Genomic DNA, 101,028 nt, shown 5'->3' on the forward strand with positions numbered 1-101,028 from the left:
CGTCCGCTCGCAAGCCCGTCGCCGCGCGTCCCCTCGTCGCCGCCGATCCGGATCGCCCCCCGCGCCCCTACGAGGCCAACGAGAGCTACGCACCCGGGGACCGCGTCGAGCACCCCGCCTTCGGGCCCGGCGTCGTCGAGCGCCTGGTGGGCGCCAACAAGGTGCAGATCTTCTTCGCCGGCGGCAGCCGCGTCCTGGTCCACCGCCGGATCGGCTGAGAGGACGCCGGCTCAGGGCTTGCCGGACTGCGCCGCCGCGTACACCGCGAGCCGGTTGTAGAGCGTCTTCAGGCTGATCCCGAGCAGCTCGGCGGCGCGCTTCTTGTCGCCGTGGAGCTGCTCGAGCGTGGCGAGGATGAGCCGGCGCTCGGCCGCGGCGATGGGCTCGCCGACCTCGATGCGCAGGACCGTACCGTCCCCCTCCGACGGCGCCGGCCTCGCCGCCGCCGCGCCGTAGCCCGCCCGCGGTCCGGGCGGCAGGTCCTCCGGCCGGATCGACGAGTCGGCCAGGATCGCCGCCCGCTCCACCGCGTTGCGCAGCTCGCGCACGTTGCCCGGCCACTCGTACTCGCGCAGCCGGGCGAGCGCGGCGTCGTCCCAGCGCTTGGCCGACCCCTCCTTGCGGTTCACCAGCGCGAGGAAGTGCTGGGCGAGCACCTCGATGTCGTCGCCGCGCTCGCGCAGCCGCGGCAGGTGGATCGGGAACACGCACAGCCGGTACAGGAGGTCCTCGCGCAGGATCCCCTCCTGCACCGCCTTCTGCGGGTCGCGGTTGGAGGCGGCGATCACGCGTACGTCGACCGGCAGCACCTCGCTGGAGCCGACCCGCGTGAGGCCGCCGCTCTCGAGCACGCGCAGCAGCTTCACCTGCAGCTCGATCGGCATCTCGGTGATCTCGTCGAGCAGCAGGGTGCCGCCGCCGGCCTGCTCGAAGTAGCCGCGGCGCCGGCGGTCGGCGCCGGTGAAGCTGCCGCGCTCGTGGCCGAAGAGCTCGCTCTCGATCAGGGTCGGGGAGATGGCGCCGCAGTTCACGGCCACGAAGGGGCCGTCGCGCCGCTTGCTCATCGCGTGCACGGTCTCGGCCACCAGCTCCTTGCCGGTGCCGCTCTCGCCGGTCACGAACACGCTCGCCTGGGTCGGCGCCACCCGCGCGATCAGGTCGTAGACCTGCTGCATCGGCGCCGAGCGGCCGATCAGCGCCCCGAAGCGGCCCATCGCGCGCAGCTCCCCGCGCAGGGTCGACACCTCGGCGTGCAGGGCGCGCTGGCGCGCGACGTGGGCGAGCACGCTCGCGAGGCGCGCGCGGTCGACCGGCTTGCTCAGGTAGTCGGCCGCGCCCTCGCGCAGCGCGCTCACCGCCGAGTCGACGCTCGCGTGCCCCGTGATCACCACGAAGGCCGCGCCGGCGTACTCCTCGTCGCGCACCAGCTCGAGCCCGTCGCCGTCCGGCAGGCCGAGGTCGATCAGGACCACGTCCACCGGCCCTTCGGCGAGCCGCGCCCGCGCGCCCGCGAGGGAGTCCGCCTCCTCGACGGCGAAGCCCTCGCGCTTCACGAGCAGCGCCAGGCTCTCGCGGAAGTCCGGCTCGTCGTCGACGAGCAGTGCCTTGATCGCGTCCATGGCCCGTCCCTCACTCCGGGTGCTGGTTGAGCAGCATCCAGTAGCGCGCCGCCTCGGCGAGCCAGGCCCCCGGCGCGCGCGGGTCGATGCGCTTCACGAGGTAGCTGTTGGCCCCGAGCTCGTAGCTGCGCCGCACGTCCTCCGGCTGCTGCGAGGACGAGATCACCACCACCGGGATGCCGCGCGTGCGCGGTGCGTCGCGCAGGCGGCGCAGCACCTCGAAGCCGTCGACCTGTGGCATGCGAAGGTCGAGGAAGATCACCTGGGGTCGCAGCGGCTCGCCGCCGCCCTCCGACAGGTGCAGCGCTTCGAGCGCCTCGCGGCCGTTGCTGCAGGTCTCCACCTCGACGGGCAGGCCGGCGCGGCCGATCGCGCGCAGCGCGATCGTCACGTCGTCGGCGTCGTCGTCGACCAGCAGCAGCAGCGGGCGGCTCACGGCCCGGCCCCCGTGGCGGGCGCAGGGAGCAAGAGCCGGATCGTCGCGCCGCGCTCGAGCTCGGCCTCGGCGCACACGCGCCCGCCGTGGCGCTCCGCGACACGCCGCACCACGGCGAGCCCGGCGCCGGCTCCGGCGAACTCCTCGCGCGGGTGCAGGCGCTCGAAGACGTGGAAGAGCTTGCTCGCAAAGCGCGGGTCGAAGCCGATCCCGTCGTCGGCCACCCAGTACTCGACGCCGTCCTGGCTGGTCCGCGCCCCGACCGTGATGCGCGCCTTCTCGCGGCTCCGGGTGAACTGGAGCGCGTTCGCGAGCAGCTCCTCGAAGGCGGTCTGCAGCAGGATGGGGTCGGCGACCACCGGCGGAAGCGGGCCCGCCACCAGGAGCTCGACGGCGCGCCCGGCGGGCAGGGCCGCCGCGAACGAGGCGCGCACCAGGGCGTCCACGTCCACGAGCTGCCTCTCGAGCGGCCGGCGCCCGACCCGCGCAAGACGCGCCAGGCCGTCGAGCAGGGTCAGGGCGGCGTTCGCGCTGCGGCGGACGCGCGCGAGGATCGCCCGCCCGTCGGCGTCGAGCCGGGCGCCGTGGTCCTCCTCGAACACCGTGAGGAAGTTCAGGGCGGCGCCGATCGGCGAGCGCAGGTCGTGGGAGACCGAGGAGTGGATCTCGTCGAGCTCGCTGCGGACGGCGTCCACCTCGCGGCGCAGGGCCGCCAGGTCGTCCGCGTCCCCGGCGACGTCGATGCCGCGGCCGGCTCCGCCGGCGCGGCCGCTCCGGCGGTGCATCCACAGCCGGCTCGAGACCGCCCCCGAGGCGAAGAGCAGGATGGAGACGAGGGCGGCCACCGCCAGCTGGCTCTCGGGGCTCATTTCCTTTCCTCGCCGATGAGGCGGATTGTAGAGTTTTCAGCGTCTCTGCGATCCGCCCGACCGTCCGGCCCTTTCGCGCGCGTCCTTCCGGGGCTCCGGCCGGACCGGACGTCCGCGGGGTTCCCGAGCAGCAATCGTGCCACCGGGATCCCCGAGTGTCGTGACACCTGGCATGGGCGCTGCAAAGGGATCGGGTCGACCCCGGCGCTGCCCGCGTGCAGCGACAGCGCGCGCCGGCGCCGGGGCGAGCGCCCGGGGTCCCCGCCTCCGGGCCCTGCGCGGCGGGGTTGCCCGTCCCCCGGCTCCCCGCCGCGCCCCTCGCTCCTGCTACGAGGGAAGCTCGGCGCGCAGGAAGGCGCGGGTGCGCGCGACGGCGCCGCCGTCGGCAGGGAAGAGGCTGGCTGCGAAGTGCGTGACCCCGGCCTCGCGCAGCCGGGCGAGGCCCGCGCGCACGGCCGCCTCGTCGCCGACCAGGGCCACGTCGCCGGGGCTCGCGGCGCCCTCGCGGTCCAGCATCGCGCGATAGCTCGGAAGCTGCCCGTAGATCGCGAACACCTGGCTCGCGGCCGCACGCGCCCCGGCCGGGTCGCCCGTGATCGCGATCGGGAGCGCGGCGACGATGCGCGGCTCGCCCCGCCCCGCGTCGCGGGCGGCACGGCGGATCGTCGGCACGGTGTGATCGGCCAGGGTACGCAGGCCCGTCATCCAGGTGGCGGTGCCGTCGGCGAGCCGGCCGGCGAGCGCGAGCAGCTTCGGGCCGAGCGCGGCGACCACGACCGGCACCGGTGCGCCGCCCTTCACCTGGAGCGCGCCCTGGACCCGGTAGAGCTCGCCCGAGAACGCGGCCGGCTTGCCCTGTACGAGCGGCATCAGGACCTCGAGGTACTCGCGCATCTGCCGGGCGGGGTGGGCGTAGGAGAGCCCGAGCATGTTCTCGATCACGACCTTGTGCGAGAGCCCGATGCCGAGCACGAAGCGCCCGCCACAGGCCGCCTGCGCCGTCAGCGCCTGCTGCGCGATCGCGAAGGGATGGCGCGGAGGGGTGGGCGTGACACCGGTCGCGAGCTCGATGCGGCGCGTCTCGCGCCCGGCGAGGGTCAGGACCGAGATCGCGTCGAACCCGAAGATGTTGGGCAGCGAGAAGAACGCGAAGCCGTCGCTCTCGGCCTGCCGCACCTCGCCGACGAGGGCGTCGAGCGTGGTCTCGGGGTTGCCGACGAGGAGGCTGCCGATCCCGATCTTCATGTGCTCGACCTCCGGGGGGGGAGCACGCAACATAGATCGGGCCCGTACCTGGTGCAGCCGGCTCCCGGTCCGAGCTTTCTACATCCTTCCGAGCCTCTTGCGCCCCGCGCGCCGCAACGCCTCCGCCGTGCGTGGTACGCCCCGTGCATCCCCGGGGCGCAGGGAGGAGATCATGCAGACGCCGAGGACCAGAGAGCAGCGCCACCCGACACGGCCGACGCGCGGGACGCCCGCCGAGGAGGAGCGGGAGCCGGCCGCCTTCCCGGACCCGGTCGACGAGGCGTCGGCCGAATCGATGATCGCGAGCGACCCTCCGGCGCGCTCGGGCCTGCGGCTCGGGCCCGCCAGGAAGCCGCGAAGACGGCCGTAGCGAGCGCGCCTCGGCGGATCCGCCGGACGTCACCGGGCGGGCGTTCAGCCCTCCGCGCCGGGGCGTCGGGTGCCGTCCCCCGTCTCCGCGAGCACCAGCGCGGGGTACTTGTCACGCGTGACCTGGAGGTTCCAGGGCGAGCGGAAGAGCAGCACCGGGCTGCCGTCACGGTCCTCCACCACCCGCACCGAGTCCGAGAAGCGGAAGGCCTCCGGGTCGAAGCCTGCGCGCGGCCAGCGCGCGAGGGTCCAGGGGAGCGGCGTCAGCTGGAGCGCCACCCGGTACTCCGTCGCGAGCCGGTGTTGGAGCACCTCGAACTGGAGCGGCCCGACGGCACCCAGGATCGGCGCCGAGCTGCCCGAGCCGGGCTCGGCGAAGAGCTGGACCACGCCCTCCTGCGCGAGCTGCTCGAGCCCCTTCGCGAGCGCCTTGCGCTTCATCACCTCGGCGACCTCGACGCGCGCGAAGTGCTCGGGCGAGAAGCTCGGGATCCCGTCGTACGAGAAGTCGCCCTCGTCGCAGAGGGTGTCGCCGATCCGGAAGCTGCCCGGGTCGAAGAGCCCGACGACGTCGCCGGGGAAGGCCTCGTCCACCTGCTCGCGCTCCTGCGCCATCACGAGCGTCGAGCGGGTGAGGCGCACGGGCTTGCCGGTGCGCGCGTGCACGGTCGTCGCGCCGCGCTCGAAGCGGCCCGAGCAGATCCGCACGAACGCCACCCGGTCGCGGTGGTCGGGATCCATGTTCGCCTGGATCTTGAACACGAAGCCGCTGAAGGGGTGCGCCACCGGGTCGATCCGGCCGCGCGTCGAGGTGCGCGGGCCGGGCGGCGGCGCCAGCTCGAGGAAGCGGTCGAGGAAGGGCAGCACGCCGTAGTTGGTGAGCGCGCTGCCGAAGAAGACAGGGGTCTGGCGGCCCGCCGCGACGGCGGCGCGGTCGAAGGCGGCACCGGCGCCGTCGAGCAGCGCGAGGGCGTCGGCGACGGTGCCCGCGAAGGGGCCGAGCGCCTCGCGCAGGGCCGGCGTCTCGGGCTCGCCGGCCACGCGCCGCTCGTCCACCTGGAGGGTCCCGTGGTGGCCGCCCGAGAAGAGCAGCGCCGCCCGTGCCTGCCGGTCGTACACGCCACGGAAGTCGCGGCCCGCGCCGATCGGCCAGCAGAGCGGCACCGCGTCGATCCCGAGCACCTCCTCGATCTCGCCGATCAGCGCGAGCGGCTCGCGCCCGTCGCGGTCCATCTTGTTGACGAAGGTGAAGATCGGGATCCGGCGCAGCCGGCACACCTCGAAGAGCTTGCGCGTCTGGGCCTCGACGCCCTTGGCGGCGTCGATCAGCATCACCGCGGAGTCGGCGGCCACCAGCGTGCGGTAGGTGTCCTCGCTGAAGTCGCGGTGGCCGGGCGTGTCGAGCAGGTTCACGCGGAAGCCGTGATGCTCGAAGTGCAGCACCGACGACGACACCGAGATCCCGCGTTGCTTCTCGAGCTCGAGCCAGTCGCTGGTGGCGTGGCGGGCGGCCTTCTGCGCGCGTACCGCGCCGGCCTCGCGCACCGCGCCACCGTAGAGCAGGAGCTTCTCGGTGAGCGTGGTCTTGCCGGCGTCCGGGTGCGAGATGATCGCGAAGGTGCGCCGCCGCGCGACCTCCCGCGCGATCGTCCGTTGCTGGGGATGGTCCATCGCCGGGAAGGGGACGTGGTCTTGCGCAGCTCGCATCCCGTCAGGGACGCAGGTCCGGCAAGCCGCGCCCCCCGGTTTGCCTAGCCTGCGAAGCCGAAGCGGCCCTGGTCGAGGACGACGTCGCCGGAGGGGTTCACGGTCTGGAAGACCGCGCTCTGGCCGTCGACCCAGATCCGCACCGTCACCGCCTCGCCGGGGAAGACCGGCTTCGAGAAGCGCCCCTCCATCGAGCGGAAGCGCGCCGGGTCGTTCTTGCACAGCGCCTCGAGCAGCGCCCGGCCCGTGAAGCCGTAGGTGCACAGCCCGTGCAGGATCGGCTTCGGGAAGCCCACCGACTTCGCGAGCTCCGGATCCGAGTGCAGCGGGTTCATGTCGCCCGAGAGCCGGTAGATCAGGGCCTGGTCCGGCCGGGTCTGGTAGCTGACCTCGTGGTCCGGCTTGCGCGCCGGCACCGCGAAGGGCTCCGCCTTCGGGCCGGGGTCGCCGCCGAAGCCGCCGGCGCCACGGATGAAGGCCGTCATGCGGTTGCGAAAGCGCAGCTCGCCGGTCTCGGCGTCCTTCGACTCGCACTCGAAGGTGACGAGCCCCGCCTTCCCCTTGTCGTAGATCGAGGCGACCTTGCCGGTGGTGCGCACCTTGCCGTTCGGCGGGATCGCGCCGAACACCTCGATGGCCTGCTCGCCGTGCACCAGCATCGCGAAGTTGAAGGTGCCGATCTTGTCGAAGGGGATCCCGCCCATCCCGACGATCACCGCGTAGGTGGGGAGCACGAGCTGGTTCTTCTCGGTCGTGAACTGGAGCTCCTCGACCCCACAGCCGACGCCGAGGGCGTAGAGGATGGCGTCCCGGAAGCTCCAGGAGCGCTCGGTGGGGGTGCCTTCCAGGCCGACGGCCTTGGGATCGAGGGGCATGGGGTCCTCCGCGCGGATGGGGGTTCGGGGGGCGCTGCGGGCGGCGATTGTAGCCGCCGATCGCCGGCCCGCCCCGTTCCGCCGGAGCCGCTCGGGCGCGCGCGGCGCCTCAGCGGGTGTCGCCGATGAAGACCATGCGCTCGGGCGACACGCGCTCGCTCGTCATGCGCACCTTGTGGTCGCCGGCGTAGAGGCTTGCGACGTAGCCGATGAAGCCCTGGGTGGGCCAGCGGCAGATGTCCGGGAACTCGGGCGGGCAGTCGACCTCGAGCCGGAACACGACCGCGCGCTCGGCGACGCTCGTGATCTCGCAGCGCCACTGGGTGTCCCGGTACATCGCAGGCCCCAGGGTCGCCAGGATCGTGCCGACGCGGTCGCCCCAGTTCGCCCAGTTCCCCTTGAGCTGGGCGTAGAGCCCGCTCGCGCGCACCCGCTCGGCCGCGAGCCGGCCGCGCTCGACCAGGTACTCGGTGCTGCGCCGGCCCTCGACCTCGAAGAGCAGCTCCATGAGCCGCCCGTAGGAGCCGTAGGGATACCAGAGGGCCGCGACGATCTTGCTCTCGAGGAGCTGGAGGTCCGAGCCGGGCAGCCGGGCCTCGAGCGCCTCGGGAGGGATCCGGCCCTGCCCGACGAGCCGCTTCACGTCCGCGACGACCGACTCGATCGCACTGCCCTTCACGCCCATCGATGCTCTTCCTCTGCCTGCGGCCTCGCAGGAGTCGATCGGAAGTGCAGGCCGAGTCCTTGAGAACCGCGATTCCGCGGGCTCGTTCCGGCGCTCCGCCCGCCCCGCACGCGAGCCCCTCGTGGACCGCGAGGAGCCCGGTCGCGAGCGCGCGCAGCGCCAACGGGGTCCAGGCGAGGCCAGGCGGCCGCGAGAGCAACGGCCCCCGCCGGGACGAGCGAGACCCACCCGCGGCGGCGGCCGCGGTCGGGAAGCCGACCGCGCGGGCGGCCCCGGCCCGCCCCGGGGCGCGGCAACGAGCGAAGGCCCGCCACGACCCGCGTGCGATGACGACGCAAAAGTGCGTCGATTCCGCCCCGCCGATCCGGCGCGCCGAGGCGACGAGCACCAGCAGGCCGCCGGCGGTGCGCGAGCGCGGAGATCGCTCCACGGGATCACCCGAGCCGATCGCGCGGCGCGGTATGCTGTGCCGCCCCGCCCCGCGGAGGAGCCGATCGGCGTGTGCGTCCGTCTCGTCGTCGTCCGTGTCGTCGTCGTGGCTGGCGCCGTTCTCGCGCTCGCGGCCTGTGCCCGTCCCGTACCGGCACCCGCACCCGTCGACGACTGGACGGCGCGCGGCCAGGCGGCCGTCGCGCGCGCGCGCACCCAGGTGCCGCCCGGCGGGAAGGCGCGCAACGTGATCCTCTTCATCGGCGACGGCATGGGGATCCCGACCATCACGGCGGCGCGGATCCTCGAGGGCCAGCGGCGCGGCGAGGGCGGCGAGGAGAACCGGCTCGCCTTCGAGGAGCTTCCCTACCTGGCGCTGGCCAAGACCTACTGCACGAACCTCCAGGTCGCGGACTCGGCGTGCACGGCCACCGCGATGACCACCGGCGTCAAGACCAAGGCCTACGCGATCGGCGTCGACGAGCGGGTCGTGCCTGGCGACTGGCGCAGCGTCGCCGCGAGCCGCCGCCCCACGCTCTTCGAGGAGGCCGAGGCGCGCGGGCTCGCGACGGGCGTGGTCACCACCACGCGCATCACGCACGCAACCCCGGCCGCCGCCTACGGGCACGTGCCCCACCGCGACTGGGAGGACGACACCACGCTCCCGCTCGAGGCGCGCGAGGCCGGCTTTCCCGATCTCGCCCGCCAGCTCGCGGCGTTCTCGCTGGGCGACGGCCTCGACGTCGCGTTCGGTGGCGGCCGCGCGCAGTTCCTGCGCCGTACCCAGCTCGACCCCGAGCGGCCCGAGCTGCGCGGCGCGCGCGGCGACGGGCGCGACCTGATCGCGGCCTGGCAGGCCCGCCACCCGGACGGCGTCTTCGTCTGGAACCGCGACCAGCTCCGCGCGGTCGATCCCGCGCGCGTCGGGCCCGTCCTGGGCCTCTTCGAGTCCTCGCACCTCGCCTTCGAGGCCGACCGCGCCCGCGACGTCGGCGGCGAGCCCTCGCTCACCGAGATGACCGTGAAGGCGATCGAGCTCCTGCGCCGCAACCCGCGCGGCTTCGTGCTGTTGGTGGAGGGCGGGCGCATCGACCAGGCCCACCACCTCGGCAACGCCTACCGCGCCCTCACCGACACGATCGAGCTGTCGAACGCGGTGCGCGCCGCACTCGCGGCGACCGATCCGCGCGACACGCTCGTGGTCGTGACCGCCGACCACAGCCACGTGCTCACGATCGCGGGCTACCCGCACCGGGGCAACGACATCCTGGGCAAGGTGGTCTCGCTCGACGAGCACGGCGAGGCGGCGACGCGCTACCTGCGCGACGCGGTGGGACGCCCCTTCACGACGCTCTCCTACGCGAACGGCCCGGGCTACACCGGCACGAGCCCGGAGCAGCCCGAGGGGCCGAAGCGCTTCCCGCACCTGCCGACCGGCTACCGCGGCATCACCCGCGGCCGGCCCGACCTGACCGGGGTCGACACCGCCGATCCCGACTACCTCCAGGAGGCCACCGTCCCGGCCCGCAACGAGACCCACGGCGGCGAGGACGTCCCGATCTACGCCGGCGGGCCCGGGGCCGAGCTGTTCCGCGGGGTCCAGGAGCAGAGCTACGTCTTCCACGCGATCGTGGCGGCGCTCGGCTGGACGGAGCCGGCCGCCCCCTGAGCCGGCCCTCCTGACACCGCGCCGGGCCTCCTCCCCACCCACCGGCATGGCGAGCGATCGTTCCGACTCGAGCGCCGGCGCGAGTGCGCCGCCCGCGATGACGGCCGACGAAGCCAGGCGCTGGGTGCGCTCGGTGGGCGGCGCCCTCGTCCGCCAGCCGGCGCGCGCGGACGGAAGCCCGCGCTGGGCCGCGCTGGTGCGTACCCCGGCGACGCCGGGGACGAAGAGCCGCCTGATCGTCGGCCTCGGGGAGACGCCGGCCGGCGCGGCCCGGATGGCCGAGTGGGCCTGGCACGAGGTCTGGAAGACGCTCTCGCGGCCTCACTGAGGAGCGCAGCGCCCGCGGTACACTGCGCGCGCATGCTGCTGCGCCGCCTCTACTCGACCCTGTTCTGGGCCTTCCTCGTCGTGAGCTCGGTCGCGCTGTTCCCGGCCGCCGTCGCGCTCTGGGCCCTGACGGCACCCTTCGACCGCCGCCTCGTCGCCCTGCACCGCTTCACCTGCTTCTGGGCCTCGCTCTACACCTGGGTGAACCCGCTCTGGCCGGTCACGGTCCACGGGCGCGAGCGGATCCGCGCCGGCGAGACCTACGTGATGGTGGCGAACCACCTCTCGCTGCTCGACATCCTGGTGCTCTTCCGGCTGTTCCGGCACTTCAAGTGGGTGTCGAAGATCGAGAACTTCCGGATCCCCTTCATCGGCTGGAACATGCGGCTCAACCGCTACATCCCGCTCCGGCGCGGCGACCGGGCGAGCGTGGTCCAGATGATGGCGGCCTGCGAGAAGACGCTGGCCGAGGGAAACCCGATCCTGATGTTCCCGGAAGGCACCCGCTCGCTGACCGGCGAGCTGAAGGCCTTCAAGCCCGGCGCCTTCGAGCTCGCGCTGAAGACCTGCCGCCCGATCCTGCCGATCGTGCTGGCCGGCACCTCGAACGCGCTCCCGAAGCGGGGCTACGTGCTCCAGGGCCGACACCCGATCACGGTCACGGTGCTCGAGCCGATCCCGCCCGAGCGCTTCGAGGGGATGTCCGCGAAGGAGCTGACCGAGCAGGTGCGGGGCGTGATCGCGGACGCGCAGGCGCGCATGGCCGGCGGGTAGCTCCGGTGCCCGGCGCCGTCCGGGAGGTTCCGCCCCGATCGAGCGACGAGGTCGCGGCGGATCGGGCGCCTCGCGAGGCCGTACGCACGCGGTGGTAGGGCACTCGGGGCCGGGCAGGAGCGCGTCGGAACGGCTAGCCTGCGCGCCCGCAGGAAGGCTCCCGATGACCCAGAGGGCTCCGCGGCGACGACCCGGACAGCTCCGCAGCGACGACCCAGAGGCCTCCGCACATGATCCAGAGCGCTCCGCACACGACCGAGAGGGCTCCGCGGCGATGACCCGGAGGGCTCCCCGCAAGGACGTCCGCAACCTGGCGATCATCGCCCACGTCGATCACGGCAAGACGACCCTGCTCGACGGCCTGCTGCGCCAGACCGGGGCGCTCCCGCCCAAGCAGGCCGCGGTCGAGCGGGTGATGGACTCGAACGACCAGGAGCGGGAGCGCGGGATCACGATCCACGCCAAGAACACCGCGGTCCGCTTCGAGGGCGTCCACATCCACCTCGTCGACACGCCCGGCCACGCCGACTTCGGCGGCGAGGTGGAGCGCGTGCTCGGGATGGTCGACGCGGTGCTGCTGCTGGTCGACGCGGTCGAGGGCGTGATGCCGCAGACCCGTTTCGTGCTGCGCAAGGCGCTCCAGCACGGGCTGCGCCCGCTGCTCGTGGTGAACAAGATCGACCGCCCCGAGCAGCGCGCCGACGAGGTGCTCGACGAGGTCTTCGACCTGCTCGTCGAGCTCGGCGCGAACGACCGCCAGCTCGACTTCCCGGTCGTGTATGCGTCGGCGAAGGAGGGCGGCGCGGCCCTGGCGCCCGACGCGCCGCGCAAGGACCTGCGCCCGCTGCTCGAGGCGATCCTCGAGCACGCGCCGGCGCCCGAGGTGGATCTCGACGGGCCGCTCCAGTTCCAGGCCATGACGCTCGCCTACGACGAGTTCCTGGGCCGGCTCGTGATCGGCCGCGTGGCCCGCGGCCGGCTGCGCCGGGGCACGACCGTGACCCGGCTCGGCGCGCACGGCGCGCGGGACTCGTTCCGCGTCACCAAGCTCTTCGGCTCGCTCGGCCTCGAGCGCGTCGAGATCGAGGAGGCGGCAGCCGGCGACCTCGTGGTGATCGCCGGCGTCGAGTCGATCGACATCGGCGACACCGTCTGCGACCCGGCGGCGCTCGAGGCGCTCCCGCGCGTCACCGTGGACCCGCCCACCGTGCGGGTGCGCTTCTCGGTGAACAACTCGCCGCTCGCGGGCCGCGAGGGCCGCTACGTGACCTCGCGGCAGATCGGCGAGCGGCTGCGGCGCGAGGCGCTCGGCAACGTCTCGATCCGGGTCGAGCCGACCGAGAGCCCGGAGGTCTTCGAGGTCGCCGGGCGCGGCGAGATGCAGATCGGCGTCCTGATCGAGACCATGCGCCGCGAGGGCTACGAGTTCTCGGTCTCGCGCCCCGAGATCATCACCGCCGACGTCGACGGGGTGCGCAGCGAGCCGGTGGAGGACGTGGTGGCGGAGGTGCCCGAGGGCAGCTCGGGCGCGGTCATGGAGAAGCTCTCGCAGCGGCGCGCGCGGCTCACCGCGATGGAGCAGCGCAGCGGCACCAGCGTGCTCACCTTCGTGGCACCCAGCCGGGGCCTGTTCGGCTACCGCAGCGAGTTCCTCTCCGACACGCGCGGCGAGGGCATCCTGCACCGCACCGTGCGCGGCTACGAGCCCTGGAGCGGCGACCTGCCGACCCGCCAGAACGGCGCGATCGTCGCCACCGAGGCCGGTGACACCACCGCCTACGCGCTCTGGAAGATCCAGGAGCGGGCCGACCTCTTCGTCGGCCCCGGCGCCGCCTGCTACGAGGGCATGATCGTCGGCGAGAGCCGCCGCCCGGGCGACATGAACGTGCACGTCGGGCGCGCCAAGAAGCTCACCAACATCCGCGCGGCCGGGAAGGACGAGAACATCGTCCTCGTCCCGCCGCGCCAGCTCACGATCGAGACCGCGCTCGGCTGGATCGCCGAGGACGAGCTGCTCGAGATCACCCCGAAGTCGATCCGGCTGCGCAAGAAGGTCCTGTCGGGGAGCTTCCGGAAGCGCTGAGGTGCCCGCGCTCCGGCGCGGCGTCCGGAGCCCGTCCCCAGCTCGCTCGAGAACGGCTCGAGGACGGCTTGAGGACGGGCCGGGGCCCGCCGAAACGAGCCGGGGATGGCCCGCTTCCGCGATCCGCTGCTGCTCGCCGCCGCGCTCCTGGCGGCGGCCGTCACCGCGCTCGTCGCCTACGAGTCGAGCGGCTGGATCGGCCGGCCCTTCCCGGGCTTCCTGGTGCTCGGCAACCGCGTGGTGGCGTCGGCCGGGCTCGCCTCGTGGCCGGGCGTCGCCGGGGGCGAGATCTACCAGCACGAGGTGGTCGCCATGGACGGCGTGCCGGTCGCGAGCGCGCCCGCGCTGCGCGACCGGGTCGAGGCCCTGCCGCCCGGGAGCGCGGTCGTCTGGCGGCTGCGGCTCGGTGGGGCCGAGATCGAGCGAAGGATCGAGACGCGCCGCTTCGGCGGCGTCGACTACCTGCTGCTCTTCGGGACCTTCCTGTTCTGTGGCGTGGCGCTCACCGGCCTCGCGCTCGCGATCCGCATCCTGGGCCGCGACGAGGCGGCCACCGGCAGCGCGATCGCGCTCTGGGTCGTGGGCATGTACGCGCTCACCGCCTGCGATCTCTACGGCCCCTGGCGGCTGTTCCGCCTCCACGTGGCGCTCGAGGCGATGCTCTTCGCGGGCGTCCTGCACATGGCGCTGGTGCTCCCCTACCCGCGCCCGCTGTGGCGCCGCCACCGGCGCCTGCTCTTCGCCGCGCTCCACGGCAGCGCGGCGCTGTTCGCGGGCGGGGCCCAGCTCGTCCTGGCGAACCCCTCCGGCTACGTCGCCCTCCACCGCGCCGCGATCGGCGCCTTCGGCGTGTCGCTCGTGGTCCTCATCGGCTCCCAGCTCGAGGCGTTCCTGCGCCCGCCGAGCTTCGCCGCGCGCCAGCGGGTCAAGGTGGTGGCGCTCGGCTCGCTGGCGGCGCTGGCACCGCAGGTGGCACTCGCGCTCGGCGCGGCGCTCGGCGCCGGCGCGTCGTCCGAGAACCTGATGACCTGGAGCGGTCTCTTCTTCCCGATCTCGGTGGCCTACGCCGTCCTGGGTCGCGACCTGCTCCAGGTGGACTCGATCCTGCGCCGCTCGGTCGCCTACGCGATCCTGACCGGCCTCGTCGCGCTCGCCTACGCGGGGATGATGGCGGCGCTCGAGGGATGGCTGCGCGACGGCCTCGGCGCCACGCGCTGGACGACCGCGCTGCTCTTCTCGGCGTTCGCGGTGGCGGGGCTCCTGCCGCTGCGCGACCGCATCCAGTCGGCGGTCGACCGCGTGCTGTTCCGCGCGGCCTACGACTTCCGGCGTCTCGTCGAGGAGGCGAGCCGCCGGCTCGCCTCGGCGACCGACCTCGCCGTCGTGCGCGCCGAGACCAAGCGCGTGGCCGAGGAGGCGCTGGCGCCCGAGTCGATCGACTTCCAGACCCGCGCCCACGACGCGCCCGAGCTCCCCGCCGCGCGCGCCCTCCTGGCCGGCGCCGGTGCGGCGGGGGTGGTGGAGCGACCCGACGGCGGGCTCGCGGTGCCCTTCGTGGTCGAGGGGCGGGCGGTCGCCCTGCTCTCGCTCGGGCGCCGTCTCTCGGGCCGGCTCTACAGCGGCGAGGACCGCCGCCTGCTCGCGACGCTCGCCAACCAGGGCGCGCTGGCGGTCGAGAACGCGCTGGCGCTCGCCGAGGTCCGCGAGCTCAACGCCACCCTCGAGGTCAAGGTCGAGGAGCGCACCGCCGAGCTGGCCCACGCGCTCGACGCCCTGCGCGAGGCGCAGCGCCAGATGCTCCACCAGGAGAAGATGGCCTCGCTCGGCCAGCTCGTGGCCGGCGTCGCCCACGAGATCAACAACCCGCTCAACTTCATCGAGGGCAACCTCTTCCACCTGCGCGAACACGCGCACGCGCTGACGGCGGCGATCGAGGCCTACGAGAAGCTGGTCGCCGACGAGGCCGGCGCGCTCGGGCCGCGCGTGGCCGAGCTCCGCGAGGCCCACGACCTCCCGTTCGTGATCGGCGACCTGCCCGCACTCCTGGCCGGCTGCGAAGAGGGCGTCTCGCGCGCGAGCGCGATCGTGAAGGACCTGCGCAGCTTCTCGCGCACCGACAGCGGGCGTAGCTCGCAGGTCGACCTGGCCGGCGCGCTCGACGCGGCGCTGAACCTGCTGCGCAGCCGGCTCGGCGCGATCGAGATCGTGCGCGACTACCAGCCGATCCCGCCGGTCGAGTGCCTGGAGGGCCAGATCAGCCAGGTCTTCGTGAACCTGCTCGCGAACGCCGCCGACGCGATCGGCGAGCGCGGCCGGATCGTGCTGCGCACGCGCGCGCTGGGGGACGAGCGGGTGGTGGTCGAGGTCGAGGACGACGGCCGCGGGATCGCCGAGGCGGATCTCGGCCGCATCTTCGAGCCCTTCTTCACGACCAAGGAGGTCGGCCGCGGCACCGGGCTCGGGCTCGCGATCTCCTACGGCATCGTCACCCGCCACGGCGGCGAGATCCGGGTCACGAGCGAGCCCGGGCGCGGCGCCTGCTTCGCGGTCGAGCTCCCGGTGCGCGGGAGCGAGGCGGATCAGGGAGCGCCGCGGCCCAGGTTGCCGGGCTCGAAGACCGCGTCGTCCACCCCGTCCTCGTAGCGGATCTTCGAGAAGCTGAGCACGGTGCGGTGCCCGGTGCGGTGGTTCGCCACCTCCGTGCGCAGCGCCGTCCAGATGCCCTCCACCGGGGCCAGCTCGGTGTGGTGGACGGTCTTCAGGTGCTGGCCCTTGCGGTCCCAGTAGTCGGCGCGCCGCGAGATCCAGAGCTCGGCGTCGATGCACGACACCACGCGGCCGTAGCCGAGCTCGCGGGCGGTGCCCTCGTCCACGGGGACCGCCTCCAGCTGGTAGCAGCGATGGCCGTCCACGCTGTCCTCGCCGATCGTGGCCCAGCGGTAGTCCTCGATCGCGAGCTTGGTCTCCTTCTTCACGTCCTCGTAGCTGAGGTCGGTCCCGAAGAAGGAGGCGCCGCGGTCGCTGGCGGCGATCCGGCGCACCTTGCGATGGGCGGGCAGGTAGAGCCAGACGTCGTCGTCGCGGCCGCCGTCGGCGTAGTCGTAGGTGAGGAACGCGGTGCCGGCGATGACCGCGGGCTCGACGAAGAACACGGTGGTCTTCTTGTCGTCCCCGAAGTACTTGCGGAAGATGGTTGCCACCCGGCTGCGCGTGCGCCCCTTGGCGTCGATCAGCTCCATCCGGACCTCGCGGCGCTGGGCCACGCCCTCGGAGCGGGCGTTGACGCGCTGGGCCAGCTCCAGCCCGGCCGGAGGCCCGGCGGCGGCGGCGAAGGCGACGACGCTCGCGAGCGCCAGGGCGAGTGCAGCGGGCAGGCGGTGCGGCACGAAGCCTCCTCTCGGGCGGCGAGCATAGTCGAAAGCAGTTGCACCCTTCGACCATCCGTGGCGTAATGCCCGCGCGATCGCACCCCCTCGCCGACGACCCCTGGCGGCCGATGGGAGGAACCTTCACTCCATGTGTGGCTTCGCGGGGATCCTGCGCCTGGGACAGCGCCCGCTTCCCCCTCCTTCCACGGTACGCCGCATGCTCGCGACGATCGCGCACCGCGGTCCCGACGAGGCGGGCGAGCTCCTCGGCCCCGACCTGCAGGTCGGGGTGGCGCGGCTGTCGATCATCGACGTGAAGGGCGGTCACCAGCCGGTGTGGGGCTGCGGCGACGCGCTCGCGTGTGTCTACAACGGAGAGCTCTACAACCACCACGAGCTGCGCCGCGAGCTCGCGGCGAAGGGCCACCGGCTGCGGAGCGAGAGCGACTCGGCCGTCCTCCCCCACGCCTACGAGGAGTGGGGCGCGGACCTGCTCCGGCACCTGCGGGGCATGTTCGCGCTGGCGCTCTGGGACGCGCGCGAGCGGCGCCTGCTGCTGGCCCGCGACCGGCTCGGCATCAAGCCGCTCTACGTGGCCGAGACGCCGGACTTCCTGGTCTTCGGCTCCGAGATCAAGGCGCTGCTGGCCTCGGGCCTGGTGCCCCGCGAGATCGACCGCGACGCGCTCGACGACGTGCTCTCGCTCTCCTACCCGTGCCCGCCGCGCACCCTCTTCCGGCACGTGCGCGAGCTCCGCCCGGCGCACTGGCTGGAGGCGCGCCCGGGCCGCCCCCCGGGCACCCCGCACCGCTACTGGCGCGCGCCCTTCGTCCCGCGCGGCGAGCACCGCCGGGTCACCCGCCGCGACGCGCAGGCCGAGCTGCGCGAGCTGCTGCGCCGCAAGGTCTACGAGCACCTGCAGTCCGACGTGCCGGTCGCGACCTACCTGTCGGGCGGGCTCGACTCCTCCGCGCTGTCCGCGCTGGTGACCGAGGTGACGGGCGATCCGCCCACCACCTTCTCGATCGGCTTCTCGTCGCCCGAGCACGACGAGAGCAGCTTCGCAGCCCGGATGACGGCCGCCCTCGGCGCGCCGAACCACACGGTCGTCTGCGACCGCAGCACCGCCGACCACTACCCCGAGGCGCTCTGGCACATGGAGCTGCCGCTCCAGTTCCCGCTGGTGCTGCCGCTCGCGCAGCTCTCGGCGCGCGCGCGCAGCGCGGGCTTCAAGGTGGTGCTGACGGGCGAAGGCGCCGACGAGCTGCTCGGGGGCTACGACTGCTTCCGCGCCGACAAGATGCGCCGGATCTTCGACCGGCCGCTCCTGCGCGCGCTGCGGCCCGCCGTGTACCGGCGGCTCTACTCCTGGCACGGCCTGCCCGAGGGCACCGTCGACATGATGCTGGCGAACCAGGCACGCTCGCGCGAAGTGGAGCGGCGCTTCGGCGGCGTGTACCCGGCCTGGTTCGACATGTGGACCACCCTCGACCTCGACCGCCAGCGCCTGCTCGCCCCGGATGGACGCCGCGTCCGCCCGGCCGACGAGCCGCCCGAGGGCTTCCTCGACCTGCTCCCGGACGGTGTCGGCGAGCTGCACCCCTTCGACGCGGTCCTGGCCCTCGAGCTCGAGAGCCGCCTGCCCTCGTGGATGCTCGCGATCGGCGACCGCGCCTCGATGGCGAACGGCGTCGAGGCGCGCGTTCCGTTCCTCGACCACGAGCTGGTCGAGTACCTGGTTCCCCTCGCGCCGGCGCTCAAGATGCGGGGCTTCACCGAGAAGGCGCTCCTGCGCCAGGCCGTCGGCGACCTGCTCCCGGCGGAGATCGCGAGCCGCCAGAAGCGCCCCTTCTACACGCCCTTGAAGAGCTGGTTCTTCTCGGAGGGCGCGCCCGAGTACGTCGAGGACGTGCTGGGCGCACGCGCGCTCCGCGACGCCGGGCTCTTCGACCCGGAGGTCGTGGCCCGCCTGCGCCGCGACATCCTGCGGGTGCCGGACGGCCACCTGCTCCGGGTCCAGCACGAGTGGGTCCTGGTGCTCGTCCTCGGGGTCCAGATCCTCCACCGGCTGTTCGTGGCCGAGCCGCCGGGGTCGAGCCGGCCCGCCTGGGCATGAGAGCGCGGACATGAAGCCGGACTGGCTCGGGTGGAGCGAGCTGCCGGTGCGGCGCCCGCGCCTCGCGCTCGCGCTGGCCGGGGCGGCGACCGCCGTCCTGCTCGCGGGCCTCGGCCGGCTCCAGATCGACTCCTCGCTGGAGGCGATGGCCGTGCAGGGGGACCCGCTGCACGCCGCGCACGAGCGTCACAAGGAGGTGTTCGGAAGCGACGAGATCCTCTCGATCGCCCTGCCCTTCGAGGACGCGCTCGCCCCGCAGGCGCTGGCGCTGCAACGGCGGCTGGCCCTGGCGATCGAGTCGGTGCGGACGGTCGAGGAGGTCGAGTCGCTCGCCACCGTGGACGACGTGGCGGGCGACGGGGATGCCCTCGACATCGCGCCCCTGGTGCCGGAGGGCGACCCGGCGGCCCTGCTCCCCGAGGAGATCGAGGCGATCCGCGCCCGCGTGGCGCGCAACCCCCTGCTCCCGGGCTGGCTGGTCTCCCGCGACGGCCGCACCGCTGCGCTCCAGGTGCGCTTCGACTACGCGAGCAGCGAGCCCGAGCGCAACGCCGCCCTGGCCGCGATCGACACCCTCCTGCGCCAGGAGCTCGGCGCGCGCCCCTATCACCTGGCCGGCCACCTGTTCATGAAGAGCGAGATCGCGCACACGATCACCCGGGACCTGCAGCTCCTCCTGCCGGCGACGATCGCCGTGATGGCGCTGCTGCTGGTGGTGGCGATGCGCTGCTGGGTCAGCGCGCTCGCGAGCCTGGGCGGGGTCCTGCTGGCGGTCGCGTGGATGCTCGGGGCGATGGGCTGGGCGGGGATCCCGCTCACGGCGCTCTCGAACGCGGCGCCGACGATCCTGCTCGCCGTCGGCACCGCCTACGTGCTGCACGTGGCGGCCGCGGCGCAGCGCCACGCGGCGAGCGGCGCCGGGCCCGCCGAAGCGGCCACGCACGCGCTCCGCCACGTGCGCTTCGGGATGGTCGGAGCGGGCCTCACGACGCTCGTGGGCTACGCCTCGCTCACCCTCTCCCAGGTGCCGGTCGTGAACGGCTTCGGCTGGGCGCTGGTGCTGGGGATCGTGGCCGTGATGGCCATCGGCCTGTTCGTGCTGCCCGCCGTCTTCGCGCTGTGGGCGACGCGGCCCGCGCAGAGCCTGCTCGGGCCGGACCCCCGGCTCGGCCGCGTGCTGCTCGGGCTGGCGCGGCTCGCCGTGCGCCACGCACGCGCCGTGCTCGCCGCGGCGATCGGGGTCGCCGGGCTCGCCGCGCTCACGCTCCCGCTGCTCCGGGTGGACTCGAGCGGCCCCAACCGCTTCCCCGAGGACTCGCGCTTCCGGCGCTCCTCGGAGTTCTACCGCGCCCAGCTCTCCGGCGACGTCGTCGAAGGGGTGTACCTCTCGGGGCCGCGCGAACACTTCTACGAGCCCGAGGTGCTGCGCCGGATCCAGGCCTTCCAGCGCGACGCCGAGGCGCTGCCGGAGATCGACGAGAGCGTCTCGATCGCGGACTACGTGGCGCTCATGAACCGCGAGATGGAGGGCGGCGCCGACGAGGCGCTGCGGATCCCGGACTCGCGCGAGGCGGTCGCACAGTACCTCTTCCTGTACGGAGCCTCGGGCGATCCCGGTGAGCTCGACGAGCTCGTCGACCCCGACGCCGGGCGCGCCCGCATCGTGCTCGCGGCGACGGTGCCGTCGAGCACGGCGAGCGCGGTCCTGCGTGCGCGCCTCGAGGAGCTGGCCGAGCGCCACCTGGCCGCGGAGACCGGCCCGGACGCGGTCGTCAGCACGGAGATCCTGCTCTCGCGCGCCGCCGACGTGGTCGTGCAGGAGCAGGTGCGGGGCTTCGCCTGGGCCCTGGCGCTGATCCTCGTGATGGTGGCCGCGAGCTTCCGCTCGCTCGGAGCCGGCCTCCACCTGCTGCTGCCCAACGGGCTCCCGCTGCTGCTGAACCTGGCGGTCATGGCACTGCTCGGGATCCCGCTCGGCGACGCCACCGCGATCATCTCCGCCACCTGCCTCGGGATCGCCGTGGACAGCACCATCCACACCATGGCGGAGACCCGCTCGGCCGAGCGGCGCTGCGGCTCGCGCCACGCAGCCGTGGCCCACGCCCTGCTGACGGTCGGCCGCCCGATCGTGGTGACCGGGATCCTGATCATCGCCGGCTTCAGCATGCTGCTGCTCTCGGACTTCCGCTCCGTGCGCGAGCTCGGCTTCTTCACGGCGCTCACCATGGTCTTCTGCCTGATCGGCGACACCGTCGTGGCGCCGAGCCAGCTCTGCGCGGCCGGCGGCGCGGAGGACCCGAGGGCGCGGCCGGTCGTGGTGGGCGCCGGCCGCCTGCTCGCCGCCGCCCTGCTGCGCGAGCGCCCGGGCGGCCGGCCGGCGCTCGAGTGGGTCGACCCCGAGCTCGCGCAGGCCCCGCCGGCGCCAGGCGGGGAGCTCGTGTTCCACGCTCTCGAGGCCGGCGACGCGCCCGGGTGGGTCGCGGCCGGCTCGGCCGAGGAAGGAGCCTGATGCCGAATCCGCTCGCCCGCCTGATCGACCAGCGTGTCGGCCCCTGCTTCGAGTTCGGCGGCTATCGCTTCGCGCGCGCGGAGACGGACGGCGAGCGCCGGGCGGTCTACCAGCTCCGCCACGAGGTGTACGCGGAGGAGGGCTTCATCCGCGCCGAGGAGTTCCCCTCCGGAGAGTTCCAGGACGCCTACGACGCCGTCTCGGTCCAGATCCTCGTGCGCGACGCGGGCGGCGCCCCGGTCGGCACGACCCGCTTCGTGCTGCCCTCCGAGCTCGGCTTCCCGACCGAGCGCTTCTTCGACTTCGAGCCGCCGGAGGTGGCGCGCGATCGGCTCGGCGAGTACGGGCGGCTCGCGATCCGGGACGGCCATCGCGGAGGCACGCGCGCGCCGATGCTGGGCATGCTGAAGGCGGTGTTCGAGGTGATGGTCGAGCACCGGATCACGCACGTCTTCGCGTTCCTGCCCCCGAAGCTGGCGGCGTCCTACGCGGCGCTCGGCTGCGTGTCGGTGCCCCTGCGCACGCTCCCCCCGCGCGAGGAGACGCTCGCCCGGCGCCGGCCGATGCGCGACTACTTCGCCCGCCAGCCGGTGGCGCCGGTGCTCTTCGACCTGGGCCAGATGCTGCGCGAGATGGGCGCGTCGCCCGACCGCCGCGAGGCCGGCTACGCCTGGGGCCGGGGCCCGGGGGTGGAGCCGATCGGCCCTCGGGCGCCCGGCGGGGTCCCGAAGCCGGGCCGCTGAGACCTCCTCCCCCGCGCGGCTCAAGGAAGCCCACCGGGAACCGATATTCAGTCGCGTGATGCTGGCCTCGCGACCGCGCATCCTCGTGGTGGACGACGAGCCGCGTGCGCTCGAGTTGCTGGTGCGCTCGCTGCGCCGCGTGGGCGAGGTCGTGACGGCGTCCTCGGCCGACGCCGCGCAGGCGCTGCACAGCGGAGCGCGCTTCGACCTGGTGATCTCCGACCAGCGCATGCCGGGCTCGACCGGGGTCGAGCTCCTGAGCCGGATCGCGGAGAGCGACGAGAACGTCGGGCGCATCCTGCTGACGGGCTACACGGACCTCGAGACCTCGGTCGAGGCGATCAACCGCGGCCGCGTGCACGCCTACCTGCACAAGCCCTGCTCGACGCCGGACCTGATGGCCACGGTGGCCGCCGTGCTCCAGCGCGTCGGGCTCGCGCGCGAGAACCAGCGCCTGCTCGCGGTGGTGAGCGAACAGAACGCGCAGCTCGGCGAGGCGCTCGAGTCGCTGCAGCGGGCCCAGGACAAGCTGGTGGGGAGCGAGCGGCTGGCCGCGATCGGCCGGATGGGCGCGATGATCGTGCACGACCTGCGCGGCCCGCTGGCGGCGATCCGCTCCGCGGGCGAGGAGGTACGCCGCGAGGGCACCGAGCGCGCCGCCCCGGCGCTCGGCGAGCTCGGGCGCGAGGTGCTCGACGAGGCGGCCCGCCTCGAGCGGATGTGCAGCGAGCTGCTCGAGATCGCGCGCGCGAGCGAGCTGCCCGGGGTCCTCCGCCGGGAGCTGATCGACGACGCCGTCGCGACCGCGCTGGCCGCCCTCTCCCACGAGGCCTCGCTCCAGGGCGTCGAGATCGAGCTCGACCTGCACGCGGACGTGCTGGTCGCGATCGACGAGCAGGCCCTGCGGCGCGCCCTCCACAACCTCGCGCGCAACGCCTTCGAGGCGATGCCCGAAGGCGGCCGCCTGCTCGTGCGCAGCGTCCGGGACGGCGACCACGCCGTCCTGACCCTCACCGACAGCGGCCCCGGCATCGCCGCCGAGATCGCCGGCCGCCTCTTCGAGCCCTTCGCGACCTTCGGCAAGCCCGCCGGCTGCGGGCTCGGGCTGGCGGTCGTGCGCAAGGTCGTCGAGGACCTCGACGGCACGATCTCGGTGGCCAAGGCGGAGGGCGGCGGCGCCTGCTTCGAGATCCGGCTGCCCCTCGCCTTCGCCGCGGATTCCTGAGAGCCGGCGCGCGCGGCGCCGTCAGGGCGCGAGCGCGCCCTCCAGGAACGCGCGCAGCTCGCGCTTGCGCGAGGCCAGCACCTCGGGCGCGCGCGGGTCGCCGCGCAGGGCGGCGGCCGGAACGTGGTGGAAGACGGCCGGGTAGAGGAGCACGAGCCCCATCAGGTTCAGGACGGTGTGTCGCACCGGGACGTAGCGGATCACGCCGGCCGCGCGCGCGCGGGCCAGCCAGGCGCCCACCAGCGCGAGCACGCGGTCGATCGCGTCCACCTCGCCGGGCGCGGCCACGAAGGGATCGCGCAGGCCCCCCTCGGTCTGGCGCGTCGTCACCAGGAGCCGCATCAGGAGCCGCGCCGAGGCGGGCTCGGCCGCGAAGTGGTCGGCGCTCGCCTCGAGCGCCCCGAGCAGCGACTCGAAGCGCGGCGGCTCCTCGGCGAGGAGCGGCTCGAGGCGCGCGAGCAGCCGCTCGGCGAGCCCGCGATGGACCTCGCGCGCGAGCTCCTCCTTGCTCCGGAAGTGGTGGAAGAGGGAGCTCTTGTGGAGGCCCACCAGGTCCGCCACCTGCTGCAGGCTCGTGCCCTCGTAGCCGTGCTCGGCCAGGAGCTCGAGGGCGGCCTCGAGGATGCGCTGCCGGGGGCTCTCGATCTCGGCCGTCGCGCTCCTCACGCCGGCAGGCGCCGGGCCCCGAACTCGATCACGCCGCGCAGCACGCGCCCGAGCAGACGTCCCTCCTGGCCGGGCCGGGGCAGCACGAGGTCGAGGTTCTTCTCGTAGTCCGGCGCCTTGGTCGGGTTGGTCGGGAAGAACTCGAGCTCGGTGCCCGGGATCGGCCCGATCTTCTGCGAGAGCTCGTGGAGCATCTTGTCGGCGCTGCGGATCAGGTCGCGCGGGTCGGCGCCGAGCGCCGCGTAGTGCTTCGCGAAGCGGATCTGGGTGGCCCCGAACAGGTCGCCGATCCCGTAGGTGAGGTCGCGGATCCGCAGCAGCTCCTTCACCGGCCGCCCGCGCAGGCGCTCGGGCAGGTAGAGCACGCCGAGGCCCACGTGGCGCGCCTCGTCCTTCTCGATGTAGGGCAGGAGCTCCGTCAGCACGGGCTCGATCTTCGCGTCGGCCAGGAAGCGGAAGATCACCATCGCCGTGCCCTCGGCCAGGATCTGCATCGCGAAGAGCTTGACCGTCAGGTCCCGGGTCGCGAGCAGGCGCCGCGCCGCGATCGCGAAGTAGGGGTCGAGCTTCGGCACGGGCACGTGCAGCGCGGCCAGGTAGTCGCGCAGCACGTAGAAGTGCCGGGCCTCATCGAAGACCTGGGCGGAGGCGGCGAGCCGCGCGTCGGGCTCCTCGAGCCGCGTCGCCAGCTCGGCGGCCACGATCCAGGCCGCCAGCTCGCCCCACATCAGCATCGAGATCGGGTGGGCCAGGGCCTCGCGCTGCTCGCGCGCGAGCTGGATCCCGCCGTGCCTCGCCATGGCCTCGCGGAAGAGCGCGGGGCCGTCCCAGGCGTCGCGCTGGGCGTTGGCGTAGATGCGCCGCAGCCGGTCGGTCTGCTGCTCGGCGAGCGCCAGGGGCTCGTCGATGAGCAGGGCGTCGTTCGGCCAGTCCCGGAAGCGCCCGACGCGGGCGTGGAGCGAGTTCGAGACCGCGCGGCGGACGACGCGGGCCAGGACGCGGGTCGAGGCGAGCAGGGCCATGGGGCGGAGGCCTCCGGGATCGGGCGGCGCAGGCTCTTTGTACCCGACCAACCGGTTGGTGGTCAAGCTCCTTCCCGGCTGACGCCGCGTGCGCGGCGGCATAGACTCCGCGCGTCGCGCAGGAGGGGTCCTCATGATCGGCACCATCTCCCGGCTCTCCGGGGCCCGCTCGCGGATCGCGCTCGGGGTGGCCCTCCTGCTCGGGCTCGGCGCGACGCCGGCCCGCGCGGTCGCGCCCGACGGCGCCAGCGCGCGCGAGCCCTACCTCTACCCGACCGGCCCCGAGGAGCCCGCGGCCTATCCGGACGGCTGGGTGCGCGTCCCGGCGGTCGCCGCCGACCTCGTGCTGGTGCGCCCGGCGATGGTGGTGGGCCTCGCGGCCGGCGCCGTGGCCTTCGTCGCGACCCTGCCCATCACCGCGCCGACCCTCACCACCGACGACGCCGCCCACGCGCTCTTCGACCAGACCCTCTCGGCGCTGGCGCGCCCGCTCGGGGAGTTCTGAGGCTCAGCGTCCGGCGAGCGGCGCCACCACCTCCGCCGCGAAGCGCTCGACGACCGCCGGATCGCGGCCCTGGATCACGACGTAGCTGATCCCGGTCTCGTCGCGGCGCGCCTCGAGGCGGTCGCGGATCTCGCTCGCCGGTCCGGTCAGGAACAGCGGGCAGCCGGCCACCTGCGCGACGCTCATCCCGCTCGAGCGCGCCAGCATCTCGCGCAGGCCGGCGGGCGTGTCCGTGATCGCGGTGACGAAGACCAGCGACTGGAGCTCGATCGCCGCCGGGTCGCGGCCCGCCCGGGCCGCCGCCTCGCGCACCCAGGCCACCTTCTCGCGCACCCGTTCGGGCGCCAGGTCCGCCGGCGTCGCGGCGCTGACCCGCCCCTCCTCGAGCCGGGGGTTGATCCCGACCACGTCGGCGTGCCGGCCCGCCAGCGAGAGCAGCCGCCTGCCGCCGCCGCCGATCAGGAGCTTCGGCCGCACCGGCTGGTCGATCGCGCGCGGCACGTCCTTCACGCGGAAGTGTCGGCCTTCGAAGGAGAAGCCCTCCTCGGGTGCGGCCCACATCCCCTCGCAGATCGCGAGCGCCTCGGCAAGCCGCTCGATGCGCACGCCGGGGCGCTCGTAGGGGATCCCGGCCTGCCGGTAGTCCGTCTCCATCCAGCCCGCGCCGATCCCGAACTCGTGGCGGCCGCCGGAGAGGCGCTCGATCGTGGCCGCCTGCTTCGCGTACACGACCGGATGCCGGTAGTCGACGTCGTAGACGAGCGTGCCCACCCGCAGCCGGGTCGTGACCGCGGCGGCCGCCGCCACGAAGGCGGTCGGGTCCATCTGGGGCGAGAAGTGGTCGGGGCAGAAGACGGTCGCGTAGCCGAGCGCCTCGAGCCGGCGCACGCGCGCCACCCAGTCGGCGCCGGGGAAGTCCGCGATCTGCACGCCGAAGCGGAACGGGTGTCTCGGGTCGCCCGACATCGCGGCCAGGGTAGGCGCCTCCTCCGGCGGCCGCCGCCCGCGGGCCTCAGCGTTCGACCGCACGCACGGCCGCGGGGCCGAGGGCGCGCATCTGGCGCTCGATCTGCGCCGCGCGCGCGCGCAGGCCGGGCGTCGGCGCCTCGACCCGTCGGTGCGCGGGGTCGGGCAGCACGGCGGCCAGCCGCGCGGCCTGCGAACGCGAGAGGCGCGCCGCGGGGCGCGCGAAGAAGCGCTGCGCCGCGGCCTCGACGCCGAAGCTGCAGGGGCCCATCTGCGCGATGTTCAGGTACACCTCCAGGATCCGGCGCTTCGGCCACAGCGCCTCGATCCAGAGCGTGAGCCAGGCCTCGAGCCCCTTGCGCGCGAAGCTCGGCGCGGGCCACAGGAAGAGGTTCTTCGCCACCTGCTGGGTGATCGTGCTGGCCCCGCGCGCGCGGCTGCCCGCGAGCCGCTCGCTCACGGCGTCGCGGATCTCCGCGAGGTCGAAGCCGCCGTGGGTCGGGAAGCGCTGGTCCTCGCTCGCGAGCACGGCGAGCTTCGCGTGGCGCGAGATCGCCTCCCAGCCGACCCAGTCGTACTCGATGCGCCGGCAGCGGCCGCCGTCGCCGAGGCCGAGCGCGCGCTGCACCATGAACGAGCTCGTGAGCGGCGGCACCACGCGCAGGACGGCGATCGGCGCCACGCTCGCGGCCAGGAGCGCGAGCACCAGCCCGAGCGCGGCGCGGCGCCCGGGCCGGCGCCGCCCGCGTGCGATCGCCCGGCGGCTCATCCCCGTGTGCTGGCCAGGGCGCGATCAGCGGAGCTCCGCGGGCCGCGCGGAACGCAGGAGCTCCGCCAGCGCCGAGCGGAGGTCGGCCACGAAGTCGCCGAGGTCCGGGAGCAGGTCGTAGTCGGCGTTGAAGCCCCAGTGGATGCGGCCGTCGTAGGACAGGAGCGCGATCCCGAGCCCGAGGTTCGCGGCGAGCGGCACGTGGGGATAGACCTCGAGCATCCGGGCCCCGGCCAGGTACATCGGAACCTGCGGTCCGGGCACGTTGGTCACGACCAGGTTGAAGGGCAGCAGCCGGGTCACGTTGCGCGCGCCGAGCGCGAGCAGGTTGGAGGGCGTCCACTCCGCCACCCGGGTCAGGATCTCCGCACCGACGGCGCTGCGCGACTCCTTCAGCTCCGCCGTGCGCTCGTGGATGCGGCGGAGCTGCTCGCGCGGGTCGTCGGTGTCGAGGGGCAGGCGGATCAGCCAGGCCGACACCCGGTTGCCGAGCTCCCCGCTCTCGTCCGAAGCCCGCACCGAGACCGGCGCCATCACGCGGAAGTCGAGGTCGCGGGCGCGCACGCCGCGCCGCTCGAGGAAGCGCTGCACGGCGCCCGTCACGACCGTGAGCACGACGTCGTTCAGCGAGCCGCCGAGGGCACGGCGCACGCCCTTCAGCTCGGCCAGGTCGGTGCTCATCCACGCGAAGCGGCGATGCGGGCCGATCGGGCGGTTGAAGGGCGTCGGCGACGCCGCGCGCAGGCTCGTCCCGACGGTCTCCGCCGCCGCGCGCAGCCGCAGGAGCACCTCGCGGCGGGCGTCGTCGGCCTCGCGCACGAAGCCGCGCACGTCGCGCAGCGCCTGGAAGGGAAGCCGCAGGAAGCGCTCGACCTCGTGGCGCAGGAGCTCGAGCGGCGAGGGCACCGGCCGCGGCAGGAAGCGCGGCGCCTCGTCGTCGCCGGGAATGGGCTCGGGCAGCGGGCTCATCAGCACCTGCATCAGGTCCACGCCGGAGATGCCGTCCACCATGCAGTGGTGGACCTTCGAGACCAGGGCGAAACGGTCCTTGTCGAGCCCCTCGACGACCCACATCTCCCACAGCGGCCGGCTGCGGTCGAGGTGCTGGCCCATGATGCGCGCGGACAGGCGCTCGAGCTGCTCGTCGCTGCCCGGCCGCGGGAGCGCGGTGTGGCGCACGTGGTAGTCGAGGTGGAAGCGGTCGTCGTCGACCCAGACCGGGTGGTGCTCGAGCGGGATCCAGGCGAGCTTCTGGCGGTAGCGGGGAATGCGGTGCAGGGCGCTCGCGACGAGCGCCTTCACCGCCTCGGCGTCGACGCCGCCGTCCTCGCGGCGCAGCGGCCCCAGGTCGAAGACCATCGTCGAGGCGACGTGCATGTAGGCGTCGGGGCCCTCGAGCAGCAGGAAGGAGTTGTCGAGGGCGCTCAGGCGCTCGTAGGCGTAGCGGGGCATCTCAGCCTCGCGCCGGGTTCGGGACACCGAGCAGCGCGTCGAAGAGGCGCACCGCGGCGGGGTGCACGAAGAGCGCGCGCAGCTTCCAGAGCGGCGAGTGCCACTGTGCCGCCGGAAGCCGCCCCTCCCAGAGCTCGACGACGGCCTCCGCGGTGTGCCGCGCGAGCGTGTCGAGGATCGCCTCGCCGAGCTCGGGGGAGGCGCCGGCGGGCGCTCCCGAGTAGGTCTCCTCGGCGAAGAAGCGCAGCGCCGCCCGGAAGGCCGCGAGCATCTCCGGCACGGCGGCCAGCTTCCCGCGCGGCGCCCTCGGCTTCGCCTCGCCGCGCTCCTCGAGCCACAGGTCCACCGTGCGCCGCGGCAGGCCCTTGTAGTCGGGGTCCACCCACTCCGGGTGCAGTGCGAGGAGCTGCGCGGTCTCGACCAGGCCGCCGTGGGTGTCGCCCTCGAGGTCGGCCTTGCGCACGCCCGGCAGGTGGCCGAGCACCTCGCCGAGCTCCGAGCCGCCGTCGTTCAGGCGCGAGAGCATCATCGAGAACACCGAGACCATGCGGATCCCGCGCGCGCGGCTCACGCGGTCGCAGGCGGTCTCGATCGCGAGGAAGTGGCGCGGGCTGCCGTGGAAGTTCGAGACCATCACGTCGCGGAAGCCCTGCGCCGCCAGCGAGCGGCCCAGGTCCTCGAGCACCGCGATCGTCGTCGAGGGGCGGAAGGCGAGCGTGCCGGGCTGGGGCACGCCGTCACAGGCGGCGTACACGAAGGGCAGCTTCAGGAAGGGACGCCCCCGGTGCGGCTCGGGCAGGAAGCGCAGCGCGCGCTCGGCGAGCCCCTCGCCCTCGAGCAGGTCGGCGCCGAGCGGCAGGTGCGGCCCGTGCACCTCGAGCGGCGAGCAGGTGACCATCACGACCGCCCGCGCGCGGTCGATGCGGTCGAACTGGCGCTTGGTGAGCGTCTCCCAGCGGAGCGGGCGGGGGGCGTCGGACACGGGGTCCCTCCTCGGTCGGGAGCGGGCCTCCGAGTCTAACCTGCCCGGCAGATGCTAGAGTGGCCGCCGCCCCCTCCTCCTCCCGACGCGCGCCCGGCCGGTCGTGACCGCTTCCGTCACGGCCCCGGTCGAGACTCGGGCGTCGCCGCTGCCGCGAGGAGGTCTCCGATGTTCGACCCGACCCTCGAGTCCGCTCTCGCCGACACCGGCCCGGCCGAGGCCGACGAGGCCCTGCCGCTCCTGCTCCACGTGCGCGACCCGGAGCTGGTCCTGGAGCTCGAGGCCATCGCCGATCCGCGCGAGCGCGAGGCGCTGGCGCTCGCGGCGCTGCGGATCGGCTGGATCGCGCTGCGCTCGGCGAGGGGACAGGTGGACGCGCAGGCCGTGCGCGGTGAGGTGGAGCGGCTGCTCGCGGAGCTGCGCGGCGGGCTCGACGCCCACCGCAGCCAGCTCCAGGAGCAGCTCGGCCGCGCCCTGCGCGAGTACTTCGACCCCGAGGGCGGGCGCTTCGAGGAGCGCGTGCGCCGGCTCGTCCAGGACGACGGCGAGCTCGCGACCGTGATCCGCGGGCAGGTGGCGGGCTCGGACTCGGCGCTGGCGCGCACGCTCGCGCAGCACGTCGGCGAGGGCAGCGCGCTCCTGCGCACGCTCGACCCCACCAACGCCGAGGGGCTCGTCGCCGGCCTCACGCGGCTGGTCGACGACGCGCTCGGCGCCCAGCGCCAGGCGATCCTCGGCGAGTTCTCGCTCGACAACCGCGAGGGGGCCCTGGCCCGCCTGGTGGGCGAGCTGACCCAGAGCCACGGCCGGCTCTCCGAGGCGCTCTCGCTGCGCATCGACGCCGTCGTGAAGGAGTTCTCGCTCGACGCCGACGACTCCGCGCTCTCGCGCCTGGTCCAGCGCGTCGAGCGCGCGCAGCAGCAGATCAACGCCGAGTTCACGCTCGACTCGGAGACCTCGGCGCTGGCGCGCCTGCGCCGCGAATGGCTGGCGATCGCCGAGAAGATGGCCGGCCAGGTCGGGGAGATGCAGACGCGGCTCGAGGTGGAGCTCGCGAAGCTCACGACCGCGCGCGAGCGCGACGCGCGCACGACCGCCCACGGCACCGCCTTCGAGGAGGGCCTCCTGCGCTGGCTCGAGCAGCGGGCCCTCGCGCAGGGAGACGTGTTCCAGGCGGTCGGCGCGACGACCGGCTCGATCAAGCACTGCAAGGTCGGCGACGCGGTCGTCGAGCTCGGGCCCGAGCACCGGGCGGCCGGCGCGCGCGTCGTCGTCGAGGCCAAGGAGGACGCGAGCTGCACCTTCGCGAAGGCGCGTGCGGAGGTCGACGAGGCGCGCCGCAACCGCAGCGCGTCGGCGGGCGTGTTCGTGCACTCGGCGCGCAGCGCGCCCGAGGGGTTCCCGCTCTTCCACGCGACGGGCGAGGACGTGTTCGTCGTCTGGGATCTCGACGACCCGGCGAGCGACGTGCGGATCGAGGCGGCGCTCGCGGTCGCCCGCGCCCTCGCGACCCGCGCGCGGGGCGCACGCACCACGCAGGTGGACTTCGAGGCCGTCGAGCGCGCGATCCGCGACGTCGAGAAGCAGCTCGAGGGGATCACGGTGATCGAGACGAGCGCCGGCACGATCGCGGGCGGCGTCGAGAAGATCCAGGAGCGCGTCCGGATCCTGCGCAAGAACCTGACGGCGGCCGTCGCAGCCCTCGACGCGGGCTTCGACGATGCGCGCCGCGAGCTGACCGGCGCGGAAGGCTAGACGCGGGGGACACCCGCGGGGCGGGCCGGCCGCTACCCTGCGGCGCGTGCCCCCGAGCGCGCCCCCGCACGGCCACGACGAGCAGGATCCCGAGCGGGCGCTCGCCCGCGTCCTGCTCGTCCAGGCCTGCGAGGAGAGCGATCCCGAGGCGCGCTTCGTGGCGCGGCGCGAGCGCGAGGCCGCCGGGCGCGAGGCGCGCGCCGCCGCCGCGGGGCGCCCCGACGAGGCGCAGCGCTTCGTCGCCGGGCGGGCCCGGGGGCTCGCGGAGACCCTCGCCCGGCGCCATCCGGCGCTGCGCGGAGCGCTCGCGGCGCTGCGGCTGCGGATCCCGGGCGCGCCCGTGCTGCTCGGGGCCCTCGCCGTGGGCTTCACGGCCGACGTGCTCGGCGGCGAGCGCCGGATCAACCTGCTCGCCTTCCCGCTGCTCGGGCTCCTGCTCTGGAACGGAGCGATCTACCTGCTCCACGCGCTGGCCCCACTCCTGGTGCAGCACGAGCGCGAGCCGGCGGCCGCGCTCGCGAAGGGCGTCACGCGTCTGGCCGGCTGGCTCGCCCGGCGCCGCCTCGCGGGCGTGGCGCCCGAGGAGGCGCGCTGGCTCGGCGCGTCCCTGCGCCGGTTCACCGCGCGCTGGAGCGCCGCCACGGGCCGGATCCTGGGCGCGCGCCTGCGCCGCCTCCTGCACCTGGGAGCGCTCGGCTTCGCGGCCGGGATCGTCGCGGGCATGTACGTGCGCGGGCTCGCCTTCGAGTACCGGGCGAGCTGGGAGAGCACCTTCCTCGACGCGCCCCAGGCCGCCGCCCTGCTCGGCGCGGTGCTGGGCCCGGCGGCCGCGCTGCTCGACGTGCTCCGCCCGCAGCTCGAGCCCTCCGCCGCCGCGCTGCTCGCCGAGCCCGCGATCGCCGCGCTGCGCGCGCCCGGTGAAGGGCCCGCGGCGACCTGGATCCACCTGTGGGCGCTCACGGCGGGCGCGGCGATCGTGCTGCCGCGCGCGGCGCTCGCGTGGCGCGAGGGCCGGCACGCACGCCGGCTCGCGGCGCGCCTCGCGCCCAACCTCGACGAGCCCTACTTCCTGCGCCTGCGGGCTCCCGACCGGGGCGCCGGCGTCCGGGTCGAGGTCCTTCCCTACAGCCACCGCCTGGCAGCCGCCTCGCAGGATGCGCTCCTCGAGGTGCTGCACGAGCTCTTCGGCAACCGCGCGCAGGTGGAGGTGCGGGCCCCCCTCGACTACGGCTCCGAGGCGCCGCCGCCCGGCAGCGCGCCGCCGCCCCAGGCGCGCGTCGTCGTCTTCAACCTCGCCCAGCCCCCCGAGGAGGAGGTCCACGGCGCCTTCCTGGCGGGGCTGCGCCAGGCGCAGTCGGCCGCCGAGCCGCCGCCGGCCCTGCTCCTCCTGCTCGACGAGGAGCCCTACCGGGCGCGCCTCGGCGACGGCGGCGGGCAGGACCGGATCGGCCAGCGCCGGCGCGCCTGGGAGCGGGTCGCACGGACGCACGACCTGCGCTGCGCCGCGCTGCGCCCGCTCGGGGCCGACGCCGACGCCACGCTCGACGACGCCCGCGAGGCGCTGGACCGAAGCCCCGCCGGAGCGGCGGCGTGAAGCCCCGCGCGGTCGTCCTCTCGCTCGTCTCCCACACGAACGTCGGCAAGACCACGCTCGCGCGGACCCTCCTGCGCCGCGAGGTCGGTGAGGTCTTCGACCAGGCCCACGTCACCGAGGAGACCGAGCGCTTCGTGCTGCTCGAGACCGAGGGCGGCGACCGCGTGGTGCTGGCCGACAACCCGGGCTTCGGGGACTCGGCGCGGCTCCTCGGCCGGCTGCGCGGCCTCGACAACCCGCTCGGCTGGCTGGTGGCGCAGGTCTGGGACCGCTTCGCCGACCGCGCGCTCTTCTGCTCGCAGCAGGCGGTGCGCCACGTGCGCGACGAGGCCGACGTCGTGCTCTACCTGGTGAACGCGAGCGAGGACCCCGAGGCCGCCGGCTACGTCGCGCCCGAGCTCGAGATCCTGGGCTGGATCGGGCGCCCCGTCGTGGTGCTGCTGAACCAGACCGGCGTCGCGGGCGACGCGGCGGCGCGCGCCCGCGACCTGGCGCGCTGGCAGGCGGCCCTCGCCGCTCACCCCGTCGTACGCAGGACGCTCGCGCTCGACGCCTTCACGCGCTGCTGGGTCCAGGAGGGGCTGCTCTTCGAGGAGCTGCGCGCGCTGGTGGCCGAGGACCGCCGCGATCTCCTGGACGCGCTGCTCGCGCGCTGGCGCAGCGAGCAGCGCGCGGCGCTGCGCGACGCGGTCGACGCCATGGCCGGGCTCCTGGCCGCGGCGGCCTGCGACGGCGAGCCGGTGACCCGCAGCGCCCTCGGCGCCGCCGAGCGCAAGCGCGCCGCCGGGGCGCTGGCACGCCGCCTCGAACAGGCGATGGCCGAGACCAACGACGCGCTGATCGCCGGCCAGGGCCTCGCCGGCGAGGCGGCCGAGGAGCTGCGCGTGGAGCTGGCCGACGTGAGCGGCGGCGAATCGGCCGCCGCGCCCTGGCGCAGCCCGATGCTGGGCGGGCTCGTCGGCGGCGCGCTCGGGGGCCTCGTCGCCGACGTCGCCCACGGTGGGCTCACGCTGGGGGGCGGCATGCTGGCGGGCGCCCTGCTCGGCGCGGCCGGCGCGCGCGGCCTGGCGCTCGGCATGGAGCTCCTGCGCGGCGACACCGCCTCGCGGGCGGTGTGGTCGCTGGCCTTCCTCGAACGCCTTGCAACCGACACGATTCTGCGTTATCTGGCGGTCGCGCACTTCGGGCGCGGGGCCGGGCCCTACCGGGTGCGGGAGCAGCCCGCGCTCTGGCGCGGGGTCGCCGAGCGCGCGCTCGGGCCCCAGCGCGGCGGCCTGCGCGGGGTCTTCGAGCGCGCGCGCAAGGAGGGCGACGGGCCGGAGCGCCGCGCGATCGCGCTCGACTGCGCGCCGCCGCTCGCGGCGGCCGTGCACGCAGCGCTCGCCGAGCTCTACCCCGAGGCCGCGGCCCTGCTGGCCCGCGACGCCAGCACCGGCACCGCCCGCGCGGCGAGCGCCAGCGCGACCGGCGTCGTCCCCGCGTAGTCGCCGTCGAGCTGCACCGCCACCGGCGCGGGCGCCGTCACCTCGAGCGCGCCGGCCGGGCGCAAGAGCACGTCGTCGCGCGCGCCGAGCCGGCCGCGGAAGGCCGGGAGCACGAAGCGGAACAGGTCGGGCCCGCTCGCGCGCCGGAACAGACAGGCGTGCAGGCGGCCGTCGTCGGGCTCCGCCTCCGGGGTCACGCGCAGGACGCCGCCGTAGTTCGAGAGCCGGCCCACGATCGCGAAGCCGCAGGCGACCGGCGCGCCCCCGTCGAGGCGGACCGCGAGCTGCGGCGCGCGGTAGCCGAGCAGGGTGCGCGTGATCGGCACGACGTAGCCGCGGAAGCCGAGTCGGCCCCGGCGCGTGCGCGCGATCGCCTCGGTCACCTGCGCGTCGAAGCCGATGCCGGCCACCGACAGGAAGCGCAGCAGCGGGCCGGCGCCGAAGCGGGCCAGGCCGAGGTCGAGCCGGCGCGCGGCGCCGCGCTCGATCAGCGCCGCGAGCGCCGCGGGCGCGGCCGGCACCCCGAGCGCGCGGGCCAGCATGTTGGCGGTCCCGAGCGGCATCGGCGCGAGCAGGGTCGCGCCCGGGTCGGCGAGGCCGTTCAGGATCTCGGCGAGCGTGCCGTCGCCGCCGGCCGCGACGATGCAGTCCACCTTGCCCTCCGCCTCCGCGGCGTAGCGCCCGGCGTCGCCGCGCGCCGCCGTGACCCGCGCCTCGACCGCGTGGCCGCGGGCCTCGAGCGCACGGACCAGGGCGCCGGCGCCGCCGCGCGCGCCGCCGAGGCCGGCCGCCGGGTTGCCCACCACCAGCACCCTCACCACGGCCCCGCGCGCGCCGTCACGTTCCGGCGTCGGCTGCGGCGGGACTGCGCCGGGCGCACACGGCCAGACCCGCGAGGCCCGCCGCCACCAGCGCCGCCGAGAGCAGGCTGCTCGACGGGATCCCGATCCCGGCCAGGTGGGCCCAGATCGTGCCCGGATCGTGGAAGCGCAGCAGGTCCATGAGCAGGCGCTGGGTCCCGATCCAGACCAGGAAGGCGAAGAAGACCACGCCGTCGGCGAGCCGCGCGCGCCACAGCGCCGAGAGCGCGAAGAAGCCCAGGAAGCCGAGCGCGGAGGTGTAGAGCTGGGTCGGGTGCACCGGCACGCCGGCGAAGGCCGCGTGGGCGCCGCTGCCGGGCGGGAAGGCCAGGCAGAACCAGCCCTCGCAGGGATGCCCGTAGCAGCAGCCGTTCAGGAAGCAGCCGATCCGGGTGATGCCCTCGCCGAGCAGCACCGAGGGCATGAGGGCGTCGGCGGTGCGCAGGAGGGGAAGCCCGCGCCAGGCCAGGTAGCCGAGGCCCGAGAGGGTGGCGAGCACCACACCGCCCATCATCGACAGCCCCGAGAAGCCGAAGCGCCGGCTGCCGAAGGGGTTGACGGCGTCCAGCCAGCTCGCACCCGGCCCGGCGAAGGCGTCGAGGTGCGTGGCCACCCACAGGAGCCGCGCGCCGATCAGCGAGGTGGCGAGCGCGACCAGGCAGGCGTCGATCACGCGCTCTTCGTCGATGCCGCGCGCGCGGGCACGGCGGCGCCCGATCGCGATGCCCACCGCGAAGGCGATCGTGAGCGCGACGCCGTAGCTCGGGACCTCGTAGCTGCCGATGTGGAACAGGATCGGGTGCAAGGCGGAGGCAGGATCGCACGGCCGCGTCGGGGACGCGAGCGGCGCGTGGTAGGCTCCTTCCGGTCATGCCCGAGCTGCCCAGCGCCGCACCGCTGCCGGACGGATCCCGCGACCGCGAGTTCGTGGTCCGCGCCGCGCGCTGGGGCATCGTCGCCGCCGGCGTCCTCGGCGCGCTGCTCCTCCTGCTCTGGGTATTGAAGGCCGCGCTGACGCCGCTCGCGGCGGCCTTCGTGATCGCCTACCTCCTCGATCCCCTGATCGACTGGTTCGAGCGGCACCGCGTGCGGCGCTCGTTCGCGATCTTCCTGCTGCTCGGCCTCGCGGGCGGCGGCGTGCTCGGCTTCCTGCTCTTCGTGATCCCGCGCGTGGTGGCGGAGATCTCGGCGCTCACCGAGCAGATGCCGGCCTACCTCGAGCGCTTCGTCACCGAGGTCGTGCCGGCCGTCGAGCAGCGCGTGGGGATCGACCTGCCCAGGACGCTCGACGGCCTGCTCGGCGAGCTGCGCGGCGCCGAGCTCACCGTGCTCGGCACCCTGCGTGACCTGCTCACCGGCACCCTCGCCACCCTGACCGGCACGGTCGGGGTCGTCGTCGGGCTCCTCGTGATCCCGATCCTCGCCTACTACCTCCTGGTCCAGTTCGACGAGGTGGTGCGGCGCATCGGCGAAGGGGTGCCGCCCCGCCACCGCGACTCCGTGTTCGAGAAGGTCCGCACCATCGACCGCCTGGTGTCGGGCTTCCTGCGCGGGCAGATGCTGGTGGCCGCGACCCTCGGCGTGCTCTACGCGGCGGGCTTCTCGCTGATCGGGATCGACCTCGCGATCGGCGTCGGGCTGCTGGCGGGCGCGCTGGCGCTGGTCCCCTACCTCGGCAACATCGTCGCCCTCGGGACGGCGACGGTGCTGTGCGTGCTCAAGTTCGGCATCGACGGACACCTGCTCGCCGTGATCGGCTGGTACCTGGTGGTGCAGAGCCTCGAGGGCTTCGTCCTGACCCCGCGCATCGTGGGCAGCAGCGTCGGCCTGCACCCCGCCGCCGTCATCGTGGCCCTCCTGATCGGCGGTGATCTCTTCGGCTTCCTGGGCCTCCTGATCGCCGTCCCCGTCGCCGCGGTCGTGAAGGTCTTCGTCGCCGAGGCGCTCCACGCCTACCGCCGCTCCTCCCTCTTCGGCGACGACACCGCCCTCGCCTCCGCCCCACCTCCCCTCGACGAAGCCCCCTGACCCGCCCGCCGCAGGGCTCGGCAAGGAGGGCCCCACCCCTCCGCAAGGAGGGGCCCGCCCGCCTCCGCAAGGAGGGGCCGCAGGGCGGGCCGGTTTCCGCGCGCAGAGCGCAGCGCCGTTGGCGGCCCCGAAGCCCGGCGCAGGCAGCCGCGCGCGAGTCTCGAGCACGGAAACCGGCCCGCCCTGCGGCCCCGGCGCCCGCTTGGACCACCGCGGCGCCCGCCGCCCCGAAGCTCGGCGCAGGCGCCGCGCGCGAGTCCCTAGATCCGCCCGAACTTCGGCAGCCGCTTCTCGAGGAACGAGGTGACGCCCTCCCGGAAGTCGGGCCGCTCGAAGCTCTCGAGCATCAGCCGCACCGACTCGCGCTCGGCGTCGCCGAGCGAGTCCGTGAGGTTGCGCCAGACCTGGCTCTTCATGATGCGCAGGGAGGTCGGCGAGCAGTGCGCCGCCACGTCCTCGGCCCAGGCGCGCACGTGCTTGCCGAGCTCGGCGCCCGGGAGCACGCGGTTCACGAGGCCGATGCGCTCGGCCTCCGCGGCGTCGACCTTGCGCGCGGAGAAGAGCAGGTCGAGCGCGTGGGCGGGGCCGACCAGGCGCGGCAGGAGCCAGGCCAGGCCCCACTCGGCGACCAGGCCGCGGCGCGAGAAGGCGGTCGTGAAGACCGCCGTGTCGGACGCGAAGCGCAGGTCCGCGCAGCAGGCGATCGGCACCGCCATGCCGGCGCAGGGCCCGTTGATCGCTGCCACCACCGGCTTGCGGATCGACATCAGATAGGTGTAGGTGCCGCGGAACGAATCGCCGATCGCCGGGTCGCCCGGGTCGGCGGCGAGGTCGGTGGTCGCGACCAGCGAGCGGTCGCCCCGGGTGATCGCCTGGAGCTGGGTCAGGTCGGCGCCCGCGCAGAAGCCGCGGCCAGCGCCGGTCAGCACGATCACCACGACGCGCGGGTCGGCCTCCGCCGCCGCCAGCGCGTGCTTCACCTCGGCCGCCATCCGGTTGGTCCAGGCGTTGAGCTGGGCGGGCCGGTTCAGCGTGATCGTCGCGACCGGGTCGTCGACGTCGTACAGGATCTGCTCGTACACGGCGCTCTCCTCGGCGGGCGGCGCGCGTCAGGGTAGGCGACGGCGGCGCCGGCGCGCGAGGGCGGCGAGCGCGGCGGCGGCGACCGCAGCCGCCGCGGCACCGGCGGGCTCGGGCGCGGCCTCGTAGGCACCGAGGTCGCAAGAGAAGCCCGGCAGGCCGTCGCCGTTCGTGACGCGCGGGAAGCCCGGGCCGCGCTGGTCGGTGGCGAGCACGGTGCCGCTCGCGTCGCGGCAGTCGGTGTCGCCGGCGTCGATCGCGGCGCTGCCCGGCTGGAGGGCGTGGGTCGCGGTCGGCCCGCCGTTGGCGGCGAGCGCGGCCAGCCCGGCCGGCGCGCCCTCGAGGTCGTTCGGGCCGGAGAGCCCGCAGGTCAGGTCGCTCGCCAGGTTGAAGTCCAGGGACGTGAGCGCGCCGCTGCAGGGCTCGGCGAAGATCGTGTGCCGGGCCTCGAGCACGGCCGCGCCGCCGACGAAGACGCTCTCGCCCCCGTTGTCGGCGAGCGTGACGCTGTACAGGCTCGTCGTCCCCGGGCTCGCCCCCTCGACCGCCGCGATCCCGCCGCCGTCGGCCGCGCCGTTGCCCGAGAGCGTCGTGTTCACGAGCTCGACCACGCCGCCCGCGTTGCGCAGGGCGCCGCCCGCCGCGCTGGCCTGGTTGTCGTCGAGCAGGCAGCGCTCGACCCGCAGGGTGGCCGCGTCCACCTCGATGCCGCCCCCATTCTGCGCCGCGTTGTCGCGGACCCGGCAGTCGCTCAGGACGACGTCGGCGCCGGCCTGGAGCTGGAGCGCGCCGCCGTTGCCGCCGGCCGCCGACCCGTTGGCCACCGTGATCGACGCGAGCGTGAAGGCGACCCCCGCGTTCACGGTGAGCGGCCGGTAGAGCGCGGCGCCGTCGATCGTGATCCGGTCGGCGCCGCCGCCGTCGATCGTGAGGGTACGCTCGATCGCGGGGAGCGGCGCATCCAGCGTGACCGTCCCGTCGAGACCGCCGTCGAAGACGATCCGGTCGTCGCCGCCGCCCTGGCGCTCGCAGCCGAAGCGGTCGTCGTTCGGGAAGTCGTTCACCATCTCGATCGCCTCGTCGAGCTCGCACTCGCTCGGCGGAGCGTTGATCTGGAGCGTGGTGACCTCGATCGTCCCGGCGGAAGCGGTACCCACGCCGGCCAGGCAGGTGGCCAGCGCGATCGGCAGGGTCGAGCGGAGCAAGGAGACCTCCTTCGGGGGGAAGGGGGCGGGCACAGCATGCCGGGAAGGGATCGGCACCGCCACCGGTGAGGATCCGCCCGTGCTCCGCGGACGGGCGCACGCCCGGAACGAAGGCCATGATCGAGGGGGCGAGGGGCCGGCGGCGGGGAGAGGACGTGGCGATGCAGGCGAACGAGCTCGGGGCCGGGCTCACGGTGGCGAAGATGCCGGCGCAGTGGCGCGAGTGGCTGCCGGCGGAGGGCTTCACGGTCCTGCGGGCGATCGCGGTGGTCGCGCGGAGGCGGCCGGCGCCGTGAGCCTGCGCGGGGTGGCGGGTGCGATCGGCGTCGTCCTCGGGCTCCTCACGCTGGTCGCGGGCGGGCGCGTGATCCTCGGCGTCCCCGCGGCGGTGGCGAACGCGGGCGACTACGTGCCCTTCGTGCTCTGGTTCACCTTCCTCGCCGGCTTCGTCTACGTCGCCGCGGGCGTGGGGCTCGGGCTCGGGCGGCGCTGGGGCGCGCGCCTCGCCCTCGGGCTGGCGGCGGCGACCATCCTCGTCTTCGCCGCGTTCGGCGTCCACGTCGCGCGCGGGGGCGCCTTCGAGACGCGCACCGTCGTCGCGCTGACCTTTCGCAGCGCCCTCTGGTGCGCCCTCGCCTGGGTGGGCTACCGCACGACCGGGCAGCCGACACGATCGAGCGTTGATCCAGGGCCGGCTACTCGTCGGTGACGCAGCCCTCGGAGGCCGTGCGCACCGAGCGGACGTAGCGGGCCAGCACGCCGCGCCGGGCCGCCGCGGGCAGCGGCGGCGCCGTCCACGCCGCGCGGCGCCGGGCCAGCTCGTCCGGCGCCACCTCGACGTCGATCGTGCGCTGCTTGGCGTCGATCGTGATCCGGTCGCCGTCGCGGACGAGCGCGATCGGGCCGCCCTCCTGGGCCTCGGGCACGACGTGGCCGATGATGAAGCCGTGCGAGCCGCCGGAGAAGCGGCCGTCGGTGATGAGCGCCACGTGCGGGCCGAGGCCCGCGCCCATGATCACCGAGGTCGGCGTCAGCATCTCGGGCATACCGGGGCCGCCCTTCGGGCCCTCGTAGCGGATCACGACCACGTCGCCCTTGCGGATCTCGCCGCGTTCGACGGCGGCCAGCATCGCCTCCTCCTGGTCGAAGACGCGCGCCGGCCCGGAGAAGGCGAGCCCCTCCTTGCCGGTGATCTTCGCGACGGCGCCCTCGGGCGCGAGGCTCCCGCGCAGGATCGTGATGTGGCCGGTCGGCTTGATCGGGTCGTCCCAGGGCCGCACCACGTCCTGGCCCGGGCTGAGCCCGGGGAGATCGGCGAGGTTCTCGGCGAGGGTGCGGCCGGTCACGGTCATGCACCCGCCGTGCAGGAGTCCGCGCTCGAGGAGCAGCTTCAGCACCGCGGGGGTGCCGCCCACCCGGTGCAGGTCCTCCATCACGTAGCGGCCGCTCGGCTTCAGGTCGGCCAGGAAGGGGACGCGGTCGCAGACGGCCTGGAAGTCGTCGAGCGAGAGCGGGACATCGACCGCTCGCGCCATCGCGAGCAGGTGCAGCACCGCGTTGGTGGAGCCGCCGAGCAGCGAGACGATCGCGATCGCGTTCTCGAAGGCCGGCCGGGTCATGATGTCGCGCGGCTTGAGGTCGCGCTCGAGCAGGCCCCGGATCGCGAGGCCCGCGCGCCGGCACTCCTCGGCCTTGCCGGGGTCCTCGGCGGGCACCGAGCTGCTGTAGGGCAGCGCCATGCCGAGCGCCTCGATCGCGCTCGCCATCGTGTTGGCGGTGTACATGCCGCCGCAGGCGCCGGCGCCCGGGCAGGCGTGGCGCACGATGTCGCAGCGGGTGTCTTCGTCGATACGCTTGGCGATGTACTCGCCATACGACTGGAACGCCGAGACGATGTCGAGCGGCGCGCCGCCGCGGCCGTGCCCGGCCCGGATCGTCCCGCCGTAGACCATCAGCGCCGGGCGGTTCAGGCGCGCCATCGCGATCAGGCAGCCCGGCATGTTCTTGTCGCAGCCGGGGATCGCGACCAGCGCGTCGTACCACTGCGCGCCCATCACGGTCTCGACCGAGTCCGCGATCAGGTCACGCGAGGGCAGCGAGTAGCTCATGCCCTCGGTGCCCATCGAGATCCCGTCGGAGACCCCGATCGTGTTGAAGCGCATGCCCACGAGCCCCGCCGCGACCACGCCCTCCTTCACGAGCGCGCCGAGGTCGTTCAGGTGCATGTTGCAGGAGTTGCCCTCGTACCAGACCGAGGCGATCCCCACCTGCGCCTTGTCCATGTCGGCCTCGCGGAGACCGGTGGCGTAGAGCATCGCCTGCGAGGCGCCCTGGCTCTTCGGCTGGGTGATGCGGCGGCTCGTGCGGTTGAGGGGACGGGAGGGGCTCGGGGGTTCGGACATCACGGGACCTCGGAGAAGGATCCGGCAGTCTAGCAGCTGCCGCCGAGCGCTCCCGAGAGGAACTCGACGATCCGGCGGTTCGAGCGCTCCGCGATCGGGATCGGGAAGGCGTGGAAGCCGTGCACCCCGCCGGGCCAGACGTCCAGCTCCGCGCGGTTGCCCGCCGCCTGCCAGCGGGCCGCGAGGAAGAGCGAGTCGTCGAGCAGGGGATCGAGGGTGCCGACCGTGAGCAGGGCCGGCGGCAGCCCCGCGAGGTCGGCGTAGAGCGGCGACACGTCGGGATGGCGGCGCAGCTCGGGGCCGACGAAGTGGTCGGTGAACCACTCGATGATCGGCGTCGAGAGGATCAGGTTGCGCTCGCCCCAGCGCCGCACGCTCGGCGTGAGCGAGAGGTCGTAGGCGCCGAACAGGAGGTTCGCGGCGCGCACGCCCTGGAAGCCGTGGCGGTCGCGCAGGCGCAGCAGCGTCACGACCGCGAGGTGCGCGCCCGCGGACTCGCCGCCGATCGCGAGCCAGTCGCAGCCGAACTCGCGGCGCGCGTGCTCGGCCAGCCAGAGCGCCGCTGCCTCGCAGTCGTCGGGGCCGGCCGGGTAGGGATGCTCGGGCGCGAGCCGGTAGTCGACGCTCACCACCACGAGCCCGCACGCCTCGGCGAGCCGCAGGTTGGGAACGTCCGTGTGGTGCGGGGCGCCGAGCGTCCAGCCGCCGCCGTGGAGGTGCAGGTAGACGCCGCGCGGCGCGTCGGGCGCGATGACGCGGACCGGCACGGCGCCGGCCGGCCCCGGGATCGTGCGCGTCTTCGCCTGCGGCACGGTCACGACGGGACCCCAGACGCCCTCGCCGCGCTCGCGCGCGGCGCGGATCTCGGCCGGGCGCTGGTGGTGGATCGGCGTCGTCTGGGCGAGCACCCGCTCGATCGCGGCGTTCAGGGCGGCGGTCTCGGGCTCGATCGCCTCGGGAGCGAACGGGCCGGGACGGAGGGGATCGCGCTGCGCGGCCACGGGACGGCCTCCTCGGCCGGCGATCGTATCGCAGGGGGACCCCGTGGCTATGCTGGCCGCGTGCGGATCCAGGAGCTCGGCGCCCTCGCGCTCGCGGCGTGCGTGTCGTCCGCGCCGGCGCGCGCGCAGGCGCCCGTCGCGTTCGTCCTGCGCTCGCTCGCGTGCGACGGCCGCACGGTGGCGGCCGAGATCGCGGACTTCGACGGCGACGCCCGCGGTGATCTCCTCGCGCTCGTGACGCGCGGGGTCCCGCCCGACGAGCGCCGCACGATCGAGCTGCGCTTCGGAGCCGGGAGCGGCGAGCTCGCGGGCGAGCCCGAGCTGCGCACGCCGCTTCCGGCCGGCGCCGGCGCCTACGACGTGGGTGACCTCGACGGCCGGCCGGGGCAGGAGCTGCTGCTGCTCGGCAACGACGGCGTGACGGTGTTCTCCTTCGCCGGCCGAACGGCGCAGGTGCGGAGCCTGCGCGCGCCGATCCCGACGGCGGTGCCCGCCGCCGACGAGCGCGGCCTCGACCGGCTGCGCCTGCTGCGCGCGGAGCTCGGGCCGCGGCGCCTGCTGGTGCCCGGCCTCGGCGCGGCGGCAGTCCTCGACGCGGACGGCGCGGTGCTGGGCGTGCCGCGCATCGGGGCACGCGCCAACTACTTCCTCCCGCCGCGCCCCGGCCCGATCGTGTCGGAGAACGAGCTCGAGCTCTACTTCGACGTGCCGCGCCTCGAGCTCGCCGACGTGGACGGAGACGGGCACGCCGACCTGGTCGCCGCCGGCCGCCACGAGCTGCTCGTCTTCCTGCAGCGCGCGGACGGCCGCTTTGCGGCGGACCCCGACCGCATCGACCCGCTGCGGCTGATGGGCGAGGAGGATCACGTCCGCAACTCGGGGAGCGTCCGTGTCGACGTGCGCGACTGGGACGGCGACGGGCGCGCCGATCTGCTGGTCGTGCACGCGAGCGGCGGGCTGCTCCGAGCGGTGACGCGCACCCGCCTGCACCGCAACCGCGACGGCCGCTGGGACCTGGCCGCGCCGGACCAGATCTTCGAGCGCCGCGGAGGCGTCGAGGTGGACGAGCTCGTGGACGTCGACGGCGACGGTCGCCCGGAGCTGCTCCGCGCCTTCCTCCCGCTCGGCCTGCTCGACCTGGCGCGCCTGTTCGTGCAGCGGGCGATCCAGGTCGACGCCGCCCTGTACCGCAACGAGGGCGCGCACGGCTTCGCGAGCGAGCCCTGGGCGCGCAGCCGCTTCACGATGACCATGGACTTCGAGACGCTGCGCCCGAAGGGCTTCGTGCCGACCCTCGCGGCCGACTGGGACGGCGACGGCCACCGCGACCTGATCAGTGGTGGCGACGGCTCGGCGCTGGAGCTCTGGCTCGGCGGGCCGCGCCACCGCTTCGCGACGCGCCAGCTCCGCCAGCCGCTCGACACCGGCGGCCGCCTGCGCATCGGCGACCTCGACGCCGACCCCCTCCCCGACTTCGTCCTCTACGACCCCCGCACCCCCGGCGCCCCTCTGCGGCTCGGGGGACAGACCCGGCGATCCGGCGATTCTTTGGGGTACCTGCTCGCCCCAACCGACTGCGTGAGAATCGCCGGATCGCCGGGTCTGTCCCCTCTCCCCTCTCCCCCCGGCACGCGCTCAGCGGCCTTTCCAGGCGGGCTTGCGCTTGGCGGCGAAGGCGCGGGGGCCTTCGAGGAAGTCCTCGCTGCGCACGAGCTCGGCGATCTCGTCGTAGCGCGCGGTGAGCGACTCCTCGAGCGAGGCGTGTCCGAGGCTGCGCAGGGCCACGGCCTTGGTGGTGCGCACCGACACCGGTGAGCACTCGAGGATCGCACCGGCCCAGCGCCGCGCGGCCGCGAGCGCCTGGCCGGCCGGCACCACCTCGTTCACGAAGCCCAGGCGCTGGCCCTCCTCGGCGCCGACGCGGCGCCCGGTGAGCAGCATGCCCATCGCGTGCTTGAGCGGGATCTGGCGCGGGAGGCGCTGCAGGCCGCCCCCCAGCGCGGCCAGGCCGACGCGCGGCTCCGGCAGCGCGAAGACCGCCGTCTCCGCCGCCACCACGATGTCGCACGCCAGCACGATCTCGAAGCCGCCACCCATCGCGAGCCCGTTCACGGCCGCGATCAGGGGCTTCGGCAGGTCGAAGCGCGCGGTGAGCCCGCCGAAGCCCGACGCCGGCCAGTGGAGCTTGCCGCCGGCCGCCTGGTACTTGAGGTCGTTGCCCGCGGAGAACGCCCGGTCCCCCTGGCCGGTCACGATCGCGACCCACAGCTCGGGGTCGGCCGCAAACTCGTCGAAGGCGCGTGCGAGCTCCTCGCTGGCGGGCGGGTGGATCGCGTTCATCACCTCGGGGCGCGCGATCGTCACGACGAGGACGTGGCCGTCGCGCTCGACCTCGCAGAACTCGGGCATCGGGAGCCTCCTTCCGGGCACGGAGGCTAGCCGACCGCTCCTCTCAGACCCTCGCACGCCCTCGCGCGCGAGCCGCCGCGAGTCCGCCGAGTCCGCCGAGCCCGCTTGCGAGCAGGAGCGCCGGGGCCGGCTCGGGCACCAGGAGGAGGACGGCGGAGCTGGACACGCCGAAGCCGACGTCCAGCGGCTCGCCCGACTCGAGGATGCCCGTGAGACGGCCACCGCCCGTCACCGGGCCGAGCGGGACGGGAATCCCGTCGATCGCGAAGCCCGTTCCGTACACCCGGACCACGCCCTCGTCGTAGACACCCAGGTGGCCCGGCTCGGGGCCGGAGCCAAGGGAAACGAAGCTGCCGCCACGGATCGTCACCTGCGATCGGTCGTAGACCGAGAGCCCGTTGTCCGAGACCTGGCCGCCCAGGATCGTGGCGCTCGCGTCGCCGTAGGTTTCCAGGCCCGAGTCCGCGAGCGTGCCGTTGCCGCCGCCGTCCAGGACGAGCGAGGCTCCGCCCCCCAGGAAGATGAAGTTGAAGGTCCCGCCGCTCATCACGATCGAGGACTGGTCGCCTGCGCTGACGATCGTCCCCGTTCCGCCCAGGATCGAAGCGCTCGAGGCGTCGTAGAGCTGTAGCCAGTAGAACTCCGCCGGATCGACGACTTCCACCGCGGTGGAGGCACCGCCCGGCGAGTCGCGCACCTCGTACCCGTCGTCCGGGGTCACGGCGCCGATCACGTTGGCGGGGTCGGGCGGGGCGCTCCCGTTGTCGATCACGAAGGTGGTCGCCCGGGCTGTGCCGGCCAGGAGGAGGACCAGGGCAAGAGCACCCGCAAAAGAGCGCAGGGCGGTTGCGAGGAGGGCCACGGCGTTCTCCTTCCTTCGGTGGCTCCCCCACCCCATCACGCCCCCCCCTCGCAGAAGCGGAACTTGCGTTCGCCCGAACCTGCAGGCATCCCAGGCCCTTGCAGGCCGCCACCCGGACGCGATCCTCGCGCCCGAATCGCTGCACCACCCCTCCCCGGTCCGCCCGGGCGAGGGGCAGCTGCGTTCGCCGGCCCGGCCACGCCACCCCACCCCGCCTCGCGCGGGGCGGGGCGTCGTGCGTTCGGGGCACGGGACGAGGGGAGCCATGCGCGCGGTCGGGATCGACTTCGGCACGACCAACAGCGCCGTCGCGGTGGCGGACGGCGGCGGGGCGCCGCGCCTCGCCACCTTCGGCGCCGGCGACGGCCGGAGCGCGCCGACGCTCGCCTTCCGCTCGATCCTGCACTTCGAGCCCACCGAGGGCGGGCGCGGCCGCCCGCGCGCGCGGGCCGGGCCGGCCGCGCTCGCGCGCTGGCTCGAGAGCGCCGGCGAGGGCCGCCTCGTCCAGTCGATCAAGTCCTTCCTCGCGAGCCCGCTCTTCGAGGCCACCGAGGTCTACGGCGCCGTCTACCAGCTCGAGGACCTGGTCGCCACGATCCTCGCCGCCCTGCGCGCGGAGGCCGAGGCGCAGCTCGGCCCGCTCGGGGCGCGCGTCGTGGCCGGACGCCCGGTGCGCTTCGCGGGCGAGGGCCGCAGCGACGAGCGGCTCGCGCTCTCGCGCCTGCGCTCGGCCTTCGCGCGCGCCGGCTTCGAGGAGGTGGTCTTCGAATACGAGCCGGTCGCCGCCGCGCGCCACTACGCGCGGCGCCTGCGCGCGCCGGAGCGGGTGCTGATCGGCGACTTCGGCGGCGGCACGAGCGACTTCTCGCTGCTCGCGCTCGCCCCCGGCACCCGCGCCGGACACGAGATCCTGGCGACGAGCGGCGTCGGGGTGGCCGGCGACGCCTTCGACGCGAAGCTCGTGCGCCACCGGGTGGCGCCCCTGCTCGGCCGTGGCTCCCGACACCGGAACGCGTTCGGCGTGGAGCTCACGATGCCGCACTGGCTCTACGGCAGGCTCGAGCGCTGGCACCACCTGTCGTTCCTGAAGTCGCCGCGCACGCTCCAGATCCTGGCCGACCTCGAGCGCGAGGCGCTCGAGCCCGAGCGGATCCGCGCCTTCGCGCACCTGGTGCGCGAGGACCGCGGCTTCCAGGTCTACCGCGCCGTCGAGGCCGCCAAGCACGCGCTCTCGGAGGCGGAGAGCGCGCGGATCGTCTACCGCGACCGCGCCGTGGGCCTCGACGCGGAGGTCGGGCGCGCGGCCTTCGAGCGCTGGATCGCGCCCGAGCTCGCGAAGATCGAGGCCTGCGTGGACGAGGTGCTGGCCGCGGCCGGCCTCGCCCCGGCGCGCGTGGACCGCGTCTTCCTGACCGGCGGGAGCGCCTTCGTGCCGGCCGTGCGCGGGATCTTCGCGCGCCGCTTCGGGGCCGAGCGGATCCGCGGCGGCGACGAGCTCGGCTCGGTCGCGAGCGGCCTGGCCCTGCGGGCGGGCGATTGACGCGCCGGGCAGCGCCATGCGACGGTGTCGGTGGGAAAAGGAGATCCCGGATGCCTCGTCCGTACCCGCTCGCGCCGCGCCGGCTCGCTCCGCCGCTCGCCCGCCTGCTCCTCTTCGCGCTGCTCGTGCCCGTCCCGGCCGCCCGCGCCGCCGAGCCGGAGTTCCTCACCTTCGAGAGCGGCCCGGTCCGGCCGCTCGCGCTCTCGCCCGACGGCTCGCTGCTCTTCGCCTGCAACACGCCCGACGGACACCTCGAGATCTTCGCGGTGGGCGACGAGGGCCTCTCCCCGGTCGGCTCCGTGCCCGTCGGCCTCGAGCCCGTGGCGGTAGCGGCGCGCAGCGACACCGAAGTGTGGGTGGTGAACCACCTCTCGGACAGCGTGAGCGTGGTCGACGTGCCCGGCCGGCGCGTCGTGCGTACGCTGCTGGTCGGCGACGAGCCGCGTGATCTCGTCTTCGCCGGCCCCGGCCGCAGCCGCGCCTTCGTCACCACGGCGCACCGCGGCCAGCACCGCACGCACGCCTCGATCGCGGCGGTACCCGGCGCCGGCGACCCGCAGCTCACGACGCCCGGCGTCCCGCGCGCGGACGTCTGGGTCTTCGACGCCGCGAACCCCGGCGCGGCGCTGGGCGGCACGCCGCTGCGGATCCTGTCGCTCTTCGGTGACACACCCCGCGCGCTGGCCGCGAGCCCCGACGGCACCCGCGTCTTCGCCGCCGTCTTCCACTCCGGCAACGGCAGCACGTCGATCCCCGAGGGCGGGGTCTGCGACGGCTTCGCGCCGGGCGTCCCCTGCGCCATCGAGGGGACGACCGTCCCGGGCGGGGTCGGGCCGCCCTCGGTGAGCGCGCTCGGCGAGGGGGCGCCGGAGGTGGGCGTGATCGTCCAGAAGGACGCGGGGGGAGCCTGGCGCGACGACCTCGGCCGCGACTGGAGCGCCGCGGTGCGCTTCGACCTGCCCGACCTCGACGTCTTCGAGATCGACGCCGCGTCGCTGGCGGAGCTCCGCGCTGTCCCCGGCGTCGGGACGATCCTCTTCGACATGGCCGTGCACCCGGGCAACGGCAAGCTCTACGTCTCGAACCTGGAGTCCCGCAACCGGACCCGCTTCGAGGGCCCCGGGATCCGGGGCGGCAGCACCGTCCAGGGCCACCTCGCCGAGGCGCGCATCACGATCGTCTCCCCGTCCGAGACCGTCTCGCGGCACCTGAACAAGCACCTCGACTACGGCGTCCTCGCGGGCGACCCCGGCTTCGATCCGGGCGCGAAGGCGCACAGCCTCTCGATGCCGCTCGGGCTCGTCTTCTCGGCCGACGGCGCGACCGTCTACGTGGCCGCCTTCGGCTCCGACCGCATCGGCGTCTTCCCGACGGCCGCGCTCGAGAGCGACGGCTTCGACCCGACGGCGCTGAGCGCGGGCTACCTCCCGGTCCCGGGCGGCGGGCCCAGCGGCCTGGTCCTCGACGAGCCCCGCGGCCGCCTCTACGTGGCGACGCGCTTCGACAACGGCGTCGCCGTGCTGGACCTCGCCAGCCGGACCGAGCTCGAGCACCACGCCCTGCACGACGTCGAGCCCGCGCACGTGGCCGCGGGCCGCCGCTTCCTCTACGACGCCCGCTTCAGCTCCGCCAACGGCGAGGCCTCGTGCGCCTCCTGCCACATCTTCGGCGACTTCGACTCGCTGGCCTGGGACCTCGGAAACCCCGACGAGGCGGTGACGGTCAACCCGATCCCGATCCTCGCCGCCGAGGTCGCCTCCATCTTCCCCGGACCGATCAACGGCTCGGGCGTCCTCCAGGACCTCCACCCGCTGAAGGGCCCGATGACCACCCAGACCCTGCGCGGCCTCGCGCACTCGGGCGCGATGCACTGGCGCGGCGACCGCTCGAACGGCTTCTTCGGGGTGGACGCCTTCGACGAGGCGCTCTCCTTCGACAACTTCATCGTGGCCTTCGAGGGCCTGCTCGGCCGCGCCGCGCCGCCGACGACGGCCGAGATGCAGAGCTTCCGGGACTTCGCGCTCGAGATCGTGCTGCCGCCCAACCCGATCCGCGCGCTCGACAACCAGCTCACGCCCGCCCAGGCGGGGGCCAGCACCTTCTACGCCACCCACAAGTCGGACACGCTCTTCACCTGCAACGAGTGCCACACGCTCGACCCGGCGGCCGGCGCCTTCGGCACCGGCGGGAACGCAAGCTTCGAGAACGAGGCCCAGATCTTCAAGGTCGCGCACCTGCGCAACGCCTATCAGAAGGTGGGGATGTTCGGGATGATGGCGATCCCCTTCCTCGGCGACGGGCTCGACTTCTCGCACCAGGGCGAGCAGGTGCGCGGCTTCGGCTTCCTGCACGACGGGAGCGTCGACACGATCTTCCGCTTCCTCCACGCGACCGTCTTCAACTTTCCGACCGGCGACGCGATGCGCCGCGACCTGGAGTCCTTCGTGCTGGCCTTCGACACCGACCTGGCGCCGGTCGTCGGCCAGCAGGTCACGCTCGACGCGACGAACGCCGCGGCCGTCTCGCCGCGCATCGACCTGCTCCTGGCGCGCGCCGGCGCGCCCTTCGTGTCGGCGCTGCTCGGCGGCAGCTCCTGGGAGTGCGACGTGGCCGTGAAGGGCACGAGCGGGGGCGAGCCGCGCGGCTGGCTCTACGAGCGCGCGAGCGGCGGGTTCCGCCCGGACCGCGCCGCGGAGCCGATGCTCGCGAAGAGCGCGCTCCTCGCGCTCGCGGCGACGCCCGGCCAGGAGCTCACCTTCACCGCCGCGCCCCCCGGCTCGGGCCGCCGGATGGCGATCGACCGCGATCTCGACGCCGTCCTCGACGGCGACGACAACTGCCCGGCCGCGTCCAACCCCGGCCAGGAGGACGAGGACGGCAACCAGGTGGGCAACGCCTGCGATCCCCTGTACGTGCCCGAGCCGGCGGGTGGGGCGGCGCTGCTCGCCGCCTGCGCCGCGCTTGCCGGGCTGGCGGCCCGGCGTCGCGCGGGCCGGCACGCGCGCGCGCCGTCCCGCACGCCGAGGACCTGACGGCGGCGACACGCGCGCTTGACGGCCGCCCGCGCGATCCGGGAAGCTGGGTCTCCCGCGCTCCGGAGGCCCGCCATGCCCACCGTCTATCGTGACGCCGACGCCCGCCTCGAGGCCCTTGCCGGCGAGCGCATCGCCGTGATCGGCTACGGCAACCAGGGCCGCTCCCAGGCGCTGAACCTGCGCGACTCGGGGCTCGACGTCGTGATCGGCGTGCGCGCGGACGAGACGCGCGCACGCGCCGTGGCCGAGGGCTTCGCGGTCCACGAGCCGGGCGAGGCGGCGGCGCAGGCCGACGTCGTGATGCTGCTCGTGCCCGACGAGGGGATGCCCGAGCTCTTCGAGACCCGGATCCGGCCGCGGCTGCGGGCCCGGGCCTGCGTCGAGGTGGCCTCGGGCTACAACGTGGCGTTCGGGACCCTCGACCCGCCGGCCGACGCCGACGTGGTGATGGTGGCGCCGCGCATGATCGGGCCGGGGGTACGCGACCTCTTCGTGGCCGGGCGCGGCTTCCCGAGCTTCGTCGCGGTGCACCGCGACGCGACCGGCCGCGCGCGCGAGCGGATGCTGGCGCTCGCACGCGGGATCGGATCCACGCGCGCCGGCTGCCTCGAGCTCTCGTGCGCCGACGAGGCGGCGCTCGACCTCTTCAACGAGCAGGGCTTCGGCCCCGCCTTCGGAATGGCCCTCACCCACGCGATCGGTACCCTCGTGGACGCGGGCTTCCCGCCCGAAGCGGTGCTGCTCGAGATCCTGCACTCGGGCGAGCTCGCCTACACGCTCGGGCGCATGGTGAGCGACGGCATCGTCGACCAGATGAACCACCATTCGCACACGAGCCAGTACGGCTCGATGACGCGCGCGCTCCGCTTCCTCGACCTCGACCTGCGCTCGCGCATGGAGCGGGTGCTGGCCGAGATCCGCACGGGCGCCTTCGCGCGCGAGTGGAACGCGGAGCGCAGCCAGGGGATGCCGCTCTACACGAAGCTGCGCGAGGCGCGCCTCCAGCACCCGGTACGCGCCTGGGAGCGGCAGGTGCGCGCGGCCTTCGGCGTGGGCCCCGTGCCGGAGCGCGAGGAGGGCTAGCGCCGGCCGCGGCGGCGGCCGCCGAGCGCTGCGAGCGCCGCCAGCGCCGCGCCCGGCGCGAAGGACGGCTCGGGCACCATCGCCAGCGCGGCCGCCGCGTCCACCCGCCCGTGGCCGAAGGCGTCGTCGCGGCCCGGGAGGTCCTCGGCCGGCGGCCCCACCCCGTCGGCGGCGCTCGCGGCGAGCACCCGCGCGACGCCCTCGTGCCCGAGCCCCGGATCGAGGGCCAGGAGCAGCGAGGCGACGCCGGCCACGAGCGGCGTCGCCGCCGAGCAGCCGGAGAAGAGGAAGGGCGCACCCGAGCCGTCCAGGGCCCAGACCAGCGAGGTGCCGGGCGCCACGAGGTCGAGCGCGGCGCCCGTCGCGGACGCGCTGCCGCCCGAGGCGCCGAGCGCATCGGCGGCGTCGGTCCAGCCGACCGAGATCGTCTCGGGATAGGCGCCGGGGCCCGAGACGTCGGCGTTGCCGGTGCCGCCGTTGCCGGCGCAGGCGACCAGCACGGCGCCCGCGTCGCGCGCGCGCTGGAGGGCGGCCGCCAGGTCCGGGGAATCGGCGGGGTAGTCGACGAGGCTCATGCTGATCACGTCGGCGCCCGCGTCGGCGGCCCAGACCAGGCCCGCGATCAGGTCGCTCTCCCAGCCCTCGTTCGCCGCGTCGAGCACCTTCACCGGCAGGATGCGCGCCGCCGGATCGACGCCGGCCACCTGCACGCCGTTGCCGACGTTCGCGCCGAACAGGCGCGCCACCTGCGTCCCGTGCGGGTGGTCGGCGCTCGGGTCGCCGTCGCCGTTCACGAGGTCGATCCCGGGCAGGAGGCGTCCCGCGAGGTCCGGGTCGTCCCGGTCGACGCCGGTGTCGAGGATCGCGACCACGACCGCGTCGCTGCCGCGGGAGCGGTCCCACGCGGCCGGCGCGCCGAGGTCGGCGCCCGGGAGGCCGCCGCCCTGGCCGGTGTTCTCGAGGTGCCACTGGAGCGGGAAGCCCGGGTCGTCGGGGACGAAGCCACCGCGGCCGCGGCCGTCGGGACGCACCGATGCGATCTCGCCGCCCGCCGCGAGCGCGCGCGCCGCCGCCGCCGCGCCGCCCTGCCCGCCCGCGGGCGGCACGAGCCGCACGAGCCGCAGCGCCGGGATCACGCGCTCGACGCGCCCGCCCGTGCGCGCCTCGAGGCGCTGCAGGGCGCCGGCATCGGCCGGGCCGCGCAGCCGGACGAGCAGCGCCTCGCGTTCGGACCGCAGATGCCCTCGCGCCGGGGGAGACGGCAGCGCAACGAGCGCGAGTGCCACCAGCCATCCTGCGCGGGGCGCGTACGGCCTCACGCCCCGGCCCGCTCCGTTTCGTCTCGCCCGCGCACGGCGGCGGGACGATATCGAGCCCGCCGTCGCATTTCCGGCCGGGCCGCTCGTCCGAGCCCGGGGGCGGCGGTGGACGCCGTCGGGGACGCGAGGTATGCCACGGAGCGGCCTGCGGAGGCGGAGGTGCACAAGGTGCCGGAGAGCGCGGAACCCGTGATCCAGGAGGCTGCCCGCCGGCCCGCTCCGGTCGGGGACGCTGCCACGCAGGCCGCCGCCGCCGGGCTGGCCGGGCTGACGGCGCTCGCCCTGCTGCTGGCCGGCTGCACGACCACCGATCCCTACACCGGAGAGCAGCGGATCGACGCCACCAACACGGCGCTGGCGGTGGGGGCGCTCGCCGCGGTCGGCGCCGTCGCCTACGCGGCGACACGCGACGACGACGACGAGGACGACGACGACGACTGGGACGATCGCTGGGACCGCTACTACCGCCCGAGCCAGGGCGTGCGCTGCTACCGCGCACAGCGCGCCTGCTTCGACCGCGACGGCTACTCGGCGTACTGGACGCGCCGCGAGTTCGGGCGGAGCCGGCGATGAGGCGCCGGGGCCGGATCGCGACCGTGACCGCGCTGCTGCTCGCCGCGAGCACAGCAGGCGCTGCCGAGCCCAGGCGCCTGCGCGGCCCGCTCGAGCCCGCCTGGCGCGACGCCACCGAGATGGCGCGCCGCTCGCTCGGCGCCGAAGACGCCGGACGCGTCACCCTGCTCGCCTACGCGGCGGCCGTCGGCCGGACCTGCGAGGGGCTCGTGTTGAACGAGGCGCGCTACAAGGGAGCCTTCCGCGAGCTCGCCGAGGAACGCAAGGACCGCATGGACGACGCGCGGGAGATGCGCTCGCAGGTGCGGCGCGTGGCCTACCACCTGGGTGTCGCCACCGGCATCTTCCTCGCCGACCACGCGCTCGACGAGGAGCGCTTCTGTGCGGGCGCCCGCAAGTCGATCGCCGCCGACCCGGAGATCGCGGCCTTCTTCACCGTGGAGCCGGAGCCGGCCGCAGGCCGCACGCCGTAGTCACGGCGGTGCGGCACTCGCGGCGGGCCGCGGCCTCGCCGGCCCGCGGCCGAGGACCTGCCGGTGCGCCCGCGCGTGCCAGAGCAGGACCGCCGCCGCGCTCGGGGCGCCGACGGCGAGCGCCAGCACGAGCCAGTCGCCGGGCGCGCGGACCCGCGGCACGTTGTAGAGCAGCACCTCGGCGGCGGTCGCGAGCGCGTCCGCGCCGACCACGATCGCGAGCGCCGTCGCGAGCCCGTGGTGCCAGCGCCGCGCGAGCGCGAACAGGGCGATGCCGAGCAGGACGTCGAAGCCGACCCAGCCCCACTGCCAGGCCGGCGAGGGGAACCAGCGCGCGCTCGCCGGCAAGGCGAGGAGCAGCGTCCAGACGACGAGCGCCGCGGCCAGGGCGCGCACGACGATCGACGGCCCGCGCAGGAGGGTCTCGACGCCGAAGCGCAGCAGCCCGCCGCGCGCGAACGCCGTGAGCGTGTCGCCGAGGGCGCGGAGGCCGCTCGCACCGTGCGGGTACGACAGGTAGATCGGCTCCCACGCCCGCGGCTTCAGCTTCGCCTTGAAGGCGTGCAGCCCCTCGAAGTCGTAGAGCGGCCGGCTCCAGCGCCGCGTGAAGCGCAGCCAGCGCGGCACCTCGCCGGCGAGCGGTGCGAGCCCGAGCGTGACCTGGCGCACGCCGGCTGCCGCGGCGGCGCGCATGCCGGCGTCGACGATCCGCTCGGTCGTGCCGTTGGGGGCGCCCGGATCCCGCAGCAGGTCCTCGAAGAACCAGCCCCCGCGCGCGTAGACGGGGATCACCGAGAGGAAGCCCACGATCGCACCCTCCCACTCGGCGACGAAGGTGCGCTTCTCCTCCGGGATCGAGAAGGGATCGAGCTGGACGAGGAAGCCCATCGGCGCGATCGGCCGGGTCGCGAGCCAGCGCGCGATCAGCGCCTCGAGCCGCGCTCGCACGGCATGGCCGGGCGCGAGCTCGTCCCGCCCGAGCTCGCGCACGGCAACGCCCTTGGCGCGCGCCCGGCGGAGCTGCTCGCGCAGGCTCCGGCTCGCGCGCAGGCCCGCCTCCCATTCGTCGGGCGCCCAGACCGGCTGGTCCCCGATCCGCAGCGACGGCCACCCGACGATCGCCTCGAAGCGCGCCTCGGTGCCGAAGCAGCAGGCGCGGCGGCCCTGCGCCCGGGCCGCGGCCGCAAAGGACGCCGCGACCTCGGCGAGCCGCTCGGCCGGCGCGATCGGGGCGCCGGCGGCGACCCACGCGGCACCGGTGTCGACGTAGCCGACGCACGCGTCGTCGCCGTCGAACCAGTAGTCGAAGCCGGGCTCGAGGGTCTGGAACGAGGTCGAGTTCCAGCCGTGGCGCCGGATCGACGCGAGCGCGCGCCGGCGGGTCTCGCTCGGCTCGGGGCTCACGCGACGCCGCGCCCGGCGTCCTTCCAGAACGGCTCGCGCAGCGCCTTCTTCAGGATCTTGCCCGAGGCGTTGCGCGGGATCTCCTCCACGAAGGAGACCGAGCGCGGCAGCTTGTAGCCGGCCAGGTGCTCGCGCGCCCACGCGAGCAGCGCCGGCTCGTCGAGCGCCGCGTCGCCGCGCACGATCACCGCGTGCACGCTCTCGCCCCACTGCTCGCTCGGGATCCCGATCACCGCGACGTCGAGCACCTGCGGGTGGCGGTCGAGCGCCGCCTCGATCTCGGCCGGATAGACGTTCATGCCGCCCGAGATGATCATGTCGTTCTTGCGGTCGCAGATGTAGTAGAAGCCCTCCTCGTCCCGGTAGGCGACGTCACCGACCGTCAGCCAGTCGCCGCGCCGGCCCTTCTCGTACTTCTCCTGGGCGTTGTGGTAGGTCTTGAAGACGCTCGGGCTCTTCACGTAGAGCTCGCCCGGCACGTGGGGCGCCTCGATCTGCTGGCCGCTCTCGTCGAAGAGCGCGAGCTCGACCCCCGGCGCCGGCCGGCCGCACGAGCCCGGCTTCCGGCGCTGGTCCTCGGGGCGCAGGATCGTGTCGACGCCGAGCTCGGTCGAGCCGTAGACCTCGAAGAGCGAGTCCTCGGGGAAGTCGCGCAGGTACATCTCCTTGAGCGCGAAGGACCAGGGCGCGGCGTTCGCGATCGTGCGCGCGAGGGAGGTCACGTCGTAGCGGCGCTTCACCTCGTCGGGGAGCTGGCACACGAGCCGGACCGGCGTCGGCGCCGAGAAGGTCGTCGTGACGCGATAGGTCTCGACCAGCCGCAGCCAGTCCTCGGGGTCGAAGCGGCGCTGCAGCACGATCGTGTTGCCGAGCAGGTGGGCGATCGCGGCGAAGCCGCCGGGCCCGGAGTGGTAGAGCGGGCCCGTCGTCAGGTAGACGTCGTCGGGCAGGTAGCCGATGTGCTCGACCATCCTTCGGAGCTGCTCGGGGCTGCCGGTGCCCGAGCGCACGGCGCCCTTCGGGCGGCCGGTCGTGCCGCTCGTGTAGATCATGGTCTCGTCGCTGGCGGCGCCACCCGTGAGCGACGGCGGCGTGTCCGGCGCGGCCGCGACGAGCGCGTCGCCGTCGACCATGCCGGCGGGCGCGGCGGCACCCTCGAGCCCGAAGAGGATCACCTGGCGCAGGCGCGGCGCGGCCCCTCGCACCTGCGCGAAGCGCTCCGCGAACTCGGCGTCGGCGTAGACCGCGGCGGCGCCGCAGTCGGCGACGATGTAGGCGGCCTCTTCGGCGGTGAGGCGGTAGTTGAGCGGTACCGAGGTGACGCCGGCCTTGCGCGCCGCGTGCATCATGCGGACCACGCCCGGCGAGTTCATCCCGCACCAGACGACCGTCTCGCCGGGCCGGACGCCGAGCCCGTGGAGCGCGTTGCCGAGCCGGTTCGCCTCGGCGTTCAGCTCGGCGAAGGACCAGCTCGCGGGCGGTCGGCCCGGGCGGTCGTCGATCACGGCCGCCTTCGCGGGCCGGGCGGCCGCATGGAGGGCGAGGATGTCGGGCGCGGGCGGGGCCATGGCGTCTCCCGGGTGACAGGACCCCGGACCATGCCTGCGCCGGCCCGGGCCGCGCAAGCCCCGCGCTGGTCTATGCTGCGGCCCCGAGGAGGGGGGCCATGACGCTCACCGGTCGCATCGCGCTCGTCACCGGCGGCTCGCGGGGGATCGGGCGCGCGATCGCGCTGGCCCTCGCCGAGGACGGCGCCGACGTCGCCGTGAACTACCGCCGCGACGCCGAGGCCGCCCACGAGACCGTGGCCGCGATCGAGAAGCTCGGCCGCCGCGCACGCGCCTACGCCGCCCCGGTGGACGACGGCGACGCCTGCGCGCGCATGGTCGAGGACGTGATCAGCGACCTCGGCCCCGTCGACCTCCTCGTGAACAACGCCGGCATCGCGAGCCGCGGGCAATCGGTCGAGAAGACCGACCCGGCCGAGCTCGAGCGCGTGATCCGCACCCACGCGCTCGGGCCGCATCGCCTCTGCCAGCTCGTGCTGCCCGGGATGAAGACGCGCCCGCGCGGCGACATCGTGATGATCTCGAGCGTCGCCACCCTGCACCTCCCGGCCTTCGGCGCGCCCTACAACATGGGCAAGGCGGCGCTCGAGGCGCTCGCCCACACGCTCGCGAAGGAGGTCCGCAAGCACGGCATCCGCGTGAACGTGGTGGCGCCGGGTCTCGTCGAGACCGAGATGGGGCGCCGGCTGATGAAGGCCACGGCCGGTATCGAGGATCTGCGCCAGCTCGACGCCTCGATGCCCTTCGGCCGCGTCTGCCAGCCCGAGGACGTGGCGAACGCCGTGCGCTGGCTCGTCTCGGAGCGGGCCGCGTACGTGACGGGGGAGAAGCTCAACGTGTGGGGCGGCGGGCAGGGGTGAGCCGCGGCCCGAGGGAGCCAGGGTGCAAGGCGATCGCCGCGTCATCGACCACCTGAACGCCTACCTGCAGATCGAGCTCGCGGGCTACGCCCAGTACCTGCAGGCCGCGCAGGCCTGTGCGGCCTGGGGCTACCGCCGCCTGCACGAGAAGCAGATGGAGTACTCGCGCGAGGAGATCGAGCACGCGGCGCGGATCACGCGCCGGATCGTCTTCCTCGAGGGCAGCCCGCAGCCGCAGGCGGCCCGCGCGCCGGTGCCGGCCACCCCGGTCGCCGAGCAGCTCCGCCGGGATCACGAGCTCGTGAAGCACGCGATCGACCACCTGCAGGGGGCGATCGCGTGCTGCGAGGAGCAGCGCGACGAGGGTACCCGCACGCTCTTCGAGGAGATGCTGGTGGACGAGGAGAGCCATCTCGACTGGCTCGAGACCGAGCTGCGCGCGATCCGCGCGATCGGCGTGGAGCGCTATCTGCAGGAGCAGCGCATCGGCTAGCCGGACCCGCGCGCCGGGGAAGCTGCGTCCGCCCCGGCGCGGCCCGGAGCGGCGCTCGCCCGCAGGCGCGCCAGCACCTCGGGCCGGGCGCGCACCCGCAGCCGGGTGCCGGCCTCCTCGTGGCTCTCCGCGAGCACCCGCGCGCAGGCGTGCGCCTCGCCCACCACCCGCTGCTGCGCGTAGGGCACGAAGAGCTCGGCGTCCTCCATGCCGTGCTCGAAGTGCGCGACGATGCGCTCGCGCAGCGTGGCGACGTCGGCCGCCTCCCGGGCCGAGAGCAGGGCGGCGCCGGGGAACTCCGCGGCGAGCTCCGCGCGCGCCCCGGGGTCGAGCCGGTCGGCCTTGTTCAGGAGCAGGAGCCGCGGGCTCCCGGTGGCTCCGATCCCGGCGAGCACCTCCTCGGTCGTCTCCATCTGGGTGCGGAAGGAGGGGTCCGAGGCGTCCACCACCTGCACGAGCAGATCGCCGTCGCGCGCCTCGTCGAGCGTCGAGCGGAAGCTCGCGACGAGGTCGTGCGGGAGCTTCTTGATGAAGCCGACCGTGTCGGAGACCAGGATGCGCGGGACGCTCTCGGGGTAGAGCGCCCGCACGGTGGTGTCGAGCGTTGCGAAGAGCTTGTCCTCGACGAGCACGCCGCTGCCGGTGAGCTGTCGCATCCACGACGACTTGCCGGCGTTCGTGTAGCCGACCAGCGCCACGGTGGCGTGCTCGCCGCGCCGCTTGCGGCGCGTCCCGGCCTCGCGCTCGATCCGGGCCAGCTCGGCGCGCAGCTCGGCGATCCGGTCGCGCACCTTGCGGCGGTCGAGCTCGATCGTGCTCTCACCCGCGCCGCGCCCGCCGATGCCGCCGCCCTGGCGGTCCTTCCCGCCGCCGCTCTCGCGCAGGCGGGGCGCCAGGTAGGCGAGCCGCGCGATCTCGACCTGGAGCCGCGCCTCGCGGCTGCGCGCGTGGCGCTGGAAGATCGCCAGGATCACGGCACTGCGGTCGAGCACCTCGGCGCCGGTCGCGCGCTCGAGGTTGCGCGCCTGCGAGGGCGTCAGGTCGTGGTCGACGAGCACGACGCTGGCGCGCGGGCCGGCGCCCGGCGCCGGGGCGGCCACCGCACCCGGCTCCGCACCCCCGCCGTCCGGCGTCTCCGCTTCCTCGGGCTCCTCCCCCTCGTCCTCTGCTTCGGTTTCGGCTCCGGTGGCGCGCCGCCGCGGCCGAGGCGGTCCCACCGGCACGACGCCCGTCCCGCCCGTCCAGCCGGCCAGCTCCGCGAGCTTGCCCTCGCCCACCACCGCGCCGGTCGCGAGCCGCGCGCGCCGCTGGCTCACGCGCCCGACCACCTCGAGGCCGAGCGTCTTGCCGAGCCTCGCCAGCTCGGCGAGCGACGAGGCGTGCTCGGCCTCGTCGGTGCCGGGGAGCTGGACGCCCAGCAGCACGGCTCGGGGTCGCGGCGCACGCGTCTCGGTCGTCACCTGATTGCTCCGGGTCCCGGGTCACGCGCGGGGATGCGGGGGGGGTGTAGCGCAGCCGCCCGCGACGGCGGCCGGGACCCTGGAGGGACATCCGACCCCGCTTGAACCCGAGGGGACGGATTCCGCGGAACAGGAATTCCTGATGTGTGAACGGAAATTCCCACCGCGATTGCCTGTCTTCCGGCCGCCTGGAGCCAACCTCCTGGATTCCTTCGGGAAGGTGCACGGCGTTCCGGCGGTACGCGATTTGCTGGTTCCCTGCCCTGGCAACCTCCTCGGGAAGGGATGGTCATGCACACGCGTGTCTCTTCGCTTCGCTCCGTCTTCCGGACGCTCGCCCTGGCCGCCACGGTCCTGGCGGCCCCGCAGCTCGCAAGAGCGGTCCCCGTCTTCTCCAACAGCCTCAACACCATCAACGTAGACGGCTCGACCGTCCTCGGCGGGTCCTCCGCGTCCTTCGCGTACGAGGCCGGCACCTACCACATGTGGTACCGGCCGGCGGGGTACGGCCCGATCGGCAACCTCCGTCACGCCACCTCGACGGACGGCATCAACTTCAGCGACCAGGGAGCGCTGAGCTTCTCGAACGACCCGTTCCCGAGCGGCACCCCTCCGTGGCTCGGCTTCGAGAACGTGACGAAGGTCGGCTCGGACTGGGTGATCCAGCACTGGACCTACTTCAACGGCGGCGGGAGCTACAACGCGGCCTACAGCTACAACCTGAGCCTCTCGACGATCGGCAGCGACCCGAACAACCTCTCGGTGAATCACGACGGCGCCCTCACCCGCCTCGGCCAGGACACCTCGGGCTCGGCCGGCATCGTCGGGGACACGTCGATCTTCGGCCCGACCATGTCGCGCTGGCTGGCGGGCGGCCCCTTCACCGGCACCGGCTACGACCTCGATCTGCTGAAGGACTTCTCGGCCGACTTCACGGCGGCGGGAAATGCGACCGGCTACATCAACAACCACGGTGACGTCGTGCCGGTCCCGGGAGGCCTCGGCTACTTCTTCGACATGCGCGCGAACTCGGGCGCCCGCTTCGCCAACCAGATCTACTACTCCGAGTCCCTCGACGGCGGCGCGACCTGGAGCGGCGCCACGGGCCTGTTCTCCGCCCCGACGCTCGACGGCTCGCCGCTGGCCTACGCCGCCTCTTTCTCGCACGCCGACGTCGTCGACAACGGCAGCGGGCTCGTGATGTACCTCAACACCCGGGACGCGGACGGCAACTACGTGATCGCCACGACGCTGCCGGTCCCGGAGCCGGGCACGGTGGCGCTCGTCGGCACCGGCGCCCTCGCACTCGCCCTGCGGCAGCGCCGCCGCGCCTGAAGCGGAGACGCCCTCGCGACGCCCCGCCGGCTCCGCTCGGGAAGGCGGGCGGGGCGTCGACTCCCCATCCCCACAGGCAACCGACCTGCACCCGTGCCGGCCGGTCGGTCGGGCCTCGCCGTGATGCCGCCGCTGCCGGCGACGGCGTGGCTGCCCACGGCCCCGCCCGGCACGCGGCGCGTGCAGCCCCCTCGATTTTCCCTGGTGCACGCGCGTCGCGTCTCCGTTTAGAGTAGGCGCATGGACACCCCCATCCGACGAGCTTCCTCCCGCCCGTTCCTCACCCGGGCCGCCGTCCTGGTGCTGGCCGTGGCGTCGGCAGCGGCTCCTGCAGCGGCCGGCGTCGAGTACCCGGAGCCAGACGGAGGCTGGGACTACCTCTTCGACGGCGACGTGGACGCGCGCGGGGCCGACGACCAGTCCGCCCTCGACGGCACCTGGCGGCGTGACGAGGCGACGAAGTGGCAGCAGGCCGGCCTGGATCCGAACGACGGCACCTTCCCGGGCGACGCGTATGCGCCGCCGGGCAACCCGCCGGGCGGCGTCGCCGCCCTGCTCGACGGCGACACCACCTACCTGCGCATCCAGGACCCCGGAGAGCCGCGCGACTGGTCCTACGAGGACCCGAGCAACCGCCGCTTCTGGTTCGGCCGCGACATCGAGCGCGAGCACGCGGGCGCGACCTCGGTCCTGACGAACGGCGTCACGATCACCTTCCGGGCGCGGATCTCGTCCACGGGGGCTCTCGACCCGGTCCACCCGCAGACCTCTCCCGACCCGGATCCCGAGCAGCCGCAGCTCACCGAGATCACGCCCTGGTTTCCGAAGGGCTACAACGTGACCGACGACGGCCAGGGCATGTTCACCGTACAGGAGGACGGCGCCCGGGCGGTGGGCTTCGCGCTCGCCCTCGACATCGACACGCCGGCCTTCCTCGGCGGCGGGCTCGTCATGAACAACCAGCCCGGCCTCTTCCTCCCCGGGTCGGACCACACCGACGCGGCCCACGCGAACCTCCTGCCGATGGCCGACGCGGACCTGCTCGACTGGCACGAGTTCTGGATCACCATCGAGGGCAGCGGAGCGCCGGGGAGCTACCTGGTCGACGTCTACCGCGACGGCTCGGGTACGCCGGTCTCGTTCCTGGTGGCCCAGTCGAACGGCGCCGAGTACGACGGGCAGCACATCGCCTTCGGCCTCTCGGCGACGAGCGGCTACGGCGCCGTCGACGTCGACTTCTTCGGCTACCGGCTCGGGGTCGTGCCCGAGGCCACGGGTGCGGCCCCGGGGCTCGTAGCCGGCGCCGCGCTCGTCGCACTCGCGCGGGCGAGGCGGCGCCGGGTGCGGCGCCCGCGGTCGCCGTGAGGAGCCGGCTTCCCCCGCTCCCTCAGCTCCGCATCCCCGGCGCCTCGTGGCCGCTCGCGACGACGTAGTCGTCGTAGCCCGCGCCGTAGGTGCGCGGATCGCCGGGGTTCAGCTCGAGCACGCGGTTCGTGAGCGCCGACAGGAAGTGGCGGTCGTGGGAGACCAGGAGCATCGTCCCCTCGAAGCCGCGCAGCGCGCGCACCAGCATCTCCTTGGTGGCGAGATCGAGGTGGTTGGTGGGCTCGTCGAGCACGAGGAAGTTCGGCGGGTCGTAGAGCATGCGCGCCAGCACGAGCCGCACCCGCTCGCCCCCCGAGAGCAGCCGGCAGCGCTTCTCCACCTCGTCGCCCGAGAAGCCGAAGCAGCCGGCCAGCGTGCGCAGCGAGCCGACCGACGCGGCCGGGAACGCGCGCTCGAGCGTCTCGTAGACGCTGGCGTCGCCGTCCAGCTGCTCCATGGCGTGCTGGGCGAAGGTGCCCATCCGCACCGACGCCCCGATCGTGACGGTCCCGGCGTCGGGCGCCGTCTCGCCCGCCACGAGCCGGAGCAGCGTGGTCTTGCCCGCGCCGTTGGCGCCGAGCACGCACCAGCGCTCGCCGCGCCGGATCCACAGGTCGAAGCCGTCGAAGAGGACGCGTTCGCCATAGCGCTTGGCGAGGCCCGCGATGCGCACCACGTCGTCGCCCGAGCGCGGCGGCGCGCGGAACTCGAACTCGACGACCTGGCGCCGCTTCGGGGGCTCCACCCGCTCGATCTTCTCGAGCTTCTTGACCCGCGACTGCACCTGCGCGGCATGGCTCGCGCGCGCCTTGAAGCGCGCGATGAAGGCCTCCTCCTTGGCCAGCATCGCCTGCTGGCGCGCGTACTGCGCCTCCTGCTCGCGATCCGCGATCGCCCGCTGGCGCTCGTAGAAGGCGAGGTCGCCCGAGTAGGTCACGAGCTCGCCGCCGTCGATCTCGACGACCTTGCCGACCAGCCGGTTCAGGAACTCCCAGTCGTGGGAGGTCACCAGGACGGCCCCCTCGAAGCCGCGCAGCCAGCCCTCGAGCCACAGGATCGACTCGAGGTCCAGATGGTTGGTGGGCTCGTCGAGCAGGAGGGCATCGGGCTGGAGGATCAGGATGCGCGCCAGGCCTACGCGCACCTGCCAGCCGCCCGAGAGGGCGCCCACGTCGCCGTCCATCCAGGCCTGCGCGAAGCCGAGCCCCGCCAGGACCTCGCGCGCGCGCGACTCGAGCGCGTAGCCCCCGAGCTCCTCGAAGCGCGCCTGCGCCTCGCCGTAGCGCGCGACCAGCGCGTCGAGCTCGGTGGCGCGCCCGGGATCGGCGAGCGCCTGCTCGAGCTCGTGGAGCGCGTGCGCCGCCTCGGCGACGGGGCCGGCGCCGTCGAGGGTGGCCTCCACCACCGTGCGGCCCTTCATCTCGCCGACGTCCTGGTGGAAGTGGCCGACCGTGATGCCGCGGTCGATCACGACCTGGCCGTCGTCGGGCTCCTCCTCGCGGGTGATCAGCCGGAAGAGCGTCGACTTGCCGGCTCCGTTCGGGCCGACGAGCCCCACCTTCTCGCCGCGCCCGATCGCCGCCGAGGCCTCGAGGAAGAGGATCTGCCGGCCATGGCGCTTCGAGACGCCGTCGATGCGGATCATGGGGGCTCCGGGGCCGGGACAGGGGTGCGGGGGTGTAACGCAGCCGCCAACCGGCTGCCGGCTCCCCGGGGACCGGGCCCCGCACCCGTCGATCTCGCCCAGACGCCGCCGCGGGTATCCTCCGCCGGGCCCGCGGAGAACGCCGGCCCCGGAGACGCAACGGAGCGCCCCGAGCGGGCGCAGGGAGCCCACAGGACGCATGCAGGATCTCTCGCGACGCTCGTTCCTCCAGCTCGCCGGCGCCACCGTCGCCGTCACGATGTTCCCCCCGAGCATCCAGCGGGCGCTCGCCATCCCGGCGCGAGCGCGGCGCCGCAGCATCCTGGACATCGAACACGTCGTCATCCTGATGCAGGAGAACCGCGCCTTCGACCACTACTTCGGGACGATGGCGGGCGTCCGCGGCTTCGGCGATCGCATCACGATCCCGCTCCCCGGCGGTCGCTCCGTGTGGGAGCAGCAGCTCGGCGACGGCACGACCGTGTTGCCCTACCACCTCGACGCGACGATCGGCAACGCGCAGCGGGTCTACGGCACGCCCCACACCTACCCCGACGCGCAGAGCGCCTGGGCGGCCGGAGCGACGGGCCACTGGCCGCAGTTCAAGCAGCCGTGGTCGATGGGCTACTACACGGAGGCCGAGCTTCCCTTCCAGTTCGCGCTCGCCAACGCCTTCACCGTCTGTGATGCCTATCACTGCTCCTTCCACGGCGGCACGAACCCGAACCGGCTCTTCATGTTCACCGGCACGAACGACCCCTTCGCAACCGGCGGCGGACCAGCGATCACGAACAAGAACGACTGGCTCGGACCGCCCGAGACCGGCTTCACCTGGACCACCTACGCCGAACGCCTCGAGGCGGCGGGGATCTCGTGGAAGGTCTACCAGGACCTCTACGACAACTTCAGCGACAACTCCCTGGCCGGCTTCCGCCAGTACCGCGAGCCCTTCTACGCGGGCACGCCCTCGCCGCTCGTCGAGAAGGGGCTCTCGACGACGCTCACGAACGCGAACCTCGACGGGCTGCGCAACGACGTGCTCGCCGGCGCCCTGCCCCAGGTGTCGTGGGTCGTGGCGCCCGCGATCTGGTCCGAGCATCCCGTCCCGTCGAGCCCGGTGCAGGGCGGCTTCTACACCCAGGAGGTGCTGAACGCCCTCACCGCCGACCCGGAGGTCTTCGCCCGGACGGTGCTGTTCGTGATGTTCGACGAGAACGACGGTTACTTCGACCACGTCCCGCCGCCCTGCGCGCCGTCGCTGCGGGCCGATCTCTCGCTGGCGGGCGCCAGCACGGTCGAAGACACGAGCGAGCGCTACACCGCCGACGGCGGCGTCTTCGGGCCGGGCCCGCGCGTGCCGATGACCATCGTCTCCCCGTGGACCCGGGGCGGGTGGGTCGACTCCGAAGCCTTCGACCACACCTCGCTGATCCGTTTCCTCGAGGTGCGCTTCGGGGTCCTCGAGCCCAACATCAGCCCCTGGCGGCGCGCGATGCTGGGGGACCTCACCTCGGCCTTCGAGTTCCGGCACCCGAATCGCACGCCCTTCACGGCGCTGCCGCAGCTCACGCGGGAAGAGGCGACGGCGATCTCCAGCGCGCAACAGGCGCTGCCGCAGGTGCCGATCCCGCTCGGCAGCGAGGGGACGGTGCCCGCCCAGGCGATCGGCTACCGGCGATCGCGCGCCCTGCCCTACGAGCTGGCGGCCGACGCGGAGGAGCTCGCGGGCGGCGTCCGGCTGGCGTTCCGGGCGACCGGCCGCGCGGGAGCGGTCTTCCACGTCTACGACCGCCTCCAGCTCGAGGCCGGCCCCCGGCGCTACGCGGTCGAGGCCGGCGGGACGCTCGCGGACACCTGGCCGGCCGACGACGCCTACGACCTGTGGGTGATGGGACCGAACGGCTTCCTCCGGCACGTGCAGGGAAGGCTGCCTGCCGCCGGCGTCGAGGCGCAGGTCGAGGCCGGGAGGAGGGTCTCGATCCGGCTGATCAACGCGGGAGCGGCGCCGTGCACCTTCGTGCTGGCGCCGAACGCGTACCGGAAGCCGGCCTCGTACACGGTGCGGGTGCCCCCCGCCTCCGAGCGGATGCGCCGCTGGCACCTCTCGAGAAGCCACCGCTGGTACGACTTCACGGTGACGTGCAGCGAGGCACCCGACTTCTCCCGCCGCTTCGCGGGACGCGCCGAGAACGGACGGAGGGACATCAGCGATCCGGCGATGGGCACCTGACGGCCCGGGCCGTCGCGGCAACTCCGGCCTCCGCGCTAGGAGAGCGCGCGCTTCTGGATCTTCCCCGATTCGTTCTTCGGCAGCTCGTCGCGCACGAGGATCTCGGATGGGACCTTGTACGCGGCAAGCCGCCGCCTGAGGTCCTTGCGGAGCTCCTCGACCTCGAGGCTCGCCCCGTCCCGTAGCGCCACGTACCCCACGATCCGCTCGCCGAGGATCTCGTCCTCCACCCCGATCACGGCCGCCTCGACGATCGCCGGATGCTCGAGGATCGCCTCCTCGATCTCCTTGGCCGAGACGCGGTGCGCCCCCGCCTTGATCATGTCGGCCTTGCGGCCCACGAGGAAGAGGAAGCCGTCCTCGTCGCGATAGCCGAGATCGCCGGTGTGGTAGCCGTGCTCGTCGAGCACGCGCGCGGTGGCCTCGGGGTCGTCCCAGTACCCGCGCATCAGGTTCGAGCCACGGGCCACGAGCTCGCCCTCCTCGCCCACGGCGGCTTCGGCGCCGCCAGGGAGGCGAACGGTGAGCTCCACGTTCGGGATCGCGATTCCGATCGATCCGATCTTCTCGGCCAGGCGCTCGGGCGGAACGTAGGACAGGCGCGCGCCCGCCTCCGTCGCACCGTACATGACGAAGATGCGCTTTCCGGGAAGCGCGTCGATCAGTTGCCGGGTGATCCGCGGGCTCATGGCGCCCCCGGCCTGGGTCACGTAGCGGAGGTGCTCGAGCGCACGTTCGGCCAGGTTCGAGCGGTGCAGCAGGATCGAGAAGGTCGACGGGACCCCCGAGAAGCCCGTACAGCGCTCCTGTTCGAGCGTGTCGAGAGCGGTGTTCGGGTACTGGAAGCGGTTCTCGATCACGACCGTTCCACCGACCGCGGCGTGGGTGTTGAGGACCGACTTCCCGTACACGTAGTAGAAGGGAAGGACCGCGAGCACCCGATCCGAGGGTTCGAGCGCCAGGTAGGCAACGATCGAGCTCACGTTCGTCACCAGGTTCAGGTGCGTGAGCGTCGCACCTTGGGGGCGGCCGGTACTTCCCGAGGTGTAGATGATCGCGGCGACGTCCAGGTCGATTCGCCGCCGGCTCGGGGGATCGGCCGTCGCCGTGGCCAGCGCCTCGCCGACCGGGATCCCGCGCACGGGCGTGGGGAGCAGGCGATCGGCTACGGGCTTCTCGAAGAAGATCGTCTCGACGGGTGTGCCCTGCGCGAGAGCCGCGATCAGGGCGCGTTCGCAGCCCGCTCCGACCACGGCATGGCGAGCGCCGCAATGACCCAGGAAGTACGCGAGCGAGGCGGGGTCCGCGGCGGTGTTGAGGGGCACGGCTACCCCGCCCGCCTTCAGGATGCCGTAGTAGGCCTCGACGTAGAGCGGGGAGTTGCGGGCGAGGAGGGCCACGCGATCACCCGCCCGGAGGCCCTCCCGGAGCAGCGCCGCCGCCAGGGCATTCGCCCCCGCATCGACCTCGGCGTAGGCGAGACCGCGCCCTTCGTGGACGAGGAACGGCTGCTCGGGCGTGCGCCGGGCGCTCTGCTCCAGGAATTCGTGGACGAGGTGGACTCGCATCGGTTCGCTTCGGGTGGCTCCCCGTCTCTTGCGGTGAACGGAAGCAGCGAGCTGAACGGTGCGCCTGCCGCGGCGCCGGCCGGGGAGCCGGACCCGGGGCCGCGAGATCCCCGGAGACCGTAGAGGCTGTCGCGGCCCTGGCCCACGATCCTGCGTGCTCGTGACACGATCCCGAGCCGCGGCGCCAGGGCCGGCCCGGCAAGCGATCGCCGGGCGCGCTGCCCCGGCCCCGGGACCGGAGAGCCTCCTGGCACCGTGAACGAGGGGTATGCCAGACTCCAGCGCCCGGTCTGCCGGCCGTCGCGCAGGATCACGGTTTCGCGGCCGCGGGGCACCAGTCCATCCAGGGAAACGCGGGTTCGGGCACGCGGGGCCGGGCGGTGAGGCACACGCGCGCGGCACGGCCTCACCGCAACCGCCGCGATGCCTCAGGGCGAACGCCGTCGGGTCGATAGACGGGAGCGATCATGTGTGGTGTGGTCGGCATATGCAGCCTGCGCGGCGAGCCCGTCGACCCGCAGCCCCTGGAGCGCATGCTCGGGATCCTGCGCCATCGTGGCCCCGATGCAACCGGCGTGTGGGCGGAAGGCCCCGTCGCCCTCGGCCACGCCCGCCTGTCCATCATCGACCTCGCTGGCGGATCGCAGCCCATGCGGAGCCAGGGGGGCGACCTGTGCATCACCTTCAACGGCGAGATCTTCAACTACGTGGAGCTCCGCGAGGAGCTCGTGCGCCGCGGGCACCGGTTCCGGACCCGCTCCGACACCGAGGTCATCCTTCACCTCTACGAGGAGAAGGGCGAGGACTGCGTCCACGACCTCAACGGCCAGTGGGCCTTCGCGATCTGGGACCGGAGACGCAGATCGCTGTTCCTCTCCCGGGATCGTGTCGGTGTCCGACCGCTCTACTACACCGTCGCCGAGGGGCAGTTCCTGTTCGCGTCCGAGGTGAAGGCCCTCTTCGCGCACGGTGCCCCTGCGCGGCGCATCGATCTGCGCGGACTCGATCAGGTGCTCACGTTCTGGACGCCGATTGCGCCGCGCACCGTCTTCGAGAACGTGAAGCAGCTTCCTCCGGGATCGTCCATGCGGGTGTGCGACGGGAAGACCACCACCTGGTCGCATTGGGACGTCCGCTTCGAGCAGGCCCTCGGCCACACCTCGATCGACGAGAACGCCGAGCGGCTTCGCGAGCGGCTGATCGACGCCACGCGCCTGCGCCTGCGCGCCGACGTGCCGACGGGAGCGTACCTCAGCGGAGGCCTCGACTCCTCCATCGTCGTGGCGATGATCGCGCGATTCACCGACACACCGCTACGTACGTTCTCGATCACCTTCGAGGATCCCGAGTACGACGAGAGCGCCTTCCAGAAGGAGGTCGCGCGTCACCTCGGTACGGACCACTATCCGGTGCACTGCACGAAGGCGGACATCGGGCGGGTGTTCCCGGCCGTGATCTGGCACGCGGAGACGCCTCTCGTGCGCACGGCTCCCGCCCCGCTCTACCTGCTGGCCCAGCGCGTGCGCGCAGACGGGCTCAAGGTCGTGCTCACCGGAGAGGGCTCCGACGAGGTCCTGGGCGGCTACGACATCTTCAAGGAAGCGAAGATCCGCGCCTTCTGGGCACGCCAGCCGCAGTCGCGCCTGCGCCCCCTGCTGTTGCGGCGCCTCTATCCCTACATGAAGAACATCCAGGCCCAGCCACCCGCCTACCTGCGCGCCTTCTTCCACGTGAGCGGGTCGCTGCGGGCCAACCCCTTCTTCTCCCACCTGCCGCGCTGGGACCTCACGGCGAAGGCGAAGCTCCTCTACGCCCCTGCCGTGCGGGAGGCCCTCGCCGGCCACGATCCGTTCGCGGCCGCACGCGCGCTCCTGCCGCCGGACTTCGAGCGCTGGGACCTCCTCGAACAGGCGCAGTTCCTGGAGATGCGGATCCTGATGCCGGGCTACATCCTCGCCTCCCAGGCAGACCGCGTGGCGATGGCGCACTCGGTCGAGGCTCGTTTCCCCTTCCTCGACGTGGGCGTGATGGAGCTGGCCGCGCGCATGCCGCCCACGCACAAGATGAAGGTCCTCGACGAGAAGCACGTCCTCAAGCGCGCGGCACGTGATCTCCTGCCTCCCTCCGTCCTGCAGCGTCCCAAGCAGCCCTACCGCGCACCCGACGGCGAGAGCCTGCTCGGTGGCGCAAACGGTGTCGGGCGTCCAGACTACGTGCGAGCACTGCTCGATCCCCGGCGCATCGAGGTCGATGGCTTGTTCGATGCCGACGCCGTGACGAAGCTCGTGGCGAAGTTCGACAAGGGGCGTGCGATCGGCGTCAGGGACGACATGGCGGTCGTGAGCGTGATCTCGACCCAGCTCCTGCTGGAGCAGTACATCAACGGCTTTCGAGGGTGAGCAACGTGCAGGAAATCCTGGAGCAGGTCCGGAACTTCGTGGTGGAGACCTTCCTGTTGGGGGGCGACGAGTCGGCGCTCGGCAACGAGGACTCGTTTCTCGACACGGGTCTCATCGACTCGACGGGGGTCCTCGAGCTCATCGCCTTCCTCGAAGAGCGATTTGCGCTCCAGGTGGCGGACGAGGAGATGATCCCCGAGAACCTCGACTCCATCGCACGAGTCGCTCGCTTCGTCCACGCGAAGGGAAAGGAGCAGGCGGATGGTCGTGTCGCGTGAGATCCCCCGCGACGTGCTGAAGCTCGACGGGGAGGCGGCAACCGACCAGATCGTCCGGACGCTTCGCGAGGCCGTCTTCCAGCGCTTTCGCAAGCGCGGCGTCGTGGTGGCCGTCTCGGGCGGTATCGACAGCAGCGTGGTCGCGGCGCTCGCCGTGCGGGCCTTCGGCCCCGAGCGGGTCTTCGCGCTCCTGCTGCCCGAGGGGGAGTCTGCGGCGGCGCACGAGTCGAGAGAGCTCGGCCTCGAGCTCGTCCGCTCGCTCGCGGTAGAGCACGTGATCGAGGACCTCAGCGAGACCCTGCGAGCCGTTGGCTGCTACCGCCGCCGCGACGAGGCGATCCGCCAGGTGATTCCCGAGTACGGCGAGGGCTGGAAGAGCAAGATCGTCCTGCCGAGCGTGGTGGACAGCGACCAGTACCGGGTCTTCTCCGTGGTGGCCCGCGCGCCCGATGGACGCGAGGTGCGCGCACGCATGAGTACCGAGGCCTATCTCGGCGTCGTCGCGGCCACGAACTTCAAGCAGCGGACACGCAAGATGCTCGAGTACTACCACGCGGACCGCCTGAACTACGCCGTCGCCGGCACGCCGAACCGCCTCGAGTACGATCAGGGCTTCTTCGTGAAGGGCGGCGACGGCCTCGCCGACGTGAAGCCGATCGCCCATCTGTACAAGACGCAGGTCTACGCGCTCGCCGCCCACCTGGGCGTTCCGGAGAACATCCGCCGGCGGCCGCCGACCACGGACACCTACTCGCTGCCGCAGTCGCAGGAGGAGTTCTACTTCTCGCTCCCCTACGACCAGATGGACCTGTGCTTGTGGGGCCGCACGAATGGCGTCGAGCCGGCGGCGGTCGGCAGGTTGCTCGGCCTCTCCGAGGAGCAGGTGAGTCGGGTCTACCGGGACATCGACGGCAAGCGGCGCGTGACCGACTACCTGCGAGCCGAGCCCGTGCTCGTGGAAGCCATCCCGCCTCGCGAGGATGCGTGAGCCGGTCATGACGACGATGCTGGGGGCCGCAGCGCTGGTGGCGGCGATGGCGCTCGGCGTGGTCGCCTGTACGGGCGAGGGCAGCGAGGAGCGGGCTCCTGGCGTTCGGAGCGGAATCGAGGAGCAGGCGATGGAGAGCGATCTCGCGCGGGATCTGCGGCAGGTGGCCGGGGCGCGGATCCTGTTCCAGCACATGTCGGTGGGTTCGAACGTGCTCGAGGGTCTGGAGCGGCTCTTCGCGGGCAGGGAGAAGCTCGACCTCCGCCTGGTCGACGAGGCCGCGGCCCGGTCCCTGCCGGACCCCGTCTTCGCGCACGCGATGGGTGGCAAGAACGGGCATCCGGAGAGCAAGCTCGACGCCTTCGAGAGGCTGCTCGGCGGCGAAGGCGGGACGAGCCCGGACGTCGCGCTCATGAAGCTCTGCTACGTCGACGTGCGCGAGGACACCGACGTCCGTGCGCTCGTCGACCGGTACCGCTCCGTGATCGAGCGCCTGCGCGCTCGTCATCCCCGAACCGTGTTCGTTCACGTGACGACGCCGCTCGAGGTGAGCGATCCCGGGTGGAGGGGCCTGGTGAAGCGCGTCACGGGCTTCGAGGACCGCACGGCGCGCTCGAACATGCGCCGGGCCGGGTACAACGAGCTCCTCCGGCAGGCGTTTCCGAGCGATCCCATCTTCGACCTCGCCGCCGTGGAATCGACGCATCCCGACGGTAGACCCGAGACCTTCCGCCGTGGCGGGACCGACCACCCGAGCCTGGTGCCGGCCTATGCGAGCGACGGCCGGCACCTGAACGCGCTGGGACAGGACCGAGCGGCCCGCGAGCTCGTACGGACGCTCGCGCATGCCCTGCGCGAGCGGGTGGGTGCCGGGTAGCCGTCGGGAGAAGGATCGCCGCCGATGTTCGACCAGGTTCGCGCGGACTACCACCGGCACGGCCGCTCCCTGCTCAATCCCGCCCTCTGGGCGATGGTGGTCTATCGCTTCGGCCGCTGGTCTCTCGCGCGGCGCACACGGGCTGCACGCTGGGTCACGTCGAAGGTCTACGGGCTGCTCTTCCTCGGGGTCGAGCTCGCCACGGGGATCACGCTGAACCGCGAGGCGATCGTGGGCGAGGGATTCCATCTGGTCCATTCGGGCAACATCAAGGTCCATCCCGGGGTGGTGATCGGAGACCGCGTAGGCCTCATGCACGATGTGACGCTGGGAACGAACATGGGACGGGGGGGTGTCCCGCAGCTCGGGAACGACGTCTTCATCGGGGCCGGCGCGAAGATCCTGGGGGCCGTCACGATCGGGGACGGTGCGCGCGTGGCGGCGAACTCGCTGGTCGTCAGCGACGTGCCGCCCGGCGCCACGGCGATCGGGGTTCCCGCGCGGGTGATGCGCTACACCGGGCGCGCTCCCGAGGCGGGCGAGGGGTCCGTACGATCCGAGGAGACGGTCGCCGAGCCGTCCGCCTAGCGCGTCTCGCGAGCCCCGGAGGCGGCGGGATGGGGTGGTGGCGGCGGACCCTTGCGATCGCGATCGGGCTGGCGCTGGCAGCCGCGTCCGCGCCCGCGAGCGGCGCGCCCGACGACCCGCCGCGCGGCGAGACGGCCGCGCACATCGAGGCCCTGGTCTCCGCCGGCTCGCTCGTCGACCTGCGCTGGCCGGACTTCTCCGACTCCCGGAAGGCCCTGATCGAGCTCTACGAGCCGCGCGGCTGGCAGCCCCTCTGGCTCGAGGACGGCCGCCCCACCAGACCCGCCGCCGACGCCACCCACGCGCTCCTCGGCGCCGACGCGCTCGGGCTCTCCGCGGCGGACACCGACGCCGTGCGGCTCGACGGCGCCCGCCAGGGCCTCGCCGCCGGTGCGGCCGCGACGCCCGACACCCTGGCCCGCTTCGACGTCGCGCTGTCGGTGGACTTCCTGCGCCACCTCTCGGATCTCCAGAGCGGGCGGGTGAACCCGAGGCAGCTCTCGTTCGGCTTCGATCCCGGCCCGAGGAGGGACGACCTGGCCGCGGCGGTCGCCCGGGCCGTTGCCGAGGATCGCGTCCCGGAGCTCGTCGCCGACGCGGCGCCGGCCTTCGCGCAGCACCGGCTCCTGGTCGATCAGCTCGCGCTCTACCGGGCCCTCGCCGCCGATACGACCGTCGGCCCGGTCGCCGTGACGGGCAAGCTCGCGCCCGGCGCCCCCTGCCCCGCCTGCGACGGCCTGCGCGACTGGCTGATCGCGCTCGGCGACCTGCCCGCGGGCACCCCGTCGTCGCCGGTCTACGACGCCGGGCTCGTCGCGGGAGTCCAGCGCTTCCAGGCCCGCCACGGGCTCGAGCCCGACGGCGTGATCGGCCCCGCGACCGCCCGCGCCCTCGCGGTGCCCGCCGAGCACCGCGTGCGCCAGATCGTGCTCGCCCTCGAGCGGCTGCGCTGGATCCCGGCCCTGCCGCGAAGCCCCCGCGATGCCGCGGGTTCGGAGCGCGCGATCTTCGTCAACATCCCGGCCTTCGAGCTCTTCGCCTTCGACGAGCTCGGCCGCAGCAGCAGGCCGGCGCTCGCGATGCGCGTCGTGGTCGGCAAGGCCGGTACCCGCACGCCGGTCTTCACGGGCGGGCTCGACACGGTGGCCTTCGCGCCCTACTGGAACGTGCCGCGCAGCATCGTCGTGAACGAGGTCCTCCCGAAGCTGCACCGGAACCCCGGCTATCTCGCCGCCCAGGGCATGGAGATCATGGGCGGTGGCCTGGCCGAGCTCGCGAGCGGAGCGGCGCGGCTGCGCCAGCGGCCCGGCCCGAAGAACGCGCTCGGGCGGGTCAAGTTCCTGTTTCCGAACTCGCACAGCGTGTACCTGCACGACACGCCCGCGCGCGGGCTCTTCGCACGCGCGCGGCGTGACTTCAGCCACGGCTGCATCCGCGTCGAGCGTCCGGACGACCTCGCCGCCTGGGTGCTGCGCGAGCGCGCCGACTGGCCGCCCGCACGCCAGCGCGAGGCGATGGCAGGAAGGAAGGAGATCGCGGTGAAGGTCGACCCGCCGGTGCCGGTCGTGATCTTCTACACCACCGCGGTCGTGCGCCCGGTTCCGGACGGCGCCGGCGGCCTGCGCGCCCAGATCGAGTTCTACGACGACGTGTACGGGTACGACGCGAAGCTCGAGCGCGTGCTGGCCGCCGGCCCGCGTTAGCGCTGGGCGACGGTCGCCGGCTCTTCCCCGCGGCCCGCGAACAACACGCTGCCGCCGCGGATGCGCTCGATCAGGCGGGGCGCCACGTCGGGCGCGAGCGCCGGGCAGCCGAAGCTCCGCCCGACCCAACCGCCGCTGCGGGCGCGGAACGCGGCGCTCACGTAGTCGGCCGGGTGGATCACGATGCGGCGCTCGCGCGCGCGGTCGTTGACGCCGGGGTCGAGGCCGTCGAGCTCGAGCGACAGGCCGTGCTGGCCGGTGTAGGTATCGCCGGTCAGGAAGGTGCCGAGGCTCGTGCGATGGCTCGACGGCTGGTTGCCGAAGCGGACGGCGCGCGCGGGGTCGCGCTCGTCGCCCGAGCCGCGCCCGTGGGCCACGTACTCGTGGGCCAGCACGCGTCGGGTCTCGGGATCCACCACCCACAGGCGCCGCCGCGAGGACGGCAGCGAGTAGTCGATCACGGTGAGGACGGGGTTCGCGACCTGCCCGTTCGCGAGGACGCGGCGATAGGCGGCGAGCGCGCGCTCGAGCAGCTCCGCGCGTGGCAGCACGGCCGCAGCCGAGGCCCGGCCGGCGGCGTGTGCAGGCACCGTCGCGAGCGTGGCGAGCCCGACGGCGAGCGCGAGGAGCCGCAGCGAAGCGTGGCCCGGCCGGCGGCGCGGCATCCGCTCCATGGCTTTCCCCCTGCGCCTTCATCGGTTCGTGGCCGCGGCGGGTGAACCGGTGATGCGCCGGGGACCCTAGCCGAGGACGTGGTCCCGCTCCCCCCTGTGGGGGCCCGCGCGAGCGGGTGCCGTCACGTCGGTGCAATCCCCGGAGCGCGCGGGCCGTGCGCGGCGGGGACAGTCCCGGCGATTCGGCGATTCTCGGGGATCTGGCGGACAGGGGCCGGCGCAGGGCTGTTCTCGTAATGGTGGTCGGGGTGGCAGCGATTCCGGCGAGCACCGGAAGGAGTGCCGCGGGCGCTGCCGGCGCTGCCCTCGTCTAAAGCCCCCGCAGTCGCGGCCCGATAGGGGCGGACATGCGCCTCCCGCCGCTCGCGCTCGCGCTCCTGCTCGCGATCGCTTCGCCGCCGCTCTTCGCCGCTGCGGCGCGGGCCGGCGAGCTGATCCGCTACCGCACGCCCGACGGCTCGATCGGCTTCGTCGACGACGAGAGGCGCCTGCCGGCGGGCGCCGAGGTGCTGTCTCGTACGCCGCTCGAGCCACCGGCGCCGCGGCCCGCAGCGGCCGCGTCCATCGCGCCCGCAGCGCCCCCCGAGGAGGCACCGCCCGCGACGGCACCTCCGGCCGACAGGACCCCAGCGGGAGGCGCCGGCCACGTGCCGCCGGCCACGGAGACGCCCGCGCCTGCCGCCGACGCCTCGAGCGCCAACCCCGGCTGCGACGCGATCGTGAGCCCACTCGACAAGGTGCGCTGCCGCAGCGCGCACGAGCGGCGCTGCAGCCACTACGGTCTCGCTGCCGGCTGCCCGCTCGAGCAACTCGCCGCCGCCGCGGACTGGTGTGCGCGCGGCGCCGCCCTACGCGAGGAGATCGCAGGCCTCGACGACGAGTGGGAAGCGGCCCGGGAGAGCCTCGAGCAGTGCCGCCAGCACGGAGGCGTGCGCCCGGACTGCGAGACCGACGAGCTCGACGAAGCCGAGGCGGCGCGGCGCACCGGCGAGCGCCGCGTCGAGGCCCTCGAAGAGCAGTGTCACGCCGAAGGCTGCCTGCCGGGCTGGGTCCGCGAGGGCTGCGAGTCCGACCCCACCAGCTGACCGCACGCGCAAGCCCGGGAACGGCGCGAGCCCCGGGGACGTGGCCTGCATCTTTTGCGTAGCGGCCGGTGGCCCCTGCTCATTCGGGGTCCGCCACCACGATCGGCGCGGTCGGGGACGGGACCCGTACGCGCGGCTCGTGGGCGTCGGGCGCCGTCACGAAGGCGAGGACGCCGGCGGCGGTGAGCGCCAGGCCCGCCCACTCACGCGGGCCCGCGACCTCGCCGAGCAGCAGGAAGCTCGCGCCGAGCGAGAGCAGCGGGATCGAGGGCACCACGATCGAAGTGGCTCGCGCGAGGTCGAGTCGCGCGATCGTGGCGTACCAGAGCAGGGTGCCGACGAACGAGAGCACGATCCCCTGGAGCGCGAGGACCGGCACGAGGCGCGCGAGCGCGTCGCCGACCGGGAGCCGCGCGACGCCGCCGCTCACGGCCCAGACCGCGGCCAGGATCACGCCCCCGAACAGGTAGCGGGCACCGGTCAGGTTGAGGGGCGCCACGTCGCCGAGTCCACGCAGCACGATCAGGTGCGAGAGCTGCCAGCCGAGCGGCGTCGCGAGCAGGAGGGTGACCCCGAGCCAGCCGTCGCCGCCCGCCGGGCTCAGCGCGAGCGCGATCCCGGCCAGGATCACAGCGACGGCCCCGATCCGCCGGGGCGTCAGCGGGTGGCCGAGTGCGACGCGCGCGAGGAGCAACGAGTAGACGGGCTCGATCTGGAGGCACAGTGCGGTCAGGATCGCGCTCGTGCGCCGCGCACCCTCGTAGAAGAGGAGGAAGGTGACGGCGGTGCCGAGCGCGCCGATCGCGAGCAGGTACGGGAGCCGCGCGCGTGCGAACAGGCGCCCGAGCTCGCCACGCGCGGCGAGCAGCACGAGTGCGGCCAGACCGGCGAAGACGCTGGTGGCGGCGGCCACGAAGAGGCCGTCGGCGGCGCCCGTCGTGAGCTTCGCGACGGCGGGCACGAACGCGCCGTTCAGCGCGCACAGGGCCGCGAACACGAGCCCCGCGCGTTCCTGGGGACGCCCCAACGAGCTCTCCTCCCGATGACCTTCGCTCGCCTTCGGCTCGCTGCGCGTCGGCCTCCGTGCAGGGTAGAGTCCCGCCATGCGGATCGCGACCTGGAACGTCAACGGCGTGCGGGCGCGCCTCGACTTCCTGCTCCAGTGGCTGGCCGAGCGCCAGCCGGACGTGGTCGGCCTCCAGGAGCTGAAGGTTCCCGACGAGCAGTTCCCGTGGGCCGAGATCGAGAAGGCCGGCTATCACGCGGCGGTCCACGGACAGAAGAGCTGGAACGGCGTCGCGGTGCTGGCGCGCGAGCCGCTCGAGATGGTGCAGCGCGGTCTGCCCGGCCAGGAGGAGGCGGGGGCGCGCCTGCTCACGGCGCGCGCCGGTGGCCTGCTCTTCACGAGCGTCTACTGCCCGAACGGCAAGCACACGGGCCACGACGACTTCCCGCGCAAGCTCGCCTGGTACGACGCGCTCGCGGAGCACCTGGCGCGCAGCCATGCGCCGGGCACCGCCGCGGTCGTGGGCGGAGACTTCAACGTCTGCCCGGCCGGCATCGACTCGTGGAACGAGGCGGCCCTGCGCGGAGCCATCTTCCACACCGACGAGGAGCGCGCGCGCTTCCGCCGGCTGGTCGGGGCGGGCTGGGTCGACCTGTTCCGGGCCCGCCATCCCGATCTGCAGGCCTTCTCGTGGTGGGACTACCGGGGCGGCGCCTTCCACCGCCGCCAGGGGCTTCGCATCGACTGCCTGCTCGCGACCGGCCCGGTGGCGCTGCGGGTGCGCGCGGTCGAGATCGACCGGGACTGGCGCAAGAAGCGCGGCGAGCTCACGCCGAGCGACCACGCTCCGGTCTGGGCCGACCTGGACTGAGGCGGGGACAGTCCCGGCGATCCGGCGATTCGCCCCAGGCCGAACGGAGCGCACGAGCGATCGGCTCCGGGGACTCCGCGAGCTGCGCGCCCAGCCTCGTTCCCCGCGCGGCCGCCCGCTCCGAGATCTCCAATGCGTGCGCGATGGCGTGATTCGAGAGCCCGAGCCGGGTGGAGGCGAGGTGGCAGACGAGCGCGCGACCCCGTACCGCGGCGTGCCGTTTGGAAGGACCCCGGAGCTCGTCGGCCGCAATTCCGGCCAGCGACGCGACGAGTCCTCGGACCCGATCGAGCTCTCCCGGAGAACCGGGAGGTTCGTCGGCTCGCCGGGCCATCTGCGCGAGCTCGAGGAGCTCGCCGGGATCGAGGGTCGCGGCCGGAGCAGCATCGGCGGGAAGCGGCTCCGGCTCCGCCGTCATCCAGCTCTGGAGCTGCCGGCGCGCCTCCGTGCGGGTGTCGGCGAAGATACGCAGGGCTGCGTCGACCGCGTGGAACATGTGAGGCTGCCGTTCGCCGATCAGCGCCGCGTGTCCGCACCACGGGAAGGAGTCGAGCGCTTCCCGTCCGGGCACGATCCGGTGGCGGACCGGATTGAGGTGGACGTATCGAACGATGCCGAGCAGATCCGCATCGTCGCGGATCGGTCGCGAGAGGTAGCGATTCTGGAACAGGTGTCCGACCCGCACGTGTCGCTCGTTGAATCGGCGGGCGTAGCCGGTACCGATCCGACTCATCACCCGCGACAGCGGGACGTCGCCGATGCGGAGGACGAGATGAAAGTGATTGGGGATCAGGGCCCACGCCAGGCATTCCACCCGGGATTCCTCGAGGACGAGATCGAGCCGCCGGAGGAGGTCCTCGCGATCCTGGTCGTCGACGAAGATCGTTCGCCGCTCGACGCCGCGGACCACGACGTGGTGGGTCAGGCCGGCATGGTCGATCCGGTTGCGCCTCGGCACGGATGGTTCCGCGGGACCGGGTGCAGGCCGGAGGGTATCGCCGTGCCGCTACGCGACCACCGAGAACGCCGGTTCTCGGCGGCGCGCACCCTCGAACCGGCGAATCGCCGGATCGCCGGGTCTGTCCCCGCCGCTACCCGCCCCTACCAGACGTGGCAGGTGGGGGGTTGGGGGCAGGAGAAGGCGCGATGGAAGGCGGGGAGTTCGGCGAGGGGGCCGTCGATGCGGAAGCGGGGGCGGGCGCGGGGATCGCTGCGGGCCATGGCGGCGTCGTAGGCGGGGTGGGCTCGCGCACACCAGGTCTGGGCGTACGCGACGAAGAAGAGCTGCTCCTCGCTGAGGCCCGCGACCGGGGACGGGTCGTCCGCAGAGTCGCCGGCCGCGGCGCGCCAGGCGCGGTGCGCGAGCGCGACGCCACCCAGGTCCGCGGCGTTCTCCGCAAAGGTGAGCCGGCCGTCGACGTGCAGGCCGGGCTCGACCTCGAAGCGCCCATAGCGCTCGATCAGACACCTCGATGCGTCGGTGAAGCGCGCGGCGCTCGCGGTGCTCCACCAGGGGGCCAGCCGGCCGGCCGCATCGAAGAGCTGTCCCTCGGCGTCGAAGCCGTGGGTCCACTCGTGACCGAGCATCGCCCCGGCCGCACCCCAGCGCATCGCCGCCGGCAGCCCGACGTCGAAGAGCGGGGGCTGGAGCACCCCGGCGGGCACGACGATCTGGTTGGCGCGCGGGTCGTAGAAGGCGCGCATCGCGATCGCCGCCACCGGCCAGGCGGCCGGGTCCACCGGCGCCCCCGCCGCCGCGAGCTCGCGGCCGAGCCTCGCTTCGCCGGCCGCGAGCGAGTTCTCGAGGAAGCGATCCGGGTGCACCGCGAAGGTCGTCCCCGCCGGCCACGGCTCGGGATGGCCCACCTTGCGGACGACCGCGCGCGCCTTGGCCGCCGCCGCCGCGCGCGTGGCATCGTCCATCCACGCGACCTCGGGCAGCGACGCCTCGAACGCGGCGGCGATGCCGTCGAGCATCGCCTCGGCCACGGCGCGGCTCTCGCCGCCGAAGGCCGCCACCACGTAGGCGCGGCTCGTCTCGTCGGGCAGCGCCGCCAGCGTCGCCTCCGCGCAGCGCTCCGGGCGCGGCGCCATCGCGACGGCTCCCGTGATCCTGCGCTCGAACGCGAAGTCCTCCTCGTCGAACGCGCGGGGCAGGCGCTCGGCGATGGCGTGCAGGAGCTGCCAGCGCAGGTAGGCGCGGAGCACCTCGGGCCGGGCCTCGCGCAGCGCCGCCCCGAGTGCCCGGACGAAGGCAGGATCCGCCACCTCGATCGCATCGAGCCCCGGCGCGCCGAGCGCCGCGAACCAGGCGTCCCAGGGCAGCGCCGGATCGAGCGCCGCGAGCGCCGCACGGCCGCGTACGACCGCCGGGGCGTGCTCCGCCTCGCCGCCGGCACCGTGCGCCTCCGCCGCCCGCGCGAGCGCCGTCTCGAACGCGAGGATCCCCCGCGCCTGCGCGCGCGCCCGCGGCCCGCGCGTACCTGCGAGCTCGAGCATGCGCCCGACGTGGTTGCGGTACTCGCTCGCGAGCCCCTGGGCGCCGTCCCCGTAGAGGCGCGGGTCGGGCATCCCGAAGCCGCCCGGAGCGAGCATCAGCACGTGGCGGCCCGGATCGAGGGGATCCCGCTCGATCGCGAGCGCGACGAGCGGGCTCGCACCCGGCACCCGGCGCAGCCGCGCCGCGATCGCGAACACCGCCTCGAGGCCCTCGGCCGCATCGATCTCCCGGAGCCAGGGCTCGAGGGGCCCGAGCGCCGTCGCCTCGACCGCCGCCACGTCCATGCAGCTGTCGAAGAACGCCGACGCGCGGCGGTGCCCGGGCGTGTCCGTCTCGCGCTCGAGCACGCGCACGAGCAGCATGCGGTTGCGCGCGTCGATGGAGCTGAAGCTGCGCATCACCTGCGGCCGGTCGACCGGAACGGGCACGGCTGCAAGCCAGCCGCCGCAGGCGTACTGGTGGAAGTCGACACAGGGGTCCGCGCCCGGGTCGAGCGTCGAGAGCACGGCGCGCTCGAGCGCCGCCGCGTCCGGGCTCGGCCGCCGCACGGGCCCCGGCGCCGGCACGCACCCGGCGACCGCCAGCGCGGCGAGCGCGAGCCGCACCGCCGCAAGGCGGACCGCCAGCAGCCGGTGTCGGCCACCTGACCTTTGCTTCGGGATCGGCACGCTCCCCCCTCCGGGCCCGCAGCATACCGGCGCCCCGCCCGGGCGGTGAAAGCGGGCTGTGAGAGGCCTCACAGCCGCGGCCGGCTCCAGCCCCGATCCTGGGGACCGACAAGAACGGCGGAGGTGAGGATGCCCAGCCGGATCAGGGTCGGTACCGGAAGCGGAGGAGGGGCCGGGACCCGCAGACGCGGCCGCGTCGGGCGCCCGTTCCCGCGCGGGATCGGCGCCCGCCCTCGCCGGATCGGGCTCGGGCTCGCGCTCGCCCTGCTCGCGCCCGCCGCCCACGCCGTCGAGGAGGCCCGCGCCAGCACCCGGGTTGCCGACCCGCCCGAGACGGTCTGGGCCCTGCTCGTCGACTTCGCGCGCTGGGAGCAGGTCTTCCCCACCGTCACCGACCTGGTCGTGGAGCCCGTCGACGAGCGGCACCTGCGCCTGCACACGCGCTCGCGCGTTGCCGGCCGCACGGTCCGCTACACGCTCGCCACCGAGGTCGACACCGCTGCGCGCCGTATCGACTGCACGCTCGACCCCAACGCGCCGAGCGACGTGCTCGCGCTCGCCTCGCACTGGCGCGTGCGCGCGAGCGGTGACGGGGGCTCGCGCATCGAGCTCACGGTGCGCTCCGAGTCGGGTGTCGGCCTCCCGCGCTTCCTCGAGCGCCGCATGACGGAGCTCTCGACGCGCCGCTCCGTCGGCGCCCTGGTGGCCGCGCTCGACGCGCAGCGGCGCAGCTCCGCCGGGCGCCTCGTCGCCATCGACTGATCCGTGCGCGGCATGCGCCCGATCCTGGCCTGCGCGGGCGGCGCGGGCCCGGCCGGCGTCGAGCCCCTCGGCCCGCACCCTACGGCCCGAGCGCGTCGGCGAGCACCCGGGCCAAGGCTCGTGCCTCCGCCTCCGAGGCGAGCGTGAAGCGCACGGGCAGCCGGCCGCCGCCGGGCGCGCGCAGCCGGACCTCCCAGGGGCGGGCCCCCGCCCGCTTGAAGTCCTCGGCCGAAGGCTCGCGGCGCGCCACCTCGACCCCGGCGATCGCCGCGCGCGGCCAGCGCTCGCTCCGCCCGCCGAAGCCCTCGCGCACCAGCTCGACGCGGCTCGCCCGCACGCGCGTCGAGCCGAAGGCCGCCATCGCCCCCATCGCCACGAGCCCGATCCCCGCAGCCAGTGCGGCGACCCCGGGGCCGCGCCGCCCGGTGGCGGCGAGCCCGGCACCGAGCGCCGCGAGCACCGCCCCGCCCGCCGCGAGCGCGAGACCGAGGCCGCGGTCACGCGGCGAGGAGAGCTCGACGCCGTCACCGATCTGCGTCACACGATAGCGGCCGATCGACTCGCCCTCCACCGGCTCGGCACCGGCCGCGCCCGCCGCAGCGAGCGCCAGCAGCGCGATGGCGACGAGCCGCGCCGCTCGCGCGGCTCGCACCTACTCGTCCACGAAGGGGCTCGTGGCCCCCTCGGTCAGGACGTGCTTCAGCACCTTGCCGATGGCGTTGCGCGGCAAGGGCTCGCTCCGCAGCTCCCAGTGCGCCGGCACCTTGAAGTAGGCGAGCCGCTCGGCGCAGTATCCGGCCAGCCGCTCGGGCAGCGCGGCCAGCGCCCCGGTGTCGAGGCCCGGCCGCGGCACGACGATCGCCTTCACCTCCTGGCCGAGCTCCTCGTGCTCGACGCCGACCACCGCCGCCTCCGCCACCTCCGGATGCGCCTCCAGACAGAGCTCGATCTCGGCCGGGTAGACGTTCTCGGCGCCGCGCAGGATCAGGTCGCGGCGGCGCGAGGCGAGGTGCAGATGGCCCTCCGCGTCGAGGCGGCCGACGTCGCCGCTGCGCAGCCAGCGGCCGGGGCCGAGCACCTGCCGCGTCTCCTCGGGCCGCCGCCAGTACTCCTTCATCCCGAGCGGGCTGCGGATCCACACCTCGCCCTCGGCCCCGTCGGGCACGGGCTTGCCGTCGAGGTCGCGGATCGCGAGCTCGACGGACGGAAGCGCCCGCCCGACCGAGCCCGGGCGCGCCTCCAGCTCCTCGCCCCAGTTCAGGGTCGCGAGGCCGCCCGACTCGGTGAGCCCGTAGCCGATCCCGAGCGCGGCGCGCGCGTTCGGGAACACCTCGCGCATGCGCGCCAGGAGCGCAGCGGCGATCGGCGCGCCGCCCGAGCCGATGCTCGTGATCGACGAGAGGTCGTAGCGGCCGACGTCGGGATGGTGGACCACGCGGTGCACCATGGTGCCCATCGGACCCCAGCTCGTGACGCGCTCGCGCTCGATCAGCTCCATCACCTTCACGGGGTCGAAGCGGCCGGTGGTCCACACCGTCTTGATGCCGGCCGCAAGACCCGTCACGACGCCGGTGTAGAGACCCGAGACGTGGAAGAGCGGCGCCGCGACCAGGTTGCAGGGGGGCGGCGCGGCGGCGCGCGCTCCGGGCGCCGGGAGCTGGCCGCGCGCGGCGGCGAGCAGGAACATGCGCATGCCGTGGAAGAGCTGGAGGCGCGCCAGCGCGAGGATCGCGCGGTGCGTGCCGACGACGCCCTTCGGCCGGCCCAGGGTTCCGCTCGTGTAGAGGATCGTCGCGGCGTCGTCCTCGGCGATCGCGGCCTCGGGCAGGGCCGCACCCGCGCCGGCCTCGACGAGCGCCTCGAACTGCGACTCGATCTCGACCACCGGCAGGTCCACGAAGCCTCCCGCGAGGCGCGCGAGCCGCTTGCGGTCGCCGATCAGGAGCTTCGGGTCCGCGTCGGCGAGTCCGTAGCGGATCTCGTCGCGCACCCACCAGCCGTTGAGGCCGACGCACACCGCCCCCAGGCTCACGGTGGCCCAGAAGGCCTGGATCCACTCCGGCCCGTTGGCGGCCAGGATCGCGACCCGGTCGCCGGGCCCGATCCCGAAGCGCTCGCGCAGCACCGACGCCAGGGCTGCCACGCGCCGCGCATGCTCCGCGTACGAATAGCGGCGGCCGTCGTCGACCACGAGGTACGCGGCGTCGCCACGCGCGGCCGACTCCTCGAGCAGCACCCGCAGCGAGGGGGTCCTCGTGCGGAACACCTGCATGCGCTCCCCGAGCACGTCTTCCGGCACGATCTCGAAGGGCGCGCCCGGGCCGGTCAGGCGCGCCTCGACCTCGCGGGCCGTGCTCATATCGCGTCCGGGGGCTGCAGCTCGGGCAGCGCATCGAGCGGCACCGGATCGACGCCCTTGGTGATGCGATCGTGCAGGGCCGACAGGTCGAGGAAGGACGGTGGGATCTTGCGGCCGAACTCGACGCGCTCCCAGGTGAGGACGCTCTCCTGGTGGGTCTGGAGCTCGCGCAGCCGGATCACCTTCGGGAAGGGGCGCCCGTCCACCACCTCGAGCGACTCGAAGAGCTGCTCGCGGATCGGGGCGCCCGTCACGTCGACGAAGCGGATCCGTACCGGCAGGGCGGTCGCCGGGTCGACGCGCGTCTCGACGCGCCCGTAGTAGTGATAGGGCTCGCTGTGGATCTCGACGTAGCGGCGCCCGCCCTCCTCCACCTCGCGCACGGTCCCGCGCCGGCGCTCGACGGGATCGGTGAGCCAGAGGTCCTCGTGCCGGAAGTCGGAGTCCGCCCACGGGTCCGTCGCGAGCAGCCCCCGCACCGCGAGCCAGCGCCGCTTCTGGAGATCCCAGTACCAGTTCACCATCGGCTCGCCCGGCTGTACCACCAGCTCCGACACCACGCTCTGCGGATCGCCCTGCTCCTGCATCTCGAAGACCGAGCGCGTCCCGCCGCGCCAGGGCTGGCGCAGCACGTCGAAGCGGAACTCGAGCGGGGGGTCCCCGGGCCGCTCGACGCGCATGTGCGCGCGCCCGGAGAGGGTGGCGCCGACCCGCAGCGCGTCGGCGATGCGCGTGGCCCACTGGTCCGCGTCGAGGGCGGGCTCGGCGGCGCGCGCCCCGCCCGGCGCCACGGCCAGCACGATGGCAGCCAGCCAGACGCTGCCCGCGCGGCGCCCCCTCGCAGCGAAGCTCCGCCGCCCCGGGTGCCGCTCCGGCGCGCGCTGCCCGGACGCGCATTCCCTGCCGACAGACATGGCGGGTAGCATAGCGGCGTGCCCGGGAGCCCCGACATCGAGCCCGATCGCGCCGCGCCGGCGACCCGAGCGCCCTGATGCCGCTCCACCCGAAGCTCTGGGCGGGCCTCGTGCCGAACGGCCTCGGCCAGGTGAAGCCCGACCACTACGGCGACATGCTGCGCGTGCTGTGGCGCAACCGCGACCAGCTCCCCTTCGCATGGCGCATCCTGCGCGACGGGGTGTGCGACGGCTGCGCGCTCGGCACGAGCGGCCTCCACGACTGGACGATGGACGGCATCCACCTGTGCATGGTGCGCCTCGAGCTCCTGCGCATGAACACGATGGGCCCGCTCGATCCCACCCGCCTCGCCGGCGCCGCCGCGCTCACGGGCCTCGACAACCGCGCGCTCCGCGACCTCGGCCGGCTCCCGGTGCCGATGCGGCGTGGCCACGGCGAGCCCGGCTTCACGCCGGTCTCCTGGGACGAGGCGCTCGCCGAGGTCGCCGCGACGGTGCGTGCCGCGCGCGCCGGGGGACCGGAGGGCGGCCGCCGCCTGGCTTTCTACCTGACCTCGCGCGGCGTCACCAACGAGACCTACTACGTCGCCCAGAAGGTGGCGCGCGCGCTCGGGACGAACCACGTGGACAACGCGGCTCGCATCTGCCACGCGCCGAGCACCGTGGCGCTGCGCCAGGCGCTCGGTGTCGCGGCTTCGACCTGCTCCTACCGGGACTGGCTCGAGGCCGACTGGATCGTGTTCTTCGGAAGCGACGTCCCGAACAACCAGCCGGTCACCACCAAGTACCTCTACTACGCCCGGACCCGCGCGAAGGCCCCGGGATCCGACCGCCGCGAGGGCGCGAAGGTCGCGGTCGTGAACCCGCTGCGCGAGCCGGGCCTCGAGCGCTACTGGGTCCCCTCGGTCTTCGAGAGCGCCGTCTTCGGAACGAAGCTCTGCGACGACTGGTTCCCGGTCCACACCGGGGGCGACCGCGCCTTCCTGACCGGCGTCCTGAAGGAGCTCGCCGCGACGGGCGGCATCGACGAGCGCTTCGTGGCCGCGCACACGAGCGGCTTCGAGGCCGTGCGCGCGCAGGCCGAGGCGGCCGGCTGGGACGAGCTCGAGCGCGAGTCGGGCGCCTCGCGCGACGACATGCGCCGCTTCGCCGACCGCTACCGTGCGGCCCGCCGCGTGGTCTTCGTCTGGAGCATGGGGATCACGCAGCACGTCGAGGGCGTCGACAACGTGCGCGCGATCGTGAACCTGGCGCTGGCGCGCGGGATGATCGGGCGGCCCGGCTGCGGGCTCATGCCGATCCGCGGGCACAGCGGCGTGCAGGGCGGTGCCGAGGTGGGGTGCGTGCCGAACGCCTTCCCGGGCGCCGTCGCGGTGGATCCCGAGGGCGCCCGGCGGATGGAGGCGCACTGGGGCTTCGCCCCGCCCGCGTGGCCGGGGCTGCCCGCCGGACAGATGGTGGAGGCGGCGCACGCGGGGGCGCTCGACCTCCTCTGGTGCGTCGGCGGCAACTTCGTCGAGACGCTGCCGGACCCGGCGTGGGTGCGCGAGGCGCTCGCGCGCGTGCCGCTGCGCGTGCACCAGGACGTGGTGGTGTCGCCCACGATGCTCGTGGACCCGGCGCCCGGCGGCGCCGTGCTGCTGCTGCCGGCCACGACCCGCTACGAGCAGCCGGGCGGGGGCACCGAGACGACCACCGAGCGGCGCATCGTCTTCTCGCCCGAGATCCCGGGGCGCCGCATCGGCGAGGCGCGCGCGGAGTGGCAGGTCTTCCTCGACCTCCTCGAGCGGGTGGACCCGGCGCTCGCGGAGCGCACGGGCTTCGCCGACGCCGCCGCGATCCGTGCCGAGATCGGGCGCGTCGTACCCGACTACGCCGGCATCGAGCAGCTCGCGCAGAAGGGCGATCAGCTCCAATGGGGCGGCCCGCGCCTGTGCGAGCGCGACGGCGCGCCGTGGTTCCCGACGCCGGACGGCCGCGCCCGCTTCGCGCCCGTTCCGCTCGCGCTGCGCCCGGAGGCGGCCGGCGAGGAGCCCATCCCGCCCGGCCGCTTCCGCGTGAGCACCCGGCGCGGCAAGCAGTTCAATTCGATGCTCTGGAGCGAGCGCGATCCGCTGACCGGCGCCGCGCGCGACGAGGTCCTGATCAGCGCCGCGGACGCCGCGCGGCTCGGGCTCGCGGAGGGCGCGCGCGTGCGCCTCGTCGCGCCCACGGGCGCACTCGAAGCGCGCGTGCGGGTGGCGCCGATCCGCCCCGGCAACCTCCAGGTGCACTGGCCCGAGGGCAACGTGCTGATCGCGCGCGACCGCTACGACCCCCGCTGCGGCGAGCCCGACTACAACGCGCTGGTCGCGCTGGAGCCGCTGTGAGGGATTCCGCGGCCGATCCCGCGCTCGAGCTGTGGCCCGCGCGGGTCGTCGTCGACGGCGCAGCGCACGAGCTGCCCGATCCGGTGGTGGTCGAGGAGCCGCTCGAGATCCAGGTGGGCGGGCAGCCGCTGGTGGTCACCATGCGCACCCCCGGCCACGACCGGGAGCTCGCCGCCGGCTGGCTCTTCGGCGAGGGACTGATCGAGACGCGCGAGGACCTGCTGGCGCTCGTAGACGGCGCCGCGGCGGGCCGTGCGAACGTGGTGGACGTGCGGCTGCGCGACGAGCGCGCGGTCGCGGCCGCACGGGCGGCGCGCGGTTTCCTCTCGGCCTCGGCCTGCGGCGTGTGCGGGAAGACCGCCATCGAGCACGTCTTCGCGCGCGGGCTCCCCGCGCTGCCCGGCGGCCGGCCGCAAGTCGCGCGCGCCTGGCTCGAGGGGCTTCCCGCGCGCATGCGCGCCGCGCAGCCGCTCTTCGCGCGCACGGGCGGCCTGCACGCAGCCGCCCTCTTCGCCGCAGGCGGAGAGCTCGCCGTGCTGCGCGAGGACGTGGGCCGCCACAACGCCGTCGACAAGCTCGTGGGCGAGCGCCTGCTCGCCGGCGCCCGGCTCGACGACGCCGTGCTCCTGCTCTCGGGCCGGGCCGGCTTCGAGATCGTGCAGAAGGCGGCGCGCGCCGGGATCGCGCTCGTGGCCGCGATGGGTGCCCCGTCGAGCCTGGCGCTGCGCGTGGCGGAGCGCAGCGGCATGACCCTGGTCGGCTTCCTGCGCCCCGGCCGCTTCAACCTCTACACCGGTTCGGGTCGGATCGAACCATGAGGCGTCTGGCCGTCGTGATCGCGGCCGCCGGCACCCTCGCCGCCCTCCTGGTGCTCGGCCACCTCGCGCTGATCGAGGTCGGGCGCGACGTGGTGACCCTGCGCACGCAGCGCGCCGACGGGAGCTGGCAGGAGACGCGGCTGTGGATCGTGGACGACGGCGGCTCGGCCTTCCTCCACAGCGGAGGCGCGGACTGGCGCGCGCGCTTCGCGGGGGATCCGGTCGTCGAGGTCGAGCGGAGCGGCACCAGGCGCCGCTACCGCGCCCACCCCGAGCCGGGCCCGCATCCCCGCATCCACCAGCTCCTGCGCGAGAAGTACGGCATCGCGGACCGCTGGGTGCGCTTGCTCGGACCCGACCGCGAGGACACGCTCGCCGTCCGGCTCGATCCGCTCGAGTGACCCCGCGCCGGCGGAAGCCGATCAGCGCCCGGGCGCGTCCTTCTCGAGCAGCGCGATCAGGTCGAAGGCGGAGAGCAGGCCCACGAGGGCCTCGTCGGTCGCGACGAGCACGCGGTGGACGCGGTGCGCACGCAGCGTCCGCGCAACCTCGGCCACGCTCGCATCGGGGGCCACGCTGATCACGTCGGGCGACATCGCCTCCGCGACCGTCCGGCTGGCGAGCCGGTCCTGGAAGTCCTCGGGCGCACCCTGCCAGTCGGGACCCGAGAACTCCTCGCTGTCGCGGAAGTAGTTGGTCTGTACCAGCGCGGTGTCGCGCTCCTCCTCGACGGCGCGCAGGAGGTCGCGCGCCGAGACGACACCGACCACGTGGCCGTCCTCGTCCACGACCGGCGCGCCGGAGATCTCCTCCTCGACGAAGAGGCGGTGGGCGTCGAGGAGCGACGCGGCCGCGTCGATCGTGACCACGTCGCGCTGCATCAGATCACGCGCCTTCATCGCTCTCCCTCCCCCGCCGGGTCCCTGCCGGACGGATCAATCCTCGCCACGCGGCAAGCCGCCGAGCTCCGGCTCCTCGGTCCAGCGGTCGCGCCGCTCGTCCCAGCTTCCGCCGCGCCGCACCGCACACGCGAAGCAGAGGAACTGCTCCGGCGAGATGGCGAAGGTCCGATCGCGTCCCGGCGCGATCTCGGCGCCGCACAGGACGCAGCGGGTGAGCTCCCGACTCTCCGAGCTGCGCATCCGGATCTCCTTCCCGGCGATGCCGGGTGGAGTTGCAAGACGCATGCCGCATCCCGGGCGACTCGCGGCGTCCTGCCTTCTGCAAACCGCGCAGCTTGGCCTCACGGCGAGACGTTTCGACGCACTCGTGGGTCGAGGAGCGGCGCTCTACCGGTCGTCGCCCGCAGCGGCGCCGTCGTCCACCTCGAGCGCGCCCTCGCCGCGCGCCACCCGCAGGTGGTCGCGCGCGATGTCGAGCTCGCCGCGCAGAACGGTGTAGGCTCGGCGCTGCACGCGCTCGCGCTGGCGCCAGCGGCTCGCCTCCTGCTCGGCCTCGCGCAGGGCCGCGCCGAGCCGGCGCACCTCGTCCTCGGCGGCGTCCACGCGCTGGCGCAGGAACGCGTGCTCCGAGGGGTCCACGCGGACGGCGGCGGCCGCCTTCTCGGCGTGCGCCAGCTCCTCGCGCAGGCGTGCCGTCTCGCGGCCCGCCTGCTCGCGGTCGGCCTCGAAGCCGTCGAGGCGGGCGCGCAGGCGCGCGGCCTCCTCCTCGCGGGAGCGGGCCTGGGCCTCGAGCTCCTTCAGGCGTGCCTCGAGCGGCGCGCGCTCCTCCTGGGCCGCGAAGGCGCGCTTGCGCGCCTTGTCGAGCTTGCGGCGCAGCTCGCCGAGCTCGTCCTGCCGGCCACGGCCCGCGCGCGCGGTGGCCTCCGCCTCGGCGCGCGCGGCGGCGAGCGCCTCGCCGAGGCGCGCGGCCTCGCCCTCGGCGCCCGTGCGCCGCGTGCGCTCGCCGCGCCAGCCGACGAACGCAACGGCCGCCGCGAGCGCGGCCAGCAACGCCACCACCAGCAGGGCTCCGGAGGATCCGTCCATGGGCGCGCGAAGGTATCACCGCGAAGCGCGCGCGGCCCGGTCCTGCGGCTCGTGCCAGGCCGGCGACGCCCACGCGCGCTCCTGGATCGTGCGCGGGACGGCCGGGTCGCAGCAGCCGCCGAAGCCCTCGGGCGGCGCGCCGGCCGAGCACGTGATGCCGGCTCGGCGACAGGCGAGCGTGTGCCAGCGGCAGGTCGGGGTCTGGAGGACGCGCGCGTACCAGAAGGCTGGCGCGGCCGGGTCGAAGGCGGGGTCGTCCCAGACCGCGCAGAGGGCCGCGGCGCCGCCCGCGTCGGGGCGCGGCGCGCAGGTCGCGGGGTCGACGCCGGCGGCGCCGGCGTCCCCGGCCACGTCGAAGACCTGCTCGTGCAGCGCGCCGTCCGGGCCGAGCCAGCCCTTCACGATCTGGAGCCGCTCGAGCGGCGCGCCCTCGGCCTCGGGATCGCGCAGCGCCTGGAGCGCGAAGCGCGGCGCCCGCGCGCCGGCCGGCGGGGGCGGGAGGACGGCGCCCATCGGCACGCCGCCCGCGTAGCCGGCCTGCGCGAAGTCCCGGGCGTCGCGCGCGCACAGGTCGTCCGGCAGCTCCCAGCCGGCGAAGACGCGCAGCCCGATGCGCGGCCCGCTCGTGCCGTAGGCCTCGCGGCGCCGCATCGCCGCGAAGAGCGCCTCGCGCGAGTTCTCCTCCGCCCAGAGCACCGCGAGCCCGCCCGGGTTGAACTCGACGTCGTCGACGAGCCCGGGCGGCAGCGCGCTCGCGGCCGGCGTGCCGGCCCCGCCGTGGCCGGGGTAGTCCGCGCTCTCGGCGACCAGGCCCGCGGCCGCGAGGTGCGAGTCGGTCCCGGCGACGAGGCCGAAGGCGAAGGGGTTGACCCCCTGCCGCGCGTAGGCGGCAAGGCCCTGCTTCAGCGCGTCGCGCACGAAGCTCGCGGCCGGCGGCTCGTCGGCGAGCCAGCGCACGAACTTGCCCTGGAAGTTCTGGTAGGGGAGCTTCTCGAAGCCACACTGCTCGTCCACGACGCCGGGGCCCGGGCGGCACTCGGAGTCGCCCTTGTGCTGCATCACCTCGACGAGCGGCTCGAGCGCGGCGCGCCGGCGCGCGTAGCCGGCGTCGGCGCCCGGCGGGAGCGCGAACATCCGGCCGTTGCCGAGGTTCGAGTTGTGCGGGATCACGAGCACGTCGCAGCCGGGCGCCGCCGGGCCCGCGCGCAGGCAGGTGCGCTCGAGCGCGGCCCACAGGCCCTCGGGCGTCGGCTCCTCGACCGAGCTGATCGGGAGCGCGGGCACCGCCGCGCTGCGGAACAGCACGTTGCGGTGCAGGTTGTCGCTGCCCGGTGCGGCGGTCCACTCGTAGCCGACGAAGGTGGTGAAGGCGCAGGCCGCGCTGGGGTCCTGGAAGGCCTCGGCCGCGGCCTGGATGTCGTTCCAGGGGTGGGCTGCGGCAGCGCGGCAGTCGCGCCCGTCCGGGCCGCAGAAGCCGCGGCGCTCGGGGTGCTCGGGATAGCTCGTGAGGGTGTTCATCACGAAGAAGGACGCGCGCGGCCAGCTCCGGTGCAGCCGGCACAGCATCGCGTCGTGTCCCGGAAGCCCCGGCGTCTCGCAGATCGTGACCTCGCCGAAGAGCTCCGCGTGGTCGGTGACAGCGGCGAAGTCGAGCGGGCGCGCGAGGCGGATCGTGCGCAGCGGCTGGCCGTCCGCCGTGTAGGGCTGGATCCCGATCGCCTCGCCGCGCGCGAAGCGGTAGGCCTCGTGGGGGCCGTTGCGGGTCCCCTGGGTGGCGGCGTCGAGCGAGTGGCGGGTGTGGACGTGGACGTCGCCGAAGAAGGCGCGGCGCAGCGGGTCGCGCGAGGCGCAGGCCACGCGCGCCTCGGCTGCCCGCGCGGCCGGCGCGCCTGCCACCCCCACCACCGACAGCACGAGGACCGCCACGACCTGCTTCCGCATCCTTCTCCCCCCCGGTAGGATCCGCGTCATGATGACGCGTCCGCCCTCGCCTGCCGCAGCGCCCACCGGCGGACCCTCGGGACGCCTGCGCGCGCTGCTCGAGAAGCCGGGCCTGCGGGTCATGCCCTGCTGCTTCGACGCGCTCTCGGCGCGCCTCGTCGAGCGCGCCGGCTTCGAGCTCACCTTCATGAGCGGCTTCGCGGTCGCCGCCGCCCGCCTGGCGCTGCCCGACACCGGCCTCGTCTCCTACGGCGAGATGGTCGAGCGCGGGCGCGAGATCTGTGCGGCCGTCTCGATCCCGGTGATCGGCGACGCCGACACCGGCTACGGCAACGCCGTGAACGCCAAGCGGACGGTGCGCGGCTACGCGCGCGCCGGCTTCGCCTGCGTGATGATCGAGGACCAGCTCGCGCCCAAGCGCTGCGGGCACACCCGCGGCAAGGCGGTGGTGGCGCGGGCCGAGGCGCTGGCCCGGATGCGCGCCGTGCTCGACGCGCGCGAGGAGGCGCGCGCCGAGGGCCACGACCTCCTCGTGATGGCGCGCACCGACGCGCGCGCCGGCCACGGGCTCGACGAGGCGATCGCGCGCGGCCGGGCCTTCGCGGAGCTCGGCGCAGACCTGGTCTTCGTCGAGGCGCCGCGCGACGAGGCCGAGCTGGCCCGGGTGGCGCGCGAGATTCCGGCGCCCGTGATGGCCAACCTCGTCGAGGACGGGGACACCCCCGCCCTGCCGCCCGCCCGGCTCGAGGCGCTCGGCTTCAAGATCGCCGCCTACCCGCTGACCCTCCTGCACGCCTCCGTGTACGCGATGCAGGAGGCGCTCGCGGGCCTGCGCGAGGGCCGGCCGCTCGAGCGCCGGCTCTCCTTCGCCGCCCTGCGCGAGCTGCTCGGCTTCGACGCCTACGACGCCGAGGCGAGCCGCTACGCCGGCGAGGGCGGCTAGGGTCGCAACCCTGCTCGTGCCCCGGGGGAGGGTCGATCACGACGCGAAGTCGGATCGATTTCCCCTCAAGCCCGCGAGCGCGAATCCCGATTCCCGAGGGGTCGCCCGGGTCCCCCTCCCGGGATGACGGAGCAGTCAGGAGTCGTCCGTGTCCCCCCATCCCCCCGTCCGCCGTCGCTCGCGCGGCCGGCGCAGCCTTGCCGCACGCCTCGCCCCCGCCCTGGCCTTCGTGCTCGTGGCCCCGGCCGCCCACGCCGTCTCGTTCACCGCGGTCACGCCCGCGCTCACCGCCGCGAACAGCACCAACCTGCTGGTCGACACGAACCGGCCGCCCGTCACCCGCGTCCGGGACCGGACCCTGGGCGTCGTGTCGAGCAGCGCGAACAGCTTCCAGACCCGCTACGCGATGCTGGTCGGCACCGACATCGGGAACCGCGCGTCCATCACCGAGAGCTTCACCGCGGACTACACGATCACGCTGTCGATCCTCGGCAACGCCGGTGAGCCCTGGTCGCTGCTGCTCGACACGAGCCGGGTCGGTGCGCTCACGATCCTGAACGACGGCAACGGCTCGGCCAGCGCGACGCTCGGTGCGGTCACGGGCGGAGCGACGGGTGGGGCCCTCGTCGGCAGCCTCGGGCTCGCCGCCGTGGGCACGGCCACCAACGCCGGCGTGGCCAACACCAGCGTCGACCTGCCCTTCTCGCAGCTCGGGAGCGCCCGGATCGACGGCGTCGGCACCGGTGCCGTGCAGACGGTGGTCCTGAGCTTCGCCTGGACCGCCAGCGCGACCTCGACCCGTCAGGGCAACAACGGCGACGAGGCCGCCGTCCGCATGGGGCGGACCTCCACCGCGAGCTCCTTCGCCGCCGACGACTATCCCGGCGTGGCCTTCCCGCGCACCCAGGCGCTCGACGGCCACTTCGTGACCGCGACCCTGGTCCCGGAGCCCCAGACGGCGCTGCTGCTCGGCGCGGGTCTGCTCGGACTCGCGGGCCTCGGGCGGCGGCGCGCCTGAGCGGACGCCGTCGCGCTCAGGCGCTCCCCGCGCCCCGCAGCGCGAGACGCACCTCGACGGCGCCGTCCTCCGGCAGGAACCGGCTGCGGAAGCCCAGCGCGTGGGCCAGCTCGAGCATCGCGCGGTTGTCCGGCAGCACCTGTCCGACCAGCTCGCCCGTGCCGCGCGCCCGGCAGTAGCGGATCATCTTCTCGAGCAGCGCGCGGCCGAGCCCGCGCCCCTTCTGGTCCGAGCGCACGACGATCGCGAACTCCGCGTGCTCGTTGTCGGGATCGGTGATCGTGCGCACCACCCCGAGCGTCCCGGGCGCGCCGGTGGCGGGCAGGGCCAGGAAGGCCATCTCGCGGTCGTAGTCGATCTGGGTGAAGCGGGCCATCTGCGAGTGGGGGAGCTTGCGCACCAGGTTGAAGAAGCGGAAGCGGATGTCCTCGGGCTCGAGCTGGTCGTGGAACGCGTGATGGGCCGGCTCGTCCTCGGGCCGGATCGGCCGTAGCAGCACCTGCGCCCCGTCGCGCAGCGCGATCGTCTCCTCCTGCTCCCGCGGATAGGGCCGGATCGCGAGGTGCGCGCCCGCCGCGGCCCCGGCACGCCGGACGCGGATGCGCGCGTCGAGCGCCAGCACGCCGGCCGCGTCGGCCAGCAGCGGATTCACGTCGAGCTCGACGACCTCGGGCAGATCGACGGCGATCTGGGCCACCTGGACCAGGGCGTGCGCCAGCGCGTCGAGGTCGGCGGGGGGGTGCTGCCGCCAGCCCGCGAGCAGGCGCGACACGCGCGTGCGTGAGATCAGCTCGCGGGCCAGGCTCGCGTTGAGCGGTGGCAGCGCCATGGCGCGATCCGCGATCACCTCGACGGCCGTCCCGCCCTGCCCGAAGAGCACGACCGGCCCGAAGATCGGGTCGCTGGCGATCCCCGCGATCAGCTCGAGCGCCCCGGGCCGGCGCGCCATCGCCTGCACCGTGTAGCCCGTGAGGTGCGCCCCGGGCGCGAGCACACGGAGGCGCTCGGCCATGCGCTCCGCGGCGCGCCGCACGGCCCCGGGCCCCTCGAGGTCGAGGGCGACGCCGCCCACGTCGGACTTGTGCGTCACGTCGGGCGAGAGGATCTTGAGCGCGACCGGAGAGCCGATCGCCTCCGCGAGCTCGACCGCCTGCTCCGCGTCGCGCGCCACGCGCGTCTCCACCACCGGCACGCGATAGGCGGCGAGCACCGCCTTGGCCTCGGCCTCGCTCAGGAGCTCGCGCCCCTCGGCCAGCGCCGCCTCGATCACCCGGCGCGCGTCGCTGCCGGGCAGCGCCCCGTCCTCGGGCAGCGAGGGTGGCGTCTCGGCCAGCAGCTCCTGGTTGCGCCGGAAGGCCAGCAGGTGCGCGCAGGCCGCGATCGCGTCGTCGGGGCTCTCGTAGCTCGCGATGCCGGCCTCGCGCAGGATGCGGCGCGCGGCCTCGGCGTGGCCGACCCAGCTCGTCACGACGCTCGGCAGCGCCGCGCGGCGCGCCCCGAGGCCCCCGAGCGCGCGCGCGACCGCGCGCGCCGCCTCCTCGCCAGAGGCGATCGCGGTCGGCGCGTGGAGCGCCAGCACCACGTCGACGCCCGGGTCCTCGAGCACGATCCCGAGCGCCCGCTCGTAGCGCGCGCCGTCGGCGTCGCCGATCAGGTCCACCGGGTTGGCGCGCGACCAGGTCCGGGGCAGCACGGCGTCGAGGCGCTCGATCGTGGCCGGCGCGAGCGCGGCGAGCGTGCCTCCGCGCGCGACGAGCGTGTCGGTCGCGAGCACCGCCAGGCCGCCCCCGTTCGAAACGATCGCCATGCGGTTGCCGCGCAGGCGCGGCGAGCGCACCAGGGTCTCGGCGGCGTCGAAGAGCTCCTGGATGGTGTCGACGCGGAGCATGCCGGCGCGTCGCAGCGCCGCGTCGAAGACCTCGTCGGCGCCGGCCAGCCGGCCGGTGTGCGAGAGCGCCGCCTGTGCACTCGCGGGGCTGCGGCCGGCCTTCAGGACCAGGACGGGCTTGTTGCGGGCGGCCGCACGTGCCGCGGAGAGGAACTTGCGGGCCGCCCGCGGCGCGCCGCCCTGCTGGCCCGGGAGGCTCTCCAGGTAGAGCAGGATGGCGTGCGTCCCGGGATCGGCGCCGAACCAGTCGAGCAGGTCCGCCGCGTCCACGTCGGCGGTGTCGCCCACCGACGCGAAGCACGAGAAGCCGACCCGCGCCTCGCGCGCCCAGTCGAGCACGGCCGTACAGATCGCGCCGGACTGGGACACGAAGGCGAGCTCGCCGGGCAGGGCCCCGACGTGGGCGAAGCTCGCGTCGAGGCCGATGCCCGGGACGAGCAGGCCCAGGCAGTTCGGGCCGAGCAGCCGGAAGCCGCGCCGGCCCACGGCCTCGTCGAGCGCTGCGCGCAGCGGCCGGCCGCTGCCGTCGGTCGTGCTGCCGAACCCGGCCGTCAGGACCACGGCGGCGCGGGTCCCGGCGTCGGCCAGCGCCGCGACGATCCCGGGCACGGCCGCCGGGGGCGTGCAGATCACGGCCAGGTCGGGCACCACCGGCAGGCGCTTCACGTCGGGGTAGGCGAGCACGCCCGCGACGGCCTGGTCGCGCGGGTGGACCGGCATCACCGGCCCCTGGAAGCCGCCGCGCAGCAGGTTGCGCATCACCACGGCGCCGACGCTGCCCGCGGTGTTGGACGCCCCGACCACGGCGATGCTGCGCGGGCGCAGGAGGAGCTCGAGGTTCCGGACGCTCATCGCTGCGGCGCAGGGTAGCCCTGCCCCGCGCTCGGACCCCTCGCTGCAGGCCGGGCGCTGCACTGCAGCGGCGGCGCTGCACGGGGCCGCCCGCGCCGGGTGCGGAGCGCGGGCCGCGCAGCGCTCCGCGGCGGCACGCGTCTTGCGATGCCCGGGGGCATGCTCGCCAAGTGGCCGTGCCCGTTCCACACTCCCCCGCGCTGCGGCGCGCCCCGGCTGGAGCCGCGGGCCGGAGAGCGCCGCGGGCAGGGCACAGGAGACCCCCCGATGGCCGACCCCCCGCAGCGCGGACGCCGCCGCTCCCGCGGCCGCCACCACCGGGATCGGGACTTCGCGGGCTCCTGGGAGGAGACGGGCCGGGACGTCGCCGAGCGGGTGCGCGAGGAGCTCGAGGGCTGGGCGGCGCGCAGGCCCCGGGGCCGGGAGCGGCCGGAGCCCTCGCCCGAAGCGGTGGCGCTGCGCGAGGCACGCGCCGCGGTGGCGCGCCGCATGGGCTTCTTCGCGCACGCCGTTCCCTACACGATCGTGTGCACGTTCCTGCTCTTCGTGGCCGGCTTCCGGCCCGCCCTGATCACCGCCATGTCGTGGGGCATCGGGCTCGGGATCCACGGCTTCTTCGCGCTGATCGCGCCCGACCTGCGCCGGCGCTGGACCGAGGAGGAGGTGCGGCGCCGGGTACCCGACGCACTCGCCCACAAGCGGCTCGAGCTCGAGGACCGCCACGCGCGCAACCTCGAGCACCTGTCGGCCTCGATCGCGCACGAGATCCGCAACCCGATCACGGCCGCCAAGAGCCTGCTCCAGCAGATGGGCGAGGACCCCCATTCGGTCGAGAACGTCGAGTACGCCTCGGTCGCGCTCCAGGAGCTCGAGCGCGTCGAGCGCTCGATCTCGCACCTCCTGCGCTACGCGCGCGACGAGGAGCTGCGCCCGGAGCGGGTGGTGATGGCCGAGGTGGTGGGCTCGGCGCTCGACACCCTCCAGGAGCGGACCGCACGGGCCGGCGTCGTGCTGCACGTCGACGCCGCCGCGGCGGGGGCGCTGGTCGGCGATCCGGAGAAGCTGCGCCGGGTGGTGCTGAACCTGGTCGGCAACGCGCTCGACGCGCTCGAGGGCCAGCGGAGCCCGGCGCCGCGCGTGGACGTCGAGGCGGGCGAGAACCTGGCCGGCAGCGAGGTCTGGCTGCGCGTGCGCGACAACGGCGCCGGGATCCCCGCCGAGCGCCTGGCCGAGATCTGGACCCCGTTCCGGACCTCGAAGGCGAACGGCACCGGGCTCGGGCTCGCGATCGTGCGCAAGATCGTCGAGGCCCACGGCGGGGCGATCGAGGTGGAGTCGGCGCCGGGCCGCGGCACCACGTTCCTCGTGACCCTCCCGCGCCAGGGGCTCGCGGAGGCCTCCCGATGAAGCCGCGCGTGCTGGTCGTCGAGGACGAGGCCGCGATCCGGCTGGCGCTCGGCGGCCTGCTGCGCCGCGAGGGCTACGAGGTGGACCAGGCCGAATCCGGCGACGCCGCCCTCGCGCAGCTCCACGGCGAGGCCTACGACCTCGTGCTGACCGACCTGGCGCTCGGCGCCGGCGCCTCGGGCATGGACGTGCTGCACGCGGTCCGGCAGGCCTGGCCGGAGACCCCGGTGGTGATGATCACGGCCCACGGCTCCGAGAAGATCGCGGTCGAGGCGATCAAGGCCGGCGCCGAGGACTACGTCCCCAAGCCCTTCGACAACGACGAGATCCGGCTGACCGTGCGCCGCGCGCTCGAGCGCACCCGGCTCCAGCGCGAGAACCGCGAGCTGCGCGAGCGCATGGACCGCGAGTGGCGCTTCGAGAACCTGATCGGCTCGGGCCCGGCGATGCGCCGCGTCTTCGACACGATCCGCAAGGTGGCGGAGACCGACCTCACCGTGCTGGTGCGCGGCGAGAGCGGCACCGGCAAGGAGCTGGTCGCGCAGGCGCTCCACCAGCGCAGCCCGCGGCGCGCGCGCGCGTTCGTGGCCGTGAACTGCGCGGCGATCAGCCGCGAGCTGGTGGAGAGCGAGCTGTTCGGCCACGAGAAGGGCTCCTTCACGGGTGCCGACGCGCGCCGTGCCGGGCGCTTCGAGGCGGCGCAGGGCGGCACGATCTTCCTCGACGAGATCGGCGACATGCCGGCGGCCACCCAGGCGAAGGTGCTGCGCGTGCTCGAGGAGCGCGCCTTCGAGCGGGTCGGCGGCCAGGAGCCGGTCGAGGTGGACGTGCGGGTGGTGGCCGCGACCCACCGGGATCTCGAGGACGAGGTGCGGCGCGGGCGCTTCCGCGAGGACCTCTACTACCGGCTGAAGGTGGTCGAGGTGGAGCTCCCGGCGCTGCGCGAGCGGCCCGAGGACGTGCCCGCGCTGGCCGAGCAGTTCCTGAGCGCGCTCGCGGCGCGTCTCGAGCGGCCCAAGGTGCCGATCGCCCCGGCGGCGCTCGCGCGGCTCGCGCGCCATCCCTGGCCCGGCAACGTGCGCGAGCTGCGCAACGTCGTCGAGCAGGCCGCGGTGCTGGCCGGCGGGCCGGCGATCGAGGAGGAGGACCTGCGGCTGCCGGCCGGGGCCGCCGGCGGCGGCGACGGCACGGCGGGCGGCGAAGCCTCCGAGGGCCGCTTCGCGGACGCCAAGCGCCAGGCCGTCGAGCACTTCGAGCGCAGCTTCCTGCTCGCGGCGCTGCGCGCGAACGGCGGCAACGTCTCGCGGACCGCCGCCGCCATCGGCATGGTGCGCCAGAGCCTCCAGCAGAAGATCCGCGAGCTGGGGCTGCGCGACGAGCTCGCCCGCGAGCCCGCCGCCGAGGATCCGGGCGACTAGCCCGCGCCCGCTACCCGATCGCTGCCCGGCCGCGAGGCCGGGCTCGATCCCAGGAGACACAGTATGGTGTTTTCGGCACAGACGATCGACCGGCCGCGCGGCGCCCTGGGCCGCCTGCGCAACCTGCTCCACGGCTGGCTCACGGTCTGGGTGCGCGACCGCGAGCAGGCCCACCCGCGCGCGGTCTACGAGCAGGCGATCGCGCAGCGCCTGCGGCGCTACGCCGAGCTGAAGGACGCCGTGGCCGGGATCCTCTTCCTGCGCAACAAGCTCGAGGCCGAGATCCTGGAGCGGCGCGGCGAGCAGCTGCGCACGGCGGCCGACGTGCAGCGCGCGCTGCGCCGCGGCGACGAGGCGGTGGCGCTCGCGCTGGTGCGCCACAAGCAGGACCTGGCCGCCGAGCTCGAGCGGGCCGAGCGCGACCTCGGCGCGCTGCGCGACGAGGCCGAGGCCGCCAAGGAGAACCTGCTGCGCTTCCGCGAGGAGATCCGCGCTCTCGAGCGCGAGAAGGGCCGCGCGCTGGCCGTCTGGGCCGGCGCCCAGGCGCGCCGGCAGGTGCACGCCGTCCTCGAGGGCCTCTCGGTCGAGGCGGACCTGCGCGCGCTCGAGGGCCTGCGCGAGCACATCGCGAAGCTCGCCACCGAGGGCCAGCTCGAGGCCGAGATCGGCGCCG

At 74.5% G+C, this 101,028-nt stretch carries 84 protein-coding genes and 1 pseudogene (1 of these 85 only partly in view); 45 read left to right on the forward strand and 40 right to left on the reverse strand.

Going from position 1 to position 101,028, the window contains the following annotated elements; genetic code table 11:
* A protein-coding gene (locus OZ948_07190; GenBank protein MEB2344505.1) for a hypothetical protein crosses the window boundary here: on the forward strand, positions 1-218 show its 3' portion. Its footprint begins 184 nt before the window's first position; only the last 218 of its 402 coding nucleotides appear in the window; the start codon falls outside the window, past its left edge; the stop codon is at positions 216-218.
* A 12-nt stretch (positions 219-230) separates the two neighbouring features.
* On the opposite strand, the gene OZ948_07195 is transcribed toward OZ948_07190, so the two are convergent.
* The 7 genes from OZ948_07195 to OZ948_07225 form a co-directional block, all read right to left on the reverse strand.
* Positions 231-1,619, reverse strand: coding sequence for a sigma-54 dependent transcriptional regulator (locus OZ948_07195; protein ID MEB2344506.1), 1,389 nt, complete (start codon positions 1,617-1,619; stop codon positions 231-233).
* A gap of 10 nt (positions 1,620-1,629) precedes the next feature.
* On the reverse strand, positions 1,630-2,055 hold the full coding sequence (locus OZ948_07200) for a response regulator (protein ID MEB2344507.1): 426 nt from the start codon (positions 2,053-2,055) through the stop codon (positions 1,630-1,632).
* Positions 2,052-2,924 carry an ATP-binding protein gene (locus tag OZ948_07205; protein MEB2344508.1) on the reverse strand — a complete coding sequence of 291 codons (873 nt, stop codon included), beginning with the start codon at positions 2,922-2,924 and terminating at the stop codon, positions 2,052-2,054. Before OZ948_07205 ends, OZ948_07200 begins: the two co-directional genes overlap by 4 nt.
* Positions 2,925-3,251: 327 nt before the next feature.
* Positions 3,252-4,169 (reverse strand): TIGR03564 family F420-dependent LLM class oxidoreductase, encoded by a 918-nt coding sequence (locus OZ948_07210; protein MEB2344509.1) that lies wholly within the window; start codon positions 4,167-4,169, stop codon positions 3,252-3,254.
* Positions 4,170-4,583: 414 nt separating this feature from the next.
* Positions 4,584-6,209 carry a peptide chain release factor 3 gene (locus tag OZ948_07215; GenBank protein MEB2344510.1) on the reverse strand — a complete coding sequence of 542 codons (1,626 nt, stop codon included), beginning with the start codon at positions 6,207-6,209 and terminating at the stop codon, positions 4,584-4,586.
* 80 nt (positions 6,210-6,289) lie between these two features.
* Complete coding sequence (locus tag OZ948_07220) at positions 6,290-7,120, reverse strand: MaoC/PaaZ C-terminal domain-containing protein (GenBank protein ID MEB2344511.1); 831 nt, start codon at positions 7,118-7,120, stop codon at positions 6,290-6,292.
* A gap of 109 nt (positions 7,121-7,229) precedes the next feature.
* A complete protein-coding gene (locus tag OZ948_07225) occupies positions 7,230-7,799 on the reverse strand; it encodes a hypothetical protein (GenBank protein MEB2344512.1) in 570 nt (189 codons plus the stop codon).
* 505 nt (positions 7,800-8,304) lie between these two features.
* Here OZ948_07225 and OZ948_07230 point away from each other — a divergent pair.
* From OZ948_07230 to OZ948_07250, 5 genes are all read left to right on the forward strand, one after another.
* Positions 8,305-9,903, forward strand: coding sequence for an alkaline phosphatase (locus OZ948_07230; GenBank protein MEB2344513.1), 1,599 nt, complete (start codon positions 8,305-8,307; stop codon positions 9,901-9,903).
* Positions 9,904-10,000: 97 nt separating this feature from the next.
* Positions 10,001-10,231, forward strand: coding sequence for a hypothetical protein (locus OZ948_07235; GenBank protein ID MEB2344514.1), 231 nt, complete (start codon positions 10,001-10,003; stop codon positions 10,229-10,231).
* Positions 10,232-10,263: 32 nt separating this feature from the next.
* Positions 10,264-11,004, forward strand: a complete 741-nt coding sequence (locus tag OZ948_07240) for a lysophospholipid acyltransferase family protein (protein MEB2344515.1) — start codon at positions 10,264-10,266, stop codon at positions 11,002-11,004.
* Between the two features lie 274 nt (positions 11,005-11,278).
* On the forward strand, positions 11,279-13,087 hold the full coding sequence (typA, locus tag OZ948_07245) for a translational GTPase TypA (protein MEB2344516.1): 1,809 nt from the start codon (positions 11,279-11,281) through the stop codon (positions 13,085-13,087).
* Between the two features lie 105 nt (positions 13,088-13,192).
* Entirely contained in the window at positions 13,193-15,730 is a 2,538-nt protein-coding gene (locus tag OZ948_07250) for an ATP-binding protein (protein ID MEB2344517.1), read from the forward strand.
* Here OZ948_07250 and OZ948_07255 read toward each other — a convergent pair.
* Positions 15,667-16,473 carry an outer membrane lipoprotein-sorting protein gene (locus tag OZ948_07255; protein ID MEB2344518.1) on the reverse strand — a complete coding sequence of 269 codons (807 nt, stop codon included), beginning with the start codon at positions 16,471-16,473 and terminating at the stop codon, positions 15,667-15,669. The genes OZ948_07250 and OZ948_07255 overlap by 64 nt on opposite strands.
* A gap of 130 nt (positions 16,474-16,603) precedes the next feature.
* Between OZ948_07255 and asnB (OZ948_07260) the strand changes: the two genes are divergently transcribed.
* Genes asnB (OZ948_07260) through OZ948_07275 form a run of 4 tightly spaced genes read left to right on the forward strand, consistent with a single transcriptional unit; the run spans position 16,604 to position 23,048 of the window.
* Complete coding sequence (gene asnB / locus OZ948_07260) at positions 16,604-18,571, forward strand: asparagine synthase (glutamine-hydrolyzing) (protein ID MEB2344519.1); 1,968 nt, start codon at positions 16,604-16,606, stop codon at positions 18,569-18,571.
* Positions 18,572-18,581: 10 nt separating this feature from the next.
* On the forward strand, positions 18,582-21,080 hold the full coding sequence (locus OZ948_07265; GenBank protein ID MEB2344520.1) for an MMPL family transporter: 2,499 nt from the start codon (positions 18,582-18,584) through the stop codon (positions 21,078-21,080).
* Positions 21,080-21,823 (forward strand): GNAT family N-acetyltransferase, encoded by a 744-nt coding sequence (locus OZ948_07270; protein ID MEB2344521.1) that lies wholly within the window; start codon positions 21,080-21,082, stop codon positions 21,821-21,823. Before OZ948_07265 ends, OZ948_07270 begins: the two co-directional genes overlap by 1 nt.
* A gap of 58 nt (positions 21,824-21,881) precedes the next feature.
* On the forward strand, positions 21,882-23,048 hold the full coding sequence (locus OZ948_07275) for a response regulator (GenBank protein ID MEB2344522.1): 1,167 nt from the start codon (positions 21,882-21,884) through the stop codon (positions 23,046-23,048).
* 21 nt (positions 23,049-23,069) lie between these two features.
* On the opposite strand, the gene OZ948_07280 is transcribed toward OZ948_07275, so the two are convergent.
* Together OZ948_07280 and OZ948_07285 are read right to left on the reverse strand one after the other, a co-directional pair.
* Complete coding sequence (locus OZ948_07280; protein MEB2344523.1) at positions 23,070-23,714, reverse strand: TetR/AcrR family transcriptional regulator; 645 nt, start codon at positions 23,712-23,714, stop codon at positions 23,070-23,072.
* Positions 23,711-24,736, reverse strand: coding sequence for a ferritin-like domain-containing protein (locus tag OZ948_07285; protein ID MEB2344524.1), 1,026 nt, complete (start codon positions 24,734-24,736; stop codon positions 23,711-23,713). The genes OZ948_07280 and OZ948_07285 overlap by 4 nt, the downstream gene beginning before the upstream one ends.
* 133 nt (positions 24,737-24,869) lie before the next feature.
* Here OZ948_07285 and OZ948_07290 point away from each other — a divergent pair, with 133 nt between their 5' ends.
* Complete coding sequence (locus OZ948_07290; protein MEB2344525.1) at positions 24,870-25,241, forward strand: hypothetical protein; 372 nt, start codon at positions 24,870-24,872, stop codon at positions 25,239-25,241.
* Between the two features lie 3 nt (positions 25,242-25,244).
* Here the strand turns inward: OZ948_07290 and OZ948_07295 are convergent, their stop codons facing one another.
* From OZ948_07295 to OZ948_07310, 4 genes are read right to left on the reverse strand one after another with little or no spacing between them, the layout of a single operon-like run.
* Positions 25,245-26,207, reverse strand: a complete 963-nt coding sequence (locus OZ948_07295) for a TIGR03621 family F420-dependent LLM class oxidoreductase (GenBank protein ID MEB2344526.1) — start codon at positions 26,205-26,207, stop codon at positions 25,245-25,247.
* A gap of 46 nt (positions 26,208-26,253) precedes the next feature.
* Complete coding sequence (mtgA, locus tag OZ948_07300) at positions 26,254-26,976, reverse strand: monofunctional biosynthetic peptidoglycan transglycosylase (protein ID MEB2344527.1); 723 nt, start codon at positions 26,974-26,976, stop codon at positions 26,254-26,256.
* A 24-nt stretch (positions 26,977-27,000) separates the two neighbouring features.
* A complete protein-coding gene (locus OZ948_07305) occupies positions 27,001-28,428 on the reverse strand; it encodes a wax ester/triacylglycerol synthase family O-acyltransferase (GenBank protein MEB2344528.1) in 1,428 nt (475 codons plus the stop codon).
* 1 nt (position 28,429) lies between these two features.
* The gene (locus OZ948_07310; protein ID MEB2344529.1) at positions 28,430-29,410 is read right to left on the reverse strand and encodes a creatininase family protein; all 981 of its coding nucleotides are present in this window, start codon (positions 29,408-29,410) and stop codon (positions 28,430-28,432) included.
* 168 nt (positions 29,411-29,578) lie between these two features.
* Here OZ948_07310 and OZ948_07315 point away from each other — a divergent pair, with 168 nt between their 5' ends.
* From OZ948_07315 to OZ948_07325, 3 genes are read left to right on the forward strand one after another with little or no spacing between them, the layout of a single operon-like run.
* On the forward strand, positions 29,579-31,165 hold the full coding sequence (locus tag OZ948_07315; protein ID MEB2344530.1) for a hypothetical protein: 1,587 nt from the start codon (positions 29,579-29,581) through the stop codon (positions 31,163-31,165).
* 46 nt (positions 31,166-31,211) lie between these two features.
* Positions 31,212-32,759 carry a hypothetical protein gene (locus tag OZ948_07320; protein MEB2344531.1) on the forward strand — a complete coding sequence of 516 codons (1,548 nt, stop codon included), beginning with the start codon at positions 31,212-31,214 and terminating at the stop codon, positions 32,757-32,759.
* Positions 32,756-34,243 (forward strand): GTPase domain-containing protein, encoded by a 1,488-nt coding sequence (locus OZ948_07325; GenBank protein ID MEB2344532.1) that lies wholly within the window; start codon positions 32,756-32,758, stop codon positions 34,241-34,243. The genes OZ948_07320 and OZ948_07325 overlap by 4 nt, the downstream gene beginning before the upstream one ends.
* Here OZ948_07325 and OZ948_07330 read toward each other — a convergent pair.
* Positions 34,150-35,061: a diacylglycerol kinase family protein gene (locus tag OZ948_07330; GenBank protein MEB2344533.1), complete on the reverse strand. Its 912-nt coding sequence runs from the start codon at positions 35,059-35,061 to the stop codon at positions 34,150-34,152. The two genes, OZ948_07325 and OZ948_07330, sit on opposite strands and share 94 nt — an antisense overlap.
* A gap of 19 nt (positions 35,062-35,080) precedes the next feature.
* On the reverse strand, positions 35,081-35,908 hold the full coding sequence (locus OZ948_07335; GenBank protein ID MEB2344534.1) for a prolipoprotein diacylglyceryl transferase: 828 nt from the start codon (positions 35,906-35,908) through the stop codon (positions 35,081-35,083).
* Positions 35,909-35,973: 65 nt separating this feature from the next.
* Here OZ948_07335 and OZ948_07340 point away from each other — a divergent pair, with 65 nt between their 5' ends.
* A complete protein-coding gene (locus OZ948_07340) occupies positions 35,974-37,131 on the forward strand; it encodes an AI-2E family transporter (GenBank protein ID MEB2344535.1) in 1,158 nt (385 codons plus the stop codon).
* A 260-nt stretch (positions 37,132-37,391) separates the two neighbouring features.
* Here OZ948_07340 and OZ948_07345 read toward each other — a convergent pair whose 3' ends face one another.
* Entirely contained in the window at positions 37,392-38,213 is an 822-nt protein-coding gene (locus OZ948_07345) for an enoyl-CoA hydratase (protein ID MEB2344536.1), read from the reverse strand.
* 27 nt (positions 38,214-38,240) lie between these two features.
* Positions 38,241-39,416: a right-handed parallel beta-helix repeat-containing protein gene (locus OZ948_07350; GenBank protein MEB2344537.1), complete on the reverse strand. Its 1,176-nt coding sequence runs from the start codon at positions 39,414-39,416 to the stop codon at positions 38,241-38,243.
* A 161-nt stretch (positions 39,417-39,577) separates the two neighbouring features.
* Between OZ948_07350 and OZ948_07355 the strand changes: the two genes are divergently transcribed.
* Both OZ948_07355 and OZ948_07360 read left to right on the forward strand, forming a co-directional pair.
* Complete coding sequence (locus OZ948_07355; GenBank protein ID MEB2344538.1) at positions 39,578-39,712, forward strand: hypothetical protein; 135 nt, start codon at positions 39,578-39,580, stop codon at positions 39,710-39,712.
* Entirely contained in the window at positions 39,709-40,125 is a 417-nt protein-coding gene (locus tag OZ948_07360; protein MEB2344539.1) for a hypothetical protein, read from the forward strand. The genes OZ948_07355 and OZ948_07360 overlap by 4 nt, the downstream gene beginning before the upstream one ends.
* Here OZ948_07360 and ilvD read toward each other — a convergent pair.
* Positions 40,112-41,818 carry a dihydroxy-acid dehydratase gene (gene ilvD, locus OZ948_07365; GenBank protein MEB2344540.1) on the reverse strand — a complete coding sequence of 569 codons (1,707 nt, stop codon included), beginning with the start codon at positions 41,816-41,818 and terminating at the stop codon, positions 40,112-40,114. The genes OZ948_07360 and ilvD overlap by 14 nt on opposite strands.
* A gap of 29 nt (positions 41,819-41,847) precedes the next feature.
* A complete protein-coding gene (locus OZ948_07370; GenBank protein MEB2344541.1) occupies positions 41,848-42,819 on the reverse strand; it encodes an alpha/beta hydrolase in 972 nt (323 codons plus the stop codon).
* A 729-nt stretch (positions 42,820-43,548) separates the two neighbouring features.
* On the opposite strand from OZ948_07370, the pseudogene OZ948_07375 reads away from it, so the two are divergent.
* A pseudogene (locus OZ948_07375) lies at positions 43,549-43,914 on the forward strand (VCBS repeat-containing protein).
* A 540-nt stretch (positions 43,915-44,454) separates the two neighbouring features.
* On the opposite strand, the gene OZ948_07380 reads toward OZ948_07375, so the two are convergent.
* Both OZ948_07380 and OZ948_07385 read right to left on the reverse strand, forming a co-directional pair.
* Positions 44,455-45,228 carry an enoyl-CoA hydratase-related protein gene (locus tag OZ948_07380; protein ID MEB2344542.1) on the reverse strand — a complete coding sequence of 258 codons (774 nt, stop codon included), beginning with the start codon at positions 45,226-45,228 and terminating at the stop codon, positions 44,455-44,457.
* Positions 45,229-45,271: 43 nt separating this feature from the next.
* On the reverse strand, positions 45,272-46,090 hold the full coding sequence (locus tag OZ948_07385; protein MEB2344543.1) for a hypothetical protein: 819 nt from the start codon (positions 46,088-46,090) through the stop codon (positions 45,272-45,274).
* Positions 46,091-46,355: 265 nt separating this feature from the next.
* Here OZ948_07385 and OZ948_07390 point away from each other — a divergent pair, with 265 nt between their 5' ends.
* From OZ948_07390 to ilvC, 3 genes are all read left to right on the forward strand, one after another.
* Complete coding sequence (locus OZ948_07390; GenBank protein MEB2344544.1) at positions 46,356-47,630, forward strand: Hsp70 family protein; 1,275 nt, start codon at positions 46,356-46,358, stop codon at positions 47,628-47,630.
* 50 nt (positions 47,631-47,680) lie between these two features.
* Positions 47,681-50,662 carry a hypothetical protein gene (locus OZ948_07395; protein MEB2344545.1) on the forward strand — a complete coding sequence of 994 codons (2,982 nt, stop codon included), beginning with the start codon at positions 47,681-47,683 and terminating at the stop codon, positions 50,660-50,662.
* Between the two features lie 75 nt (positions 50,663-50,737).
* Positions 50,738-51,748 (forward strand): ketol-acid reductoisomerase, encoded by a 1,011-nt coding sequence (ilvC, locus tag OZ948_07400; protein ID MEB2344546.1) that lies wholly within the window; start codon positions 50,738-50,740, stop codon positions 51,746-51,748.
* On the opposite strand, the gene OZ948_07405 is transcribed toward ilvC, so the two are convergent.
* Positions 51,745-53,034, reverse strand: coding sequence for a S8 family serine peptidase (locus OZ948_07405; protein ID MEB2344547.1), 1,290 nt, complete (start codon positions 53,032-53,034; stop codon positions 51,745-51,747). The two genes, ilvC and OZ948_07405, sit on opposite strands and share 4 nt — an antisense overlap.
* A gap of 192 nt (positions 53,035-53,226) precedes the next feature.
* Here OZ948_07405 and OZ948_07410 point away from each other — a divergent pair, with 192 nt between their 5' ends.
* Positions 53,227-53,640 (forward strand): hypothetical protein, encoded by a 414-nt coding sequence (locus OZ948_07410; GenBank protein MEB2344548.1) that lies wholly within the window; start codon positions 53,227-53,229, stop codon positions 53,638-53,640.
* A complete protein-coding gene (locus tag OZ948_07415) occupies positions 53,637-54,113 on the forward strand; it encodes a hypothetical protein (GenBank protein ID MEB2344549.1) in 477 nt (158 codons plus the stop codon). Before OZ948_07410 ends, OZ948_07415 begins: the two co-directional genes overlap by 4 nt.
* Here the strand turns inward: OZ948_07415 and OZ948_07420 are convergent, their stop codons facing one another.
* A complete protein-coding gene (locus OZ948_07420) occupies positions 54,114-55,517 on the reverse strand; it encodes a DUF2156 domain-containing protein (GenBank protein ID MEB2344550.1) in 1,404 nt (467 codons plus the stop codon).
* On the reverse strand, positions 55,514-57,085 hold the full coding sequence (locus tag OZ948_07425) for an AMP-binding protein (GenBank protein ID MEB2344551.1): 1,572 nt from the start codon (positions 57,083-57,085) through the stop codon (positions 55,514-55,516). Before OZ948_07425 ends, OZ948_07420 begins: the two co-directional genes overlap by 4 nt.
* Positions 57,086-57,183: 98 nt before the next feature.
* Here OZ948_07425 and OZ948_07430 point away from each other — a divergent pair, with 98 nt between their 5' ends.
* Together OZ948_07430 and OZ948_07435 are read left to right on the forward strand one after the other, a co-directional pair.
* Positions 57,184-57,945, forward strand: coding sequence for a glucose 1-dehydrogenase (locus tag OZ948_07430; protein ID MEB2344552.1), 762 nt, complete (start codon positions 57,184-57,186; stop codon positions 57,943-57,945).
* Between the two features lie 22 nt (positions 57,946-57,967).
* A complete protein-coding gene (locus OZ948_07435; GenBank protein MEB2344553.1) occupies positions 57,968-58,438 on the forward strand; it encodes a bacterioferritin in 471 nt (156 codons plus the stop codon).
* Here the strand turns inward: OZ948_07435 and hflX are convergent.
* Positions 58,435-59,898, reverse strand: a complete 1,464-nt coding sequence (gene hflX, locus OZ948_07440) for a GTPase HflX (GenBank protein MEB2344554.1) — start codon at positions 59,896-59,898, stop codon at positions 58,435-58,437. The genes OZ948_07435 and hflX overlap by 4 nt on opposite strands.
* Positions 59,899-60,189: 291 nt before the next feature.
* On the opposite strand from hflX, the gene OZ948_07445 reads away from it, so the two are divergent.
* Together OZ948_07445 and OZ948_07450 are read left to right on the forward strand one after the other, a co-directional pair.
* The gene (locus OZ948_07445; GenBank protein ID MEB2344555.1) at positions 60,190-61,233 is read left to right on the forward strand and encodes a PEP-CTERM sorting domain-containing protein; all 1,044 of its coding nucleotides are present in this window, start codon (positions 60,190-60,192) and stop codon (positions 61,231-61,233) included.
* A gap of 240 nt (positions 61,234-61,473) precedes the next feature.
* The gene (locus OZ948_07450; protein MEB2344556.1) at positions 61,474-62,598 is read left to right on the forward strand and encodes a hypothetical protein; all 1,125 of its coding nucleotides are present in this window, start codon (positions 61,474-61,476) and stop codon (positions 62,596-62,598) included.
* A 22-nt stretch (positions 62,599-62,620) separates the two neighbouring features.
* On the opposite strand, the gene OZ948_07455 is transcribed toward OZ948_07450, so the two are convergent.
* Positions 62,621-64,243, reverse strand: a complete 1,623-nt coding sequence (locus OZ948_07455) for an ABC-F family ATP-binding cassette domain-containing protein (protein MEB2344557.1) — start codon at positions 64,241-64,243, stop codon at positions 62,621-62,623.
* 199 nt (positions 64,244-64,442) lie between these two features.
* On the opposite strand from OZ948_07455, the gene OZ948_07460 reads away from it, so the two are divergent.
* A complete protein-coding gene (locus OZ948_07460) occupies positions 64,443-66,473 on the forward strand; it encodes a phospholipase C, phosphocholine-specific (protein MEB2344558.1) in 2,031 nt (676 codons plus the stop codon).
* Positions 66,474-66,508: 35 nt separating this feature from the next.
* On the opposite strand, the gene OZ948_07465 is transcribed toward OZ948_07460, so the two are convergent.
* On the reverse strand, positions 66,509-68,041 hold the full coding sequence (locus OZ948_07465) for an AMP-binding protein (protein MEB2344559.1): 1,533 nt from the start codon (positions 68,039-68,041) through the stop codon (positions 66,509-66,511).
* 467 nt (positions 68,042-68,508) lie between these two features.
* Here OZ948_07465 and asnB (OZ948_07470) point away from each other — a divergent pair, with 467 nt between their 5' ends.
* From asnB (OZ948_07470) to OZ948_07495, 6 genes are read left to right on the forward strand one after another with little or no spacing between them, the layout of a single operon-like run.
* Complete coding sequence (asnB, locus tag OZ948_07470; GenBank protein ID MEB2344560.1) at positions 68,509-70,440, forward strand: asparagine synthase (glutamine-hydrolyzing); 1,932 nt, start codon at positions 68,509-68,511, stop codon at positions 70,438-70,440.
* Between the two features lie 5 nt (positions 70,441-70,445).
* Complete coding sequence (locus OZ948_07475; protein ID MEB2344561.1) at positions 70,446-70,718, forward strand: acyl carrier protein; 273 nt, start codon at positions 70,446-70,448, stop codon at positions 70,716-70,718.
* Complete coding sequence (gene nadE / locus OZ948_07480; GenBank protein ID MEB2344562.1) at positions 70,708-71,706, forward strand: NAD(+) synthase; 999 nt, start codon at positions 70,708-70,710, stop codon at positions 71,704-71,706. The genes OZ948_07475 and nadE overlap by 11 nt, the downstream gene beginning before the upstream one ends.
* Before the next feature lie 7 nt (positions 71,707-71,713).
* Positions 71,714-72,583, forward strand: coding sequence for an SGNH/GDSL hydrolase family protein (locus OZ948_07485; GenBank protein MEB2344563.1), 870 nt, complete (start codon positions 71,714-71,716; stop codon positions 72,581-72,583).
* Positions 72,584-72,607: 24 nt separating this feature from the next.
* A complete protein-coding gene (locus OZ948_07490; protein ID MEB2344564.1) occupies positions 72,608-73,171 on the forward strand; it encodes a serine acetyltransferase in 564 nt (187 codons plus the stop codon).
* Positions 73,172-73,200: 29 nt separating this feature from the next.
* Positions 73,201-74,874 (forward strand): L,D-transpeptidase family protein, encoded by a 1,674-nt coding sequence (locus tag OZ948_07495; protein MEB2344565.1) that lies wholly within the window; start codon positions 73,201-73,203, stop codon positions 74,872-74,874.
* Here OZ948_07495 and OZ948_07500 read toward each other — a convergent pair.
* The gene (locus tag OZ948_07500) at positions 74,871-75,548 is read right to left on the reverse strand and encodes a murein L,D-transpeptidase catalytic domain family protein (GenBank protein ID MEB2344566.1); all 678 of its coding nucleotides are present in this window, start codon (positions 75,546-75,548) and stop codon (positions 74,871-74,873) included. The genes OZ948_07495 and OZ948_07500 overlap by 4 nt on opposite strands.
* A 347-nt stretch (positions 75,549-75,895) precedes the next feature.
* Between OZ948_07500 and OZ948_07505 the strand changes: the two genes are divergently transcribed.
* On the forward strand, positions 75,896-76,633 hold the full coding sequence (locus tag OZ948_07505; GenBank protein MEB2344567.1) for a hypothetical protein: 738 nt from the start codon (positions 75,896-75,898) through the stop codon (positions 76,631-76,633).
* A gap of 79 nt (positions 76,634-76,712) precedes the next feature.
* On the opposite strand, the gene OZ948_07510 is transcribed toward OZ948_07505, so the two are convergent.
* Positions 76,713-77,660, reverse strand: coding sequence for a DMT family transporter (locus tag OZ948_07510; protein MEB2344568.1), 948 nt, complete (start codon positions 77,658-77,660; stop codon positions 76,713-76,715).
* Between the two features lie 76 nt (positions 77,661-77,736).
* On the opposite strand from OZ948_07510, the gene OZ948_07515 reads away from it, so the two are divergent.
* On the forward strand, positions 77,737-78,510 hold the full coding sequence (locus OZ948_07515; GenBank protein MEB2344569.1) for an exodeoxyribonuclease III: 774 nt from the start codon (positions 77,737-77,739) through the stop codon (positions 78,508-78,510).
* On the opposite strand, the gene OZ948_07520 is transcribed toward OZ948_07515, so the two are convergent.
* Both OZ948_07520 and OZ948_07525 read right to left on the reverse strand, forming a co-directional pair.
* Positions 78,467-79,468 (reverse strand): transposase, encoded by a 1,002-nt coding sequence (locus tag OZ948_07520; GenBank protein MEB2344570.1) that lies wholly within the window; start codon positions 79,466-79,468, stop codon positions 78,467-78,469. The genes OZ948_07515 and OZ948_07520 overlap by 44 nt on opposite strands.
* A gap of 143 nt (positions 79,469-79,611) precedes the next feature.
* A complete protein-coding gene (locus tag OZ948_07525) occupies positions 79,612-81,678 on the reverse strand; it encodes a M13 family metallopeptidase (GenBank protein MEB2344571.1) in 2,067 nt (688 codons plus the stop codon).
* Positions 81,679-81,807: 129 nt separating this feature from the next.
* Between OZ948_07525 and OZ948_07530 the strand changes: the two genes are divergently transcribed.
* The gene (locus OZ948_07530) at positions 81,808-82,440 is read left to right on the forward strand and encodes an SRPBCC family protein (GenBank protein ID MEB2344572.1); all 633 of its coding nucleotides are present in this window, start codon (positions 81,808-81,810) and stop codon (positions 82,438-82,440) included.
* Between the two features lie 79 nt (positions 82,441-82,519).
* Here OZ948_07530 and OZ948_07535 read toward each other — a convergent pair whose 3' ends face one another.
* Genes OZ948_07535 through OZ948_07545 form a run of 3 tightly spaced genes read right to left on the reverse strand, consistent with a single transcriptional unit; the run spans position 82,520 to position 85,713 of the window.
* Positions 82,520-83,092, reverse strand: coding sequence for a hypothetical protein (locus tag OZ948_07535; GenBank protein MEB2344573.1), 573 nt, complete (start codon positions 83,090-83,092; stop codon positions 82,520-82,522).
* The gene (locus OZ948_07540; GenBank protein ID MEB2344574.1) at positions 83,093-84,799 is read right to left on the reverse strand and encodes a class I adenylate-forming enzyme family protein; all 1,707 of its coding nucleotides are present in this window, start codon (positions 84,797-84,799) and stop codon (positions 83,093-83,095) included.
* Entirely contained in the window at positions 84,796-85,713 is a 918-nt protein-coding gene (locus tag OZ948_07545; protein ID MEB2344575.1) for an outer membrane lipoprotein-sorting protein, read from the reverse strand. The genes OZ948_07540 and OZ948_07545 overlap by 4 nt, the downstream gene beginning before the upstream one ends.
* 77 nt (positions 85,714-85,790) lie before the next feature.
* Here OZ948_07545 and OZ948_07550 point away from each other — a divergent pair, with 77 nt between their 5' ends.
* The 3 genes from OZ948_07550 to OZ948_07560 are packed head-to-tail and all read left to right on the forward strand — an operon-like array spanning position 85,791 to position 89,301.
* Positions 85,791-88,082 carry an FdhF/YdeP family oxidoreductase gene (locus OZ948_07550; GenBank protein MEB2344576.1) on the forward strand — a complete coding sequence of 764 codons (2,292 nt, stop codon included), beginning with the start codon at positions 85,791-85,793 and terminating at the stop codon, positions 88,080-88,082.
* On the forward strand, positions 88,079-88,900 hold the full coding sequence (gene fdhD, locus OZ948_07555) for a formate dehydrogenase accessory sulfurtransferase FdhD (GenBank protein ID MEB2344577.1): 822 nt from the start codon (positions 88,079-88,081) through the stop codon (positions 88,898-88,900). Before OZ948_07550 ends, fdhD begins: the two co-directional genes overlap by 4 nt.
* Positions 88,897-89,301 carry a hypothetical protein gene (locus tag OZ948_07560; protein MEB2344578.1) on the forward strand — a complete coding sequence of 135 codons (405 nt, stop codon included), beginning with the start codon at positions 88,897-88,899 and terminating at the stop codon, positions 89,299-89,301. The genes fdhD and OZ948_07560 overlap by 4 nt, the downstream gene beginning before the upstream one ends.
* Positions 89,302-89,322: 21 nt before the next feature.
* On the opposite strand, the gene OZ948_07565 is transcribed toward OZ948_07560, so the two are convergent.
* The 4 genes from OZ948_07565 to OZ948_07580 form a co-directional block, all read right to left on the reverse strand.
* Complete coding sequence (locus OZ948_07565; protein ID MEB2344579.1) at positions 89,323-89,799, reverse strand: CBS domain-containing protein; 477 nt, start codon at positions 89,797-89,799, stop codon at positions 89,323-89,325.
* 36 nt (positions 89,800-89,835) lie between these two features.
* Entirely contained in the window at positions 89,836-90,042 is a 207-nt protein-coding gene (locus tag OZ948_07570; GenBank protein ID MEB2344580.1) for a hypothetical protein, read from the reverse strand.
* A gap of 147 nt (positions 90,043-90,189) precedes the next feature.
* Positions 90,190-90,888 (reverse strand): hypothetical protein, encoded by a 699-nt coding sequence (locus OZ948_07575; GenBank protein ID MEB2344581.1) that lies wholly within the window; start codon positions 90,886-90,888, stop codon positions 90,190-90,192.
* Positions 90,889-90,903: 15 nt separating this feature from the next.
* On the reverse strand, positions 90,904-92,829 hold the full coding sequence (locus OZ948_07580) for a DUF3604 domain-containing protein (GenBank protein MEB2344582.1): 1,926 nt from the start codon (positions 92,827-92,829) through the stop codon (positions 90,904-90,906).
* A gap of 28 nt (positions 92,830-92,857) precedes the next feature.
* Between OZ948_07580 and OZ948_07585 the strand changes: the two genes are divergently transcribed.
* Positions 92,858-93,772 (forward strand): isocitrate lyase/PEP mutase family protein, encoded by a 915-nt coding sequence (locus tag OZ948_07585; protein ID MEB2344583.1) that lies wholly within the window; start codon positions 92,858-92,860, stop codon positions 93,770-93,772.
* A gap of 148 nt (positions 93,773-93,920) precedes the next feature.
* Complete coding sequence (locus tag OZ948_07590; protein ID MEB2344584.1) at positions 93,921-94,790, forward strand: PEP-CTERM sorting domain-containing protein; 870 nt, start codon at positions 93,921-93,923, stop codon at positions 94,788-94,790.
* A gap of 16 nt (positions 94,791-94,806) precedes the next feature.
* Here OZ948_07590 and OZ948_07595 read toward each other — a convergent pair whose 3' ends face one another.
* Positions 94,807-97,530 carry a bifunctional acetate--CoA ligase family protein/GNAT family N-acetyltransferase gene (locus OZ948_07595; protein ID MEB2344585.1) on the reverse strand — a complete coding sequence of 908 codons (2,724 nt, stop codon included), beginning with the start codon at positions 97,528-97,530 and terminating at the stop codon, positions 94,807-94,809.
* Positions 97,531-97,797: 267 nt separating this feature from the next.
* On the opposite strand from OZ948_07595, the gene OZ948_07600 reads away from it, so the two are divergent.
* From OZ948_07600 to OZ948_07610, 3 genes are all read left to right on the forward strand, one after another.
* Positions 97,798-98,937, forward strand: coding sequence for an ATP-binding protein (locus OZ948_07600; GenBank protein ID MEB2344586.1), 1,140 nt, complete (start codon positions 97,798-97,800; stop codon positions 98,935-98,937).
* Positions 98,934-100,355: a sigma-54 dependent transcriptional regulator gene (locus OZ948_07605; protein ID MEB2344587.1), complete on the forward strand. Its 1,422-nt coding sequence runs from the start codon at positions 98,934-98,936 to the stop codon at positions 100,353-100,355. Before OZ948_07600 ends, OZ948_07605 begins: the two co-directional genes overlap by 4 nt.
* 63 nt (positions 100,356-100,418) lie before the next feature.
* On the forward strand, positions 100,419-101,028 hold a 610-nt coding region (locus OZ948_07610; protein MEB2344588.1), incomplete at its 3' end, for a PspA/IM30 family protein.

The organism is Deltaproteobacteria bacterium, from assembly GCA_035063765.1.
In the GTDB taxonomy this organism is placed as follows: domain Bacteria; phylum Myxococcota_A; class UBA9160; order UBA9160; family PR03; genus CAADGG01.

Excerpts from the sequence above, each read along its gene's own strand:
- OZ948_07515 (MEB2344569.1), top strand. The coding sequence starts at position 77,737 with ATGCGGATCGCGACCTGGAACGTCAACGGCGTGCGGGCGCGCCTCGAC.
- OZ948_07445 (MEB2344555.1), top strand. The coding sequence starts at position 60,190 with ATGCACACGCGTGTCTCTTCGCTTCGCTCCGTCTTCCGGACGCTCGCC.
- OZ948_07575 (MEB2344581.1), bottom strand. The coding sequence starts at position 90,888 with ATGGACGGATCCTCCGGAGCCCTGCTGGTGGTGGCGTTGCTGGCCGCG.
- OZ948_07210 (MEB2344509.1), bottom strand. The coding sequence starts at position 4,169 with ATGAAGATCGGGATCGGCAGCCTCCTCGTCGGCAACCCCGAGACCACG.
- OZ948_07265 (MEB2344520.1), top strand. The coding sequence starts at position 18,582 with ATGAAGCCGGACTGGCTCGGGTGGAGCGAGCTGCCGGTGCGGCGCCCG.
- OZ948_07605 (MEB2344587.1), top strand. The coding sequence starts at position 98,934 with ATGAAGCCGCGCGTGCTGGTCGTCGAGGACGAGGCCGCGATCCGGCTG.
- OZ948_07500 (MEB2344566.1), bottom strand. The coding sequence starts at position 75,548 with ATGGAGCGGATGCCGCGCCGCCGGCCGGGCCACGCTTCGCTGCGGCTC.
- OZ948_07485 (MEB2344563.1), top strand. The coding sequence starts at position 71,714 with ATGACGACGATGCTGGGGGCCGCAGCGCTGGTGGCGGCGATGGCGCTC.
- typA (MEB2344516.1), top strand. The coding sequence starts at position 11,279 with ATGACCCGGAGGGCTCCCCGCAAGGACGTCCGCAACCTGGCGATCATC.
- OZ948_07290 (MEB2344525.1), top strand. The coding sequence starts at position 24,870 with ATGATCGGCACCATCTCCCGGCTCTCCGGGGCCCGCTCGCGGATCGCG.
- asnB (MEB2344560.1), top strand. The coding sequence starts at position 68,509 with ATGTGTGGTGTGGTCGGCATATGCAGCCTGCGCGGCGAGCCCGTCGAC.
- mtgA (MEB2344527.1), bottom strand. The coding sequence starts at position 26,976 with ATGAGCCGCCGGGCGATCGCACGCGGGCGGCGCCGGCCCGGGCGCCGC.
- OZ948_07595 (MEB2344585.1), bottom strand. The coding sequence starts at position 97,530 with ATGAGCGTCCGGAACCTCGAGCTCCTCCTGCGCCCGCGCAGCATCGCC.
- asnB (MEB2344519.1), top strand. The coding sequence starts at position 16,604 with ATGTGTGGCTTCGCGGGGATCCTGCGCCTGGGACAGCGCCCGCTTCCC.
- OZ948_07195 (MEB2344506.1), bottom strand. The coding sequence starts at position 1,619 with ATGGACGCGATCAAGGCACTGCTCGTCGACGACGAGCCGGACTTCCGC.
- OZ948_07530 (MEB2344572.1), top strand. The coding sequence starts at position 81,808 with ATGCCCAGCCGGATCAGGGTCGGTACCGGAAGCGGAGGAGGGGCCGGG.
- OZ948_07430 (MEB2344552.1), top strand. The coding sequence starts at position 57,184 with ATGACGCTCACCGGTCGCATCGCGCTCGTCACCGGCGGCTCGCGGGGG.
- OZ948_07285 (MEB2344524.1), bottom strand. The coding sequence starts at position 24,736 with ATGGCCCTGCTCGCCTCGACCCGCGTCCTGGCCCGCGTCGTCCGCCGC.
- OZ948_07540 (MEB2344574.1), bottom strand. The coding sequence starts at position 84,799 with ATGAGCACGGCCCGCGAGGTCGAGGCGCGCCTGACCGGCCCGGGCGCG.
- ilvC (MEB2344546.1), top strand. The coding sequence starts at position 50,738 with ATGCCCACCGTCTATCGTGACGCCGACGCCCGCCTCGAGGCCCTTGCC.
- OZ948_07455 (MEB2344557.1), bottom strand. The coding sequence starts at position 64,243 with ATGATCCGCATCGACGGCGTCTCGAAGCGCCATGGCCGGCAGATCCTC.
- OZ948_07490 (MEB2344564.1), top strand. The coding sequence starts at position 72,608 with ATGTTCGACCAGGTTCGCGCGGACTACCACCGGCACGGCCGCTCCCTG.
- OZ948_07565 (MEB2344579.1), bottom strand. The coding sequence starts at position 89,799 with ATGAAGGCGCGTGATCTGATGCAGCGCGACGTGGTCACGATCGACGCG.
- OZ948_07415 (MEB2344549.1), top strand. The coding sequence starts at position 53,637 with ATGAGGCGCCGGGGCCGGATCGCGACCGTGACCGCGCTGCTGCTCGCC.
- OZ948_07215 (MEB2344510.1), bottom strand. The coding sequence starts at position 6,209 with ATGGACCATCCCCAGCAACGGACGATCGCGCGGGAGGTCGCGCGGCGG.
- OZ948_07600 (MEB2344586.1), top strand. The coding sequence starts at position 97,798 with ATGGCCGACCCCCCGCAGCGCGGACGCCGCCGCTCCCGCGGCCGCCAC.
- OZ948_07380 (MEB2344542.1), bottom strand. The coding sequence starts at position 45,228 with ATGCCCGAGTTCTGCGAGGTCGAGCGCGACGGCCACGTCCTCGTCGTG.
- OZ948_07545 (MEB2344575.1), bottom strand. The coding sequence starts at position 85,713 with ATGTCTGTCGGCAGGGAATGCGCGTCCGGGCAGCGCGCGCCGGAGCGG.
- OZ948_07240 (MEB2344515.1), top strand. The coding sequence starts at position 10,264 with ATGCTGCTGCGCCGCCTCTACTCGACCCTGTTCTGGGCCTTCCTCGTC.
- OZ948_07580 (MEB2344582.1), bottom strand. The coding sequence starts at position 92,829 with ATGCGGAAGCAGGTCGTGGCGGTCCTCGTGCTGTCGGTGGTGGGGGTG.
- OZ948_07275 (MEB2344522.1), top strand. The coding sequence starts at position 21,882 with ATGCTGGCCTCGCGACCGCGCATCCTCGTGGTGGACGACGAGCCGCGT.
- OZ948_07270 (MEB2344521.1), top strand. The coding sequence starts at position 21,080 with ATGCCGAATCCGCTCGCCCGCCTGATCGACCAGCGTGTCGGCCCCTGC.
- OZ948_07315 (MEB2344530.1), top strand. The coding sequence starts at position 29,579 with ATGTTCGACCCGACCCTCGAGTCCGCTCTCGCCGACACCGGCCCGGCC.
- OZ948_07340 (MEB2344535.1), top strand. The coding sequence starts at position 35,974 with ATGCCCGAGCTGCCCAGCGCCGCACCGCTGCCGGACGGATCCCGCGAC.
- OZ948_07250 (MEB2344517.1), top strand. The coding sequence starts at position 13,193 with ATGGCCCGCTTCCGCGATCCGCTGCTGCTCGCCGCCGCGCTCCTGGCG.
- OZ948_07295 (MEB2344526.1), bottom strand. The coding sequence starts at position 26,207 with ATGTCGGGCGACCCGAGACACCCGTTCCGCTTCGGCGTGCAGATCGCG.
- OZ948_07550 (MEB2344576.1), top strand. The coding sequence starts at position 85,791 with ATGCCGCTCCACCCGAAGCTCTGGGCGGGCCTCGTGCCGAACGGCCTC.
- OZ948_07450 (MEB2344556.1), top strand. The coding sequence starts at position 61,474 with ATGGACACCCCCATCCGACGAGCTTCCTCCCGCCCGTTCCTCACCCGG.
- ilvD (MEB2344540.1), bottom strand. The coding sequence starts at position 41,818 with ATGTCCGAACCCCCGAGCCCCTCCCGTCCCCTCAACCGCACGAGCCGC.
- OZ948_07570 (MEB2344580.1), bottom strand. The coding sequence starts at position 90,042 with ATGCGCAGCTCGGAGAGTCGGGAGCTCACCCGCTGCGTCCTGTGCGGC.
- OZ948_07235 (MEB2344514.1), top strand. The coding sequence starts at position 10,001 with ATGACGGCCGACGAAGCCAGGCGCTGGGTGCGCTCGGTGGGCGGCGCC.
- OZ948_07220 (MEB2344511.1), bottom strand. The coding sequence starts at position 7,120 with ATGCCCCTCGATCCCAAGGCCGTCGGCCTGGAAGGCACCCCCACCGAG.
- OZ948_07560 (MEB2344578.1), top strand. The coding sequence starts at position 88,897 with ATGAGGCGTCTGGCCGTCGTGATCGCGGCCGCCGGCACCCTCGCCGCC.
- OZ948_07205 (MEB2344508.1), bottom strand. The coding sequence starts at position 2,924 with ATGAGCCCCGAGAGCCAGCTGGCGGTGGCCGCCCTCGTCTCCATCCTG.
- OZ948_07465 (MEB2344559.1), bottom strand. The coding sequence starts at position 68,041 with ATGCGAGTCCACCTCGTCCACGAATTCCTGGAGCAGAGCGCCCGGCGC.
- OZ948_07390 (MEB2344544.1), top strand. The coding sequence starts at position 46,356 with ATGCGCGCGGTCGGGATCGACTTCGGCACGACCAACAGCGCCGTCGCG.
- OZ948_07425 (MEB2344551.1), bottom strand. The coding sequence starts at position 57,085 with ATGGCCCCGCCCGCGCCCGACATCCTCGCCCTCCATGCGGCCGCCCGG.
- OZ948_07585 (MEB2344583.1), top strand. The coding sequence starts at position 92,858 with ATGATGACGCGTCCGCCCTCGCCTGCCGCAGCGCCCACCGGCGGACCC.
- OZ948_07395 (MEB2344545.1), top strand. The coding sequence starts at position 47,681 with ATGCCTCGTCCGTACCCGCTCGCGCCGCGCCGGCTCGCTCCGCCGCTC.
- OZ948_07495 (MEB2344565.1), top strand. The coding sequence starts at position 73,201 with ATGGGGTGGTGGCGGCGGACCCTTGCGATCGCGATCGGGCTGGCGCTG.
- OZ948_07305 (MEB2344528.1), bottom strand. The coding sequence starts at position 28,428 with ATGCCCCGCTACGCCTACGAGCGCCTGAGCGCCCTCGACAACTCCTTC.
- OZ948_07460 (MEB2344558.1), top strand. The coding sequence starts at position 64,443 with ATGCAGGATCTCTCGCGACGCTCGTTCCTCCAGCTCGCCGGCGCCACC.
- OZ948_07355 (MEB2344538.1), top strand. The coding sequence starts at position 39,578 with ATGCAGGCGAACGAGCTCGGGGCCGGGCTCACGGTGGCGAAGATGCCG.
- OZ948_07505 (MEB2344567.1), top strand. The coding sequence starts at position 75,896 with ATGCGCCTCCCGCCGCTCGCGCTCGCGCTCCTGCTCGCGATCGCTTCG.